104 protein-coding genes (2 of these 104 only partly in view) are annotated in these 113,013 nt (G+C 71.0%); 64 read left to right on the top strand and 40 right to left on the bottom strand.

What is annotated here, in order from left to right; all coding sequences use genetic code 11:
* From pucL to ACFRMN_RS08390, 5 genes are all read right to left on the bottom strand, one after another.
* Positions 1-49: the 5' end (the start) of a factor-independent urate hydroxylase gene (gene pucL, locus ACFRMN_RS08410; protein WP_383015195.1), read on the bottom strand. The gene continues 902 nt to the left of window position 1, outside the view; only the first 49 of its 951 coding nucleotides appear in the window; it begins with the start codon at positions 47-49; its stop codon lies beyond the left edge, outside the window.
* 5 nt (positions 50-54) lie between these two features.
* Positions 55-537: a hydroxyisourate hydrolase gene (locus ACFRMN_RS08405; RefSeq protein ID WP_383015192.1), complete on the bottom strand. Its 483-nt coding sequence runs from the start codon at positions 535-537 to the stop codon at positions 55-57.
* A complete protein-coding gene (gene uraD / locus ACFRMN_RS08400; RefSeq protein ID WP_383015189.1) occupies positions 534-1,085 on the bottom strand; it encodes a 2-oxo-4-hydroxy-4-carboxy-5-ureidoimidazoline decarboxylase in 552 nt (183 codons plus the stop codon). The genes ACFRMN_RS08405 and uraD overlap by 4 nt, the downstream gene beginning before the upstream one ends.
* A gap of 71 nt (positions 1,086-1,156) precedes the next feature.
* The gene (locus ACFRMN_RS08395; RefSeq protein ID WP_383015186.1) at positions 1,157-1,558 is read right to left on the bottom strand and encodes a helix-turn-helix domain-containing protein; all 402 of its coding nucleotides are present in this window, start codon (positions 1,556-1,558) and stop codon (positions 1,157-1,159) included.
* Positions 1,558-1,848, bottom strand: coding sequence for a hypothetical protein (locus tag ACFRMN_RS08390; RefSeq protein WP_383015183.1), 291 nt, complete (start codon positions 1,846-1,848; stop codon positions 1,558-1,560). The genes ACFRMN_RS08395 and ACFRMN_RS08390 overlap by 1 nt, the downstream gene beginning before the upstream one ends.
* Positions 1,849-2,192: 344 nt before the next feature.
* Between ACFRMN_RS08390 and ACFRMN_RS08385 the strand changes: the two genes are divergently transcribed.
* Entirely contained in the window at positions 2,193-3,038 is an 846-nt protein-coding gene (locus ACFRMN_RS08385; protein WP_383015180.1) for a TIM barrel protein, read from the top strand.
* A gap of 98 nt (positions 3,039-3,136) precedes the next feature.
* The gene (locus tag ACFRMN_RS08380; protein ID WP_383015177.1) at positions 3,137-4,027 is read left to right on the top strand and encodes a 2-hydroxy-3-oxopropionate reductase; all 891 of its coding nucleotides are present in this window, start codon (positions 3,137-3,139) and stop codon (positions 4,025-4,027) included.
* A gap of 496 nt (positions 4,028-4,523) precedes the next feature.
* Here ACFRMN_RS08380 and gcl read toward each other — a convergent pair whose 3' ends face one another.
* Positions 4,524-6,302, bottom strand: a complete 1,779-nt coding sequence (gene gcl, locus ACFRMN_RS08375; protein ID WP_383015174.1) for a glyoxylate carboligase — start codon at positions 6,300-6,302, stop codon at positions 4,524-4,526.
* Between the two features lie 235 nt (positions 6,303-6,537).
* On the opposite strand from gcl, the gene ACFRMN_RS08370 reads away from it, so the two are divergent.
* Positions 6,538-7,362 (top strand): hypothetical protein, encoded by an 825-nt coding sequence (locus ACFRMN_RS08370; protein ID WP_383015171.1) that lies wholly within the window; start codon positions 6,538-6,540, stop codon positions 7,360-7,362.
* Positions 7,363-7,406: 44 nt separating this feature from the next.
* Positions 7,407-7,913: a GNAT family N-acetyltransferase gene (locus ACFRMN_RS08365; protein WP_383015168.1), complete on the top strand. Its 507-nt coding sequence runs from the start codon at positions 7,407-7,409 to the stop codon at positions 7,911-7,913.
* A gap of 67 nt (positions 7,914-7,980) precedes the next feature.
* On the opposite strand, the gene ACFRMN_RS08360 is transcribed toward ACFRMN_RS08365, so the two are convergent.
* Both ACFRMN_RS08360 and ACFRMN_RS08355 read right to left on the bottom strand, forming a co-directional pair.
* On the bottom strand, positions 7,981-9,618 hold the full coding sequence (locus tag ACFRMN_RS08360) for an AMP-binding protein (protein WP_383015165.1): 1,638 nt from the start codon (positions 9,616-9,618) through the stop codon (positions 7,981-7,983).
* On the bottom strand, positions 9,615-11,354 hold the full coding sequence (locus ACFRMN_RS08355) for an AMP-binding protein (protein WP_383015162.1): 1,740 nt from the start codon (positions 11,352-11,354) through the stop codon (positions 9,615-9,617). The genes ACFRMN_RS08360 and ACFRMN_RS08355 overlap by 4 nt, the downstream gene beginning before the upstream one ends.
* 106 nt (positions 11,355-11,460) lie before the next feature.
* Here ACFRMN_RS08355 and ACFRMN_RS08350 point away from each other — a divergent pair, with 106 nt between their 5' ends.
* The 4 genes from ACFRMN_RS08350 (at position 11,461) to ACFRMN_RS08335 (ending at position 15,093) form a co-directional block, all read left to right on the top strand.
* The gene (locus tag ACFRMN_RS08350; protein ID WP_383015159.1) at positions 11,461-12,315 is read left to right on the top strand and encodes a response regulator transcription factor; all 855 of its coding nucleotides are present in this window, start codon (positions 11,461-11,463) and stop codon (positions 12,313-12,315) included.
* Between the two features lie 241 nt (positions 12,316-12,556).
* Complete coding sequence (locus tag ACFRMN_RS08345; RefSeq protein WP_383015157.1) at positions 12,557-12,958, top strand: SAV_915 family protein; 402 nt, start codon at positions 12,557-12,559, stop codon at positions 12,956-12,958.
* On the top strand, positions 12,955-14,286 hold the full coding sequence (lysA, locus tag ACFRMN_RS08340; protein ID WP_383015154.1) for a diaminopimelate decarboxylase: 1,332 nt from the start codon (positions 12,955-12,957) through the stop codon (positions 14,284-14,286). The genes ACFRMN_RS08345 and lysA overlap by 4 nt, the downstream gene beginning before the upstream one ends.
* Positions 14,287-14,580: 294 nt before the next feature.
* Complete coding sequence (locus ACFRMN_RS08335) at positions 14,581-15,093, top strand: FBP domain-containing protein (RefSeq protein WP_383015151.1); 513 nt, start codon at positions 14,581-14,583, stop codon at positions 15,091-15,093.
* 88 nt (positions 15,094-15,181) lie between these two features.
* Here ACFRMN_RS08335 and ACFRMN_RS08330 read toward each other — a convergent pair whose 3' ends face one another.
* On the bottom strand, positions 15,182-16,060 hold the full coding sequence (locus ACFRMN_RS08330) for a hypothetical protein (protein WP_383015148.1): 879 nt from the start codon (positions 16,058-16,060) through the stop codon (positions 15,182-15,184).
* Positions 16,060-17,334, bottom strand: a complete 1,275-nt coding sequence (locus ACFRMN_RS08325) for a VWA domain-containing protein (RefSeq protein ID WP_383015145.1) — start codon at positions 17,332-17,334, stop codon at positions 16,060-16,062. The genes ACFRMN_RS08330 and ACFRMN_RS08325 overlap by 1 nt, the downstream gene beginning before the upstream one ends.
* Positions 17,335-17,421: 87 nt before the next feature.
* Here ACFRMN_RS08325 and ACFRMN_RS08320 point away from each other — a divergent pair, with 87 nt between their 5' ends.
* Positions 17,422-18,657 carry a lactonase family protein gene (locus ACFRMN_RS08320; RefSeq protein ID WP_383015142.1) on the top strand — a complete coding sequence of 412 codons (1,236 nt, stop codon included), beginning with the start codon at positions 17,422-17,424 and terminating at the stop codon, positions 18,655-18,657.
* Between the two features lie 96 nt (positions 18,658-18,753).
* On the opposite strand, the gene ACFRMN_RS08315 is transcribed toward ACFRMN_RS08320, so the two are convergent.
* The gene (locus tag ACFRMN_RS08315) at positions 18,754-19,488 is read right to left on the bottom strand and encodes a GntR family transcriptional regulator (RefSeq protein ID WP_383015139.1); all 735 of its coding nucleotides are present in this window, start codon (positions 19,486-19,488) and stop codon (positions 18,754-18,756) included.
* A gap of 248 nt (positions 19,489-19,736) precedes the next feature.
* On the opposite strand from ACFRMN_RS08315, the gene ACFRMN_RS08310 reads away from it, so the two are divergent.
* Positions 19,737-21,578, top strand: a complete 1,842-nt coding sequence (locus ACFRMN_RS08310; RefSeq protein WP_383015136.1) for a dihydroxyacetone kinase family protein — start codon at positions 19,737-19,739, stop codon at positions 21,576-21,578.
* Between the two features lie 49 nt (positions 21,579-21,627).
* Here ACFRMN_RS08310 and ACFRMN_RS08305 read toward each other — a convergent pair whose 3' ends face one another.
* Positions 21,628-22,500 carry an AraC family transcriptional regulator gene (locus tag ACFRMN_RS08305; RefSeq protein ID WP_383015133.1) on the bottom strand — a complete coding sequence of 291 codons (873 nt, stop codon included), beginning with the start codon at positions 22,498-22,500 and terminating at the stop codon, positions 21,628-21,630.
* 74 nt (positions 22,501-22,574) lie between these two features.
* Between ACFRMN_RS08305 and ACFRMN_RS08300 the strand changes: the two genes are divergently transcribed.
* Together ACFRMN_RS08300 and ACFRMN_RS08295 are read left to right on the top strand one after the other, a co-directional pair.
* Positions 22,575-23,216, top strand: a complete 642-nt coding sequence (locus ACFRMN_RS08300) for an NAD(P)-dependent oxidoreductase (RefSeq protein WP_383015130.1) — start codon at positions 22,575-22,577, stop codon at positions 23,214-23,216.
* Positions 23,217-23,392: 176 nt separating this feature from the next.
* A complete protein-coding gene (locus ACFRMN_RS08295) occupies positions 23,393-24,418 on the top strand; it encodes a LacI family DNA-binding transcriptional regulator (protein WP_383015127.1) in 1,026 nt (341 codons plus the stop codon).
* A 27-nt stretch (positions 24,419-24,445) separates the two neighbouring features.
* Here ACFRMN_RS08295 and ACFRMN_RS08290 read toward each other — a convergent pair whose 3' ends face one another.
* From ACFRMN_RS08290 to ACFRMN_RS08275, 4 genes are read right to left on the bottom strand one after another with little or no spacing between them, the layout of a single operon-like run.
* The gene (locus tag ACFRMN_RS08290; protein WP_383015124.1) at positions 24,446-25,582 is read right to left on the bottom strand and encodes a polyprenyl synthetase family protein; all 1,137 of its coding nucleotides are present in this window, start codon (positions 25,580-25,582) and stop codon (positions 24,446-24,448) included.
* A gap of 22 nt (positions 25,583-25,604) precedes the next feature.
* Entirely contained in the window at positions 25,605-26,813 is a 1,209-nt protein-coding gene (gene fabV / locus ACFRMN_RS08285; protein WP_383015121.1) for an enoyl-[acyl-carrier-protein] reductase FabV, read from the bottom strand.
* Complete coding sequence (locus ACFRMN_RS08280; RefSeq protein ID WP_383015118.1) at positions 26,810-27,094, bottom strand: phosphopantetheine-binding protein; 285 nt, start codon at positions 27,092-27,094, stop codon at positions 26,810-26,812. Before ACFRMN_RS08280 ends, fabV begins: the two co-directional genes overlap by 4 nt.
* Entirely contained in the window at positions 27,091-27,438 is a 348-nt protein-coding gene (locus ACFRMN_RS08275; protein ID WP_383015115.1) for a hypothetical protein, read from the bottom strand. Before ACFRMN_RS08275 ends, ACFRMN_RS08280 begins: the two co-directional genes overlap by 4 nt.
* A 122-nt stretch (positions 27,439-27,560) precedes the next feature.
* On the opposite strand from ACFRMN_RS08275, the gene ACFRMN_RS08270 reads away from it, so the two are divergent.
* The gene (locus ACFRMN_RS08270; protein ID WP_383015112.1) at positions 27,561-27,740 is read left to right on the top strand and encodes a hypothetical protein; all 180 of its coding nucleotides are present in this window, start codon (positions 27,561-27,563) and stop codon (positions 27,738-27,740) included.
* Positions 27,741-27,818: 78 nt separating this feature from the next.
* Positions 27,819-28,826: an XRE family transcriptional regulator gene (locus ACFRMN_RS08265; protein WP_383015109.1), complete on the top strand. Its 1,008-nt coding sequence runs from the start codon at positions 27,819-27,821 to the stop codon at positions 28,824-28,826.
* Between the two features lie 75 nt (positions 28,827-28,901).
* Here ACFRMN_RS08265 and ACFRMN_RS08260 read toward each other — a convergent pair whose 3' ends face one another.
* The 6 genes from ACFRMN_RS08260 to ACFRMN_RS08235 all read right to left on the bottom strand — a co-directional run bounded on the left by ACFRMN_RS08260 (position 28,902) and on the right by ACFRMN_RS08235 (position 36,487).
* Positions 28,902-29,285, bottom strand: coding sequence for an RNHCP domain-containing protein (locus tag ACFRMN_RS08260; RefSeq protein ID WP_383015106.1), 384 nt, complete (start codon positions 29,283-29,285; stop codon positions 28,902-28,904).
* 362 nt (positions 29,286-29,647) lie between these two features.
* A complete protein-coding gene (locus ACFRMN_RS08255; RefSeq protein WP_383015104.1) occupies positions 29,648-30,802 on the bottom strand; it encodes an XdhC family protein in 1,155 nt (384 codons plus the stop codon).
* A gap of 65 nt (positions 30,803-30,867) precedes the next feature.
* Positions 30,868-32,328, bottom strand: a complete 1,461-nt coding sequence (locus tag ACFRMN_RS08250; RefSeq protein WP_383015101.1) for an NCS2 family permease — start codon at positions 32,326-32,328, stop codon at positions 30,868-30,870.
* Positions 32,329-32,529: 201 nt separating this feature from the next.
* A complete protein-coding gene (locus ACFRMN_RS08245; RefSeq protein ID WP_383015098.1) occupies positions 32,530-34,986 on the bottom strand; it encodes a xanthine dehydrogenase family protein molybdopterin-binding subunit in 2,457 nt (818 codons plus the stop codon).
* Positions 34,987-34,988: 2 nt separating this feature from the next.
* Entirely contained in the window at positions 34,989-35,582 is a 594-nt protein-coding gene (locus ACFRMN_RS08240; protein ID WP_383015095.1) for a (2Fe-2S)-binding protein, read from the bottom strand.
* A 2-nt stretch (positions 35,583-35,584) separates the two neighbouring features.
* A complete protein-coding gene (locus ACFRMN_RS08235; RefSeq protein ID WP_383015092.1) occupies positions 35,585-36,487 on the bottom strand; it encodes an FAD binding domain-containing protein in 903 nt (300 codons plus the stop codon).
* 245 nt (positions 36,488-36,732) lie between these two features.
* Between ACFRMN_RS08235 and ACFRMN_RS08230 the strand changes: the two genes are divergently transcribed.
* The 3 genes from ACFRMN_RS08230 to ACFRMN_RS08220 all read left to right on the top strand — a co-directional run bounded on the left by ACFRMN_RS08230 (position 36,733) and on the right by ACFRMN_RS08220 (position 40,287).
* Positions 36,733-38,604 carry a PucR family transcriptional regulator ligand-binding domain-containing protein gene (locus tag ACFRMN_RS08230; protein ID WP_383015089.1) on the top strand — a complete coding sequence of 624 codons (1,872 nt, stop codon included), beginning with the start codon at positions 36,733-36,735 and terminating at the stop codon, positions 38,602-38,604.
* A 395-nt stretch (positions 38,605-38,999) separates the two neighbouring features.
* Positions 39,000-39,788: a hypothetical protein gene (locus ACFRMN_RS08225; protein WP_351409958.1), complete on the top strand. Its 789-nt coding sequence runs from the start codon at positions 39,000-39,002 to the stop codon at positions 39,786-39,788.
* A gap of 196 nt (positions 39,789-39,984) precedes the next feature.
* A complete protein-coding gene (locus tag ACFRMN_RS08220; protein WP_383015086.1) occupies positions 39,985-40,287 on the top strand; it encodes a hypothetical protein in 303 nt (100 codons plus the stop codon).
* A 42-nt stretch (positions 40,288-40,329) separates the two neighbouring features.
* On the opposite strand, the gene ACFRMN_RS08215 is transcribed toward ACFRMN_RS08220, so the two are convergent.
* Together ACFRMN_RS08215 and ACFRMN_RS08210 are read right to left on the bottom strand one after the other, a co-directional pair.
* Positions 40,330-42,255, bottom strand: coding sequence for an ABC transporter ATP-binding protein (locus ACFRMN_RS08215; RefSeq protein ID WP_383015083.1), 1,926 nt, complete (start codon positions 42,253-42,255; stop codon positions 40,330-40,332).
* A complete protein-coding gene (locus ACFRMN_RS08210; RefSeq protein ID WP_383015080.1) occupies positions 42,252-44,036 on the bottom strand; it encodes an ABC transporter transmembrane domain-containing protein in 1,785 nt (594 codons plus the stop codon). Before ACFRMN_RS08210 ends, ACFRMN_RS08215 begins: the two co-directional genes overlap by 4 nt.
* 596 nt (positions 44,037-44,632) lie before the next feature.
* Between ACFRMN_RS08210 and ACFRMN_RS08205 the strand changes: the two genes are divergently transcribed.
* From ACFRMN_RS08205 to ACFRMN_RS08175, 7 genes are all read left to right on the top strand, one after another.
* Positions 44,633-45,781: an ATP-binding protein gene (locus tag ACFRMN_RS08205; protein WP_383015077.1), complete on the top strand. Its 1,149-nt coding sequence runs from the start codon at positions 44,633-44,635 to the stop codon at positions 45,779-45,781.
* Positions 45,778-46,188 carry a roadblock/LC7 domain-containing protein gene (locus ACFRMN_RS08200; RefSeq protein ID WP_383015074.1) on the top strand — a complete coding sequence of 137 codons (411 nt, stop codon included), beginning with the start codon at positions 45,778-45,780 and terminating at the stop codon, positions 46,186-46,188. The genes ACFRMN_RS08205 and ACFRMN_RS08200 overlap by 4 nt, the downstream gene beginning before the upstream one ends.
* On the top strand, positions 46,185-46,565 hold the full coding sequence (locus ACFRMN_RS08195) for a DUF742 domain-containing protein (protein WP_383015071.1): 381 nt from the start codon (positions 46,185-46,187) through the stop codon (positions 46,563-46,565). Before ACFRMN_RS08200 ends, ACFRMN_RS08195 begins: the two co-directional genes overlap by 4 nt.
* Positions 46,540-47,130: an ATP/GTP-binding protein gene (locus tag ACFRMN_RS08190; RefSeq protein ID WP_383015068.1), complete on the top strand. Its 591-nt coding sequence runs from the start codon at positions 46,540-46,542 to the stop codon at positions 47,128-47,130. The genes ACFRMN_RS08195 and ACFRMN_RS08190 overlap by 26 nt, the downstream gene beginning before the upstream one ends.
* Positions 47,131-47,139: 9 nt before the next feature.
* A complete protein-coding gene (locus ACFRMN_RS08185; RefSeq protein ID WP_383015065.1) occupies positions 47,140-48,510 on the top strand; it encodes a cytochrome P450 in 1,371 nt (456 codons plus the stop codon).
* A 221-nt stretch (positions 48,511-48,731) separates the two neighbouring features.
* The gene (locus ACFRMN_RS08180) at positions 48,732-49,865 is read left to right on the top strand and encodes a cytochrome P450 (protein ID WP_383015063.1); all 1,134 of its coding nucleotides are present in this window, start codon (positions 48,732-48,734) and stop codon (positions 49,863-49,865) included.
* 71 nt (positions 49,866-49,936) lie between these two features.
* A complete protein-coding gene (locus ACFRMN_RS08175; RefSeq protein WP_383015302.1) occupies positions 49,937-50,704 on the top strand; it encodes an enoyl-CoA hydratase/isomerase family protein in 768 nt (255 codons plus the stop codon).
* Between the two features lie 105 nt (positions 50,705-50,809).
* Here the strand turns inward: ACFRMN_RS08175 and ACFRMN_RS08170 are convergent, their stop codons facing one another.
* Positions 50,810-51,694: a GntR family transcriptional regulator gene (locus ACFRMN_RS08170; protein WP_383015060.1), complete on the bottom strand. Its 885-nt coding sequence runs from the start codon at positions 51,692-51,694 to the stop codon at positions 50,810-50,812.
* A 123-nt stretch (positions 51,695-51,817) separates the two neighbouring features.
* On the opposite strand from ACFRMN_RS08170, the gene ACFRMN_RS08165 reads away from it, so the two are divergent.
* Together ACFRMN_RS08165 and ACFRMN_RS08160 are read left to right on the top strand one after the other, a co-directional pair.
* Complete coding sequence (locus ACFRMN_RS08165; RefSeq protein ID WP_383015057.1) at positions 51,818-52,666, top strand: (2Fe-2S)-binding protein; 849 nt, start codon at positions 51,818-51,820, stop codon at positions 52,664-52,666.
* 210 nt (positions 52,667-52,876) lie between these two features.
* Positions 52,877-53,935 carry a DUF2637 domain-containing protein gene (locus ACFRMN_RS08160; RefSeq protein WP_383015054.1) on the top strand — a complete coding sequence of 353 codons (1,059 nt, stop codon included), beginning with the start codon at positions 52,877-52,879 and terminating at the stop codon, positions 53,933-53,935.
* A gap of 216 nt (positions 53,936-54,151) precedes the next feature.
* Here the strand turns inward: ACFRMN_RS08160 and ACFRMN_RS08155 are convergent, their stop codons facing one another.
* Positions 54,152-54,544 carry an ATP-binding protein gene (locus ACFRMN_RS08155; protein ID WP_383015051.1) on the bottom strand — a complete coding sequence of 131 codons (393 nt, stop codon included), beginning with the start codon at positions 54,542-54,544 and terminating at the stop codon, positions 54,152-54,154.
* 229 nt (positions 54,545-54,773) lie between these two features.
* On the opposite strand from ACFRMN_RS08155, the gene ACFRMN_RS08150 reads away from it, so the two are divergent.
* The gene (locus tag ACFRMN_RS08150; RefSeq protein ID WP_383015048.1) at positions 54,774-57,881 is read left to right on the top strand and encodes an alpha-mannosidase; all 3,108 of its coding nucleotides are present in this window, start codon (positions 54,774-54,776) and stop codon (positions 57,879-57,881) included.
* 108 nt (positions 57,882-57,989) lie between these two features.
* Here ACFRMN_RS08150 and ACFRMN_RS08145 read toward each other — a convergent pair whose 3' ends face one another.
* On the bottom strand, positions 57,990-59,480 hold the full coding sequence (locus ACFRMN_RS08145; protein ID WP_383015046.1) for a protein phosphatase 2C domain-containing protein: 1,491 nt from the start codon (positions 59,478-59,480) through the stop codon (positions 57,990-57,992).
* A 365-nt stretch (positions 59,481-59,845) separates the two neighbouring features.
* On the opposite strand from ACFRMN_RS08145, the gene ACFRMN_RS08140 reads away from it, so the two are divergent.
* From ACFRMN_RS08140 to ACFRMN_RS08130, 3 genes are all read left to right on the top strand, one after another.
* Entirely contained in the window at positions 59,846-60,838 is a 993-nt protein-coding gene (locus ACFRMN_RS08140) for a helix-turn-helix domain-containing protein (protein WP_383015043.1), read from the top strand.
* Between the two features lie 121 nt (positions 60,839-60,959).
* Complete coding sequence (locus ACFRMN_RS08135; protein WP_383015040.1) at positions 60,960-61,442, top strand: DUF456 domain-containing protein; 483 nt, start codon at positions 60,960-60,962, stop codon at positions 61,440-61,442.
* Between the two features lie 118 nt (positions 61,443-61,560).
* A complete protein-coding gene (locus ACFRMN_RS08130; RefSeq protein WP_383015037.1) occupies positions 61,561-61,926 on the top strand; it encodes a PPOX class F420-dependent oxidoreductase in 366 nt (121 codons plus the stop codon).
* An 8-nt stretch (positions 61,927-61,934) separates the two neighbouring features.
* Here ACFRMN_RS08130 and ACFRMN_RS08125 read toward each other — a convergent pair whose 3' ends face one another.
* The 3 genes from ACFRMN_RS08125 to ACFRMN_RS08115 form a co-directional block, all read right to left on the bottom strand.
* Positions 61,935-63,500, bottom strand: a complete 1,566-nt coding sequence (locus ACFRMN_RS08125) for an AlkA N-terminal domain-containing protein (RefSeq protein ID WP_383015299.1) — start codon at positions 63,498-63,500, stop codon at positions 61,935-61,937.
* 87 nt (positions 63,501-63,587) lie between these two features.
* Positions 63,588-64,694, bottom strand: a complete 1,107-nt coding sequence (gene rsgA / locus ACFRMN_RS08120; protein ID WP_383015034.1) for a ribosome small subunit-dependent GTPase A — start codon at positions 64,692-64,694, stop codon at positions 63,588-63,590.
* A gap of 320 nt (positions 64,695-65,014) precedes the next feature.
* Positions 65,015-66,262, bottom strand: coding sequence for a helix-turn-helix domain-containing protein (locus tag ACFRMN_RS08115; RefSeq protein ID WP_383015031.1), 1,248 nt, complete (start codon positions 66,260-66,262; stop codon positions 65,015-65,017).
* A 122-nt stretch (positions 66,263-66,384) separates the two neighbouring features.
* On the opposite strand from ACFRMN_RS08115, the gene clpX reads away from it, so the two are divergent.
* Together clpX and ACFRMN_RS08105 are read left to right on the top strand one after the other, a co-directional pair.
* Complete coding sequence (gene clpX, locus ACFRMN_RS08110; RefSeq protein ID WP_383015028.1) at positions 66,385-67,677, top strand: ATP-dependent Clp protease ATP-binding subunit ClpX; 1,293 nt, start codon at positions 66,385-66,387, stop codon at positions 67,675-67,677.
* 118 nt (positions 67,678-67,795) lie between these two features.
* On the top strand, positions 67,796-68,824 hold the full coding sequence (locus ACFRMN_RS08105) for a sporulation protein (protein WP_383015025.1): 1,029 nt from the start codon (positions 67,796-67,798) through the stop codon (positions 68,822-68,824).
* Positions 68,825-68,976: 152 nt separating this feature from the next.
* Here ACFRMN_RS08105 and ACFRMN_RS08100 read toward each other — a convergent pair whose 3' ends face one another.
* The gene (locus ACFRMN_RS08100; protein ID WP_383015296.1) at positions 68,977-70,593 is read right to left on the bottom strand and encodes a glycoside hydrolase family 13 protein; all 1,617 of its coding nucleotides are present in this window, start codon (positions 70,591-70,593) and stop codon (positions 68,977-68,979) included.
* Between the two features lie 869 nt (positions 70,594-71,462).
* Positions 71,463-71,786: a plasmid stabilization protein gene (locus ACFRMN_RS08095; RefSeq protein ID WP_383015022.1), complete on the bottom strand. Its 324-nt coding sequence runs from the start codon at positions 71,784-71,786 to the stop codon at positions 71,463-71,465.
* A gap of 135 nt (positions 71,787-71,921) precedes the next feature.
* Between ACFRMN_RS08095 and ACFRMN_RS08090 the strand changes: the two genes are divergently transcribed.
* From ACFRMN_RS08090 to ACFRMN_RS08080, 3 genes are all read left to right on the top strand, one after another.
* A complete protein-coding gene (locus ACFRMN_RS08090; protein WP_383015019.1) occupies positions 71,922-72,386 on the top strand; it encodes a MarR family winged helix-turn-helix transcriptional regulator in 465 nt (154 codons plus the stop codon).
* Positions 72,387-72,699: 313 nt separating this feature from the next.
* Positions 72,700-73,866, top strand: a complete 1,167-nt coding sequence (locus tag ACFRMN_RS08085) for a serine hydrolase domain-containing protein (protein ID WP_383015017.1) — start codon at positions 72,700-72,702, stop codon at positions 73,864-73,866.
* Between the two features lie 200 nt (positions 73,867-74,066).
* A complete protein-coding gene (locus tag ACFRMN_RS08080; protein WP_383015014.1) occupies positions 74,067-77,570 on the top strand; it encodes a CHAT domain-containing protein in 3,504 nt (1,167 codons plus the stop codon).
* A 17-nt stretch (positions 77,571-77,587) separates the two neighbouring features.
* Here ACFRMN_RS08080 and ACFRMN_RS08075 read toward each other — a convergent pair whose 3' ends face one another.
* Positions 77,588-78,358 carry a maleylpyruvate isomerase family mycothiol-dependent enzyme gene (locus ACFRMN_RS08075; protein ID WP_383015011.1) on the bottom strand — a complete coding sequence of 257 codons (771 nt, stop codon included), beginning with the start codon at positions 78,356-78,358 and terminating at the stop codon, positions 77,588-77,590.
* A 746-nt stretch (positions 78,359-79,104) separates the two neighbouring features.
* Between ACFRMN_RS08075 and ACFRMN_RS08070 the strand changes: the two genes are divergently transcribed.
* Positions 79,105-79,995, top strand: coding sequence for a S1 family peptidase (locus ACFRMN_RS08070; RefSeq protein WP_383015009.1), 891 nt, complete (start codon positions 79,105-79,107; stop codon positions 79,993-79,995).
* 88 nt (positions 79,996-80,083) lie between these two features.
* On the opposite strand, the gene ACFRMN_RS08065 is transcribed toward ACFRMN_RS08070, so the two are convergent.
* A complete protein-coding gene (locus tag ACFRMN_RS08065) occupies positions 80,084-81,199 on the bottom strand; it encodes a sensor histidine kinase (RefSeq protein ID WP_383015007.1) in 1,116 nt (371 codons plus the stop codon).
* A gap of 7 nt (positions 81,200-81,206) precedes the next feature.
* Complete coding sequence (locus tag ACFRMN_RS08060; RefSeq protein ID WP_383015293.1) at positions 81,207-82,106, bottom strand: response regulator transcription factor; 900 nt, start codon at positions 82,104-82,106, stop codon at positions 81,207-81,209.
* Positions 82,107-82,242: 136 nt separating this feature from the next.
* Between ACFRMN_RS08060 and ACFRMN_RS08055 the strand changes: the two genes are divergently transcribed.
* The gene (locus tag ACFRMN_RS08055; RefSeq protein WP_383015004.1) at positions 82,243-82,650 is read left to right on the top strand and encodes a VOC family protein; all 408 of its coding nucleotides are present in this window, start codon (positions 82,243-82,245) and stop codon (positions 82,648-82,650) included.
* Here the strand turns inward: ACFRMN_RS08055 and ACFRMN_RS08050 are convergent.
* Positions 82,590-83,330 carry a helix-turn-helix domain-containing protein gene (locus tag ACFRMN_RS08050; protein ID WP_383015001.1) on the bottom strand — a complete coding sequence of 247 codons (741 nt, stop codon included), beginning with the start codon at positions 83,328-83,330 and terminating at the stop codon, positions 82,590-82,592. The two genes, ACFRMN_RS08055 and ACFRMN_RS08050, sit on opposite strands and share 61 nt — an antisense overlap.
* A gap of 101 nt (positions 83,331-83,431) precedes the next feature.
* Between ACFRMN_RS08050 and ACFRMN_RS08045 the strand changes: the two genes are divergently transcribed.
* From ACFRMN_RS08045 to ACFRMN_RS08030, 4 genes are read left to right on the top strand one after another with little or no spacing between them, the layout of a single operon-like run.
* Positions 83,432-83,812 carry a CU044_2847 family protein gene (locus ACFRMN_RS08045; RefSeq protein WP_383014998.1) on the top strand — a complete coding sequence of 127 codons (381 nt, stop codon included), beginning with the start codon at positions 83,432-83,434 and terminating at the stop codon, positions 83,810-83,812.
* Complete coding sequence (locus ACFRMN_RS08040; protein WP_383014995.1) at positions 83,809-85,749, top strand: trypsin-like peptidase domain-containing protein; 1,941 nt, start codon at positions 83,809-83,811, stop codon at positions 85,747-85,749. Before ACFRMN_RS08045 ends, ACFRMN_RS08040 begins: the two co-directional genes overlap by 4 nt.
* Before the next feature lie 54 nt (positions 85,750-85,803).
* A complete protein-coding gene (locus ACFRMN_RS08035) occupies positions 85,804-86,808 on the top strand; it encodes an AAA family ATPase (RefSeq protein WP_383014992.1) in 1,005 nt (334 codons plus the stop codon).
* Entirely contained in the window at positions 86,798-90,379 is a 3,582-nt protein-coding gene (locus tag ACFRMN_RS08030; protein WP_383014990.1) for an SAV_2336 N-terminal domain-related protein, read from the top strand. Before ACFRMN_RS08035 ends, ACFRMN_RS08030 begins: the two co-directional genes overlap by 11 nt.
* Positions 90,380-90,409: 30 nt before the next feature.
* On the opposite strand, the gene ACFRMN_RS08025 is transcribed toward ACFRMN_RS08030, so the two are convergent.
* A complete protein-coding gene (locus tag ACFRMN_RS08025; protein WP_383014987.1) occupies positions 90,410-91,576 on the bottom strand; it encodes a YihY/virulence factor BrkB family protein in 1,167 nt (388 codons plus the stop codon).
* Positions 91,577-91,593: 17 nt separating this feature from the next.
* On the opposite strand from ACFRMN_RS08025, the gene ACFRMN_RS08020 reads away from it, so the two are divergent.
* The 3 genes from ACFRMN_RS08020 (at position 91,594) to ACFRMN_RS08010 (ending at position 95,421) form a co-directional block, all read left to right on the top strand.
* Positions 91,594-93,246, top strand: a complete 1,653-nt coding sequence (locus tag ACFRMN_RS08020) for an acyl-CoA dehydrogenase family protein (RefSeq protein WP_383014984.1) — start codon at positions 91,594-91,596, stop codon at positions 93,244-93,246.
* A gap of 204 nt (positions 93,247-93,450) precedes the next feature.
* Positions 93,451-94,770 carry a GAF domain-containing protein gene (locus ACFRMN_RS08015; RefSeq protein WP_383014981.1) on the top strand — a complete coding sequence of 440 codons (1,320 nt, stop codon included), beginning with the start codon at positions 93,451-93,453 and terminating at the stop codon, positions 94,768-94,770.
* 123 nt (positions 94,771-94,893) lie between these two features.
* The gene (locus tag ACFRMN_RS08010; RefSeq protein ID WP_383014978.1) at positions 94,894-95,421 is read left to right on the top strand and encodes a GNAT family N-acetyltransferase; all 528 of its coding nucleotides are present in this window, start codon (positions 94,894-94,896) and stop codon (positions 95,419-95,421) included.
* A gap of 256 nt (positions 95,422-95,677) precedes the next feature.
* On the opposite strand, the gene ACFRMN_RS08005 is transcribed toward ACFRMN_RS08010, so the two are convergent.
* The 3 genes from ACFRMN_RS08005 to ACFRMN_RS07995 form a co-directional block, all read right to left on the bottom strand.
* Positions 95,678-96,739 (bottom strand): methyltransferase domain-containing protein, encoded by a 1,062-nt coding sequence (locus ACFRMN_RS08005; protein ID WP_383014975.1) that lies wholly within the window; start codon positions 96,737-96,739, stop codon positions 95,678-95,680.
* 113 nt (positions 96,740-96,852) lie between these two features.
* A complete protein-coding gene (gene tgmB / locus ACFRMN_RS08000) occupies positions 96,853-97,815 on the bottom strand; it encodes an ATP-grasp ribosomal peptide maturase (protein WP_383014973.1) in 963 nt (320 codons plus the stop codon).
* Positions 97,815-98,165: a hypothetical protein gene (locus tag ACFRMN_RS07995; RefSeq protein ID WP_383014970.1), complete on the bottom strand. Its 351-nt coding sequence runs from the start codon at positions 98,163-98,165 to the stop codon at positions 97,815-97,817. The genes tgmB and ACFRMN_RS07995 overlap by 1 nt, the downstream gene beginning before the upstream one ends.
* Before the next feature lie 348 nt (positions 98,166-98,513).
* Here ACFRMN_RS07995 and ACFRMN_RS07990 point away from each other — a divergent pair, with 348 nt between their 5' ends.
* The 20 genes from ACFRMN_RS07990 to ACFRMN_RS07895 form a co-directional block, all read left to right on the top strand.
* A complete protein-coding gene (locus tag ACFRMN_RS07990; RefSeq protein ID WP_309500612.1) occupies positions 98,514-98,597 on the top strand; it encodes a putative leader peptide in 84 nt (27 codons plus the stop codon).
* Between the two features lie 138 nt (positions 98,598-98,735).
* Positions 98,736-100,433, top strand: coding sequence for a nitrite/sulfite reductase (locus tag ACFRMN_RS07985; protein ID WP_383014967.1), 1,698 nt, complete (start codon positions 98,736-98,738; stop codon positions 100,431-100,433).
* On the top strand, positions 100,430-100,606 hold the full coding sequence (locus ACFRMN_RS07980; protein ID WP_165371890.1) for a hypothetical protein: 177 nt from the start codon (positions 100,430-100,432) through the stop codon (positions 100,604-100,606). The genes ACFRMN_RS07985 and ACFRMN_RS07980 overlap by 4 nt, the downstream gene beginning before the upstream one ends.
* On the top strand, positions 100,603-101,304 hold the full coding sequence (locus tag ACFRMN_RS07975; RefSeq protein ID WP_383014964.1) for a phosphoadenylyl-sulfate reductase: 702 nt from the start codon (positions 100,603-100,605) through the stop codon (positions 101,302-101,304). Before ACFRMN_RS07980 ends, ACFRMN_RS07975 begins: the two co-directional genes overlap by 4 nt.
* On the top strand, positions 101,301-101,933 hold the full coding sequence (gene cysC / locus ACFRMN_RS07970; protein ID WP_383014961.1) for an adenylyl-sulfate kinase: 633 nt from the start codon (positions 101,301-101,303) through the stop codon (positions 101,931-101,933). Before ACFRMN_RS07975 ends, cysC begins: the two co-directional genes overlap by 4 nt.
* Positions 101,930-102,868: a sulfate adenylyltransferase subunit CysD gene (gene cysD / locus ACFRMN_RS07965; RefSeq protein WP_383014958.1), complete on the top strand. Its 939-nt coding sequence runs from the start codon at positions 101,930-101,932 to the stop codon at positions 102,866-102,868. Before cysC ends, cysD begins: the two co-directional genes overlap by 4 nt.
* A gap of 2 nt (positions 102,869-102,870) precedes the next feature.
* On the top strand, positions 102,871-104,253 hold the full coding sequence (locus ACFRMN_RS07960) for a sulfate adenylyltransferase subunit 1 (RefSeq protein ID WP_383014955.1): 1,383 nt from the start codon (positions 102,871-102,873) through the stop codon (positions 104,251-104,253).
* Positions 104,253-104,375 (top strand): hypothetical protein, encoded by a 123-nt coding sequence (locus ACFRMN_RS07955; RefSeq protein ID WP_383014952.1) that lies wholly within the window; start codon positions 104,253-104,255, stop codon positions 104,373-104,375. The genes ACFRMN_RS07960 and ACFRMN_RS07955 overlap by 1 nt, the downstream gene beginning before the upstream one ends.
* A 143-nt stretch (positions 104,376-104,518) precedes the next feature.
* Positions 104,519-105,628 (top strand): aliphatic sulfonate ABC transporter substrate-binding protein, encoded by a 1,110-nt coding sequence (locus ACFRMN_RS07950; protein WP_383014949.1) that lies wholly within the window; start codon positions 104,519-104,521, stop codon positions 105,626-105,628.
* Positions 105,629-105,673: 45 nt separating this feature from the next.
* On the top strand, positions 105,674-106,465 hold the full coding sequence (locus tag ACFRMN_RS07945; RefSeq protein ID WP_383014947.1) for an ABC transporter ATP-binding protein: 792 nt from the start codon (positions 105,674-105,676) through the stop codon (positions 106,463-106,465).
* The gene (locus ACFRMN_RS07940) at positions 106,452-107,393 is read left to right on the top strand and encodes an ABC transporter permease (protein ID WP_383014944.1); all 942 of its coding nucleotides are present in this window, start codon (positions 106,452-106,454) and stop codon (positions 107,391-107,393) included. The genes ACFRMN_RS07945 and ACFRMN_RS07940 overlap by 14 nt, the downstream gene beginning before the upstream one ends.
* Before the next feature lie 4 nt (positions 107,394-107,397).
* Positions 107,398-108,189 (top strand): sirohydrochlorin chelatase, encoded by a 792-nt coding sequence (locus ACFRMN_RS07935; RefSeq protein ID WP_383014941.1) that lies wholly within the window; start codon positions 107,398-107,400, stop codon positions 108,187-108,189.
* 154 nt (positions 108,190-108,343) lie between these two features.
* Positions 108,344-108,961 carry an RNA polymerase sigma factor gene (locus ACFRMN_RS07930; RefSeq protein ID WP_383014938.1) on the top strand — a complete coding sequence of 206 codons (618 nt, stop codon included), beginning with the start codon at positions 108,344-108,346 and terminating at the stop codon, positions 108,959-108,961.
* Positions 108,958-109,719 carry a hypothetical protein gene (locus ACFRMN_RS07925; protein WP_383014935.1) on the top strand — a complete coding sequence of 254 codons (762 nt, stop codon included), beginning with the start codon at positions 108,958-108,960 and terminating at the stop codon, positions 109,717-109,719. The genes ACFRMN_RS07930 and ACFRMN_RS07925 overlap by 4 nt, the downstream gene beginning before the upstream one ends.
* 273 nt (positions 109,720-109,992) lie before the next feature.
* A complete protein-coding gene (locus ACFRMN_RS07920; RefSeq protein ID WP_383014932.1) occupies positions 109,993-110,622 on the top strand; it encodes a DUF4253 domain-containing protein in 630 nt (209 codons plus the stop codon).
* Between the two features lie 352 nt (positions 110,623-110,974).
* Entirely contained in the window at positions 110,975-111,373 is a 399-nt protein-coding gene (locus ACFRMN_RS07915; RefSeq protein WP_383014929.1) for a copper chaperone PCu(A)C, read from the top strand.
* 35 nt (positions 111,374-111,408) lie between these two features.
* Positions 111,409-111,786 (top strand): hypothetical protein, encoded by a 378-nt coding sequence (locus tag ACFRMN_RS07910; RefSeq protein WP_383014926.1) that lies wholly within the window; start codon positions 111,409-111,411, stop codon positions 111,784-111,786.
* 129 nt (positions 111,787-111,915) lie between these two features.
* Positions 111,916-112,593 carry an FG-GAP repeat protein gene (locus ACFRMN_RS07905; RefSeq protein WP_383014923.1) on the top strand — a complete coding sequence of 226 codons (678 nt, stop codon included), beginning with the start codon at positions 111,916-111,918 and terminating at the stop codon, positions 112,591-112,593.
* 130 nt (positions 112,594-112,723) lie between these two features.
* Entirely contained in the window at positions 112,724-112,990 is a 267-nt protein-coding gene (locus ACFRMN_RS07900) for a DUF1876 domain-containing protein (protein ID WP_383014920.1), read from the top strand.
* Positions 112,987-113,013: the beginning of a hypothetical protein gene (locus ACFRMN_RS07895; protein WP_383014917.1), read on the top strand. The gene runs 225 nt beyond the window's last position; the window shows 27 of its 252 coding nt (coding positions 1-27); the start codon lies at positions 112,987-112,989; its stop codon lies beyond the right edge, outside the window. Before ACFRMN_RS07900 ends, ACFRMN_RS07895 begins: the two co-directional genes overlap by 4 nt.

The raw sequence follows: 113,013 nt of genomic DNA, 5'->3' as shown, positions 1-113,013 counted from the left end.
GGTTCTGTCCGAGAACCACAGGGCGGCTCGGGCGGGACTGATCGGTCATGTCTGCTAGCTCCCTCGGTATACGGAGTAGCCGAACGGGTTGAGCAGCAGCGGTACGTGATAGTGCTCGCCGGGGGTGACGGCGAATGTGATCGCCACCTCCGGGAAGAACACACCGCTGTCCCTTGCGCGGGGGGCGTCCTGCTGCGCCTCGGCTTCTTTCCTGCTGACGGCTTCTTTCCTGCTGACGGCTTCTTTCCTGCTGACGGCTTCTTGCTCGCTGACGGCTTGTTCGCCGCTGACGGCCTGTTCGCCGCTGATGAAGTACGCCTCGGTCTCGAAGGCGAGACGCACCTGTGTGGTGCCCTCCGGCAGATCCGGCAGGTCCTCGCAGCGCCCGTCGCCGTCGGTACGGGAACCGCCGAGCGTCTTCCATCCCGCGCCGGGGCCGCCACGGGCCGCGAGCGAGATGGCGACGCCCTCGGCGGGGCGTCCGATGCTGGTGTCCAGGATGTGCGTGGACACCGAGGCCGTGGTGGCGGTGCTCATGAGTCGTCGTCCTCCGCTACGAGACGGGTCAGCCGGATCCGGTTGATCTTGCCGAGTTCGGTGCGCACGATCGCACGCTCCCGTTCCGGTGTGTGGCCGATCCGGGTCTTCAGCGCGTCGCGCATCCACTCAGCGGTGGCTCCGGTGGCGCAGATCAGGAAGACATGTCCGAACCGCTCCTGGTAGGCCAGGTTCAGTTCGAGCATCTCGGCCTTCAGCTCCTGCGGGGCGTCGGCCATCCCCCGCTGTTCACGGGCGGAGACCGGGTCTCCCGGCTTCGGCCGGCCGATCGGCGGGTGTCCGGCCAGCGCCTCGGCCAGCTCCGCGCCGTCCAGCTCACCCGTCGCGGTGTCACTGGCGGCGAGGAGAGCGTTCAGGTCGGCATACGGGCGCCGGGCGAGCAGCTTGGATCCCCACGCCCGGCCGGCGCACACCTCGTGCAGTGCGGCCAGCGCCACACTGTCGGGTGAGGTGTTGAACCGGGTGAGACCCGATTGCGGTGTCGACGTCACGGGAGCCTCCGTGGCTGTGCTGGGCGGGCTTCGCATAGCTAACGCCCTCGACAACACCGCGTCAACAGTTTGTTGAAATCTCGTATACGAAAACGCGTGCGAGAGATCTACTCGCTCTCGGCCGCGCTCCCTTGCGCACTTTCGCGCGCGTTTTCCCTGTTGAGGTAGTTGTAGACGGTGAAGCGGCTGACGCCGAGGGCACTCGCCACCGTCTCGACGCCGTGTCGCACGGAGAAGGCACCGCGCGCCTCCAGTATCCGGACGACCGACTGCTTGGACTTGCGGTCCAGTTCGGCGAGCGGCATGCCGTGCCGGCGTTCCAGGGCGGCCAGGATGTGGTCCAGCGACTCGGACAGCTGGGGCAGCCGTACGGCGAGCAGTTCCTCACCCTCCCAGGCGAGCACGACATCGTCGGGCTGGGCATCGCCAGGGGCCATCAGCTCGCCGCCCATGGCGTCGACCAGCGGCTTGACCGCGGCGACGAAGGGGTGGTCCAGCGGCTCGGCCATCAGCCGTCCTCCCCGTCACCGATCGCGCGGCCACCCTCGGCCACAGGGCCGTCCTCGACCACATTGACCTGGAGGGAGACCCGGGTCGCCCCGGCGGCCAGCGACCGGCGCAGCAGTATGTCCACCGCGCTCAGCACCGCGTCCGCGCCGCCTTCCGCCGTATTGCCGAACGGGCCGACGTCCACGGCGTCCAGTTCGGCGCCCTGGACGACCTCGCGGGCCACCAGCGCGTGGGCGGGCGCCTCGTCCAGATCGAAGGGCTCGGTCGTGAACTCGACTCTCAATCGCACTGTGTCCCCATGGCGTCGACTCTGACCTGCGCGTTCTCTCAGCCCTCCGGCCGAGAGGACACATCCGGGGCACATTCCCCCTTCGGACTCCGACATGACCTTAACGGACTCACCCCCGGCGATCAGCGGGGATGCGTGTGCGCGCCGATCCCGGCCGGAGGCGGTACGACTCGACAGACCCTGGCCGGGCCTCGCGACCATCGTGGTGATCAGGGGCGTGGTCACGGCCGTCGTCTCCTCCGACGAATTCCGGGAGCCCCCCTTGACAGCCCCCGAGCTACACAGGCAGTCTTCCATCAAGCAGAAGATGACTTCCGCGATACGGAAGGAGCGCCTGACTCCTCATGGCCCCTCTCTTCACGAACGGGCGCGGCACCGAGCAGCGCTTCGATGTGAACCTGTCCATCCTCTTCACCGAACTCCCGCTGCCGGAGCGCCCCGCCGCCGCCGCGGCGGCGGGCTTCGGCGCGGTCGAGCTCTGGTGGCCCTGGACCGATACCCCCACCCCGCCGCAGGCCGAGCTCGACGCCCTGGGGGAAGCGCTCGACACGGCGGGCACACAACTGGTGGGGCTGAACTTCTACGCCGGCCGGTTGCCGGGGCCGGACCGCGGCGCGCTCTCGGTGCCCGGTGAGGAGTCCGACCGGTTCGTCGCCAATATCGAGGTCGCGGCCGACTTCGCCGCGGCCACCGGGTGCAAGGCCCTCAACGCGCTGTACGGCAACCGCGTCGAAGGCGTCGATCCGCGGGCGCAGGACGAACTGGCCCTGGAAAACCTCGTACAGGCGGCCCACGCGGCCGACCGGGTCGGGGCCGTCCTGCTGATCGAGGCGCTCAACGAGCCGGAGTCCCCGCTCTATCCCCTGGTGAGCGCTCCCTCCGCGGTCGAGGTCGTGGACAAGGTCAACGCCGCCACCGGTCTCGGCAACGCCGCGTTCCTGCTCGATCTCTACCACCTGTCGATGAACGGCGAGGACCTGAACGCGGTCATCGACCGGTACGCCGACAGGACCGGCCACGTACAGATCGCCGACAACCCGGGCCGTGGCGCGCCGGGCACCGGATCGCTGCCGCTCGATGACCTGCTCGGCCGGCTGCGGAAGGCCGGGTACACCGGCTGGGTCGGCCTGGAGTACAAGCCGGGCGACCGGCCGAGCGCCGAGTCCTTCGACTGGCTCGCGGGGGCCTGACCGGACCGACAGGGCCTGGGTCCCCGACCGCCGGCCCGCCAACTGACCGTATTCACGCGCGTGTTGTGATGTGCGCGGGTATCGAAAGAGGCACCCTGATGAGTAATCTCCCCACGATCGCGTGGATCGGTCTCGGCATCATGGGCTCCCCCATGTCCGAGAATCTGATCAAGGCCGGCTACTCCGTGACCGGCTTCACGCTGGAGCGGGACAAGCTGGACCGGCTGGCCGCGGCGGGTGGTACGGCCGCGGGCTCGATCGCCGAGGCGGTACGGGACGCCGATGTGATCGTCACGATGGTGCCCGCCTCCCCGCAGGTCGAGGCTGTCGCGTACGGAGAGGACGGCATCCTCGCGAACGCCCGGCGGGGCGCGCTGCTGATCGACATGTCGTCCATCACCCCGCGGACGTCGGTGGATCTGGCGAGGAACGCGGCCGAGAAGGGCATCCGTGTCCTGGACGCCCCGGTCTCCGGTGGCGAAGCAGGAGCCATCGAGGCGGTCCTCTCCATCATGGTCGGCGGTGAACAGGCCGACTTCGACGCGGCCAAGCCGCTGCTGGACGCGCTCGGCAAGACCATCGTGCTGTGCGGGCCACACGGCTCCGGGCAGACGGTGAAGGCCGCCAACCAGCTGATCGTGGCGGTGAACATCCAGGCGTGCGCCGAGGCCGTGGTCTTCCTGGAGAAGTCCGGCGTGGATCTCGCCGCGGCGCTGGACGTCCTCAACGGCGGGCTGGCCGGATCGACCGTGCTGACCCGCAAGAAGGACAACTTCCTCAACCGCGACTTCAAGCCCGGCTTCCGGATCGATCTGCACCACAAGGACATGGGCATCGTCACGGACGCCGCCCGCAATGTGGGCGCCGCGCTCCCCGTGGGCGCCGTCGTCGCCCAGCTCGTCGCCTCCCTGCGCGCGCAGGGCGACGGCGGGCTCGACCACTCCGCGCTGCTGCGCTCGGTCGAGCGCCTGTCCGGGACCGAGGTCTGAGCCCGGCTCCCCCGAACTCCGGGCAGCGGTGGCGCTGACACCTGTCCTGTCGCGCCCAGGCGCCGCCGCCGCCCGGAACCCACTCCCGCACCATCGCGACACCGCTTTCCGGAATAGCCTTCTCCACCTGAACAACCGAGCCACGCACGGGAGATGACGGGAGGTCAGCTCCCGTGCGTCGTCCCGTACCACCGGCCCCGTACGAGGGGTGGCCGACGGTACGGGCAGCGGGAGGACCGCGGCGGCGAGCGAGCCAGTGCGGTGGTGAAGGGAACGGCGGTCCTTCCCGACCCGAGGGAAGGGCCGTGTGTCTCCCGTCGCCGCCGCCGCGGTCCCAACCCCCTCACCCCCAACGCCGCGCGCAGAGCGTGGAGTACGGACAATTCCCGTGCTCCACGCTCTTTCGCGTGCCCGGACCCGTGCGGGCGGCGGACGCGGCAGAGGGCCCCGCGCCGGATCGCTCCGGTGCGGGGCCCTCGCTGCCGCCGGGTCGGGGTCAGGTCAGCGGCAGGATCTCCGTGGGCGCGTGCCACGGCTCGGTGGCAAGGTCCTCGAACTCGTTCACACTCGCGATGTCGCTCCCGCTCATCGCGATATTGGTGACGCGTTCGAGGATCGCCTCGACGATCACGGGTACCCGGAACTCCGCGGCCAGCTTCTTGGCCTGCTCGAAGGCCGGCAGCAACTGGTCGGGCTCGGTGACCCGGATCGCCTTGCAGCCCAGGCCCTCGGCGACCTTCACATGATCGACGCCGTAGACGCCCAGCTCCGGTGAGTTGAGGTTCTCGAACTCCAGGTTGACCTGGAAGTCGATGTCGAAGTTGCGCTGTGCCTGGCGGATCAGGCCCAGATACGCGTTGTTCACCAGCACATGCACATACGGGATACGGTGCTGCGCGCCGACCGCCAGCTCTTCCAGCATGAACTGGAAGTCGTAGTCGCCGGAGAGCGCGACGACCGTGGCCTCGGGGTCGGCGGTGGCCACCCCCAGCGCGGCGGGGATGGTCCAGCCGAGCGGGCCCGCCTGGCCGCAGTTGATCCAGTGGCGCGGCTTGTAGACGTGCAGCATCTGCGCGCCGGCGATCTGGGAGAGGCCGATGGTGGTGACGTACCGGGTCTCGGGACCGAAGGCGCGGTTCATCTCCTCGTACACGCGTTGCGGCTTGAGCGGCACGTTGTCGAAGTGGGTACGCCGGTGCAGTGTGGCCTTGCGCTCCCGCGCCGAGGCGGCCCAGGTGGCGCGGTCGGGCAGCTCGCCCGCGGCCTTCAGCTCCTTCGCCACCTCGACGAAGAGCGCGAGCGCGGCTTTCGCGTCGGAGGCGATCCCGTAGTCCGGGGGGAAGATCTTGCCGATCTGGGTGGGCTCGATGTCGACGTGGACGAAGGTGCGTCCGCGCCTGTAGACATCGAGCTTGCCGGTGTGGCGGTTGGCCCAGCGGTTGCCGATACCGAGGACGAAGTCGGACTCCAGGAACGTGGCGTTGCCGTAGCGGTGCGAGGTCTGGAGCCCCACCATGCCGGCGTTCAGGGCGTGGTCGTCGGCGATGACGCCCCAGCCCATCAGGGTCGGCACGACCGGAGTGCCGGTGAGTTCGGCGAACTCGACCAGCAGCTCGGAGGCGTCGGCGTTGATGATGCCGCCGCCGGCGACGATCAGCGGGCGCTCGGACGCGTTCAGCATCCTGACGGCCTTCTCGGCCTGGGCGCGCGTGGCGACCGGCCGGTAGACCGGCAGCGGCTCATAGGTCTCCGGGTCGAACTCGATCTCGGTGAGCTGGACATCGAGCGGCAGGTCGATGAGGACCGGCCCGGGGCGTCCCGAGCGCATGAGGTGGAACGCCTGCTGGAAGACGCCGGGGACCTGAGCGGCCTCCAGGACGGTGGTCGCCGCCTTGGTGACCGGCCGCGCGATCGAGGCGATGTCGACGGCCTGGAAGTCCTCCTTGTGGATCACCGCGGTCGGCGCCTGGCCGGTGATGCAGAGGATCGGGATGGAGTCACCGATCGCCGAGTACAGGCCGGTGATCATGTCCGTGCCCGCGGGCCCGGACGTACCGACACAGACACCGATGTTGCCCGGGTGGGTACGCGTATAGCCCTCGGCCATGTGCGAGGCGCCCTCGACATGGCGGGCGAGCGTGTGATGAACCCCGCCGGCCGCCTTGAGGGCCGCGTAGAAGGGGTTGATCGCGGCGCCCGGCACGCCGAACGCGTTGCTGACGCCTTCGCGCTTGAGGATCTCAACTGCCGCTCGGGCGGCGGTCATTCGAGGCATGAAGTGCTCCTGCTTCGGCCGGCGGATCAGGGCTCTGTCGCGCCACCTGAGAGCACTAATTCCGTGATGCGGAAGTTTAATTCTGTTATACGGAATCAATTTAAGGTCCGCGCGGTGCGACGTCAAGGGATGGACGAAGACCCTCCCGGCCGCCCCGTCTTTCGAGGACGATGAAGGGGAGGTCGTGAGGGGAGAGGGCGTTGATGGGAGAGGGCGTTGATGGGAGAGGGCGTTGATGGGAGAGGGCGTTTCGGTGTGCTGCCCGTCGTGCGGCAGCCGCCATACGTTGACGGCGTCGGTCTATCCGTGCGTGTGCGGGGCGCGGGTGGCACCGACGCTGTCCGCGGACGCCCGCGTGGAGGCGGTCACCCGGCGCGCCTGGGCGGACGAGTGGGTGACGGTCCGCTGTGCGGCCTGCGCGCGCGAGGACCAGTGGCCGAGGCCGGAGCTGGGCTGCCCGTGCGGAGCGATGCTGCGGATCGCGGTGGAGCCGGTGACACCCGAGGCGGTCCCACCCGAGCCGGCGGCGGCCACACCGGAGCAGGTCGCACCCGCACCGGGGCCGCCTCCGGTGGCGGCCAAGGCACCCGAGTCGCCCGCACCGGGGCCGCCCTCCCATATCCCGCTGCCCAGGACCGCCGCCTCGCCACGCCCCGGGTTCCGCCCGGTGACGATCCGTACGGCACATGACGCGGTGACGACGGCCGCGCTCTATCTGCGCTGGCTCGGGTTCAAGAGCGTCGTCGAGTCCGGGGAGCCGTCGGCGCCCGCTATCAGGACGCCCGGTTTCAGAATGCCCGGCATCGGTCTGCGCGGCCCCGATGTGGTCGCCCAGGTCGACCCGACCACCAGCCCGGCGTCCCTCCGCTCCGTCGAATGCCTCTGGCTCAACGGCATGAACGCGTCGGCGACGAGCGTCTACTTCTCCCTCGCGGGGTACGCGGACGACGCCCGCGCCCGCGCGGACGCCCTCCGCCTCCCGCTCTTCGTCCTCGACCTCACGGGCGCGCCCCAGCCCGTCAACGGCCCGGCGGACGAACTGGTCTCGTCCGGGGCGTGACACCAGGAGGAGTGGCGGGAACGGCCCGCGCCATAATCACTTTCATGCACATCCGTCCCGCCACCCCCGCCGACCTCCCCCTTCTCCAGGACATCGAACGGGCGGCGGGCGAGCCGTTCCGCGCGCTGGGGATGGCCGCCATCGCCGATGACGTGCCGCCCGCCCTCGATCTGCTGGAGCGCTACCGGCGGGCGGGCCACGCCTGGGTGACGGACGACGGGACCGGACGGCCCGTCGCGTATCTGATCCACGACACCGTCGACCACGCGGCCCACGTCGAACAGGTCTCGGTCCACCCGGACGCGGCCCGCCGGGGCGTCGGCCGCGCGCTCCTCGGTCAGCTCGCCGAGCGGGCCGTACGCGCGGGACTGCCCGCACTCACCCTCACGACGTTCGCCGAGGTCCCCTGGAACGCGCCGTACTACGCGCGGCTCGGCTTCCGTACCCTCGGGGAGGACGAACTCACCGACGGGCTGCGGGAGATCCGCCGTACGGAAGCCGAACACGGTCTGGACCGCTGGCCCCGCGTCTGTATGCGGCGCGATCTCTGACGCACCCGCCCGGGAACGGCAGGGGACCCTCAGGCCCTCAAAGGCCCCAAAGCCCCCGATGCCCCCCTCAGCCCCCCGAAGGTCCCGAGAACCGCTCGCGCAGCTCGATCTTCCGCACCTTCCCGCTCACCGTCATCGGGAACTCGGCCAGGATCTCCACCCGGCGCGGGATCTTGTAGTGCGCGAGCCGTTCCCGGCAGTACGACACGATGTCCTCCAGGGTCGGCGGAAGAGCTGGGTCGCGCGGGATCACACAGGCCAGGATCTCCTCCCCGTACTTCTCGTCGGGGACACCGACCACCTGCACGTCCGCGACCTTCGGGTGGCCGTACAGGAACTCCTCGATCTCCCGGGGCGAGACATTCTCGCCGCCCCTGATGATCATGTCCTTGATGCGGCCGACGATCCGGGCGTAGCCGTCCTCCCGTATCACCGCCAGATCGCCGGTGTGCATCCAGCGGCCCGCGTCGATGACCTCGGCCGTGCGCTCCGGCTCGTTCCAGTAGCCGAGCATCACGCTGTAGCCCCGGGTGCACAGCTCGCCCGCCGTGCCGCGCGGCAGCGTCACCCCGCTCACCGGGTCGATCACCTTGACCTCGATATGCGGCAGGGCCCGGCCGACCGTGCCCGTACGGCGTTCCAGATCGTCCTCGCGCCGGGTCTGGGTGGAGACCGGGGAGGTCTCGGTCATGCCGTAACAGATGGAGACCTCGGCCATGTTCATCTCGGCCACGACCCGTTTCATCACCTCCACCGGGCAGGGCGAGCCCGCCATGATGCCGGTGCGCAGCGAGGAGAGTTCGTACGAGCCGAAGTCGGGGAGGTCGAGCTCCGCGATGAACATCGTCGGGACGCCGTACAGCGAGGTGCAGCGCTCCCGTTCGACCGCGCGCAGTGTGGAGCCCGCCTCGAACGACGGTGCCGGGATGACCACGCACGCGCCGTGGGAGGTGGCGGCGAGGTTGCCCATGACCATGCCGAAGCAGTGGTAGAACGGCACCGGCAGACAGACCCGGTCGTGCTCCGTGTAGCCGATCGTCCCGCCCACGGAATAGCCGTTGTTGAGGATGTTGTGGTGGGAGAGGGTGGCGCCCTTGGGGAAGCCGGTGGTACCCGAGGTGTACTGGATGTTGATCGGGTCGTCGCAGGACAGCGTGGCCTCGCGCGCCAAGAGCTGATCTTCCGTCACCTCGCCTGCGGAGGCGAGGAGTTCGTGCCAGCTCGGGTCACCGATGTAGTGCGCGGAGCGCAGTTCGGGGCAGCGTGCGCGGACCTCCTCGACCAGGGCGCGGTAGTCGCTTGTCCGGTGTGCGAGGGAGGCGACGAGCACGGAGATCCCGGACTGGCGGAGCACGAACTCCACCTCGTGCGCGCGATAGGCCGGGTTGATGTTCACCATGATCGCGCCGATCCGCGCGGTGGCGTACTGCACGAGCAGCCACTCCGGGCAGTTGACCGCCCAGATCCCGACCCGGTCGCCCTTCGCCACGCCGCGTCCGAGCAGCGCCCGCGCCAGTTCGCCGACCGCCGCGCCGAACTCCGCGTAGGTCCAGCGCCGCCCGGAAGGTACGTCGACCAGCGCCTCCCGGCCGGGGAAGGCGGCGATCGCCCGGTCGAGGTTGGCGCCGATCGTGTCGTCCAGCAGCGGGGTCGTGCCGGTGCCGTGGGTGTACGAGTTCACCGTCGCGGCGCTCTCCGTCGTCATCGCAGGTCCCCCTCGTCGTACTCGGCGCCGGATCCCTCGGCCGTACGCTGCCGCAGTTCGATCCGGCGGATCTTCCCGGACACGGTCTTGGGCAGTTCGGCGAACTCCAGCCGGCGCACGCGCTTGTACGGCGCGAGGACCGCCCGGGAGTGGGCGAAGATGACCTTCGCCGTGTCGGCGCTCGGCTCCCAGCCCTCGGCGAGGACGACATACGCCTTCGGTACGGCGAGCCGCACCGGATCGGGCGCGGGGACGACCGCGGCCTCGGCGACCGCCTCGTGCTCCAGCAGTGCGCTCTCCAGCTCGAACGGCGAGATCTTGTAGTCACTCGCCTTGAACACGTCGTCGCTGCGGCCGATATAGGTGATGTATCCGTCGGCGTCGCGCGCGCCGATATCACCGGTCCGGTAGTAGCCGCCGGCCATCGCCTCGGCCGTACGGTCGGGGTCGCCGTGGTAGCCCGTCATCAGACCGACCGGACGGGCGGAGAGATCGAGGGCGATCTCCCCCTCCCGCGCGCCGGGCGCTCCGGTGACCGGGTCGAGCAGTTCGACCGTGAAGCCGGGGGTCGGCCGTCCCATGGACCCGGACTTGAGCGGCTGGCCCGGCGAGTTGGCGACCTGCACGGCCGTCTCGGTCTGGCCGAAGCCGTCCCTGATCGTCACGCCCCACGCGCGCCGGACGGTCTCGATGACCTCAGGGTTGAGCGGCTCGCCCGCCGCGACGGCCTCGCGCGGCGGTGTGCGCAGCTGGGACAGATCGGCCTGGATCAGCATCCGCCAGACCGTGGGCGGGGCGCAGAAGCTGGTGACGCCCGCCGCGTCCATCTCCGCCATCAGCCTGGCGGGATCGAAGCGCGTGTAGTTGTGGAGGAAGACGGTCGCCTCGGCGTTCCAGGGGGCGAAGAGATTGGACCAGGCGTGCTTGGCCCAGCCCGGTGAGGCGATGTTCAGATGGACATCGCCCGGCTTGAGCCCGATCCAGTACATCGTCGCGAGATGGCCGATCGGATACGAGACATGCGTGTGCTCGACCAGCTTGGGGCGGGCGGTCGTGCCTGAGGTGAAGTAGAGCATCAGCGGATCGTCCGCGTGGGTGGCGCCGTCCGGCTCGAAGGCCGCGGACCGGTCGTAGGCGTCCTCGTACGGGAGCCAGCCCTCGGGGGCGCCTTCCGGGCCGGCGCCCACCACGATCCTGGTGAAGCCGCCCGGGACCGTGTCGAACTTCCCGGTGTCCTCGGCGCGGACGATCACATGCGCGGCCCGGCCGCGGTCGATACGGTCGCGCAGATCGGCGGGGCCGAGGAGCGGGGTGGCGGGGATGACGACGGCCCGCAGTTTCATCGCGGCGAGCGCGGTCTCCCACAGCTCGACCTGGTTGCCGAGCATGACGACGACGCGGTCCTCGGCCCGTACGCCCTGCTCACGAAGCCAGTTGGCGGCGCGGTTGGAGCGGGCGGACATCTCGGCGAAGGTGACGCGGACGCGGCCGCCGTCCTCCTCGACGATATGCAGGGCGATACGGTCGTTGCCCCGCCCGTCCGTTCCTTCGGCGATCCGGTCGAACCAGTCCAGCGCCCAGTTGAAGCGCTCGGGACGCGGCCAGTCGAAGCCCTCGTACGCCGTCGCGTAATCCTCCCGGTGCGCCAGGAGGAAGTCCCGGGCCGCCCGGAACCGCTCGGTCGGATCGGCCGGACCATCGGCCGCCTCGGCCGCCGTCGGCTTCCTTGCCGTCATGTGTCCTCCTCATTGCCGGACCGCTCTCTGACATCGTGTAATCAGTGACGTGGGTCTCACCACCCCCGAATGGGGGTAATGGGCGGTGGCGACGGAAGGAAGAGACGTGGCCGAACCGGTCGAGGCGGTGGAGATGCGGGCCGCGCTGCTGCGGCTGCGCAGGACGACCGGGCTCCCGGTGGCGTTCGGCGGGCTGCTGCACGAGGCGGGACGGATGGACATCGCCGAGCTGAACGGCGCGTCGACGGGCGCACTGCGCGGCCTGGCCATCTCCTCCGGCTCCGGCCTGGGCGGCAAGTCCATCGCGCTGGCCCGGCCGTGCGCGGTGACCGACTACCGGGTGGCGCGGCACATCAGCCATGAGTACGACGCGGCGGTGGCGGCGGAGGGTCTGCGCTCGGTACTCGCGGTGCCGGTGGTCGTACGGCGCAGGGTGCGCGGGGTGCTGTACGGAGCCCTGCGCAGCGCCCTGCCGATCGGCGAGCGCACCTTCGACGCGGCGGTCGCCGCCGCGCGGGACGTGGAACAGGCACTGCTCGTACGGGACGAGGTACGACGGCTGCTCAGCGTGAGCCGCGAGCCCACGCCGGGCCCCGCGGCCTGGGAGGAGGTCCGCGCGGCCCACAGTGATCTGCGGGCGCTGGCGCCGCGCGTCGTCGACACGGAGCTGCGTGCGGAACTGCTCGACGTCTGCGGGCGGCTGGCGGGCGCGTCGTTCCCGATGGGCGCGTCCGTACCGGCGGGCACCGCGCCGCGCCCGGCCCCGGTCGCGCTGGCGCCGCGCGAGGTGGACATCCTGACCTGCGTCGCGTCCGGGTCGACCAACGCGGCGGCGGCAGCGCTGCTCGGTCTGCGGCCGGAGACGGTGAAGGGGTATCTGCGCTCGGCGATGCGCAAGCTGGGCACGCACACCCGGCTGGAGGCGGTGGTGGCGGCGCGCCGGGCGGGCCTGCTGCCCTGAGCGGGCCCATGCCCGCCCGAGCGGACCCGTGCCCATCCGAGCCGAGCCGGTGCGGGCGGCTCCGAGCGGGCCCGTCTCTGTCCGGCGCGGCGCCAGGACCGCGTCAAAATGCGGTCTCGCCAGGTCAACGCCGCGTTATGGCCCGGCCATCTCGCCCTCTCCGGGGCATAGCTTCCAGATGTCGGAGCGTACGGACGGCCCCGACGGCTCAGACAGCGATCGACTCCTCTGGGAGGACACCATGGAGCGCCTCATTTCCGAGGACGCGGACGGCGGTTCGGACCCCGCCCCGGCCGCGGACCCCGACGCCGACCCCGACGAACCCGGGACGGCCCGGCCGCTGTACGTACCCGTACGGCTCGGCTCGGCCGGTGGCCACCAGCTGCGGTTCGCGCGCACGCCGCTCGGCGCGCGGACCGCGATCGGCTTCACCAGCGGCCCGCGGCTGACCGCCGTCCTCGGTGAGGGACAGGCGTGGATCAGGCTCGCGGAGCCCGCGCTGCGCGCGCTCGCCGAACCGCTGGGCGCGGCCCTCGTGACCGTGGACCCTCAGCTGACCGCCCCCGCCACCGGCGGGCGGCCCGCACCGGCCGAGCCCTGTGCCCGGCGCGCCCTGGAGCTGCCGGAGGCGATGGCCGCATGACCACCGAACCTCTGCTGCTGGCCGGTGAGTTGCGCACATCGACGGTCTGGCCCGCGTCCGCCGTCCTCGCCCCCGGCGGTGATATCGCGGTGGCCGGAGTGTGTCTCACGGAGCTGGCCGAGCGCTACGGCACCCCCACCTATGTCCTGGACGAGGACGAGGTACGGGCCCGTGCGCGGGCCTGGCGACAGGCGCTGCCCGACGCCGAGATCGTCTACGCCGCCAAGGCGTTCCTGTGCCGCGCCGTCGTCGACTGGATGGAGCAGGAGGGCCTTGGCCTCGATGTCTGCTCGGCGGGCGAACTGGAGCTGGCGGCCACCCGCGGCTTCCCGCCCGACCGGATCGTGCTGCACGGCAACGCCAAGTCGCCGCAGGACCTGAGGACCGCGCTGCGCCTCGGTGTCGGCCGCGTCGTCATCGACTCGGCCTGCGAGACGGCCCGGCTGGCCGCGCAGGTCCAGGGGCCGGACGCGCAGCAGGTGATGGTCCGCGTACTGCCCGGGATCGAGGCGGGCGCGCACCCCAAGATCCGTACGGGAGCGGACGGCCAGAAGTTCGGGCTGTCCCTCGCGGACGGCAGCGCGGAGGACACGATCGCCCGCGTCCTCGGTCAGTCCCGGCTCGAACTCGTGGGCCTGCACTGCCATCTGGGCTCGCAGATCGCCGAACCGGGCCCGTACGCCGAGGCGGTACGGCGGCTGGTGGCGTTCCTGGCGGCCCTCCGTGACCGGTACGGGGTGACGCTGCCCGAACTGGATCTGGGCGGCGGTTTCGCGGTGGCGTATCTGCCGGGCGATCCGGCGCCGACACCCGCCGAGTACGGCACGCTGATCACCCGCACGCTGGCGAGCGCCTGCGCCGAGCACGGACTGCCGGTCCCGCGCCTGACGGTGGAGCCGGGCCGCTCGGTCATCGCCCCGGCCGGGATCGCCCTCTACCGGGTGCTGTCGGTGAAGCGCACCGCGGGCCGGGTCTTCGTCGCCGTCGACGGCGGGATGAGCGACAACCCGCGGCCCGCGCTGTACGGGGCGCGCTATACGGTCCGCCGGGTGGGACGCGCGTCCGACGCGCCGATGCGTACGGCCACAGTCGTCGGGAGGCACTGCGAGGCGGGCGACGTGCTCGCGGACTCGGTGGAGCTGCCGGAGGACATCAGGCCCGGGGACGTACTGGCGGTGCCCGCGGCCGGCGCGTACCAGGTGTCGATGGCGTCGGGCTACAACATGACGGGCCGCCCGCCGGTGGTGGCGGTCTCCGGGGGGAGATCGCGGCTGCTGGTGCGCCGGGAGAGCTTCGAGGATCTGCGCGCCCGGGATGTCGGCCTCTGACGCCAGGGGCTCCTACCGTCCCACCGTCATGTTCCTCGTGGGGTTCGACCTGGGCCGCTCCCGCGGCATGCTGCACGAACAGGACGATTCACAGCGGAGCCGAGCGAAGACGACAACGGCGAAATGAGGGCGCCGCCAAAATCACCGGCGGCGCCCTCGCGCAGGCCACACGTCGCCTGATGCGGCACCGGCGGGCGTTGCGGACAGGATCTGTCCTCGATCCGCCGCACGCATCACCCGTACGGGTGGAAAACTCGGCGACACGCGAGCGTCCGGTTTGTTAGCTTCCGGACCATGAAGCCGCTCACCGAGGACGAGATCCGCGGATCGTTCGTCAACTGTTCCAAGGGCGAGGCCCGCAGAATGAACCTCCCCCGGGAGCTGTCCGACCTGCCCTGGGCCGATCTCGACTTTCTGGGCTGGCGGGATCCAGGCGCTCCCGACCGCGGCTATCTCGTGACGGAGCGTGCGGGCGCCTGGGCGGGTATCACCCTGCGCGGTCCGTCGTCCGGGCAGAAGAACTTCCTCAAGTCGAGCATCTGCTCGATCTGTGTCACCCCGCACGCCGCCTCCGGGATAGATCTGATGACCGCGCCCAAGGCCGGCGTGGCGGGCCGGCAGGGCAATTCCGTCGGTATGTACATGTGCGCGGACCTGGCGTGCCCCCTCTACGTCCGGGGCAAGAAGAAGTCCCTCGGCCGACGGCTTGAGGAGTCCCTCACCCTGGAGGAGCGGCTGACCAGGGCCCGGACGAATCTGGACCGCTTCCTGGACAAGCTGTACGAGGGCGCGACGACGGCGCTCTGACGGCGCGGCCCGTGGTGCCGGTACGGGGACGGCGGCCCGGGGTCTCCCCGGACCGCCGTCCCCTCGTGCCGTACGCGCGTCTCGTCCTTCAGACGCCCCGCGGCCCCACCGGTCGGCGGGACGGGCGCGCGAGGGTGTAGCCGGCGATGCCCGCGAGCGTGCCGAGCACACCACCGGCCACGGTCCAGATCCAGCGGTCGGTCCACCGGCCGGAGGACCAGCCGCCCTCGGGCTCGACGCCGGAGGCGGCCGGCCGCGCCCCGTCGCCCGGACCACTGTCGCCGCCGGTCGCGGTGCCGTCTCCGTCGTCGGCCGCCGCGACGGTGGTACGGCCCGGGGTCAGCGGGACGGTCAGCCGACCGCCGACCGCGGAGGACCCGCCCTTGTCCGGCGTGGCGGCCTCGATCTCCGCCCGTACCGGCAGCCCGAGGTCCACCTCCTGCGCGTTCAGGACCGTCAGCCGTACGTAGTAGCTGCCCGGCAGCGGATCGTTGGACCAGGGCTCGGCCCAGGCCCGTACGGTGCGCAGCGTGCAGCGCAGCTCGACCGTGCGCGCGTCGGCCGCGAGCGCCTTGGTCCGGGCGCCGTACACGCACGGCTGGCGGCGGCGCAGTCCGTCGTAGACGTCCACCTGCCAGGTGGTCGCGCCCTTCCTGGCCGCGGCGGACTCGGGGAGCGTGACCTTGGCGGTGACGGTCGGGCGCTGCCCGGCGTCCGCGGGGAACACCCAGTACAGGTAGTCGCCCGAGGAGCCGTCCGCCGTGGCCCGCTGGCCCGGCCGGAACGCGGTGGCCGTACGGAACGAGGTGCCCGCCTCGGTCGGCGCCGCCGCGCTGTCGGAACTGCCGGAACTGTCGGACGAGCTGCCGGTGGGTGTCGGGGTCTCGTCGGCGACAGCGCTGCCCGCCGTACCGAGAAGCAGCACACCGGCCAGCAGGGAACCCGTGAACATACCGGTGATACGCATCAGTTGCTCCTCCATACGAGACGCAGGCGCGAGAGCCAGCCCCAGAGCAGTCCGGCGACCAGTCCGGTCAGGGCCAGGGTGCCGAGCAGCCACCAGCCGCGGCCGAGACCGAACGCGGCGAGGTCGGAGGGCACGTCGGGCGAGTCCACCAGGTCGACGGTCAGCTCGACGGGCAGGCCGGGGGTGGTCTTGACGGCGGCCGGCGCGGAGAAGGCGTTGCTGACCTGGAGACAGACCGTCTCGGGGGCCGGCTTCACATCGTCCTCGTCGTCGAGCGGCGGCTTCGGATAGCGCAGCCCCGACGAGATCACGTCCGTGCGTCCGTCGCCCGCTTCCGAGCCTCGGACGATCTCCCTGCCGTGTACGGTCACGGCGCGCAGCAGCACACCGTAGTCCGGGTTGACGGCGCGGTCGGCGCCGACGCTGACCGAGGCGCGCAGCTCCTGGCCGGGCAGCACGTCCACGCGGTACCAGCGGTGCTCGGAGAACTTCTCGCGGTCGCTGTAGAGGCCGGGCTTGATCCGCGGGGCGTCGGCGCAGCGCGCGGCGCCCTCGGTGGCCACCGGGGTGACCACGGGGTCGGCCGCGCGGTCCACCAACTGCGTGACCCGGCGCGAGAGTTCATCGGTGTGCTGGACGGAGGTGAAGGTGCCGCCGGTGGCCTCGGCGATACAGGTCAGCTGCCGGCGGGTCTTGTCGTCGGGGACGAGGCCCAGGGTGTCGATGGTGAGATGGATTCCCTTGGCCGCGATCTCACGCGCGACCTCGCAGGGATCGAGCGGGGCGCAGGTGTCCTCGCCGTCGGTGATGAGGACGATTCGGCGGGTGGCGTCGCCTTCGCCCTCCAGGTCGTCGGCCGCGCCGAGGAGCGCGGGGCCGATGGGGGTCCAGCCGGTGGGGGCGAGTGTGGCGACCGCGGTCTTCGCCTCGGTGCGGTCCAGCGGCCCCACCGGGTAGAGCTGCTTGGTGTCCTTGCAGCCGACCTTGGTGTCCTTGCCGGGGTAGTTGGCGCCGAGGGTGCGGATGCCCAGCTCCACTTCCCGCGGAACCGCGTCGAGCACTTCGTTGAACGCCTGTTTCGCCGCCGTCATCCGGGACTGGCCGTCGATGTCGCGGGTCCGCATCGAGCCGCTGACATCGAGGACCAGATCGACCTTCGGGGCCGGTTTCCCGGTAGGTTCGTCGGCGGCGGCAGCGGCGGGAGGGAAGAGCCCTACGGCCAGGGTGGCCACCAGACCGCACACGGCGGCTGCCGGCCATTTACTTATGATCATCGCCGGATGATAGTGAGATCGGCCCCATGGCATCAAACGGAAACTGATGACCCGTCAGCTTCATAGCCGACCCCCCGAGGTGACGTCATGCACGGGAACGCCGAACCGTCCGAGCCCATCACCGGGTCCGCCGGTGGACCGGACCGCCACCATCCGAATCGCCGCCGCTTCCTGGGCGCGGGAGTGCTCGCCGCCGCCTCGGTCGTCGCCGCGGCGCCCGCTCCGTTCGCCGCTCCCGCGTCCGCCCCCGGCCCCGCGTCCGCCCGCCCCCGCGCCGCCGCCCGGCCGCTGTTCCTCGGGACGTACACCTCCGTCGAAGGCGGCGGCACCGGCGTCGGCCTGGCGACGTACGACACGGTGACGGGCACGATCTCGGGCGCCGGTACGGTCACCGGCGTCGGGGACCCCTCGTATCTCGCCATACATCCGGACGGCACCACGCTCTACACCGTCAATGAGCGGCAGGACGGCGGTGTCACGGCGATCGCCCTGCCCGGGGCCGGGGGCGGGAGCCCGACCGTGCTCGGTACGCGCGCCACGGGCGGCGCCGGGCCCACCCATCTGTCGGTACACCCCGGCGGACGCTGGCTGCTGAGCGCCAACTACACCTCGGGGAGTGTCGCCGTACACCCCATCGGGGCCTCGGGCGCGCTGGGCGAACGTACGGACCTGGTCACCCACTCCGCTCCGCCGCCGGGCCCCGGACAGCGGGGGCCGCACGCCCACCAGATCCTCACCGCACCGGACGGCGGTCATGTGCTCGCCGTCGACCTGGGCAATGACACCGTCTATACGTACCGTCTCGACACCTCCGCCGGGACGCTGACCCAGGTCTCGTACGCGCTCCTGCGCCCCGGCGCGGGCCCGCGCCATCTCACCTTCCATCCGTCGGGCGCGTTCGCCTATCTGGCCAACGAGCTGGACAACACCGTCGTCGTCTGCGCGTACGACCCCACGACCGGTGAACTCACCCCCGGCGAGCCGCAGTCCACCGGCGCGGGGCAGGCGGGCGGCAACTTCCCGGCCCAGCTGGTGGTCACCGGCGACGGAGCCTTCGCGTATCTCGCCAACCGCGGTCACAACAGTCTGACCCGGTACGCCATCGAGGCGTCGGGCGCGCGGCTGCGGCTGCTCGACACCGTGCCGGTCGGCGGCGACTACCCCCGGCACCTCGCTCTCTCCCCCGCCGGGGACCTGCTGTTCGCCGCGAATCAGCGATCGAACTCCGTGACGGTCTTCCATGTGGACCCCGGCAGCGGCGAACTGCGCTCGGCGGGCCCGCCGTTCAGCTCACCGGTGGCTGTCTGCGCGCTTCCGCTTTAGAGCGCTCGCCCGCTTCTGTCAGGGGCTCGCCCGCTCGCCATGGGGCCGACGTCCCGCTGCCGCGCCATGCCTGGAAGACATCGGAGATCGGAGATCCTATGGGATATGCGACACGCGCCGGGCCACCGCGGCCAGATGCCCGCGCATGGCGACAAGCGGGCGCTGGGGGTCGCCGGACTCGAACGCGGCCAGGATCGCGGCGTGTTCGTCCACGGCCCGCTCGATATCCGTCGTGCCGTGGTCGGCGGTCTGCCGCAGCCGGTGCACCTGGGCGCTCAGGGACTCGGCGGTCCTGAGGAGGAAGCGGTTGCCGGAGGCCCGGATGATCGTGAGGTGGAATTCCCAGTCCGCCGCGAAACACTCGCGCAGATCGGAGAAGTCCGCCGGCCCGCCGTGGGCACCCCGCGACTTCCGTACGCGATGGGCGCGGAGCACATGCCGGGCGTGCGCGGCCCGCAACTCGGGCACCAGGTCGTCGGCCCGGGAGGCCGCGCGCTCCACGGCCGCGGTCTCCAGGATCGTACGCATGTCGAACAGCTCCGCGAGCTGTTCCGGTGACAGCGGCGGGGCGACGCGATAGCCCTTCAGCGCCACCCGCGAGATCAGTCCGGTGTGTTCGAGCTGGACAAGCGCCTCGCGCACCGGGGTCGGCGACACCTCCAGCTCCCGGGCGAGGGAGTCGATACCGAGCGAACTCCCCGGCGGGGTCGAGCCGTCGAGCAGCCTCTCCAGAATCGCGTCGTACACACCGTCGCGGAGAGCGCGGCGAGGCACTACCGGCTTACGGCCGACGGCCGGGGCGGCCAGTGCGCTGCTCTCGTTCCCGTTCATCTCGCTCGCCATCCTAGACGGGTCATTCCGGCCGGCCGGTCAGGTCGTCGGAGCGCCTCCAATTGAATAGATCCTATAGGGTCTATGATCCACTTCCCGGTCCGGCCACCACTGACAGACCCGGAGACGACGATGTCCCACACCGCACAGGACCGGCCCATCGGCGCCGCCGTCCTCCGGTTCCCGAAGATCCGGTTCTTGACCGCCGAAAGCGGGGGCGTCGGCCACCGGCCCGAGGGGGGCAGGCCGTGACCGTGCTGACGAACGACCCGCGCGCCTTCGCCGACGAGGCCCTGGCCGGGTTCGCCGCCGCCCACGCCGAGGACATCCGTACGGTGCACGGCGGCGTCGTCCGCGCCTCGGCCACCCCGCCGGGCCAGGTGGCCCTCGTCATCGGCGGCGGTACCGGCCACTACCCCGCGTTCGCCGGCTGGGTCGGCCCCGGCTTCGCGCACGGCGCGGCCTGCGGACATGTCTTCGCCTCCCCCTCCGCCTCGCAGATCTGCTCGGTGGCGCGCGCCGCCGACAACGGCGGCGGTGTGATCCTCGGCTTCGGCAACTACGCCGGGGACAACCTGCACTTCGGGCAGGCGGCCGAACAGCTCAGCGCGGAGGGCATGGACGTCAGGACCCTCGCGGTCACCGACGACATCGCGTCGGGACCCCCCGACGACACCGCGCCGCGCCGGGGCATCGCGGGCGATTTCTCCGTACTGAAGATCCTCGGTGGAGCGGCCGAGGCCGGTCTCGGTATCGACGCGGCCGTACGCGCCGGCCGCAGGGCCAACGCCGCCACCCGCTCGCTCGGCCTCGCCTTCGGCGGCTGCACCCTGCCGGGCGCGGACCGGCCGCTGTTCACCGTCCCCGCCGGGCGGATGAGCGTCGGCCTCGGTATCCACGGCGAACCCGGGATCGCGGAACTCCCCCTGCCCACCGCCGACCGGGCCGCCGACCTCCTGGTGGACACGATCCTGGCGGAGCGGGCGGTGGCATCCGCCGGTGTGGGCGGATCCGACCGGGTGGCGCCGCTGCTCAACGGCCTGGGCGCGACCAAGTACGAGGAGCTGTACGTCGTCCACCGCCGGGTGGCCGAGCGGCTGGCCGCCGAGGGCCTGACCGTCGTCGCGCCGGTGGTCGGCGAGCAGATCACCAGCCTCGGGATGGCCGGCCTCTCCCTCACCCTGACCTTCCTCGACGACGAACTGGAAGCGCTGTGGACGGCTCCGGCCGCCACCGCCGCCTTCCGCCGTGGTGCCCTCATGCCCCGGCCGCCGCGTACCGACGATCTGACCACCGTGCACCGGGTGCCTCCGGTCGTACCGGGCGGTCCTGGTTCGCGAGCCCTGGGGGCGCGGCTGGCCGAGGCCCTGCTGACGGTGCGCGACACCGTGGTGGCCCACGAGGCGCGGCTCGGGGACCTCGACGCCGTGGCGGGCGACGGCGACCACGGCATCGGAATGCGGCGCGGAGCGGAGGCCGCGGCGGCTGCCGCGCGGGAGGCGGTGGCCCTCGGCGCCGGCGCCGGTACGGTGCTCGCGCACGCCGGCGCGGCCTGGTCGGAGCGGGCCGGCGGCACCTCCGGCGCGCTGTGGGGCGCGGCGCTGACGTCGTTCGGCGCGGTGCTCGGAGACCACGACGGCGTGACGGCCGGATCCGGCGGCGGCAGTGCCGGACACGGCATCGGTAGGGCCGGACGCGATGTGGGTATGGCCGAACGGGACGGCGCCCGGCTGACCCGTGCCGTACGGGCCGCCGTGGACGCGGTGCTGCGGATCGGCGGAGCGAGACCCGGCGACAAGACGCTGGTGGACGCCGCCGTGCCGTTCGCCGACCGGCTGGAGGCGGCCCTGCCCACGGCCGGGTTCGCCGCCGCGTGGGCACAGGCCGCGCGCGCCGCGGGCGAGGCCGCCGAGGCGACCGCCGCGATCGCCGCGCGCCTGGGCCGGGCCCGTACCCACGGCGTCCGGGGTCTCGGCTCACCCGACCCGGGGGCCATCTCGTTCGCTCTGATCGTCGCCGCCCTCACCCCCGGCTCCTCCAGCGCCCCCAACGCCCCTAACGCCCCTAACGCCCCCAAGGAGAAACGCTGATGCCGCGCAGCACCGCCACGAGGGCGCGCGCCCGACCGGGCGGTGGGGCTCAGCGGATGAGGGTGCGGCGGAACGAGGCCGGGGTGAGTCCCGTGCGACGCAGGAAGAACTTGCCGAAGTTGGTGGCCTCGCTGAAGCCGAGCCGACGACCCACCGTCGCGGCTGCCAGGTCGGTGTAGGCGAGCAGCCGTTTGGCTTCGAGTGTGATCCGGGCGTCCAGCACTTCGCGCGCGGAGAGGCCGGTGGCGGCGGTGCTCGCCCGGGTCAGTGTGCGCACGCTGTAGCCGAGCCGGCCGGCGTAGTCGGCCACCCGGTGGGTTCGGGCGAAGTCGCGTTCCACTTCGGCGGCGAACCGGGCGGCGATGCTGTCGGGGTCGCCCAGGGCCGGGCCGGCCGTATCCGTGCGGCCGATGCGCAGCAGCATCACGCTGAGCAGGTGCCGCCGGGCCTCGTCGCCGGACGCGGTGTGGCAGTCGGCCTCCAGGCGCAGCTGACGGGCCATCTCCCGGATGCCGACGTACGCCTCGGCGTCGGGGCGCCAGACGGGGCTCCGGTGGATGTCCCCCAGCAGCCGCGCCAGCTCGGTCGAGGGTGAGGCGGGTACCTCGTCGGTGAAGAGCACCAGCTCCCCGTCCACCGGGGGACCGAACCGCTGCACCTGACCGGGTCGTACCCACAGCACTGTCCCGGGGCCGAGCCGGTACTCGACGAAATCCACCTCGTGCCAGGTCTGCCCGGCGTCGACCAGCATGAGCCGGTGAAACCCCGTGCGGTGCGGTTCGCCGAGCGTGTTCACGGCGCGACGGCCGAGTTCACCGCGGTCGAGCACTTCGAGTTCGAGACCCGGTCCGTCCGGCGCCTTGAACCCGACGTGCCGCAGGCCATCACGTCCGATCGCGACCATGTCGAGTCCGCTCGTCACCTTTCCGGGCAGTCTCCCATTTTAGAAGATCGAAGCATCGATCGAAGAATCGATGAGGCAGAAGGGAGACTGTCATGAGCAGGGTAGTTGTGTTCGGCGCGGCCGGGCAGCTCGGACGGCGGATCGTGGCCGAGGCCGCTCGCCGCGGTCACGAGGTGACCGCCGTGGTGCGCCGCACGGAGACCGCTCCGGCCCTTGCCGAAGGAGTGGCCGTGGTGGCGGGAGACGCCACCTCGGCGGAGTCGGTCGCCCCGTTGGCCAAGGACGCCGACGCGCTGGTGACCGCCGTGAGCGCACCGGGCCGGGAGATCTACCGCACGGTGGCTCGGACGATGGTCGGTGTCGTCGCGGCGCTGCCCGATCCGGCGCCCCGGATCATCCACCTGGGCGGTGGGGCGACACTGACCACCCCGGACGGGACCCGGATTCTGGACCTGCCGTCCTTCCCCGCGGAGTACCTGGACATGGCCTCCGGACAGGCCGAGGCGCTGGACTTCTACCGGAACAGCACGGGGGTGACCTGGACGTATGTCTCACCGCCGCCGGTGCACTACGCGGTGGGTGACCGGACCGGCACCTACCGTACCGGGCTGGACCAGCCGGTCACCGGGGCCGATGGCGAGTCGAGGCTGAGCTACGAGGACATGGCCGTGGCCGTGGTCGACGAGATCGAGCACCCGAGGTTCCTGAACACCCGGTTCACGGCCGGCTACTGAGCGCGGTCGCCCAGGCCCTGTCCACCGCGGCGAGGCGCGGCGGCGTAGCGGCACCGCGGCACCACGGCCCCGCCCCCGGTGGTTGGATGGCGGCAGGCTCGTTCCCGGCTCGCACCGCGCTCCCACGGCGCTTCCCGCTCCCGCCGGCGGCCCGGGCCCAGACTGGAGGTCGCACGATGGGGACGAAGGGCCGTACGGGCCAGCCCACCCTGGAGGAAGTCGCCGCGCTCGCGGGCGTCGGCCGGGGCACGGTGTCCCGTGTCATCAACAACTCGCCCCGGGTGAAGGACACCACGCGCCATCTGGTCGAGCAGGCCATCGCCCAGCTCGGCTACATACCCAACCGGGCCGCCCGCGCCCTGGCGGGCAGCCGTACCGACGCCGTGGCCCTGGTGATACCCGAGACCGAGAAACGCTTCTTCGCCGAGCCGTACTTCTCCGAGATCGTCCACGGCGTGGGCGACGGCCTCGCCGATACCGAGCTGCAGCTCCTGCTGACCCTCGTCCGTACGGAGAAGGAGCGCCACCGCTTCCTCCAGTACGCCCGCGCCCGCCGGATCGACGGGGTCCTCCTGGTCTCCGTCCACGACAGCGACCCGCTGCCCGATCTGCTGGCCGAGATGGAGATGCCGACGGTCCTCGGCGGACGCAGATCCGGGGAGGAACCGGTGTCGTACGTCGACTCCGACAACGTGGGCGGCGCACGGGCCGCCGTACGCCATCTGTCCTCGTCCGGACGCCGGGCGATCGCCACCATCACCGGCCCGCTGGACATGTACGTGGCCCAGTGCCGCCTGCGCGGATACGAGGAGGCGGTACGGGAACACGCCACCGGCCCCGCCCCTTCCTGGATCGCGCACGGCGACTTCACCGAGGAGAGCGGGCGCCGCGCGATGGCGGAACTGCTGCGTCTCCACCCGGATCTCGACGCGGTGTTCGCCGCCTCCGACCTGATGGCGGTGGGCGCCCTGCACGCCCTGCGGGCGGCGGGCCGCAGGGTCCCCGAGGATGTGGCGGTGGTGGGCTTCGACGACTCCCCCCTCGCCCGCCACACGGACCCCCAACTGACCTCGGTGCGCCAGCCGGTGGAGGAGATGGGACGCACGATGGCCCGGGTGCTGCTGGAGGCGATCAACGACACCTCGGCGGCCTGGCAGCACGTGGTACTGCGCACGGAACTGGTACGACGGGCCTCGGGGTGAACGGTCCCGAGCAGTCGACGTTTCCCCTCAGCTGGGCGTGCTCAAGTCCGGACGTGCGCTGAGGTAGAGACGGCTGGTGGGTGAGTCGGGGTCGTACAGCGCCGTCATGTACTCCCAGGTGGAAGCGAGTGCGGTACGTACGTGGCCCGGCAGTTCCGGATCGGTGCTGATGCGTTCCCGGGCTTGACGGTGGAGGTCGGCGACGAGCGCCGAACAGTAGTCGGCGGCACCGGAGGCACCCACCAGAGCCACAACGGTCTTGAGGTCGACGTCAGCTCCGGCGAGGTACGCGGCGAGCTGATCACGGCCTTCCAGGGCGAGCCTGTCAAGCGCCGCGCGGATCAGCACAGTACGCCGTCGCCTGGCCAGGTCCGAGGTGTTGGCGATGGTAAGCGCGGGCTCCGAGACCTCATCGCTGCTGAGGACTCTGGCGAGTTCGGTAAACCCAGCCACATCGTTTTGGACTTGGAAGCCTTGACAGAGCGGGATTCCGGCCTTCGTCACGCGTGAGAGGGCGGCGCGACCGAGACCGGCCAGTGTTCCGGCCAACTCGATCGAGCACATGAGATACGGCACGAACTGGAGCGCGTGAATTCGCAGGATGTCTGCCTCCCGGACCGCGGTGACGTCCCGGCATACGTCAAGGTGCAGCTGTTCGATCTGCCCGGCGGCGACCAGAGCGCCGTTCGCCTGGAACAGCTCGCACAGCCGCGCGCGAACTGCGGCGGGCAGGTTGGAGCGGACGATCGGCAGCGGCGCCAGGCCGGCGAGAATGTCGCCGGCGAACAGAGCGGCGCTCGCCGCCTCCCCCGCACCGAAGGAGCTCCGCAGGGCGTGGTGCGCGGTCGGATGGCCACCACGTCGGGTGTCACCGTCCACGATGTCGTCGTGGAGGAGGATCGCACCGTGCCGGATCTCCAGCGCGGCCGCCACCGCGATGAGATCGTCGCGGTGGAAAACCTTGGTTCCGAGGACATGCGCCGCGTGGAGGAACGCCATGCCCAGCAGTCGCTTGCTGGGACGGATGAGGTAGGCGGCCGCCGCGTCGTACACGTCCCGTTCACTGATCCGGGCGGTGAACCGTTCGGCGTCTGACAGACGGATCAAGGTCTCTTCGAGCTGACGCTGCCAGCTGATGAGGGTCTTGTCGGACGGCTTGGTCATGGCGGCGCTCCTCCACAGGGCGTCAGGAAGTGCTGTCAGGCCAGGGGACGTCGGTCTCGACGGGCGCGGTGTAGTCGACGCCGGGCACCGCGAAGCCGTAGAGACGCCGAACTTCGGCGTGGAACCAGTCGAGGTCGGCCAGTTCGGTGATCATGTCGGTGGTGGCGGTACTCCACCGCTCGGCGACCGCAGCCTGCACACCGTGATCGAGTTCCCAGGTGTCGAGGCGTACGCGGCCCTCCCCATCGAGGTCGAGCGGGCGGGCACCGGTGAGCCGGTCCCACAGCTCGGTGAGCTGAGCGACCGGCTGCATCATGCCCTCGCCGAGGACGCCGCGCAGCAGCCCGACATAGAGCGCGATGCCCGGGATGGCGGTGGAGGACTGAGTGACGGCGGCGCCGTTCACGGACGTCACCGCGCGCCCACCGACGAGCTTGGCGAGACGCTCGTCGAGGATGCGAGCGGTCTGTTCGAGGTGAGTCTTGGCGGCGCCAATGGTGCCCTGCCGGTAGATCGCGGCGGTCAGGGAGGAGCCGATATAGGAGAGCGCGGCGGTGGTGAAACCGGTGGCGAGGAGTTCGCGATCGGCGAGGTGGTCGATCCACCGCTCCCAGTCGGAGCCGCCCATCACGGCGACTGTCTGATCGATGTCGTCGCCCTCGGCCGGCTGGGTCTCGACTTCCTTCACCTCGGGTGCGCCATGGTCGGTGAAGACGAGCGTCTTGGTGCGGTACGTCTCACCGACAGGTTTGAGGACCGAAGCGTAAGTGACTCCGGTGTCGGGGTCGGTACGGCGCGGGGCCGCCACCGAGTAGATGAGGTAGTCCAGGCGCCCGCCGAAACGCTGCCGGATGAGTTCGGAGACCTCCTCCTTCATGGCATCCGAGAACGCGTCACCGTTGAGGAAGACCATCTCCCGGCCTTGGCCACGGGCGAGTTCCGCGGTGGCTGCCGTGCGGTACCAGCCGGCCGTTCCGGTGAGCCGCCCGGGCGCCCTCTCGAAGCAGACTCCGATGCCACGGATGCCTGCTCGGGCAAGTCCCGCGATGGTGGCGGCCAGCCCGTACCCGGCGGAAGAACCGATGACGAGTGCCACCGGTGCTCTGTCCGGAGCCGCGGCGGGGGAAGGGACGGCCCGCCACATACCCTCCACCAGACGCGCGCAGCCTTCCGGGTGGGAGTCGAGGAAGAGAAAGCCGCGATTGCGTGGGGTGATGACGCGCTCTGTCATGGATGCGAGCCCTTCAGGTCGTCGTGGGGCGAAGGCGCGGCGACCGTCAGAACGCGCACCGCGTCCCGCAAGTCTGCGACGGTACGGACACGTGCGGTCACCTCGTCCGGAACAGTAATACTCAGGCGGTCTTGGAGGGTTTCCACCAGTTCGAGCAGGGTGAGGCTGTCGACTCCGAGATCGCGCTCCAGCAGCGCGTCGGGCTCGGCGCACGCTCCGCAAGGGCGCCCTGTGATCCGTACCAGGACCTCGCCGATCACCGTCGATGTATCGATACTCATCGGCCGCCCTCCCAACCATCGGGGCGGCCCAGCAGCGCGGCGATGGGGATCAGCGGAGCGAGGCTCCGGTGACCGGTCGCTTCACCGGTCACCTCGTCATGACGGTCGATCAACAGGGAACAGGAGTCGCAGAAGCTCGTGCACGTCGTCTTCTCCGTGTACGAGCGGGGTACGACGTCATGCAGGGCCGCCAGCCCGCCGCCGGCCCGCACCCGGGCGACGTAGGCGGACGAGCCGGCACGCGCGATGAGGTCGGTGGCCCGCTCGCGCAGCATGTTGCCGAACGCCAGCTTCTCGGGGACGTTGAACGCGGCGCAGGTGTACCAGTCGCCGTGCTCTTTCAAAAGCGACGTCGGCAGGACGTAGGCAGGGCCGGAGAGAGGCTGGTGACGGTACGTTGGAAATGGCAAAAGGCGACGTCGAGCTACATCCGCTCGTCCACGTACGTAGACACCGCGGCTGGAGTATGGAACAACTCGCCCGCGCCTTGTCGGTCACCGCCCGCAGACGCGGTTTGATCTACAACCCCGCCCGAGACCGCATCTACAAATGGGAACACCGCCTGGCCACCCCCAGCGAGGACTACCAGATGCTCCTGGCCGACGTCCTCGGGATCGAGCAGTCCCGTGTCGTCGCGCTCGGATAGCCTTGGTGGCTCCCCGCCTTCGACACTCCGCATCCATTCGGCACCCGTGGCAGCCGCGCTGCCCTCACGGAGGTATTGGTGGCACAGGCATACCCCGACCGCCGAGCATTCCTCGCGCTCAGCACGACGGCCCTCGTCGGTGTAGCCCGGGACTGGGCGGCCATCGAGCCCGAGCGGCTGTCCAGCGCCTTGCGTGGCCGCCGAGTTGACGAAGCCCTCCTCACTTGGCTGGAGTCCGGTGTCGATGAGCTTCGTACGCTGACCAACGCCTCCGGGCCCGAGTGCATTGATCTGGTTCAGTCACTGCTCAGGACCAGCGTCAAGCTGATCGACGCCGCCACGTACGACCAGCCCGCAGGCCGCCGGCTCCATCAAGTGGCCGCAGCAGCCGCACAGTGCGCGGGATGGCTACACTTCGACCAACGCGAGTACGCGGCGGCTCAACGTCACTGGAACGTCGCACTGCACGCCGCTCACGTCGCGGCCGATCGCGACCTCGGGGCGGGTGTGCTTTCCGACCTCGCCTACTCGGCGACCTGGCTCCAGCACCCCGGCACCGCGATCGAGATCCTTGAGCACGCCCATAGCCGGACTCGCTCCGCCGCGGCCCGCTCACTTCTGGACTTACGCCGCGCCCGCGCCCTGGCGGTCCTGGGCGACGCCCACGCCACCGGCCGTGCCCTCTCCTCCGCCGAGAAGGAACTCGACCGATCCCAGCCCGGCGCGGCACCGGCCTGGGTTTCCTGGATGTCCCCGGCCGACCTCGCCGTCGACGCCGGACGCGCCTGGCTGGACCTCGACGAGCCTGTCCGTGCCGGCCAATCCCTCGACGAAGGACTGCGGCTGCTGGACCCCGCTCGCGCCCGAACCCGGTCCGTCGTCCTGGCCTACCGCGCCGAGACCGCGCTTGCCCGACGTGACGTATCGGCTGCGGCCGACGACGCGCGCACCGCTCTGGACACAGCTCTCAGTACGAAGGCCACCCGGTGCGTCACCCTGGCCCGAGGCACCCTCGACCGCTTCGGACCGCATCGTGAACACCCAGCGGTCAAGGAACTGTTCGCTTACGCGAGCGCCTCGGGGTGAACGGTCCCGGCAGGTCGGCGCCGTTCCGTGCCGTATCCCGTGGGGGACAGGGCACGGAACGGCGACCGCTCAGGCTCAGAGCGAGCCGAGCCGTTCCAAGGGGAACGGCGGCTGCGCCAGTGGGCGTACGGCGAGCCGGGTGAGCGGCAGGACGTTGTCGTCGCCCGCCGTGCGGTTGGCGTGCAGTACGTCGCAGTGGACGCAGCGGTGGACGAGTACCCATTCGCCGTCCCCGCGTACGGAGATGGCGACCGGTTCCATCCGGGCACCGCAGTCGGCGGCCCGGTCGCCCGGGGTGTCGTCGACATGACGGCTCCACAGGCAGTTCGGGCAGTGGTTGCGGTGGCCGGTGCCTGCCGCGGTCATCGGTACGTCGAGACCGCAGTGGAGACAGCGGAAGGACTCGGCGCGTGCTTCGAGGCGCGCGCGTCGGGAAGTGTTACGGGAGTTGCGGGGCATCGTGAGAACGACTCCTGGTGTGATGCTCGGACGGTCGGGGGTGAACGCCGTCTCGTGCCAAGGGAGTTCGCTCCGGTCGGCGATGCCTGCCGGCCGTGCGTGTCAGCAGCGGTGCCGGGGAGACATCACGGAGTAGGAACTGCCTCGGTCATGAGGACGGTTCCGACCGGCCACAGGCATACAACACCACCCTTTGAAGCTTCACCTGGAGCTCCTGGTGAGCGCCACCTCGATGAAACAGGCGGCCGGGTCCGCGCGGCAACCGAATATCCGGAGGTCCCCGTATCCCCGCGAGCCGTCAGGACCTCAGGACCTCAGGACCTCGGGACCTCGGGACCTCAGGACCTCAGGACCTCAGGACCTCAGGCGACCGACTCGATCGCCCGCGTCCGCGGCCCGTCGTGGTGGATCGGGGTGTGCGCGCCCGTCAGCGGGACACCGCTGCCGCCCCGCCGGACCGCGACGATCTCCGCCGCGATCGACAGCGCGGTCTCCTCGGGCGTACGGGCCCCGAGGTCAAGCCCTATCGGCGAGTGCAGCCGGGCGAGTTCGCGCTCGGTGACACCGTTCTCGCGCAGCCGCCGGTCGCGGTCCTCGTGGGTACGGCGTGAGCCCATCGCGCCGACGAAGGCGACGGGAAGCCTGAGGGCGATCTCCAGCAGCGGCACATCGAACTTGGCGTCGTGGGTGAGTACGCAGAGCACCGTACGGCTGTCGACCGCCGTCGACGCCAGATAGCGGTGCGGCCAGTCGACCACGATCTCGTCGGCGTCCGGGAAGCGGTCGCGGGTGGCGAAGACGGGGCGCGCGTCGCAGACGGTGACGTGGTAGCCGAGGAACGCGCCGGTACACACCAGCGCGGCGGCGAAGTCGATGGCACCGAAGACGATCATGCGCGGGGGCGGGACGCTCGACTCGACCAGGAGCGTCAGCGGCTGTCCGCAGCGCGCTCCCCGCTCCCCCAGGACGACCGTGCCGGTACGGCCCGCGTCCAGCAGGGCGCGGGCCTCGGCCGCCGCTGTACGGTCCAGCCGCGGGTGGCCGCCGAGGCCGCCCTCGTACGATCCGTCGGGGCGCACCAGCAGGGCGCGGCCCAGGAGGGCGTCCGGCCCTTCGGTGATCCGGGCGAGCGCCGCCGCCTCCCCCCGGGCGGCGGTGGACAGCGCCGCCGCGAACACCGCGCGCGGGGCGCTTCCCGCGGCGTCGGACCGTACCGGCGTCACCAGGATGTCGATGACGCCGCCACAGGTCAGCCCCACGGCGAAGGCGTCCTCGTCGCTGTAGCCGAACCGCTCCAGGACGGTGGTGCCGTCCTGGAGGGCCTGTTGGCACAGCTCGTACACGGCCCCTTCCACGCAGCCGCCGGAGACCGAGCCGATCGCCGTGCCCGCGCTGTCGACGGCGAGTGCGGCTCCCGGCAGGCGGGGCGCGCTGCCGGTGACCGCCACGACGGTGGCGACGGCGAAGTCACGTCCCTGCTCGACCCACCGGTTCAGCTCTTCGGCGATGTCCAGCATGTCGGTCTCCTCAGGTCGGGGGCCGCGGTCGGGCGGCCGCGGTCGGGGCGGGGGGCGAGGCTGGGTCAGGAGACGCCCAGCCAGGATTCGATCGGGTGGAGCGCGTAGAAGACCACGAAGATCAGGGTGAGGCCCCACATGAAGGCCCCGATCTCGCGGGCCCTGCCCTGGGCGATCCGGATCGCGGCGTACGAGATGACGCCCGCCGCGACCCCGGCGGTGATGGAGTACGTGAACGGCATCAGGACGACGGTCAGGAAGACCGGGATGGCGACGGCACGGTCGCCCCAGTCCACATGCCTGGCGTTCTGCGTCATCATCGCGCCGATGACGACCAGGGCCGCCGCCGCGACCTCGCCCGGGACGATCCGGGTGATGGGGGTGAAGAAGAGACAGGCCGCGAAGAGGAGGCCGGTGATGACGGAGGCGAAGCCGGTACGCGCTCCCTCACCGACGCCCGTCGCGGACTCGACGAAGACGGTCTGTCCCGAGCCGCCCGCGACCCCGCCGATGGCACCGCCCGCGCCGTCGATGAACAGCGCCTTGGACAGGCCCGGCATGCGCCCCTCGCCGTCGGCGAGTTTCGCTTCCGTACCGACGCCGATGATGGTCGCCATCGCGTCGAAGAAGCCCGCGAGTACGAGGGTGAAGACGATCATGCCGACGGTCATCGCGCCGACCTGTCCCCAGCCGCCGAACTCGACCTTTCCGAAGAGCGAGAAGTCGGGCATGGAGACGGCGCCGCCGGTCAGCTCGGGCGGGCCGCCGTTCCACGCCTTGGGGCTGATGCCGCCCGCGGCGTTGAGGACGACGGCGATGACCGTGCCGATGACGATGCCGATCAGGATCGCGCCGGGCACCTCGCGGGCCTGGAGCATGAAGATGAGCAGCAGGGTGACGCAGAAGATGAGGACGGGCCAGCCGGCGAGTTCACCGGCGGGGCCGAGTGTGACCGGGCCCCCGCCCCGCGAGGCGTGCACGAAGCCCGCCTTCACCAGCCCGATCAGCGCGATGAACATGCCGATGCCCATGGTGATCGCGTGCTTGAGCGCGAGCGGGATGGCGTTCATGATCATTTCACGCAGGCCGGTGACCACCAGCAGGCAGATCACCACTCCGTACATCACGCACATGCCCATGGCCTGCGGCCAGGTCATCACGGGGACGACCTGACCGGCCACCACACCGGAGACGGAGAGCCCGGCGGCGAGCGCGAGGGGCACCTTGCCCACGACGCCCATCAGCAGGGTGGTCAGGGCGGCGGCGAAGGCGGTCGCGGTGATCAGGGCCTGCCTGCCGAGGGTGTCGCCCGCGACGTCCTCGCCGGAGAGGATCAGCGGGTTGAGCAGCAGGATGTACGCCATGGCCATGAAGGTCGTGACGCCGCCGCGCAGTTCGCGCGCGACGGTCGAGCCGCGGTGGGATATGTGAAAGTACCGGTCGAGCCAGGACCTGCCGGCCGGGGGACGTGAGCCTGTGCCGGCGTCCTCGGCGGTGGTCCTTGGCTCCACTGACGAATGGGTCATGTATGCCTGCTCCCAAGGTTCAAAGGGGCACCCGCGAAAACAGCTGGGACCGCGGGTTTTGGGATGATGCGTGGGCTGCACGACCCGGGGGACGGCCCGAGACGGATCAGAGGCGCGGCCCCGGGCGGCACGAGCGGCGCCGCCCGGGGACTTCGGGTGAGATTTCGGGTAGGACTGCCGTGGGCTTGACCTGACGGTGTGTCAGGTGCCGGTAAGGTGCTCGGGGCGTACCGGCGTCCTGTTCAGCTCCAGACCCGTCGCGTTCCTGATGGCCGCCAGGACCGCGGGAGTTGACGAGAGGGTCGGAGCCTCGCCGATGCCGCGCAGACCGTACGGCGCGTGTTCATCGGCCAGTTCGAGTACGTCGACGGGAATCGTCGGCGTATCGAGGATGGTGGGGATCAGATAGTCCGTGAAGGACGGGTTGCGCACCTTCGCGGTCCTGGGATCGACGATGATCTCCTCCATCACCGCCACCCCCAGGCCCTGGGTGGTACCTCCCTGGATCTGGCCCAGGACGGAGAGCGGGTTGAGCGCCTTGCCGACATCCTGGGCGACGGCCAGTTCGATGACCTTGACCAGGCCCAGTTCGGTGTCGACCTCGACGACCGCGCGGTGTGCGGCGAACGAGTACTGGACATGGCCGTTGCCCTGTCCCGTCCGGAGGTCGAAGGGCTGGGTCGGACGGTGGTGCCACTCCAGCTCCAGCTCCACCACCTCGTCCTCCAGCACGTCCGCCAGATCGGCGAGGACCTCGCCGCCGTCGGTGACGACCTTGCCTCCTTCGAGCAGCAACTCGGCGGTGGCCCAGGCCGGGTGGTACGTACCGAGCTTGCGCCGGCCGATCTCCAGGACCTTCTCCCGGACGTTCTCGCAGGCGTGCTTCACCGCTCCGCCCGTGACATAGGTCTGACGGGAGGCGGAGGTGGACCCCGCCGAACCGACCTGGGTGTCGGCCGGCTGGATGGTGACCCGCGTGACGCCGAGTTCGGTACGGGCGATCTGGGCGTGTACGGTCACGCCGCCCTGGCCGACCTCCGCCATCGCGGTGTGGACGACGGCCACCGGCACCCCGTTGATCACTTCGAGCCGTACGCGCGCGGTGGAGTAGTCGTCGAAGCCCTCGGAGAAGCCGACGTTCTTGATGCCGACCGCGTAGCCGACACCCCGTACGACCCCTTCGCCATGGGTGGTGTTGGAGAGCCCGCCGGGCAGTGCCCGTATGTCGGCCGCCTCGCCGGCCACGAGCCACTGCTGCTCGGGCGGGAGTGGTCTGGCCTTGACCCGGCGCAGCAGTTCGGCGACGGGCGCCGGGGAGTCGACGCGCTGTCCTGTCGGCAGCAGCGTGCCCTGTTCCATGGCGTTGAGCTGCCGGAACTCCACCGGGTCCAGGTCCAGCGCCGCTGCCAGCCTGTCCATCTGTGCCTCGTACGCGAAGCACGCCTGGACCGCGCCGAAGCCGCGCATCGCGCCGCAGGGCGGGTTGTTGGTGTAGAGCGCGATCGCCTCGATGTCGACGTGCTCGACGACATACGGACCGACGGAGAGGGAGGCGGCGTTGCCGACGACGGCCGGGGAGGAGGAGGCGTACGCGCCGCCGTCCAGCACGATCCGGCACTTCATGTGGGTGATCTTGCCGTCGCGGGTCGCGCCGTGTTCGTACCAGAGCTTCGCGGGGTGCCGGTGCACATGCCCGAAGAAGGATTCGAACCGGTTGTAGACGATTTTCACCGGCTTGCCGGTGCGCAGGGCCAGCAGACAGGCGTGGATCTGCATGGAGAGGTCTTCCCGGCCGCCGAAGGCGCCGCCGACGCCGGAGAGAGTCATCCGGACCTTGTCCTCGGGCAGGCCGAGTACGGGGGCGATCTGGCGCAGATCGTTGTGGAGCCATTGGGTGGCGACATACAGATCGACACCGCCGTCCTCGGCGGGCACCGCGAGGCCGGACTCGGGGCCGAGGAACGCCTGGTCCTGCATGCCGAAGACATAGTCGCCGGAGACGATCACATCGGCGCGCGCGGCCGCCGCGGAGGCGTCACCGCGGACGATGGGCTGGCGGTGGACGATGTTCGGGTGCGGGACATGCCCGATGTGGTGGTCGTCGCGGTTCTCGTGGATCAGCGGGGCGCCGGGGGCGGTCGCGGATGCCTCGTCGGTGACGACCGGCAGTTCGGCGTAGTCGATCCGTATCTTGGCGGCGGCGCGGCGGGCGGTCTCGGGGTGGTCGGCGGCCACAAGGGCGACCGGCTCGCCGTGGTGCCGGACCTTGCCATGGGCGAGGACGGGGGTGTCCTGGATCTCCAGACCGTAGTTCCTGACGGCCGTCGGGAGATCGTCATAGGTCAGTACGGCGTAGACACCGGGGGTCGCCAGCGCCTCGGCGGTGTCGATCGACCTGATCTCGGCGTGCGCCACGGTGGAGCGCAGTGTGTGTCCCCACAACATGTCTTCGTGCCACATGTCGGAGGAGTACGCGAACTCGCCGGTGACCTTGAGTATGCCGTCGGGACGGAGTGTCGACTCGCCTATGCCGCCCTTGGTCTGCGAGCCCTGGCTGATCGTGGTGGGGGCCCCGATGGGAGCCCCGGTGGGAGCCCCGGCGGGAGCCCCGGCGCCGGAGGAAGCTCCGCGGCCGGAGGGTGAATCAGTCGTGACCATGCTCAGACCGCCTCTTCCTGACGGGCGGCCGCGAGGCGGACCGCGTCGAGGATCTTCTCGTAGCCGGTGCAGCGGCAGAGGTTGCCCGACAGCGCCTCACGGATGTCCGCGTCGCTCGGGGAGGGGTTGTGCTCCAGCATCTCGTCGGCCGCGACCAGCAGGCCCGGGGTGCAGAAGCCGCACTGTACGGCGCCCGCGTCGATGAACGCCCGCTGGACCGGGGAGAGTTCGGCCGCCTCGCCGGTCCCCGAGTCCGCGCCCCCGGCCTGCCATCGCTGGGCGCGCTGAAGGCTCGTACCGCACGCGCCCGAGGCGCACCCGTCGCCGGGATGTGCCTCGCCGCGGTGCTTGGCGTAGTCCGCCAGGCCCTCGACGGTGAGGACTTCGCGGCCTTCGGCCTGGCCGGCCGCCACCAGACAGGAACAGACCGGGACGCCATCGAGCCGTACCGTGCAGGAGCCGCATTCGCCCTGCTCACAGGCGTTCTTGGAGCCCGGAAGGCCCAAGCGCTCGCGCAATACGTAGAGCAGGCTCTCGCCCTCCCAGACGTCGTCGGCTTCCTGCCTGCGGCCATTGACCGTGAAACTGACGCGCATGGTTACGCAGCTCCTTCGAGGGTCCGGCCGGTGCCGCCGCCGTTCGCGCGGTACTGCTCCCAGGTCCAGCCGAGCTGACGGTGGGCCATGATGCCGACCGCGTGACGGCGGTACTTCGCGGTACCGCGCACATCGTCGATGGGGTTGCAGGCGCCCGCGACGAGATCCGCGAACCGCTTGGCGACGGACGGCGTGATGATCTTGCCGCTGTCCCAGAAGCCGCCCTCGTCGAGCGCCGCGTTCAGAAAGGTTTCGGCGTCCCGCGCCCGTACGGGGGTGGGCGCCGCCGAGCCGATGCCGGTCCGTACGGTCCGGGTCTCGGGGTGCAGGGCCAGCCCGAAGGCGCAGACCGCGATGACCATCGCGTTGCGGGTACCGACCTTCGAGTACTGCTGCGGTCCGTCCGCCTTCTTGATGTGCACCGACTTGATCAGCTCGTCGGGTTCGAGTGCGTTGCGCTTCACGCCTGTGTAGAACGCGTCGATCGGGATACGGCGCGAGCCGCGTACCGACTCGGCCTCGACCTCCGCGCCCGCGGCGAGCAGCGCCGGGTGCGCGTCGCCGGCCGGGGAGGCGGTGCCGAGGTTGCCCCCGACGCCGCCGCGGTTGCGGATCTGCGGTGAGGCGACGGTGTGCGAGGCGAGCGCGAGGCCCGGCAGTTCCGTCCGCAGGTGCTCCATGATGTGGCTGTACGGGACGGAGGCGCCCAACTGGACATTCTCCTCGCCGACCACCCAGTCGCGCAGTTCTCCGATCCGGTTCAGATCGAGCAGGTACTCCGGTCGCCGGTGATCGAAATTGATCTCGACCATGACGTCCGTGCCACCCGCGATGGGAACAGCCGTGGGGTGCTCGGCCTTGGCGGCGAGCGCCTCCTCCCAGCTGGCGGGGCGAAGGAAGTCCATATGCGGCTCTCTTCTTGATCGTCTTGGTGATCGCTGTGATCGCGGATGATCGCTGAGCTCCGGGGACGGCCGGGTGTCACAAGTACACAAGCAGCGCTCCCACCTGGTGCAGTCACCGAAACCATGAAGGAATTGGCTGGTCGCCTTCCGAGTCTTGTAGATTCGAACGAAAGGCGAAGGCCCGGTAACAGGAAGGTCTTCGTACCGAAACGCAAGGTACGAAATCAGAGATCGGCGGCGACGAGATGCGGCTGCGCGCACTGCTGGAAACCGACGCGCTGGGGCTGCGACTGCTCGGCGGCGACGAGGAGCTGGACCGGACGGTCCGCGGGGTGATGACCACCGACCTGCGGGACCCGAGCCGCTATCTGTCGGGCGGCGAGCTGGTCCTCACCGGCCTCGCCTGGCGGCACTCCGCCGAGGACTCGGAACCGTTCGTACGAATCCTCGCGAGCGCCGGGGTCGCCGGGCTCGCCGCGGGCGAGGCGGAGTTGGGCTCTGTCCCTGAAGACCTGGTCGCGGCGTGTGCGCGGCACCGGCTGCCGCTCTTCGCGGTGGACGAGGACGTGGCGTTCGCGACGATCACGGAGTATGTGGTGCGCCAGGTGTCCGGTGAGCGCGCCGGGGATCTGGCGGCCGTCGTGGACCGGCACCGCAGGCTGATGACCTCGGGTCCGGCGGGCGGCGGTCCCGAGGTGGTCCTCGATCTCCTCGGCTCCGACCTCGATCTGCGGGCCTGGGTGCTCTCCCCCACCGGGCGGCGGATCGCGGGCGCCGGTGCCCCTCTCTCACCGGCGAGGGCCGCCGCGTTGGCGGGCGAGCATCTGACCGCGACCCGCGCGGGCCGCCGGAGCCCCTTTCGAACGACCGTCGACGGGACGGCATACTCCCTCTTCCCCGTTCGCAATGTGGGGCGCGGGACCACACCCACCGCCTTCCGGGATGTGCGTGAGACCGTGCTCTCCGACTGGCTGCTCGCGGTCGAGGCGGACGCGGGCGACTGGCCCGAGGCCCGGCTCGACCTGCTCCAGGGGGTGGCGCAGCTGATCGCGGTGGAACGTGACCGGCGTGACGCGGCCCGTACGGTACGACGCCGACTGGCCCGGGAAATCCTGGAGCTGGTGCAGACGGGCGCCGCCCCGGCCGAGATCGCCGCCCGGCTGCGGGTGGCCGCTCCGGTGCTGCTGCCGGGGCTGGGCACGGCGCCGCACTGGCAGGTCGTGGTGGCCCGGGTGGAGTGGGCACAGAACGGCACGGGCGCCGGCGAAAACGGTACGGACGGCGGCGCGGGCGGTATGGGCCGCGCGGGCGGCGCGGGCGGTACGGGCGGCGCGGGCGCGGCGCTGGTCGAGGGCGGCCCGGTGGCCCAGTCGCTGCTGGAGGAGATCCTTGTCGACCCCGCGTGGACGGGGGCGGGCACCGGGGCCGGGGCGGGAGCGGACGCCTCCGACCGGATCGCGGTAGCCCACATGGGTGACGAGGCGATCGCGCTGGTACCCCTGCCCGCGGTATCCGCGGATCCCCCAACCGTCCTGGAAGCGGGCGAGGGCGCGCCGGACGGCGGTTCCGAGGCGGAGGGTTCCGGGGCGGAGAAGCCCCTGGACACCCCAGGGGCTGACCCCGCCATCCACGCGGACGCGCTGCTGGCCGCCGTACGGACCCCGCTGTCCGCGGGGCTCGCGGCCGACGGCCGGCTGACGCTGGGCGTGAGCGCGGCGGTGCACTCGGCGGAGGGGCTGCGCGGCGCGCTGGAGGAGGCCCGCCACGCCCGTCGCGTGGCGGCTGCCAGACCGGGCCGGGTCTGCGCGGCGGGCCACCATGAACTGGCCTCGCACGTACTGCTGTTGCCGTTCGTCCCGGACGACGTACGACGCGCCTTCACCGCACGCCTGCTGGACCCGCTGCGCGACTACGACCGGCGCCACCGCGCGGAGCTGATCCCCACGCTGGAGGCGTTCCTCGATTGCGACGGCTCCTGGACTCGGTGTGCGGCCCGACTGCATCTGCATGTCAACACACTGCGTTACCGGGTGGGCAGGATCGAACAGCTGACGGGCCGTGACCTGGCGCGCCTGGAGGACAAGCTGGACTTCTTCCTGGCGTTGCGGATGAGCTGATACCGGCGCCGCGGATGAGCCGAGACCGCCCTCATGTCATGAGAGCGCCCTCATGTCACCGGGGCGTCATCGCGGCGTCACCGGGTGCCGTGGAGACGTTGGTTGACCGCCATCACCCGGAACGGTCACGGGGAGATCCACTCGCGCCGCGAGGCCGGGCTCCGGCAGGCCCGCCGCGCCTCCCTCCGTACGAGTCACCCCAGGTGAGGCCCGTCCTGGCGGTCCCGCACGCCCCGGTCGGCGGCCCCGGACACCCCCGCCACCCGTGCCTCACCACCATCACCGATGACCACGTGTTTGTGAAATTTTTCACCTGACCTATTGGCCCGGCGTGCCGATCCATGCTGAGATGCGTCCACACTCAACAGCACAATGGCGCGCTCGGGGAGGGCAATGTGGCGCATACCGCCATGTCTGGTTCCGGAACCACCGCTGGTGACGACCCTCTCCAGACCGCGGTATGGCGGCTGCGCTCGCGCGGCTGTTGGACCGACGCAGCGGCCCTGCTCGCACCGCACAGCTCTGTCCCCGCCCGGACACTTCAGCGGGCCGCGCTGCTCGTGGAGCGCTGTCTCTTCACGGGCGGCGGCTGGCCGGAGGCCGAGGACGCGCTCCGCGCGGCGGAGGCCACGGCGCGCGAGGACCACGAACGGGGCGCCGCCGCGTGCGAACGCGGTCATCTCGCCTATGCCTCGACCGTCCTCGGCGTACGCGACCGGGCGGACGAGGCACGGTCGGCGCTGGGGCGCGCGGCGGCGCTGCTGGACCCGACGGCTCCCGGGCGTGCCCTGCTCGACTTCCGGCGCGGTCTGGTCGCCGAACACCTCTCGGACTCCCCGCAGTCGGCCCGCGCCGCGTACCGCCGCGCCCACGCCGCCGCCACGGCGCACGGCGAGACGCTTCTGCTCTCCTTCACCTGGCGCCATCTGGCCGGACTGGCCCTGCGGGAGGGGGAGTTGGCGGAGGCGCGGCACGGTTTCGGCGAGTCCCTGCGTATCCGGGAGGAGCTGGGCTATCTGGTGGGCACGGCCCCGGCCCTCGCCGCCCTGGCCGACGCCGAACCGGAACCGGAGGCGACCCGTCTCCGCGCTGAGGCCGGCCGCCTGTTCAGACTGCTGGGCGGGGTGCCCACCTGGCTCGCGGACCAGCTCGCCCCTCCGGCGTCGGCGGCCCCCGCGGTCTGAGGCGACAGCGCCGTGCCGCGGCGATGGCGGCCGATCGCGGCATCGGCCGGTAGTGCCATCGGTCGCCCCACGAACGGGTGAAGGAGAGACGGTTCGCAGCGGCCGTTCGAGTGAGGTGGGGCATACGCGCGTAACGACGTGGCCAGACTGCCCCCGCTCCACCTCCTCTCTCCCCCACCCGCAGAAAGAGGTTCCCGTGAAGACTCTCGGAAGGACGCTGGTCACCGCCGGCGCCGCCGCCGTTCTCTGTGTCGGCTTCCCGCTCAGCGCCCGGGCGGCCGAGGGGCTTCTCTTCTATACGTCGGAGTACGGCCCGATCGTCCTGGAGAACCCCACGGACGGCCTGTGCTACAGCGTCGGACGCGCGCAGGACCCGCAGAACTCCACCGACCGTGTCGCGGTCGTCTACAGCGAGAAGCGGTGCGGAGGCGATGCCACCCGGATCAAACCCGGTGGAGAGGGCTTCCTCACTTTCGCTTCGGTGCGGTTCACCCGCTGACCGCCGATCTGCCGATCCGTCGACCGGCCGGCCGACCCGCCGTTACGGACCGGACGGCGCCGTCGGGGCGTCACCGTGCCAGGAGTGCCACAGCCCGGCGTACGCGCCGCCCTCGCGCACCAGCGCCTCGTGTGTGCCGAGTTCCGTCAGCAGACCGTCGTCCATCACGGCCACCCGGTCCGCGTCGCGCGCCGTGTGCAGCCGGTGCGCGATGGCGATGACCGTACGGCCTTCGAGTACGGCGGCCAGTGCCCGTTCCGCGTGGCGCGCGGTCGCCGGGTCCAGGAGCGCGGTCGCCTCGTCGAGGATGACCGTATGCGGATCGGCCAGCACGACTCTCGCCAGGGCGAGTTGCTGCGACCGCGCGCCGTCGATGGCGATATCGCCGGACGTACCACCGGAGGCAGCGCCGGAGGCAGCGGAGGCACCACCGGAAGACGCGCCGGAGACCCCCGCCGGGGCGCCGAGCACGCCCCCGCCCAGTTCCGTGTCCAGGCCGTACGGGAGGTCGTCGACCCAGTCCGCGCCGACGGCGTGGAGCGCCGCGCGTATCCGTTCGTCCGTGGCGGTGGGCTCGGCGATCAGCAGGTTGTCACGGACGCTGTCGTTGAAGACATGGTGTTCCTGGGTCACCAGCACTACGTGGCGGCGCAGTTCGCCGGGGTCGAGTGCGGCGATCGGCGCGCCGCCGACCGTCACCGATCCGGTACGCGGACGGTCGATGCCCGCGAGCAGCCGCCCGAGGGTGGACTTGCCGGCGCCGGAGCGGCCGACGACAGCGAGGCGTTCACCGGGCCGTACGGTCAGATCGACTCCGCGCAGGACATCGCGTCCGCCGTCGTACGCGAACCTCACCCCGGTGACCTCGATCAGGTCACCGTCCGGGGCGGGTCCGGCGGCCGGCGGGCACGCCCGAAGTGCGTCCGCGTCCGCGTCGTCATCGGCATCGGCAAGGCCCTCGATGTCGGCATCGGCAAGGCCCTCGATCCTGGCGAAGGAGGCGCCGCTGCTCTGAAGTTGCTCCACCCACTGGAGGATCGTGTCGAGCGGCTGGTCCAGCTGCCGCAGATACAGCGCGCAGGCGACCACCGTTCCGAGACTCACCACGCCATCGCCGGTCAGCGCCCCGCCGACCAGTAGCACCGCCACGACGGGGACGATGTACCCGATGTCCACGGCCGGGAAGAGCACGCTGCGCAGGAACAACGTCCGGGTACGCCTCCGCACGCACTCCTCGATCGCTTCCTCGGAGGCGGCGATGCGGCGCTCCTGGAGTCCGAACGCCTCGACGGTTCGGGCGGCCGAAGCGGTGGACGAAAGGACCTCCGCCAGAACGGAGTTCGCCTCGCCCTCCGCCAGATAGTCAGTGTGCGCGCGGTGCAGATACCAGCGGGTGGCGACCCGGATGACGACCAGACCGAGCAGACCGCAGGCGCCGAGCAGCGGGTCGAGGACGAAGACCGCGCCGAGGATGAACAGGACCTGTACCCCCGCGACGAACACATCGGGTCCGGCGTCGCGCAGGGAGGTCCCGACGGCGGTGACATCGGTGGTGCCGCGTGTGGTCAGATCGCCCGTACCGGCGCGTTCGACGGTCGAGGCGGGCAGCGCGAGCGCCCGGCCGACGAACCGCTCACGGATACGGGCGGAGGTCCGCTCCCCGAAGCGGTGGCCGATGAGGCGCGCGTACCGCGCGAGCAGGAGCTGAGCCAGCGCGCACCCCAGGATGACGAGCGCGTACCGGTCGACGGCGTCCACCCCGCCACCGGCCCGTACGGTGTTGATGATGCGGCCGAGCAACCAGGGACCGACAAGCCCGGCGGCCGCGGCCAGCCCGTTGAGGGTGATCGCGGCGGCGAAGGCGCGTCCGTCCTGGCGGATCAGCTCGATCGCCGCGCGCCGGATGCGGGGCGGGTCGGCGACGGGCAGGTGGTGGGCGGGGGGCGCGGATGTCCGGCCGGTACTCATCGGGCTGCCTCCTCTTCCACGCCGCGCGAGACGAGGGCCCGGTAGCCGGCCTGGTCGCGGATCAGCTCCCGGTGGCGGCCGGTGGCGGCCACACGCCCGTCGACCAGGTAGTGCACGGTGTCAGCGCGCTCCAGTACGAGCGGCGAGGTGGTGGTGACGAGGGTGGTACGGCCGGCCCTGGCGGTACGCAGCCGGTCGGCGAGCGCGGCCTCGGTGTGCGCGTCGACCGCCGAGGTGGGATCGACGGCGATCAGCACCTCGGGGTCCGCGAGCAGCGCCCGGATCAGCCGTACGCGTTGACGCTGGCCGCCGGAGAGATCACGGCCCCCGGCGAGGACGCGCGAGTCGATGCCGTGCCGCCTGCCGTCCACGATGTCCTGCGCGGCGGCGGCCCGGACGGCCATGGCGATGGCTTCCTCGTCGCGGTCACGGCGGCCCGAGACGGCGTCGCGCAGGGTCCCGGCGAAGAGGTCGGCCTCATTGTCCGCGACCAGTACGCGCTCGCGGATCCGGGGCAGCGCGATCGCGTCGAGACGTACGCCGCCCCAGGTCGCGTCCGAGGGTACGAACCGGCCCAGCCGGTCGGCCACTTCCACGGCGTCCGAGGGCCTGGCGCAGACGAGCGCGGTCAGCGTCCCGGGGGCTAGGGAGACACCGGAGGCCGGATCACTCAGCGGGGCCGGGCACGGGGGTGGATCCCCCACGGCCGTCTCCGGCTCCGTCTCCCTCTCCGTCCCCGTCTCCGTCTCCGCCTCCGGGACCGATCCCAACTCACCTGTCACGTGCGCGAATTCGGGTTCCAGATCCAGGAAGCGGACGACCCGACGAGCGCTGACGAGGCCGCGGCTCAGGTCGTACCCGCCCTCGATGAAAAACGCCACGGGCACGACGAGGACCGCCACATACCCGTACACAGCCACCAACTCGCCCACGGTGATGGTTCCTTGCGCGGCCATCCGGGCGGCGAGCCAGGTCACGGCGGCCAGGAACAGCGCCGGAAGTCCCAGCCCGAGAGCGTCGATCCAGCTGGTGACGGCTCCGACCCGGTACCCCTCTTCCTTGAGCCTCGCCGAATCGCGCCGGTAGCGCCCGGCGTACACGTCCTTGCCGCCGAGTCCGCTCAGTACGCGCAGCCCGCCGACGATGTCGACGAAGCGCGCGGCGAGGGCGCCCTGTCGCTCCCGGTACGTCGTCTCCACCCGCTGCAACCGGCCGAGCAGCGGGCCGACCAGTACCGCGAGCAGCGGCACACCCAGCAGCACGACGGCGCCGAGGAGCGAGGAGACGGACAACAGGAGCGCGGCGACGACGAGATACGCGATCACCGCGCCGAACCCGGGGCCGGTGATGGTCAGCGTGCTGCTCATGGCGCTGACGTCGGCGATACCGATCGTGACGACCTCCCCCGCCGTGACGCGGCGTGGCAGGGTGGCGCCCAGCCGGGTCGCCTGGCGGACCACGACGCGCACCGTACGGAAGGTGGCGTCCTGCCGGATCCTGGTCATGGTCCGGTGCCGCATCATCCCGACCCAGGCGTTCGCCACCCCGACCCCGAACAGCGCCCCGACCCAGCCGAGGAACGCCGCGCGGTTCCCCGGCTCCAGGCCGTCGTCGATCGCGCGCGAGAGCAGATACGGCGGCAGGGTCAGCCCGATCATCCAGACGCTGCCCCAGGTCGCCCCGGCGGCCACCCGCCCCCGCTGGCTTGTGACGAGCCACCACAAGTACCGCCCGGCGCTGCGCCGGTCCGGAGTTCCAGGATGTACGTAAGAGTCCCCCATCCTTCGCACTCTAAGGGGCTGTCCCGTCCATCGGATTCCGGGCCTCCCCTGCCGCGCCGCGCGGTACCCGTGGCCGCACGCCGCCGCGCCTACCGTTACGGCCTTCGCACGACCTCACCACCGGCTCACCACGAACACACCGGGTTGACGCCGCCGGTGCATCCCCGCCGGAAGAGCAAAAGGAGCACATCACCCGCAATCCGGGCAATGATTCCCGCTCGGAGCGCCCCCGGATGAACGGGGAACGATCACCAACAACCTCAAACGGGGAGCCTTGCTGAATTCCCGTCAGATGCCAGAAACGGAACAGATCGACATGGACGTCACTCCATCGCGTGGTGATAAGATCGCCAGGCTTGCCAAGCGGTGCCAAACCCGCTACGGCATAAAGGAAAAGTCAGCGCATCGGCCCAGAATTCCGCCACCCCCGGGGGAGAACTATGCCATCAGCCGGGCCCACAAGGCAGTTCGGCAGGTGAGTATGCGCCGACCTATCCCATAATCAGTGACCGCGATATGTCTGTGACCGCGAGATCACTCGAACGTACCCTCCAGACATTCAGTACCTGGTGGCCCAGTCGCCCGAAGAGAGTCTTATGACGCAATACTTCCAGGATCCAGCGCTTTGGGGTCTGATCGCTGGTACTCCTGTCGCCGCGACCGCGATCATTCGCGGAAGAAAATCCATCGCCGAGCTACGGAAGGAGAAGCAGGAGCTCAAGGCCCATTACGCCACCCTTGAGGACCACTACGCGGAGGCCGTGGAAGAGGCCAAGGACAGGGCGGAAGAGGCCACCAAGACCGCGCTGAAGTCCGCCATGCGAACGCTTCAGGGTCTCGCCAGTGAACAGCAGCTGGCCATCACCAAACTTCAGGACAAGTACGGCGAACTCCAGATTCTCCAGGACCTCCTGGACATCGACCACATGAATTCGCAGTTCGCCCGGCGTGCGCAGTCCATCGCCGTGCTCTGCGACGGATGGCTCGGCCGGCAGCGCGATCCCGCCTCGCTGTACGACGTGGTTCGCAGCGCGAAGGGCCGTATTCGCCACTTCACCCGGGTCGAGATCCGGGCCCAGAGTAATTTCGCCATTGTCAGCCGGGCCGTCGAGCCGGTCGCGCTCACCCTCGCCGAACTACTGGACAACGCGACCAGTTACTCGGCGCCGGAAACAGTGATCGAGATCAATATCCGGCCCGTGCCCAAGGGCGTCTGCATCATCGTCGATGACGCCGGTGTCGGCATGAACGAGGAAGAGAAGGCCAGGGCGGGCAAGCTCCTGTCGAGCGAACGCTCCCCCGGCGTCTCCGGACTCGGTAATCCGCCGCAGTTCGGCTTCACCGTGATCGGTGTGCTCGCGGCACGCTACGGCTTCACCGTATCCGTGGATTCCACCTCCCCCTACGGCGGTGTGCGCGCGGTGGTGCTGCTCCCCGACGAGCTCCTTACCGCGATTCCAGAGCCTGCGCCCGAGCCCAAGCCCGAGCCCAAGGAGTTCCCCGCCGTGGCCGCGTCCTCCCCGATGCCGCCCGAGGAGAACCTGGTGGCTCCGCCGACCACATTCGGCGGTCTCCCGAAACGCCGGCGGAGAGGCGCGATATCGATCGTGCCGACGGCCGACAGTTCGGAAGCCCCGGCTCGCTCCAGCGAACAGGCCGCCTCCGTCATGGGCGCGTTCCAGCGGGGTACGCAGTCGGGCCGCCGTTCCACCAACGCAAGCAGCGAAGGGCATGAGACTCAGTGAATTACGACCTGTCATGGATGCTTGACAGTGCCCTTGAAGTGCCCGAAGCACGGCACGCGATCCTTGTCTCGGCCGATGGCCTGCTCATGGCCCGCTCGAAGGATGTCGGCAAGGATCACGCCGACACCGTCGCGGCGGCGATGAGCGGAATGCAGTCGCTGAGCCGTACGGTCGCCGAGTTCTGCGGCGGACCGCCGAGCAATCGGCCGCAGTGGCGCCAGACGCTGGTGGAGTTCGACCACGGCTGGGTCTTTCTCATCTCCGCCGGCGAGGGCGCCTATCTCGCCGTTTCCGCATCACCCGAGGTCGACATGGCCGAGATCACCTTCCGTATGCAGCAGCTCGTCGGCCAGCTCGGCAAATCCCTGACCAGTCCCCCTCGCGAGATTGCTGACACCAAGGCATGACCACATCAGATGAGCCGGATCAGGAACCAGTAGCCCCGCAATTAGTGCGACCGTATGTCATCACCAACGGGCGCAGCCTGCTGGGTGACCACGAGTTTTCCTTGATCACTCTGGTCACAGCGGCCGAGGACATACCCAGAACGGGGAATCTCGATCCTGAGAAGCGCCGTCTGCTGGAGCTGTGTTCGGGAGGTTATCTCTCGGTCGCCGAAATAGTCGGACACTCTCATCTCCCCGTGGGTGTCGTCAAAATCCTGCTGTCCGACCTCACGGAGGATGGGTATCTCTTCACACGCGCCCCCATACCTGCCGCGAAACTCGTCGACCGGCAAATACTTGAGGAGGTGCTGAATGGCCTTCAAGCCCGCTTTGGATGACGGTGTCTATCTGCGCGAATCGGTGCAGACCGCGGCGAAGATCCTGGTGGTCGGGCATTTCGCCGTGGGCAAGACGACATTCATCGGGACCATGTCCGAGATCCCACCGCTGCGCACCGAAGAACTGATGACGCAGGCCGGCGAGGGAATCGACGATCTCAAGGGCACGACCGGCAAGACCACGACGACCGTGGCCATGGACTTCGGCCGCCTCACGCTCAGCGACCGGCTGGTCCTCTATCTCTTCGGCACACCCGGTCAGCAGCGCTTCGTCCAGGTGTGGGAAGACATGTCCCGGGGCGCCCTCGGGGCACTGGTGCTGGTGGATCCCGAGCGCCTTGAAGAGTCCTTCCCCGTAATGGACCTCGTCGAACACTATGGAATTCCCTACACCATAGCGGTAAACCGATTCGACGACACAGTGACCCATCAGGACGAGGAAATACGCGAGGCTCTCGACCTGCTCCCCGAGACGCCCCTCGTCAATTGTGACGCGCGGGACCAGCGGTCGTCAGCGAACGCGCTCATCGTCCTCGTCCGTTACCTCCAGTCACGCCTTCGCTAGGAGTTCGGCATGCAATCTCATTCGGAGTATCAGGCTCCGCCACCTGGCTGCCCGGCGCACAACAGCGGGATGCGCGTGCCCCTGCACGGTCCCGAATTCGCCGCCGCCCCGGACGCCTTCTACGAGCACATGAGGCACTACGGTCCGGCCGCGCCGGTGGAGTTGGCCCCCGGGGTGGAGGCCTCGCTCGTCACGGACTACGCGGCGGCGCTCCATGTGCTGCAGAACCCCGAGGCGTTCGCGCGGGACTCGCGCCGCTGGCGCGCGCTCAACGAGGGCCGGGTGCCCCTCGACAGCCCGGTACTGCCCATGATGATGTACCGGCCGAACCCGATGTTCACCGACGGCGCTGAGCACTTGAGGCTCCGTCAGGCCGTGACGGAGAGTCTGGCCAAGATCGACACGCACCGGGTGACCCGGCATGTCGAGCGGGTCGCGTCGTACCTCATCAGTCAGTTCAGCGGCCGGGGCAAGGCCGATCTGATCGGCGACTACGCGCAGGTGCTGCCGCTGCTGGTCTTCAACGACCTCTTCGGCTGCCCGGCCGATCTCGGTGACCGGCTGGTCTTCGGGCTCTCCGGCATCTTCGACGGCATCGACGCGGAGAAGGCGAACGAGGTCCTGACGGAGGCGCTGAGCGAACTGGTCGCGCTCAAGCGCGCCAAGCCCGGCGAGGACGTCACCTCCTGGCTGATGCAGCATCCGGCCGGGCTCACCGACGAGGAGATGATCCATCAGATCCTGCTGCTCATCGGTGCGGGCACGGAGCCGCTGTCGAATCTGATCGCCAACTCCCTGCGAGTGCTGCTGTCCGACGACAAGTACGCCGACGGACCGCACTCGGCCGGCCTGCTGGTCGAGGACGCCATCAACGACGTCCTGTGGAACAGCACCCCCATAGCCAACTACGCGGCGCACTACCCGCTGTACGACGTCGACCTCAACGGCAGCAAGCTGGACGCCGGTGACCCGGTGCTCATCAGCTTCGCCGCCGCCAACACCGACCCGAGCCTGTCCGTGAGCCGTCAGACGCTCAGCAAGCGGGCGCATCTGGCCTGGGGCGCGGGTCCGCACGCCTGCCCGGCGAAGGACCCGGCGCTGCTCATCTCCGTACTGGCCATCGAGAAGCTGCTCAACGGCCTGCCGGACATCGAGCTCGCGGTGCCCGCGGACACGCTGCTCTCCCGGCCGGGTCCGTTCCACCGGGCGCTTACCGCGCTTCCGGCCCGTTTCACCCCGGTACGGAAAGAGAAGTCGGAATCCGTACCGTTTCCGGCCGACGGCGAGCGTACCGCCAAAAACGCCCCGGCAGCACAGCACCAGGGCAAGCCGCAGAAGGGTAGCTTCTGGAGTGGATTCCTCGCCTGGTGGAAGGTGTGAGATCCGCAACAAAGCGGGGTCCTTTACCTTCGCATGAACGTTCAATCGTAGGGGTAGACAGGGTGGGCGAATCGTACGTGATCCCTTGAAAAGGAGTCGCTGTGGAGCCCTCCCTGACTACTTCGTCAGTAGATCGACGCGCTGTAGTCTCGATATTTTCCCGTCTGCGTACATCCAATGGCCAATCGAATCCATTGCCTCTCTACGCAGAACTCAGAGCGATGGGAGATATCATCCCCGCCCCCTGGGGCGGGCATCTGGTGACCTCCTACAACCTCTGTGACCAGGTACTGAGGAACAAGACCTGGCAGGTTCCCGACAGCAAGTGGCGGGCCGAACAGGGCGCGGCAACTCGCTGGAACGCCTCCTCTTCGCAGGAAATGGGAAAGACCCTGCCCGCACTGAATCCGCCGCACCACACCCGGGTGCGGCGGTCGGTCGGCAACACTTTCGACCGCAAATCTCTCGCGAATTCCAAGGGTTCGATCGAGAGGACCACCGAGCAATTGCTCGACCGGCTCACCGAGAAGCTGCGGAGCGGCCGGGCAGATTTCAGTTCGCTGGTCAGCGATGAATTGCCCATCATTACGATCGGCGAATGGCTCGGCCTACCGCCCGCCGATTATCACTGGCTACGTTCGCTCACCCGTGATCAGGTTTACTCGCAGGAATTGCTGCCGACGCCGAGCCAGCTCGCTCTGTCGGACGCCGCCACGGCCCAATTGCGCGAGTACTTCACGGCGCTGATACGCGAACGCCGCCGCGCGCCGGGGGACGATCCGATCTCGGAGTGGCTGCGGACCTGGGACGATCTCGAAGACGACCAGGAGACGGCCGACGAAGCCGTGTACTTCCTCTCGTTCCTCTTCCTCCTGGCCGCGCCCGAGACGACGGCGACACTCCTCTCCCACATGGTGTGGCTCCTGCTGAAGCACCCGCGCCAACTGCGCTGGCTGCGCACGCATCCCGAGCACATACCGGGCGCCGTCGAGGAGGTGCTTCGCTACGACTCGCCGAACCATGTGATCAGTAGGGTCGCCGGCGAGGACACCACCCTGGGCGGCGCGTACATCCAGCGTGACCAGATGGTCCATCTCATGGTCGGCGCGGCCAACCACGACCCGGAGCAGCACGCCGAGCCGGAGCTCTTCGACATTCGGCGCAGGGCCACGCACCTCAGCTTCAGCGGCGGGATCCACTACTGCATCGGCGCGCCCCTGGCCCGGCTGGAGGCGACGACTCTGCTGACGTCCCTGCTGAGGAGGCTGCCCGAGCTCCGTCTCGACGGGGATCCCGTCTGGGCACCCCGCGTGGGCTTCCGACGGCTTATGGAACTCCCGGTGACCATCGCCTGACCTGGCGTCAGGGAAAAAGAGCCGTAGCACAGTGAGAACCAGTGAGAACTGACACATACACAGGGAACGGCGTGGTGGAAGACTTCAAGGCGCTCCGGGTCATTCAGGAAGGGCCCGTGCTGACGGTGGAGCTGAACTCCCCCGAGACCGGCAATGCCGTCTCAGGGACGCTCCTGGACGAACTGCTCTCCGTACTGAGCACCCTTCAGGACGACCCCGGAATCCGGGTGTTGATCCTCTCCGGCGCGGGAGACGACTTCTGTCTCGGCGGAGACCGCGCGGAATTCGCCGAATTCCTGGCCGCGGACCCCAGTGGGGTGAGCCTTCGCACCCTGGGCAAGAAAGCACGCCGGGTCTGCGACGCGCTCGCGACGGCCGATGTCGTCACCATCGCCCGGCTGCACGGCGGCGTCATAGGCGCGGGGCTCGCTCTCGCCGTGTTCTGCGATCTGCGGGCGGGGGCGGACGACTGCCGTTTCCGTATGCCCGAACTCGCCCTGGGTATGCCTCCGGCCTGGGGAGGTGCCCTGCCCCGGCTGATGCAGGAGGCGGGCGCGGCCAGGGTCCGTGAGCTGCTGCTGACCGGTAACAATTTCGACGCGGCGACGGCGGCGGAACTGTCGGTCCTGCACAAGGTCGTCCCGGTGGAAGAGCTCGACAACGCTGTCCAGCAGTGGGTCAGACCGATGGTCCGCAGGTCCCCGGCGGCGCTGCGGACCGCCAAGGTGATGCTGAACGCGTATGGGGGCGCGAACCGTCTCGCGGACACCACCCTCCTCGACGCGGAGCTGATGACCTCGGCGCTGACAGCTGCGGCTGCTGCCTCCCGCCATCGGTGACGCCGGCACTTCGGTGACGCGGGTGCATCCGTGACGCGGGTGCATCCGTGACGCGGGGAATCGGTGCCCCGGGGGATTCAGTGCTCCCGGGGAATCGGTACGGGTTCAGCCGGCCGAGCCCGTGAAGTGCTCCCGTATCAGCGACTGCACCACCGGCAGGTCCCGCGCCATCAACGCGTCGAGCAGCGCGGAGTGTTCGGCCGCGTCCGCGACCAGATCGGCACGGCGCACGGCCGGGGCGCTGACCAGCGGCCACTGCGAGCGGCGGTGCAAATCGTCCGCCACCATGACCAGTTGCTGGTTGCCGGAGAGAGCGAGCAGAGCGCGATGGAAGGCGCGGTCGCTCTCCGCGTACGCCGCGCGGTCCCCGACCGCGGCGGCGGCGCCGGTCGCCTCCGCCAACGGGGCGAGTTCCGCCCACCGTTCGGCGGATTCGGTACGGGCCAGCCGCAGTATCACCGGCACTTCGAGCAGGGCGCGTACCTCGGCGAGCTCGGCCAATTCACGGGCGCTGCGCGCGATGACACGGAAGCCCCGGTTGAGCACGACCTCGACGGCGCCCTCCAGCGCGAGCTGCTGCATGGCCTCACGTACCGGGGTGGCGGAGACGCCGAAGCGCTCGCCGAGCACGGGGGCGGAGTAGACCTCGCCGGGGGCCAGCTCACCGCTGACGAGCGCGGTACGCAGGGCGTCGAGGATCTGTCCGCGTACGGAATGACGGCGTACCGGCGACGACGAGAACGGCGACGGGGACAAGGACGGGGCCGGGGACGAGGACGGGGATGGGACCTGGTCCTGGGCCGGGGGCCGCGAAGGGCTACCGGACCGGTCGGGCTCACTGTGCGTGTGCTCGCCGCGCACCTGCTCCGGCACCCGCCGGGACTCGGAGGCGGACGCCCCTGACGTTCCCGATGCCCCCGACGACGGCATCGGCGCCTCCGGCGCGTACGGCCGTGGCACGGCGGCGTCGCGCGCTCTGCCTTGCTCCACTCCGGCCCACCTCCTTCCTCCTTACCCGTGCACGATAGGCCGACCGGGCCACAGTTCAAACCTCGATCACATCGGATAAGGTAAGGCTTACCTGCAAACGATCCCGATTCGGTGGTCCCCTGCATGACCCTGCCCACGCTGCTGCCCGGCCTCCTCGCCTCGCCCGTGACGGACGCGTACGCCCGTCTGGCCGAGGCGTTCCCCTCGCTGAGCATCGAACAGCTCACTGAGAGTGAGCGGCACCCGGCGGACGACGGCTGGGTGAGCGCGGCGGAGCTGGCGGCCGGGGGCACTGCCCTCGACACGTTCCTCGCCTGGGACGCGGCGCAGGTGCGGCGGGACTACGGGCAGGAGGCGCGCCCCGACGTGATAGCCGGCTTCGGCTTCCACCGGTACGCCTGGCCGGCCTGCCTGCTGATCACCGTGCCCTGGTTCCTGCACCGCAGGGTGCCGCGTCTGCCCGTCGAGGCGGTCTCCTTCCAGCGGGCGCTGGGCCGGATGACCGTACGGATCGACGAATTCGCCTGTCTGCCCGACGACCCCGCCGCGACACTGCCCGGCGCCCGGGTCGTCCCGGACGAGGAGGCCCTGCGCGCCGAGGTACGGGCGGCCGTCGCCGATCATCTCGCACCGGTCCTCGACGGCTTCGCCCCGCGGTTGCGGCGCGGCCGGCGGGCACTGTGGGGGATGGCGACCGACGAGATCGTCGAGGGGCTTTGGTACATCGCCCATCTGCTGGGCGAGGAGCGGTACGCGATGGCGGAGCTTGAGCGGCTGATGCCTGGCACGACCGCGCCGTATGTCGGTGCCGCGGGTTTCCGTGAGCTGACCGGACCTGACGGCGAATCTTTGCCGACCCGTGACCGGGCCAGTTGCTGTCTTTTCTACACGCTGCGCCCCGAGGACACCTGCGTCACCTGTCCGCGTACCTGCGACAACGAGCGGGTCCGGAAGCTCGCCGCGAGCGTCTGACTCCGCGTCACCCTCGCTCCCACGCCACCCGCAGGGGTGATATTAATCGAACATGACAGCCACCTGCCGAACGGCAGTGTCAGCCGTTCGTGCCTATTCACGTGCTGCACCGCCTCGTTGGTGTTCTCTTGTCCCAAAACCCCCTGAGCGTCACCGCACTTCGGCCAAAATGGCGTCCCAAACGCCCTACTGCGATGCAAGGAACACCGCATGCGACTGACAGACATATCGCTGAACTGGCTGCTTCCCGGCGTCGTCCTGCTCGTCGGAATCCTGGTGGCGGCGGCGGTGTTCGCGCGCGGCAAGCGCGCGGCTGACAAGCCCGCACCCGTCGAGGATTCCTGGGAACGCAGCGAGGAGCGCCGCAGACGGAAGGAAGCCATCTACGGCATCGCCTCCTACGCACTCCTCTTCTGCTGCGCGGCGGTCGCCGCCGCGCTCTCGTTCAAGGGCCTGGTCGGCTTCGGCCAGGAGAATCTCGGTCTCAGCGGCGGCTGGGAGTATCTCGTCCCGTTCGGTCTCGACGGCGCGGCGATGTTCTGCTCCGTACTCGCGGTGCGTGAGGCCAGCCACGGCGACGCGGCCCTCGGCTCGCGACTGCTGGTGTGGACGTTCGCCGGCGCCGCCGCCTGGTTCAACTGGGTGCACGCGCCCACGGGCCTCGGTCACGAAGGCGCTCCGCAGTTCTTCTCCGGCATGTCCCTCTCCGCCGCCGTCCTGTTCGACCGTGCGCTGAAGCAGACCCGCCGTGCGGCGCTGCGCGAGCAGGGTCTTGTCCCCCGTCCGCTGCCGCAGATCCGGATCGTACGGTGGCTGCGGGCACCCCGCGAGACCTTCGGCGCCTGGTCGCTGATGCTGCTCGAAGGCGTCCGCACGCTGGACGAGGCGGTCGACGAGGTCCGCGAGGACCGTCGCCAGAAGGAGCAGAACCGGCACCGCAGGCGGGAGCAGGAGAAGCTGGACCGGGCGCAGATCAAGGCGCTCAACCGCCAGCACCGGGCCTGGGGCCGGGGGCGTGGCGGCCGTCAGGTGGCCCTTCCCGCGGTGAACTCGGGATCGGGCTCGCCGCCGGCCGTCGAAGCCGCAGCGGAGCCTGCCATAGTGGAGCCCGGCCAACTGAACCAGCACTCCCGGCTCTCCCTTCAGCCTGTGAAGGCCGCTGAGACTCCCCGTACGGTGGACCTGACCGCGGAGGACGACACCATGGCGCTGCCCAGGCTCGACTCCCTGGAGCGCAAACTCAAGGACCTGGAGAAGCAGTTCGGCTGACGCGGCCAGTTCGACCGACGTCGGCAGTTCTGCTGACGCCGACAGTTCGGCTGACGCGGGCAGTTCGACTGACGCGACCTCGGGGGAACAGCACTCGGACCGGTGTGACGGACAACCGTCACGCCGGTCCGCTGTTTCGTCCCGCCCCACTTCTCTCACCGCCCACTTCTCCGCACCGCCCGTTCTTCCCCACCGTCTGGCTCTCCCCCACCACCCTTACGCCGCCTCGCCGTTGAGCTCGAACCAGACCACCTTGCCCACCGGCCTCGCCCGTATCCCCCAGTCGTCCGCCAGGCTCCGTACCAGCGCGAGCCCCCTGCCGTGCGTGGCGTCGTCGGGCACCGGCCGCTCCGGCGCGGGCGGCGCGGGCACTCCCGCGACGAAGTCCCGCACCTCCACCCGCAGCCGGGAATCCGCGACGGTCGCGGTGACCACGGCCCCGTCGTCCGTATGCACCAGCGCGTTCGTGACCAGCTCGCTGATCAGCAGCTCCGCCACGGCCGCGCAGTCCCGCTCCTGCCAGTGCCGCAGCATCTCCCGTAACGCGTGCCGCACTTCGGGGACGGCCGCGAGATCGGCACCCCCCACTCTGCGCCGCAGACCCCTCATCACTCTGTCCCCCCGCTCATGACGTCCCTCTCCCCGCTGGTCCGGACCCGCCCCACGCTCGTACGCGTACAGGAGATGCATTCCCCACCCGGAATGGACCACTCATGGTGTTCATCACCTGATCGCCGCGGCGGGGGCAGACGGCGCGCGACGGGTGTGCGAGGACTGCCCGGGGAAGTGCGGGGGGAGTGAAACGGTGCGAGCCGATCCCGAGGAGCGAGGAGCACCGATGCACGACGACCGATCCCTGGTGGAAGGGCGGCTGGAGCGGGCGCTGCGCCAGTTCATCCGACCCGCGCAGTACGCCGCGCGGGAGCCGCTCTCGCTCTCCGTCTGGCACGCGCCGGGCGAGCCGGTGCCGGTGGAGCAGGCACTCCGGGGCACCTACGAGCCGTTCACGACCGGTACGGAGTGGGGCTCGCCCTGGTCCACCCACTGGTTCCGGCTGGAGGGCGTGGTCCCCGAATCCTGGGCCGGGCGGCCGGTGGAGGTGGTCATCGACCCGGGGTTCACCGGTGACGGGCCCGGTTTCCAGGCCGAGGGGCTGGTGTACGACGCCGCGGGCGTCCCGCTCAAGGGCATTCATCCGCGCAACCGGTACATCCCCGTCGCCGCGCCCGCGGCCGGCGGCGAACCCGTCCGGCTGTTGCTTGAGGCTGCCGCCAACCCCGCCGTCCTGCATGACTTCGAGCCGACGCTCCTCGGTGACGTACTGACCGCGGGCGACCGTCCGCTCTACCGCTTCGCCGCCGCGGACCTGGCTGTTCTGGACGAGGAGGTCTGGCATCTGGTCCTCGATGTCGAGGTGCTCACTGAATTGATGCGCGAGCTGCCCGCGGACCGCTCGCGGCGCCATGAGATCCTGCGCGCCCTGGAGTCCATGCTCGACACGCTGGATCTGCACGATGTGGCGGGCACGGCCACCGCCGCGCGCGGTGAGCTGGCGGAGGCGCTTTCCCGGCCCGCGTCCCCGAGCGCCCACCGGATCTCGGCGGCGGGGCACGCCCATATCGACTCGGCCTGGTTGTGGCCGCTGCGCGAGACCGTACGGAAGGCGTCGCGGACCTTCGCCAATGTCACGGCGCTCGCCGCCGACTACCCCGAGTTGGTCTTCGCCTGCTCGCAAGCGCAGCAGTACGCCTGGGTGCGGGACCACCAGCCGCGTATCTGGGAGCGGATCAAGCAGGCGGTGGCGGACGGGACATGGGCGCCGGTGGGCTCCATGTGGGTGGAGTCGGACGCCAATATGCCGGGCGGTGAGGCGCTGGCCCGGCAGATCGTGCACGGCAAGCGCTTCTTCCAGGAGGAGCTGGGCGTCGAGACGGAGGAGATCTGGCTGCCGGACTCCTTCGGATACACGGCGGCCTTCCCGCAGTTGGCGAAGCTCGCCGGGGTGAAGTGGTTCCTGACCCAGAAGCTCTCGTGGAACCAGACCAACAAGATGCCGCACCACTCCTTCTGGTGGGAGGGTATCGACGGCACGCGCGTCTTCACCCACTTCCCGCCGGTCGACACGTACAACTCGCAGTTCCTCGGCTCCGAACTGGCCCACGCGGAGCGGAACTTCGCGGAGAAGGGCCGTGCGTCCCGGTCACTGGTGCCGTTCGGCTGGGGCGACGGCGGCGGCGGCCCCACCCGGGAGATGATGGAGCGGGCGCGGCGGCTGAAGTCCCTCGAAGGCTCGCCCCGGGTCGAGATCGAGCCTCCGGCGGCCTTCTTCGCGGCGGCCGAGGAGGAGTACGGCGCGCAGGCGCCGGTCTGGTCGGGCGAGCTGTATCTGGAGCTGCACCGCGCCACGTACACCACCCAGGCCAAGACCAAGCAGGGCAACCGGCGCGCCGAACATCTCCTGCGGGAGGCCGAGTTGTGGGCGACGGCGGCGGCGCTGCGCTCGGGGGGCGGCGTCGCTCCGTACGCGTATCCGTACGAGGAGCTGGACCGGATCTGGAAGACGGTGCTGCTGCACCAGTTCCATGACATCCTGCCGGGCTCGTCGATCGCCTGGGTGCACCGTGAGGCGCGCGCGACGTACGCGGCGGTACGGGACGAGCTGACGGGCATCATCGAGGACGCGCTGGCGGCGCTGGGCGGCGACGACAGCGCGGTGGGGGTCTGGAACGCGGCCCCGTTCGCCCGGCGCGATGTCGTCGCGGCCCGCGCCTCCGACGTGGCGGAGGGCGTGCTGACGCAGCCCCTGGCAGACGGTGAAGTGCTCGTTCCGGCCCTGGTCAGGGCGGTGGCGCCGGGTACGTTCAGCCCGCTGGCCCCGGCCCCCGTGGCGGCCGTCGCGGCCGGTGGCGGCTTCACACTGCGCAATCAGCGGCTGGAGGTGGTCATCGACGCGGACGGGCTGCTGTCCTCCGTACGCGATCTCGTCGCGGACCGCGAGGTGCTGGTGCCCGGCGGCCGGGGCAATCTGCTGCAACTGCACCCCGACCACCCCAATCAGTGGGACGCCTGGGACATCGACCGGCACTACCGGCGCCGGCACACCGATCTGACCGCCGCCGACTCCGTCGAGCTGATCGAGGAGGGTCCGCTGAGGGCGGCGGTACGGGTGGTGCGGACGTTCGGGGCGTCCCGGATCACGCAGGAGATCCGCCTCACCGCCGACGCCCGGCGGGTCGACATCGTCACCGATGTCGACTGGCAGGAGTCGGAAAAGGTCCTCAAGGCCGCGTTCCCGCTCGACGTGCACGCCGAACGGTCCACCGCCGAGGTCCAGTTCGGCCATGTGCACCGGGCGACACACGACAACACCGGCTGGGACGCCGCCCGGTTCGAGATCTGCGCGCACCGCTGGCTGCGGGTCGCGGAGCCCGGCTACGGCGTCGCGGTGCTCAACGACTCCACCTACGGGCACGATGTGACCCGGGCGCCACACCCGGACGGGCTCGGCACGACCGTACGGCTGACACTGCTGCGCGCCCCACACAGCCCGGACCCGGAGACGGATCTGGGCACACACCGCTTCCGGTACGCGCTGCTGCCCGGCGGGACGGTGGAGGAGACCGTACGGGAGGGCCTGGCGCTCAATCTGCCGCTGCGCGTGGCACCGGCGCCGGAGCAGCTGCCGCTGGTGAATGTCGACCACCCGGCCGTGACCGTGGAGGCGGTCAAGCTCGCCGAGGACCGGAGCGGGGATGTGATCGTACGGCTCTACGAGTCGGCCGGCGGCCGGGCCGGGGCGACGCTGCGGGTCGGCTTCCCGGTGATCGGCGCGCGGGTGACGGATCTGCTGGAACGCCCGCTGTACGACGCGGAGACGGACGAGGAGGGACTGCGGTTGCGGCTGCGGCCGTTCCAGATCCTGACGCTGCGGCTCACGCCCGCGTAGGACGTGTGCGGGACAGGACCGACGGCCGTGACACCCGTCGGACCTGTCCCTTCCGTGTCCTGCGGCGTAGCCTCCGGGTGATCAATCGGGACGTGCCCCCGGGCGCGGTTACGCCTCCCAGACGCCGACCGCCGTGCGGTCGTCGGCGTAGCCCTTCACCCTCAGCCCGGTGTCCGCCAGGAACTGGGCCAGACCCGGTGGGGCGGCCGGGCGCCAGCGGTCGGCCAGTTCGCGGGCGAGTGCGGGCTCGCCGCGCAGCGGTTCCGACAGGCCGGGGCCGCACACCAGGAGGGTGTCGCCGGGCCGGGCGATCGAGGCTCGGAACCGGAAGGGCTCGGGCGACGGCGGGGACGCGCCATGCCGGAACGAGCCGGACGGGGACGGGTCGGACGGGGACGGGTCGGACGGGGACCGGTTGTACGTGGACGGGGGTTTCGTGATCTCCAGATCCATCGTCAGCCGGTCGCCCTCGGGCGTCTCGGCGGGCGGGGAGCCGAAGCCTGCCACGGGTGGGCCGGTGAAGGCGGCGGGCTCTGCGAGGGGCGGCTCCAGGTCCTGCCACACGCCGTCCCTGAGCCGGAAGAGGCCGCCGTCGCCGACCCCGAAGAACACGCGCGTACGGCAGTCGGGATCGGCGGAGAGCAGCAGACAGCGCAGGCCGGCGGTGTACTGCCCGGGGCGCAGCCCCAGTTCGGCGGCGCGGGCCCGGAGCTTGCCGAACCCCCGGTCGGTCAGCCGGTGCAACCCGGACTTGAGGTCGTCCCTGCGGCCCGCCCTTATGTCCGCGGAGAGGCTGCCGTGGCTGCGTCCGACGGCGCCGCCGATCCACCGGCACACGTCCGCCGCGGCGCGGTGGGAGCCCTCGGTGGCGCGGGCGCCGCCGGCTATGGCGACGAGGACGAGCGCGTCGGCGCCGTCCCCGAAGCGGGCGGTCAGCAGGGCGTCGCGGCGGGGCTCGCCGCGGTGGCGCGCGGAGTCGCCCCGTACGGACATGGCGCGCAGGGTGTACGTCCCATAGCGCGCACCGTCGAGGACGGTGTCGGGGACGATCTCGTCCAGCCGGTCGGCATGTGCGGCGGGCAGGGCGGTGGGCTCGGGGCCGTATATGGGCGGCCCGTCGCCCACATGGGTAACGGGAACGGGAGGGGCGGCAGCGGCGACAGGTGCGGTGGCGGACGTGACGGAGGGGGCGGCCGGCTCGCGGGGCGCCGGGGTTAAGGGAGTTACGGGGGTTACGGAAGGTGGCCGGCGCGGGTCCGGAGGCCGGGGTGAGGGCCGGGGTGACTCGGCCTCGGCGCCGGGCAGCGGTCGTGCGTCGCTGGGCGCGTACGGCGCGGCCGACTCCCACGGCGCCCCCGCGACGGGGCGTTGGGGTCGCGGTCGCTCCGGAGTCGCGGCTTCCGCCCGCGCTCCCGCCACGTCGGACACCGCGTCAGACGCCACGTCCGACATCGATTCCGACACCGCGTCCGCCGCCGAGTCGAAGCGGTCGTCGAGCGTGTCACCCGCCGCTACGGCGGGGCCGGTGTCCGGCGTGGACTCGTCGTACAGCCGGTTCCACCAGTCGCCGTCGGCCGGCCTCTCCCCCTGCTGACTCATGACCCTATTGTCGACCGCTCCGGGCACGCGAAAACGGGGCGCGGAGAAAAGGGCGGGGAGATAAGAGGCGACTTACTCGTCCGGACTTACTCGTCCAGGCCCCGGAATCCGCCGGGCGGCCCCACCCCCCACGGGAAGGACGCCCGGCGGACGTTCACAGATCGAGCAGAGCCGGTCATGCATACCCAGGGGGAATATGACCGGGTCTGTTGCAGCTGTGATGGCGTCACCTTGGCAGACAGACGGCCTGTACAGGGATGATGGGGAGCGGCGGGTTTACGCCGTGGCCGTTTTCCGCCACGGCCCGTGGCGGAAAGAGTGCGGCCGGGGAGGCCGCGCGGGCGTCCAGGGAGGGGTTGGCAGGGATGCTGGGAGCGATAGGTCTCGACGAGAGACAGGAGTCCGCGTACCGCGCGCTGGTGGCGATCGGCGCCGCGGAGGTGGCGGATCTGGCCCATCGGCTCGCGCTCCCCGAGCCGGACACCGAACGGGCGCTGCGCCGGCTGGAGCGGCAGGGCCTGGCCGCGCAGTCCTCGTCCCGTACCGGACGGTGGGTCGCCGCGCCGCCCGCCGTCGCGCTCGGCGCGCTGCTCACCCAGCACCGCCATGAGCTGGAACAGGCCGAACTGGCCGCCGTACTGCTCGCGGAGGAGTACCGCGCGGAGGCCACCGAGCCGGCGGTGCACGATCTGATCGAGGTGGTGACGGGCGCGAGCGCGGTGTCCCATCGCTTCCGCCAGTTGCAGCTGGGCGCCACCGAGGAGGTCTGTGCCCTGGTCACCGGCCGGCCGATGGCCGTGACCGGGACGGACAACGAGGCCGAGGAGCGGGCGGCCACGCGCGGGGTCGCCTACCGGGTGGTGCTCGAACGCGAGGTGCTTTCACTGCCCACCGGTATCACCGAGCTGTCCGCCGCGCTCGGCCGTGACGAGCAGGTCCGGGTGACCGAGCGGGTTCCGACGAAGCTGGTGGTGGCTGACCGCGCCCTGGCGATGGTGCCGCTGACGGGCCGTGAGGTCGGGCCCGCGGCGCTGGTCGTGCACGCCAGCGGACTGCTGGAGTCGCTGATGGGGCTCTTCGAGGCGGTGTGGCGCGAGGCGCTGCCGCTACGGCTCGGTACGGATGGCACGGTCACGGAGCTGGGCCTTCCCGGTCCCGACACCACCGACCTGGAGATCCTGTCCCTGCTGCTCGCCGGCTTGACCGACGCGAGCGTGGCCAAACAGCTGGACCTGGGGCTGCGTACCGTACAGCGCCGGGTGAAGGGGCTGATGGAGCTGAGCGGGGTGACGACCCGTCTCCAACTGGGCTGGCACGCCTACGAGAAGGGCTGGGTGGCGCGCGAACCGCGGCCCTGAGCCCGGCCCCGCGCGCGACCGGCGCCCCTGAGCCGTGTCCCACGCACGCGCCCGACGGCCCTGAGCCCGATTCCGCGCACGCGACCTGCGGCCCTGCCCGCGATCCTGCAGAGTGGGGCAGATGGAAGTGTGGCAGCTCGTCCTGGTGGGACTGGTCATGCTGCTCGGCCTGTTCGGTGTGCTCGTCCCCGGTGTGCCGGGACAGGCGATCGTATGGGCCGCGGTGCTCTGGTGGGCACTGACCGACACGTCGCGTCTGGCCTGGGGCATCCTGATCGGAGCATCGGCGCTGCTGCTGCTCAACCAGGCGCTCAGGCCCGTCCTGCCGGCCCGCAGGACCCGCAGGACCGGAGCGCCGCGCCACACACTGCTGGTGGGCGGGGTCTCCGGGATCGTCGGATTCTTCGTGGTGCCCGTGCTGGGCGGGATCGCCGGGTACGTCGGCGGGATCTACGGCGCCGAGCGCGCACGGCTCGGCAGCCACCGGGACGGCTGGGCGTCGACCCGTACGGTCATGCGGGTGGCGGGCTGCTCGATCCTGGCGGAGCTGTTCGCGTGTCTGCTGGTGGTGGGCGCGTGGCTGGGGGCGTTGATCTGGGGATAGGGCGTGTCCGCGAGCAGCGCCGTCGGCCGGGCGGGACTTCACGGAAGTCCTGGGGCCCGGTCCGGAGGCGGTCCCGGGGCTGATGCGCCGCGGGAGGTGTCCGTGTGAGGCTGGGAGCATGACCGAATTCAGTGAGGCCGAGCGCGCGTATCTGAGGTCCCAGCGGCTGGGGCGGATGGCCACCGTCGATCCCAAGGGCCAGCCCCAGGCCAACCCGGTCGGCTTCTTCCCGCAGGACGACGGCACCATCCTGATCGGCGGTCTGGCCCTGGGAACCACCAAGAAGTGGCGTAATCTCCAGGCGAATCCGCGGGTGGCGCTGGTCGTGGACGACATCGTGAGCACCGATCCGTGGAAGGTGCGCGGGGTGGACATCCGGGGCGAGGCGGAGCTGCTGACGGGGCCGCACGACCTCGGTCCGCACTTCAGCGAGGAGCTGATCCGTATTCACCCCCGCAGGATCCACAGCTGGGGCCTCGGCTGACGGACCTGTCACCCAGGACCTGAGTCCTGTCCGACCGGACCGGCGTGGACGACGGCTCGGTCCGCGCCGGGACGCGGATCGAGGCGTAGGTGCCGCGTGGCGTAGGACCGCCAGGGCCGCCACGCCTCGTCGTCCCGCTCCCCCTCGGGTGCCACATCGGGGTCGCCGAGCGCCCGCGTCCGGATCAGTGCCGCCGTACGCCGGGTCACCCCGGGCACGGTCAGCAGGGCCCGCTCGGCCTCGTCGCGGTCCGCTCCGGCGTCGAGCCGTACGGTTCCGTCGGCGAGCGCGGCGGCGAGCGGGCCCGCCACCGGGTCATCACGCAGGGCCGCCGGCTCGGGGAACAGCCGGTCGAGCCGGCCGCAGGGGCGGTCCACCGGCTCGCCGTATCTCTCGACGAGCCGCACGGCCTCCGCGTGGCCGACGAGCGCGCGCAGGGCGTACTCCTCCGGTTCGGCGGCGCCGGGCGAACGCAGCCCCGGGCGCGCCGCGACGAGCGGGGCGAGCCGCGGGTCGGCGCCGAGGCGCTCGTCCACGGCGTACGGATCGGCGTCGAGGTCGAAGAGCCGGCGCAACCGCTGTACGGCGGTGGTGAGATCGCGCAGCTCGGTGAGGTGGATCCGCGCCTCCAGCCAGCCGCTCCGGGCGCGTGGGTCGCGTACGTCGCGTGCGTCGCGCGGCGGCCGGGTCTCGTCCACGGAGACGAAGCCGGGGCCGTGCGGCAGCCGTAGCGTACGGCGATAGGTGCGGGCGCCGGGGTCGCCGGTCACCTCTTCCGTGTGCGGGAGCGCTTCCCGGGCGAGGAGGTCGAAGACCTCGCGTGCGGCGTAGGGGCCCCGGTAGGCGAGCCGCAGGGGGACGCCGGTGAGACGCGGCAGGTCGGTGCACGGGGCCGTCTCCGGTGACAGCGCCGTGGCGGGCGACGGGACCCTGGTCAGGGTGCGGGTGCCCGCCCCGGCCCCTGACCCGGTCCTCGCCACGGTCCGCGCCCCGGTCGCCGCCCCGGTCGCCGCTCCGGTCCCCGACTCGGCGCGCAGCGCGCTGGGGGTACGGGCGTAGATCTGCCGGATCGTGTCGTTGAACTGGCGCACGCTCGCGAAGCCGGCCGCGAACGCGATCTCCGTGACCGGCAGCCCGGTCGTCTGGAGCAACACCCGTGCCGTGTGCGCCCGCTGGGCACGGGCGAGGGCGACGGGTCCGGCGCCCAGTTCCGCCGTGAGCTGGCGCTGCACCTGGCGGGGGCTGTAGCCGAGGCGTCCGGCCAGTCCCGGCACCCCCTCCCGGTCCACGATCCCGTCGCCGATCATCCGCATCGCGCGGCCGACGACATCGGCGCGTACGTTCCACTCCGCCGACCCGGGCACGGCGTCCGGCCTGCACCTGCGGCAGGCGCGGAAGCCGTGGCCCTGGGCGGCGGCCGCGGTCGGGTAGAACCGTACGTTCTTCCGCTTCGGGGTCACGGCGGGGCAGCTCGGCCGGCAGTAGATCCCGGTCGTCTCGACGGCGAAGAAGAACGCGCCGTCGAAACGCGCGTCGCGACTGGCGACCGCCTCGTATCTCGTCTCCTCGTCCATCATGGTTTCCAGTGTGCGACGGCCCGGCCCACCGGACTGGCGGATTTCGGACGCCACATTCCGCGAGCCCGGTGGCCCGGCCCGCCGCTACCGGATCCGTCCGCGCTTGGCCTCCATGGCCGCGCGGCCCTCCGCGCCCTTGCGCTTCCAGTCCCGTCGGATCTCGCCGCGCAGCCGGGCGTCGGTCTTGGCGACGATGCGCTGGTTCTCACGGAGCAGCTTGCGGTAGCTCTCCAGCCGCCGCACGGACAGCGATCCGTCCTCGATCGCGGCGAGCACGGCGCAGCCCGGTTCCGCCAGATGCGCGCAGTCGTGGAACCGGCATTCCCCGGCAAGCCCCTCGATCTCCGAGAAGACCTGCCCGACCCCGGTCTCGGCGTCCCACAGCCCGACCCCACGCAGCCCTGGGGTGTCGATGAGCACACCACCCCCGGGCATGGCGAGGAGATTGCGGGTCGTGGTGGTGTGCCGCCCCTTCCCGTCCGCGTCACGGGTGGCCCGCACATCCATCACCTCGTCCCCGAGGAGGGCGTTGGCGAGGGTCGACTTGCCGGCCCCGGAGATACCGAGGAGGACGCTGGTGCCGCCCGACAGCACGGCGGACAGCACATCGATCCCCTCCCCCGTGGCCGAGCTGACGGTCAGTACCTGCACTCCGGGCGCGGTGGTCCCTACGTCCTCGACCAGATGGCCGAGCACGGCGGGGTCACTCACGAGATCGGCCTTGGTGAGCACGATGACCGGGAGGGCGCCGCTCTCCCAGCCGAGGGCGAGAAAGCGCTCGACCCGCCCGAGGTCGAGTTCGACGGCGAGGGAGATCGCGATGACCGCGTGATCGACGTTGGCCGCGAGGATCTGGCCCTCGGAGCGGGTGGAGGCGGTGGACCGTACGAACGCGGTACGCCGTGGCAGATACTCCCTTACGAACCGGGGATCGCCGCCCGGGTCGACCGCGGCCCAGTCTCCGGTGCAGATCACCCGCAGCGGATCACGCGGGGTAACGAACTCGGTGTCGGCCCGCACGAGGCCGGCCGGGGTGACGAGATCACACTGACCGCGGTCGACCCGCACCACACGGCCGGGCACCAGGCCGCGTTCGGCATACGGGGCGAACTCGGCTTCCCAGCCCTCGTCCCAGCCGTACGGGACGAGCGGGTGGGACGAGGGGAAAGCCGGCAGAGAAGAGAAAGACAAGGGGGAACCCTTCAGAGGGGTGGCCCCGGCACGCGCGCGTGGGCGCGAGAAAGCTGAAGAGAGGAAGGTCAGCCGGAGACCACAGGGGTGGGATTGATGAACTTCTGCTCCTGGGCAGCACCCAGCGTGGTGACAGTCATCAATGTCCTCACCTCCTGATTCCTCGGTCCGGCCCGTGACGGCCGACGGTCGGCGGCCGACGATTGGCGGTCGGCCGTACGGCGTTCACCCTAGCCGTAGCGGACGAGGTGCCGCGAGTTATTTATCCGGACCACCGGATCCGTGGACCACCACGCCAACGGGCGGGCAGGTGCCCGTACTTAGAGGCGGCGCATACGGTCGGCCTCGGGCGTCCGGGCGGCCTCGGGCCTCAGACCGGCCTCGGGCGTCCGGGCGATCCGGTCCGCCGCCACGGCCGGGGCCGCCACGGCCGCGGACGCCGCCGCGTGACAGGCGCCGCGGCCGTCGGCGCGGGCGACGATACGGCCCGCCTCGACCCGTACGGCGGCCTCGGTCGCGTCGCTGACGGCGGGCAGGCCGGCCGCCGCCGCGAAGGAGCCCGACTCGTCGAACACCACTCGCAGCCGGGGCCAGGCCGAGGGCGGGAAGGACTGGCGCAGGCAGTTGCAGAGTCCTGCGACGGTGAGCCGCGCCAGCGGTGCCAGTTCGGCGGGGTCGCCGGTGACGAGGACGGCGGTGATCCGGGCGCCGGGCGGTGCGGCCCGTACCGCCTCTTCGACGGCCTCGATGCGGTGCAGCCCGAGGATCGCCACCACGCCGTCGTCCGTGAGCCGCGCGGGCTCGCCGTGTACCGCGTCCCGCACGTGCGGCGGGTCCCACGGCTCGTCGGTCGGCCATGCCTGGGTGATCACATGCGGGGGCGGCCACCAGTCGTGGACCGTGAGGCCGGCCAACTGCTCAACGGCGCTGACGACATTGAAGGGCTCCACGAAGCCGGGCGCGACGGCGGCGAGCCGGCTCGCGCCGTGCAGGGTGGTGAGCGCGGCCTCCGCGACCCGCACATGACTGCCGGACCCGTCATGTCCTCCGGGCGGCCGAAGGCGCTCCAGGGCCAGCCCGAGCAGAATCGCGTCCAGCTTCATCAACTGCGCGAAGGGCCGCCGGATCCGCCCCTCGGCGAGGACTTCCGGCACCACGTACAGACCGAGCCTGGCCGGGCCGTGTTCCTCGTCGGTGTCGGCGAGCGGCAGCCGGGCGACCCATGCGCGGGCGAACGCGCCGAGCGCGTCACGGGTGGTCCCGGACGCGGGCGCGGCATCGGAGTGGGACTCGGAGGCGGTCGGGGACGCGGTCTCCCATACGGACTCGGAGGCGGACTCGGATTCGGATACGGACTCGCGCTCGGCGAGACCGGCCAGGACCGCGAAGTAAAGGGCCCTCTTCCCGGGGAAGTTGGAGTAGACCGCCCCGCGCGTCAGCCCGGCGCGTTCGGCGATACCGTCGACTTTGGCGTCCCTGAACCCGCGTTCGGCGAACTCGTCCCTGGCGGCGGCCAGTACCTTGGCGCGGTTGTGCTCCTGCAGCTCCGCCCTGCTGAGCCGGCCCATCGCCCTCACTCGTCCCCGCGTTGCTGTTCAGTGCCGCTTCAAGATACCGTGACCACTCAGATGGTGACGTCATATGGTCCAACCATGCGAATGCCGCACAACCGTTGAGGAGACGCTTCCCAGTGGCACACATCGGTGACGGCGGCGAACTGCTCAGATGTACTTTCTGCGGGAAGAACCAGAAGCAGGTCAGGAAGCTCATCGCGGGTCCGAGTCCTGTCTGCATCTGTGACGAATGCGTCGGGCTCTGCAATGAGTTAATCGCGGAGGAGCTGGACGGCGAGCACGAGAACGAGCAGCGGGAGCTGCCGAAGCCGCGCGAGATCCACGCCTTTCTCGACCAGTATGTCGTCGGGCAGACGAACGCCAAGATGGCGCTCTCGGTGGCGGTCTACAACCACTACAAGCGCATCCGGACGGACGAGCGGGCGGCGACCGCGGACGCGGGCGAGCCGGTCGAACTCGGCAAGTCCAACATCCTGTTGATCGGTCCGACCGGCTGCGGCAAGACCTATCTGGTCCAGACGCTCGCCCGGATGCTCGACGTACCGTTCGCGATCGCCGACGCGACCGCGCTCACCGAGGCCGGTTATGTCGGTGAGGACGTCGAGAACATCCTGCTGAAGCTGATCCAGGCGGCCGACTACGACGTCAAGAAGGCCGAGACCGGGATCATCTACATCGATGAGATCGACAAGGTCGCCCGCAGGAGCGAGAACCCGTCGATCACCCGCGATGTCTCGGGCGAGGGCGTCCAGCAGGCCCTGCTGAAGATCCTGGAAGGCACCACCGCCTCCGTACCGCCCCAGGGCGGCCGGAAACACCCGCAGCAGGAATTCCTCCAGATCGACACGACGAACGTGCTCTTCATCGTGGGCGGCGCCTTCGCCGGCCTGGAGAAGATCGTCGAGCAGCGGGCCGACCGCAAGGGCATCGGCTTCGGCGCGACGATCGCCGGCGAGGAGGAGCGGAAGCGGCGCGACGTCTACGCCGAGGTGATGCCCGAGGATCTGCTGAAGTTCGGGCTGATCCCGGAGATCGTCGGCCGCCTCCCGATGGTGACGGCTGTCCAGCCGCTGGACCGGGCGGCGTTGACGCGTATCCTCACCGAGCCGCGCAACGCGCTGATCAGGCAGTACCAGAAGCTCTTCGAAATCGACGGGGTGGAGCTTGAGTTCACCGAGGACGCCATCGGCGCGATCGCCGAGCAGGCGCTGCTGCGCCGCACCGGCGCCCGCGCGACCCGAGCGATCCTCGAAGAGGTGCTGCTCAATGTGATGTACGAGGTGCCGAGCCGCGACGATGTGGCGCGGGTCGTGGTCGACCGCGACACCGTGCTCGACAACGTCAACCCCACGCTCGTACCGCGCGAGCAGCCCGGCCGCTCCCGGGAACGCCGCGACCGCTCCGCGTAGAGCGCGGTCGGCCGGGTGGCTGGAAATATGCCCGGCCGGGCCGCCGCTTGGGAACCGCTTTACCTTCTGGGGTAGTTCTGGTGGCGTTCAACACCCCTATGAAGGAGCGGACGCCACGATGGTGTTCAAGAAACTGCTCGGAGCCGTCGGTGTCGGCGGACCCTCTGTCGACACCGTGCTGGACGGCGTGGCCGCCGTACCGGGCGGCCCGCTGTCGGGTCAGGTGCGGCTGCGGGGCGGCCGTACGGACCTGGAGATCGAGCAGATCACGCTGGACCTGGTCGCCCGTGTCGAGGCCGAGGGACACGACGAGGAGAGCGAGGGCACGGTCGTCTTCGACCGGGTCACCGTCGCCGGCGGGTTCCGGCTGGCGGAGGAGTCGGAGCATACGATTCCGTTCACGCTGACCCTGCCGTGGGAGACGCCCGTGACCGAACTCTACGGCCAGCCACTGGGCGTGGTACTCGGCGTGCGGACCGAGCTGGCGGTGTCCGGAGCGCGGGACAAGGGCGATCTCGACCAGCTCAGCGTCTCTCCCCTGCCGGTCCAGGAGGCCGTTCTGGAGGCCCTGGGGCAGCTCGGCTGGGGCTTCAAATCGGCCGATCTGGAACTGGGCCGCATCAACGGCACCGACCAGCGGCTGCCCTTCTACCAGGAGATCGAACTCACCCCGCCGGCGCACTACGCGCACGCGCTGAACGAGATCGAGGTCACCTTCCTCGCCACCGCCGGCGGGATGGATGTCGTCATCGAGGCCGACAAGCGCGGAGGGCTCTTCTCCGGCGGACACGACACGATCAACCGGTTCACGGTCTCGCACCACAACGTCCAGCACGTGGACTGGAACGCCGAGGTCGACAGGTGGATCAAGCAACTTGTCGACAGTCGCGGCGCGCACCCGGGCCACTACGACGGGCACCACGGCGGGCACTACGGCGAGCATCATGGTGAGCAGCACTACGGAGAGCGGCACTCCGGAGATCACCACCCGGGCGGGCACCGGTCCGGCCCCAGTACGGGAGCGGTGGTGGCCGGCGTAGCCGCGGGCGTGGCGGTCGGCGTGGTCGGCGGCATGGTGGCCGCCGAGGTCGTCGACGAGATCGGTGACGCGTTCGAGGGCGAGGAGGACGAGGGCGGCGACGAGTAGCGGCCCACCCGCCCCTCGACCGGGCGGACGCGCGCGGGGCGGTGGCCCGATGGCCACCGCCCCGCGTGTCGTCGCCCCGCCTTCGGCACCCGGCCCCGCCAGGCCCCATCAGGTCCGGTCAGTCAGGTCCGGTGGGATCCGGTCGCGTCACGTCAGAGCTCCCTCGTGTCCAGCCAGACCGCCGTGTCCGGCGGCAGCAGGGTGGTGTCCTGCCCTGCGTCGGCCGTCAGTTCGCCGCTCGCCAGCAGCGGCTTCGCCCCGGCGGGCAGGGTCAACGGCACTGGCGCGTCGGAGAGGTTGACCCGGCAGACCAGGCCCTCACCCTTTCTGAAGGCCAGTTCGCCCGGGGCCGACGGCAGCCACGCGAAGCTCTCGTCGCCGCGGAAGCCCCGGCGCAGCGACAGCGCCGTACGGTACAGCTCCAGGAAGGAGCCCGGCCGGCCGGACTGGGCCTCCACCGACCACTCGCCCCACCCGTCGGGCTGCGGCAGCCAGCTGCCGCCGGGGCCGAAGCCGTACGACGAGCCGGCCGTGGTCCACGGCAGCGGCACCCGGCAGCCGTCGCGACCTTTCACCCGGTGTCCCGTGCGCTCCCACATCGGATCGCGCAGCGCGTCCGCCGGCAGATCGACAACCTCGGGCAGGCCCAGTTCCTCGCCCTGGTAGAGGTACGTCGTACCGGGCAGCGCGAGGGTCAGCAGCGCGGCGGCCCGCGCCCGCCGGCCGCCCAGGGCGTCGTCGGGCTCCGGGTCCCGGCCGTCCGTCCGCAGCCAGGTACGGAGGTCGGTGCCCTCCGGCAGCCCGTACCGGCTGCGGTGGCGCACCACATCGTGGTTGGACAGCACCCAGGTCGGCAGGGCCCCGGCCGAGGCCGCGCCGGTGAGCGAGGTGTCGATGACGTCACGGAAGGAGCCGGCGTCCCACGGGCAGCGCAGATGGAAGAAGTTGAACGCCTGGTGCAGCTCGTCGGGCCGGGTGTAGAGGGGGAGCCTGGCGGCGCTCACACCCGCTTCGGCGACCATGATCCGGGGCGGGGCGTACGAGTCGGTGATCTTCCGCCAGACGCGGTAGATGTCATGGACCTCGTCGCGGTCCCAGAAGGGGTGGTTCTCGCCGCTGGGCGGGGAGTTGAGGGGCGCCGTGTCACCGCCCCGGGTGTCGCGCAGCGGCGCGGTGAGGTCCTTGCGCAGGCCGTGCGCCACATCGATACGGAAGCCGTCGACCCCGAGGTCGAGCCAGAAGCGCAGGATGCTCTCGAACTCCGCCGTGACGTCGGGGTTCTCCCAGTTCAGATCGGGCTGCTCGGCAGCGAAGATATGCATGTACCACTGGCCGTCGGGAACCCGTGTCCAGGCCGGGCCGCCGAACTTCGACTGCCAGTCCGCGGGCGGCTCGGCGCCGTCGGGGCCACGTCCCTCCCGGAAGACGAAGCGGTCACGGGCGGCCGAGCCGGGCTCGGAGGCCAGCGCCTCGGCGAACCAGGGGTGCTGGTCGGAGCAGTGGTTCGGCACGATGTCGACGATCGTACGGAGCCCGAGCGCACGGGCCCGGCCGAGCAGCGCGCGGAAGTCGTCGAGGGTGCCGTGCCGCGGATCGACGTCCCGGTAGTCGGCGACGTCATAGCCTCCGTCGGCCAGCGGGGAGCGGTAGAACGGCGTGAGCCAGACGGCGTCCGCGCCGAGTTCGGCGACATGGCCGAGCCGGTCGGTGATCCCGCGGAGGTCGCCCATCCCATCGCCGTCGGCGTCGGCGAAGCTGGGGACGTAGATCTGGTAGACGACGGACTCCCGCCACCAGTCACGCCCGCGGTCTCTTTCGCCACTGCCGCTTTCGCCGCCGCTGCCGCCGTGGCCGTAGCCGTAGCCGCTTCCATCGCCGCTTCCGTCGCCGTCGCCATTGCCGTCCGGGAACGCGTGCTGAGTCACAGGAACCTCTCGTGCCGGGCTGAGGGGGCGCTGAAACTGTAGTGGTGCGGTGCGATCATCCCTTCACCGCACCGGAGGTCGGACCGGAGCGGAAGATCTCGACCAGCCGCCGGTGGAGCGGGCCCGGCGCCGCCCCTCGCTCCCGCTCATCGGGACGAGCCGGCCGCCGACGATCACGTCCGGGCCGGGAGCCGTGGACGCCGGGGCCGGACGCCAGGGCGCCTGGACGCCTTCCGGGAGTTCGGGGTCGATGACAGCGATCTGCTCGGCGGGGCGCTGGTGGCGCTCCGGAGCGAGCGGTTTCCTCGCGGCCTCGCGGAGATACGCGGCCGGCGCCCCGGCCGGTCTCGCCGAGCGGGTCGGGGGGCATCACGACCCGGATGTTCGCGTCGACGCCCATGCCGAAGGGGCGGGGGTCGGCAGGGACCCGCATGACGGCCCGGCCCGGCCCGGCGCTGCGCTGCGCTGCACTGCACGAAAAGCGTGGCGAGTCTGCGCCGTACGGTCAATCCCGGGTGGCCGGTGGCCGGTGGCCGGTGGCGGGGTCAGCGCCGCGCGCTCCCGCTTGGAGCGGTCCGGCGGGCGGGCGGCACGCGGACCGTACCGTCGCCGAGCGGGGCCGACCAGCGGCGGCCGGTGTACGCCTCGGGCTCCGCCCGCGTACGTCCCGGTCTCCGTCCGCCTCCCGGGCCCCGCCGGCCGCCAGGAGCGGGTCAGTGACCCAGTTCGCGCTTCAGCTCGGCCTTGTTCATGGACGAGCGGCCATGCACATTACGGCGCTGCGCCTCGGCGTACAGCTGGTCGTACGTCGGGCCGGCGGCCCCGCTGTTTGAGCGCTGCCCGCCACGCCTGGAGGAGGACATGTCCTGGGTCGACGGCTTGCTCGCCGTACGGGACTCCCCTGCCCGGGCCCGTTCCTTGTTCACGGTGCGTGCGGCGATCTCCTCCGACCGCGCCATGCTCTCGCCACGCTCTCGCGCGCTGTCCTTGATGTGTTCGTACTGGCGCTCACGTTTGGGGCTGGAGCCTCGTGGCATGCCAATCACTCCTATCGTCCATTTCGTGGTGGATTGTTCTCTAGGGCTCACCCTCCTACCCCCTTTCGGGACCGGCAACTTGATGCCGTCGCGCTCCGATGTGTGACGCGTCAACCTAAACGATAGAATCGGGCCATGACGGAACCGCGCTGGCTCGATGAGACCGAGGCTCGCGTCTGGCGGGCCCAGTTGCGGTTGCAGCGGGAGCTGATGGGCGCCCTGTGGCGGCGGCTGGCCCGCGAATCGGGCCTCAGCGGGGCGGAGTACGAGCTGCTGGCGGCGCTCTCCGAGACCCCGGGAGGGGTGGTGCGGGCGCGGGATCTCGGCCAGGGGGTCTACTGGGAGCGCAGTCGGCTGTCGCACCAGATCAGCCGGATGGAGAAGCGGGGGCTCGTGGCGCGCGAGGAGTGCCCCGAGGACGCGCGCGGGGCGATGGTACGGCTGACGGACAAGGGCAGGGCCGCCATCGAGGCGGCGGCGCCCGGCCATGTCGAAGCGGTCCGGGAGTACTTCTTCGACGGGCTGTCGCGCGAGGAGGTCGAGACGCTGGACAAGGTGCTCGGCCGGCTCCTCGCCGGGCTCCCCGACGACCGCCGCTGACCGCGGCTGACCGCTCCACGCGCGACCCCACCGCACCCGCCCCCACTGTGGCCGACCCCGCCGTGGCCGACTTCGCCACACTCATGAGGAAGCCCTCCAGAAGTCGATGACGCGCCAACATGTTGGTTTAACCGTAAACTATCACCGGCCGCGCCACCAACTCCCACCGGCACCTCGCCGCTCGCGCCGCACATGAGACGTTCCGTGCGGCGGTGTCCGACATCTTCCCGCCGGTCCGACCAGTCGGTACGTTTCATGACAACCGGATCTTCCAGCGGGCCACCCGGCCTGCCCCGGGCGACGGAGGGGCCAGATGACACCGCGCGTACCGCGAATACAGGGGCACTGCGACGAACGGTTCGCCGCCGTGCGCGCCGCGTTCGAGCGGAACTTCGAGGAGCGCGACGAACTGGGCGCGGCCGTCAGCGTGCTGGCCGACGGCGAGACGGTCGTCGACCTGTGGGCGGGGTGGGCCGACGGCGCGCGGACCCGTCCGTGGGAGCGCGAGACCCTGGTCAACGTGTGGTCCACGACCAAGGGCCCGACGGCCCTGTGCGCGCATGTGCTGATCGACCGCGGACTGCTCGACCCGGACGCGCCGGTCGCCACGTACTGGCCCGAATTCGCCGCGGCCGGCAAGGAGTCCGTGCTCGTACGGCACCTGCTCGCGCACCGCGCGGGGCTCGCCGGACTGCGCGAACCGCACTCCGTCGAGCAGCTCTACGACTGGGAGTTGACCACGTCCCGGCTCGCCGCGACGGAGCCCTGGTGGGAGCCGGGCACCCGGTCCGGCTATCACGCCCTCACCTACGGCTTTCTGGTCGGCGAGGTCGTCAGACGCGTCACGGGCCTGCTGCCGGGCGAGTTCCTGCACCGGGAGGTGACCGGGCCGCTCGGTATCGACTTCACCATCGGACTGCCGGAGAAGGAGGCCGGCCGCGCCGCCGAGCTGGTGCGTACGCCCACCCCGCTCACCAGCGAACAGGCAGCCGCCTTCGCGCAGCTGGCGCCGGTCGCGCCGGCGGCCCTGGGCAACCCCGCGACCGGCGCCGCCGAGGCCAACACGGCCGCGTGGCGCGCCGCGGAGATCCCCGCCGCCAACGGTCACGGCACGGCCCGCGCGGTCGCCGCGCTGTACGGGATCCTGGCCGGGCGTGGGAGCCTCGGCGAGCACCGCGTGCTTTCCCCGGAGACGGTCGAGCGGGTCCGCGAGGGCCAGGGCGCCTGCCGGGACCTGGTGCTGGGCGCGGGCTTCGCCCACGACACGGAGATCGGCCTCGGGCTCTGGCTGAGCGGTCCGAACGGCTCGTACGGGCCCAATCCCAGGGCGGTCGGCCACGACGGCTTCGGCGGCTCCTGCGGACTCGCGGATCCGGAGGCGGGCATCAGCCTGGGTTACGTGATGAACCGGATGGGTTCGAACATCGCTGACGATCCACGCAAGATGGCGCTGATCGACGCGTTGTACAGCGCGCTGTAGCCCCTGCCGGGGCCCTCTTGACGGCCGGCGGACGGCGGGCGGACGGCGCCACGCGCGCGGGACGCGGCCGATCTGGGCGCGTCCTGGGCGGATTTCGGGCGTTCAGTATGCGAAGCGCGGCATCTTGTCGCCGCGCGTCCGGCGGATCGGCATAGTGGCGGTGATTCCAGGGTTGTCGATGTCCCGGAGGGGCAGGGCCGATGAGCGACGAGGAGAGCGGCGGCCTACAGGGGCTGCGCGCCTGGGCGGCGGACGCCGCGGAGCGGGTCAAGCGGCTGATTCCCGCCATGGGGGCCGGTGTGGTGCCGCCTCGGGCATACGACGCGTCGATCCTCGAACTCGACCAGCTGGCAAGGCTGCTGGACCACGACCCCGGCCTGCGCAGTGCGGTGAGCGTATGGCTGGGAGGCGCGCTCGCCATGCGGCACGCCGCCGGGGGTGGCGAGCCCGCGGACCGGGAGCGCGCGGAGCGGCTGCTGCGGGAGGCGCGGGACCGCGGTACGGCGCTGGGAGCGGCGGCGGGCGGGGAGGACCGGCGATGGGCGGCGTTGTTCCTGGTGACAGCCATTACGCCGATTCGGTCGCAGCAGGGCGGGTTCGTGGCGGTACCCGACCTCTCCGCCTTCGTCGACTGGCTCTCAGGGGCGGGACCCGCCGGGATGATGACCTTCACGACGGAGCTCCAGGAGCTGACCGCGGAGGTGCTGGAGCTGCCGTTGCCGCCGGAGTTCCTCGGGGAGTTGCGGCGAATGCGGGGAATCTTCTCCACTCCTCCGGGGGCCGAGTTCACCGATCTGCTGACCAGCATGATGCCCGCCGGGGATCCTGACACGGATCGGCTGCGACAGGTGATGGAGCGGATGTTCGGCATGGCCGGGGCTCCCGTGGGCGGGCAGGCGGACGCCCCGGGAACCCGTAGGGCTCCGAACCCCGAGCCGTCCCCGGATCCCGGCTCGTCCCCGGATCCTGACCCGGCCCACGAACCGAAACCCACGCCCACGCCCGACGACCTCCGTCGGCTCGCCGCCGCCATGGATGCCGTCAACGCCGCGACGCATGGCCTCGACGACCTGGTCAGGAACGGTGATCCGAAGGCGCTGGACGAACTTCTCCGCCGGCTGCGCTCCGTACAGGACGATCCGCCCCCCGGGCCGGACCCGACCTCCGCGCTGGAGAGTCTGAGGGCACTCCTGCTCAACATCAGTCCCGTCGTCGGCGGCACGTTCCAGGACCGGTCGGCCGGCCGTGCCCACACGGAGAGCATCGTCGGCCACGCCGAGGAGCTCACGGAATCGCCGCTTCCGGGGGTGGAGGATCCGGCCGTCCTGGGGCGTGCGCTCGCGCTGTACACCCAGGTCCTCGATGCCGGGGAGTCGGAGGACGTCCAGGCGCTCCGTGACCTGGTGGACGAGGCCGAAGCGATGGAGAAGAGCGTCCCCGAAGGTCATCCGTTCCGATTCGCGGTCCTCTTGGCCCTGGGCGCGGCCCATGGCAGGCTCGGCACCGTCATCCGGGACATGGAGATGATTCTGCGTGCGCTGCCGTACATGGAGAAGGGGATGTCCGGCATGAGGGAGAGCCGTCTCCCCTTCGCCGACAAGATGTCCCCGCCGTATGTCCCGGACCTCGATCTGCTCCGCGCCGGTCTCACCGGCGACACGGCGTCGATGCCCGACCGCGTTCCCCCGCCCCCGGACGCCCCGACGGAGAGTCTGCACCTCTCCGCGCTCGACCTGACCATGCGCTACTCCCTCACCCGCGAACCGGCCCTCCTCGACACGCTGATCGACGAGCTGGAGCGGGTCCGTGACGGCGTCCGGGAAGGGAGGGCGCCGCGGATCGCCGCCGAGGCGCTGTGGCAGCTGGCCGCGGCGTATCGCGAGCGGGGAGTCCTCAACGATGACGTGAAGGACATCACGGCTCTGGAAGCCGCCAAGGAAGCGCTGACGGCGCTCGCCGCCGACGTCCTCCTCCAGGCCGGTGCGGAGCACGGATTGCTGGCGGCCCGTTCCGGGGCGAGCAGGGGCGTGGCGGCCGCCCTGTGGGCGGCCTCGCAGGGACGGCTGCACGAGGCGGTGGCCGCTCTGGAACTGGGCCGGGCCCTGGTGCTGCATGCGGCGTCCACCTCGTCGGTCGTGCCTGAACTCCTCGACACGGGCGGGCACCACGATCTCGCCGAGGCGTGGCGTGCCGTCGGTGCGGCCCAGAGCCCCGGGGCCGCGGATGCCCAGAGCCTCGGGGCCGCGGATGCCCAGGGCCCCGAGGCCGCGGAAGAGGGCGGCGTCCCCGGCGAACTGCCGAGCTCGCTGCGCCGACAGGCCCTCGAAGCCCTCGGCTACCGGCGGGAGGGCGGCCTCCTCGGCACACCCACGCTGGGCGAACTCGCGGACGGCGTCGCGCGGAGCGACGCGGACGCGCTCGTCTATCTGGTCCCCGGCGAGGCCGAGAACCCCGGCGTGGTGATCCTGGTGAGTCCGGAGCTCGGAGCCGGGGTGGGGGTTCTGTCGCTCCTGTCCGGCGCCGAGAGCGGCCCGCTGGAGCGCTATCTCGACGCCACCGCCGTACGTGACGCCGCCGCACGCGACGGCCGCCGGAACGACCCGTCCGTCGAACAGCCCTGGGAGGAGGCCCTGGCGGCGCTCTGCGACTGGGCTTTCCAGGTGCTCGGCCCCGTCCTCGCCGGTGTGGAGGAGCGGCTCGCGGCGGGCGGAGGGCGGGACGACCGGCCGCTCAGGGTCGTCCTGGTGCCCTGCGGGCGACTCGGCATCGTCCCCTGGCACGCCGCGCGCTCGCCCGGCGACGCGCCCCGCGAGTACCTGTGCCAGTCGGTGGTGGTCAGCTACGCGGCGTCCGGCGGTCAGTTCCTGCGTACGGTGAAACGCGCACGGCGGGAAACCGCGGCCGCCCCGGTTCTGCTGGCCGACCCGACCATGGACCTGACGTATGCCAATGTCGAGGTCATGGCCCTGCGGGACGCCTTTTACCCGCAGGCCCGGATGTGCGGGGGGATCTTCGAAGTGCCCGACGAGGAGCTGGTCCCCGGCACGCCCGAAGACGTCCTCGCGTTCCTCGCCGACGGGGCCTCGCTGCTCCATATGGCCTCGCACGGATCGGCGGGTACGCGTCCCACGGTCTCGGCCCTGCATCTCGCCGCCCCCGAGCACACCGGGGACGCGCCCGCCGACGAGGGCGGACCTGGGACGGGACCGGACCCGGGCATGCTGACGGTGACCCGGCTCCTCGACCGGCCGGACGACCGGCAGGCCGACCGGCCCGACGACCGGACCGACGACCGGACCGACGACCGGGAGGCCGCCGAGGACGGGCCGTTGGTCGTGCTGAGTGCCTGCCAGACCGATCTGAGCACCCGCGACCACGACGAGGCGCTGACCCTCACCACGGCGTTCGTCTCGGGCGGTGCGCGGGACGTCGTCGGATCACGGTGGACGACCAACGACAGTGCGTCCGCGCTCCTGATGGCGGTCTTCCACCACCACCTGACCGTCGACGGGCTCAGCCCCGTCGACGCCCTCAGAGCCGCGCAGCTGTGGATGCTCGACCCGCGTCGCGAGAACCCGGGCTCACTCCGCGGTGAGCTGCTGCGGCAGATGGACCGACCGGATCTCGACCGGATCGCGCTCTGGGCCGCCTTCATCCACCAGGGCCACCCGGGCCCGGGAGTCAAGGGCGGTGGCCACCCGTAGGGCGTGGCTCCGTCGGCTCAGTCCAGCGGCGGCCAGTCGAGGAGGCGTCGCAGAACGGTGCCGGCGCCCTCAGCGCCGACGCCCTCAGTGCGGACGCCTTCGGTGTCGACACCCCCGGTGCCCGGGCCTTCCAGCGGGAGACGCCCGTAGAGGGTGAGGAGCAGGTCGCTCGCCGGTCCGTACAAGCGTTCGTCGGCTATTGCCGGGCTGTCGAGCAGGCGGGCACCCGTGGGGGTGAGATCGAGCAGCCAGGACCGCCCCTCGGTGGCGTGCAGGCTGATCCGAGCGGGCTCGTGCGGCCAGGCGCCGCTGGAGCCGTGGACCACGCTGATGAACTCGGCGATGCCATCGAGTGCGATCGCGGTGGGGACCGGCTGCGGGGCACCGACGGCCAGCTGGGCGTCGAAGGCGTGGACCGCGGCCTCCTGAACCTGGCGGCGGGCCACCGCGCCGGCGGTCATGGGCGCCCCGGACGCGCCCCACCAGGTCCAGCACCGCGACTCAGGACCGGACTTGCGCAGCGCGGCGACCAGCTCCTCGGTCGCCGCGAGCAGTTCGGCCGGGGCCTCGGCCACCGTGGGCGGCTGCTCGCTCGGTCCGGCATTCACAGCAGCGGCCCAGAAGTTCTGCACCTCGGTGAGGTGCGCGATCAGGTCCCGCAGCGACCAGTCCGGACAGCTGGGAACGCGTATACCGAGATCGGGAGCGGCTGCGGCGGCCTCGCGCAGCGCGGCGGAGCGGTCCTCGATAAGGGACAGGAATTCTTCGAAGGAAGGCGTCTGAGTCACCATCACGTTCTATCAGCCGACTCTGACAAGACCGGCTGGACGGGTCGTGGGCCCATCGCCGACCGCCCGACCGCCCGACCGCCCGCCCGTCCGAGGGGCCGAGCGGCCGTCCTCGCCGGCCCACTGGCAGCACACGTCACTCCCGTACGCAAGAGCGCCCTGCCGGTCGAATCACCGTACGGTCTTGGGCTGTTGCATACCCGTTCCACGCCCGCACCAATGAAATTCAGCCATGATCAACACGAGGGCAATTCGGTGGTACGACACCTAAACGGGCGGCGGACGCGCATAGATACGAGCGATCAGCCCTCTCCCCTTGGCCAGTTGAAGCCACTGCGTCATACATCCACCACCCTCGGTGAACCATGTGTGTTTGTGACGAATCCTTGCGTGGCCGAATGATGTCAGGACACAAACCCCTGTCTGGCGTGCGCTTTGATGGATATTTGCCGGTGCTTTGCCGTCAGCACAGGCTTTGCAGCAGCTCATGAACGCGCCGTCGGCCGACCCGCGGGACCGGCCAACAGCTTGATCGACCCCCTGACTTCGGGGGGTCTCGGGCCGCCGCCGGTCGATCCACACAGTCGGTCCAGAAGTCGGCCTTGCTTCAAAAGCAAACGGAGTCAACGATTCGGATCGTGCGGTTGACAGGTCCACGGCTAAAACCGAATGGCCGTGGACGATCGCATCCCCAGCGGCCCGCTCACCCAACGGGCCACGCGTTTCCCCCACCAATGGAGGATTTTGTGACCTTCAAGCGCTTCTCCCCCCTCGGCGCGGTTTCCAGACGAGCCCGGCTTCTCGCCGTCACCTCCGGTCTGGTGACCGCCGTCGCGCTTGCGGCCCCGTCGGCCGTCGCCGCCCCGGCCCCGGCCCCCCAGCCGACCGCTGCACAGTTCGCCACCGCCAGCGCCGCGATCGCCGAAGCGGACGTCGCCGGTACGGCCTGGTACACGGACAAGGCCTCCGGCAAGGTCGTCGTCACCGTCGACAGCACGGTCACGGACTCGGAGATAGCCTCGATCAAGGACTCCGTGGGCGACGCCGCGGGCGTCACGATCAAGCACACCCCCGGCAAGATCAACAAGCTCATCGCCGGCGGCGAGGCCATCACCACCGGCGGCGGCCGCTGTTCCCTCGGCTTCAACGTCCGCAGCGGCTCGACGTACTACGCGGTGACCGCCGGACACTGCACCAACATCGGCAGCTCCTGGAACATCGGCACCACCGCCGGTTCGAGCTTCCCGACCAACGACTACGGCATCATCCGCCACTCCAACTCGGCCAACGCCGACGGCCGGGTCTACCTGTACAACGGCACGTACCAGGACATCACCTCGGCCGCGAACCCCTCGGTCGGCCAGAGCGTCCGTCGCAGCGGCTCGACCACCGGTGTCCACAGCGGCACGGTCACCGGCCTCAACGCGACCGTCAACTACGGTGGCGGTGACATCGTCTACGGCATGATCCAGACCAACGTCTGCGCCGAGCCCGGTGACAGCGGCGGCTCGCTCTTCGCCGGCAGCACGGCGCTGGGCCTGACCTCGGGCGGCAGCGGCAACTGCTCCTCCGGTGGCACCACGTTCTTCCAGCCGGTCGTCGAGGCCCTCAACGCCTACGGCGTCAGCGTCTTCTAAGCGTTCTGAGCAACACCCTCCCTCGGACCGTACGACGGGCCGCGCACCTGGTGCGCGGCCCGTCGTGTCGTTCTGCCGTACCGGCGTGTCAGCCGGTGGCCGCCGCGGGCAGCGTGACCTCGAACCGGCAGCCGCCCGTCACATTGCGCACCTCGGCCCGCCCCGCGTGCGCCTCCACGATGCCCCGGACGATCGCCAGACCGAGGCCCGCGCCCGCGGGCGGGGTACGCGCCTGGGTGCCGCGCCAGCCGGTGTCGAAGACCCGTGGCAGATCCTCGGCCGGGATACCCCCGCAGCCGTCCGTCACGGAGAGGACAACGGAGTCCGCGCGCCGTTCCGCGGCCACCGCGACCGTGCCGTCCGCCGGGGTCCGGTGGATCGCGTTGACCAGGAGATTGGCGAGGACGCGGGTCATCTCCTTGCCGTCCACCTCGACCGGCACGGCCTCCACCCGGCCACCGACCAGCCGTACCCCGTGCTCCCTGGCGAGCGGATCGACGCCCGCGAGCGCCTCGCCCACCAGGTCGTACACCGACATCCGGGTCGGGGCGAGCGCCAGCGCCCCGGCGTGGATACGGGACAGTTCGAAGAGATCGCCGACCATCGAGTTCAGCCGCTCCACCTCGGCCCTGATCTGCCGGAAGTAGCGGTCCGGGTCCTGGACGACGCCGTCCTCCAGCGCCTCGGACATGGCGCGCAGTCCGGCGAGGGGCGTACGCAGATCGTGCGAGATCCACGCGACCAGTTCGCGCCGGGACGTCTCCAGCGCCCGTTCGCGCTCCCTGGAGGCGGTCAGTTTGGCGCTGGTGGCCGCCAGTTCGCGCCCCAGCGCGGCGAGTTCGGCGGTGGAGGCGCCGTCGGGCGCGGCGAAGCTGCCGCCGTCGCCGAACGAGCGGGCGGCCAGCGCCAGATCATGGCTGCGGGCGACCACCCAGCGCCCCAGCAGCAGCGCGGTGGCCAGCGAGACGACCGCCGCCATCGCCACGACCGTGGTGACGACGGAGAGGTCATGGGCGGACAGGAACATCGCCCGGGCGACGACGAGCGTGCCCGCGAGCATCGCGGTGACGGTGACGGCGGCGACGACGGTCAGGGCGACGGCGACCGAGCGGTCCCGCAGCAGCCGCAGCACCAGCGCGCCGAGCAGACCGGCGGCTACCGCGCCGAGGAAGGCGTACAGCGCGATCAGCGCCATGTCACTCACGGCGCGCTCAGCTCCCGTCGGCGGGTACGGGTGCGGGTGCGGGTGCGGGTACGAGTGCGGGTGCGGGTGCGGGTGCGGGTGCGGGTGCGGGTGCGGGTGCGGGTGCGGGTGCGGGTGCGGGTGCGGGTGCGGGTGCGGGTACTGGTACGGCCGCTACGGAAGCCGCCGGTACGGAAACCGGCCCGGAGGCCGAGTCGTCGGCTTCGTCGTCGGCCTCGTCGTCGGCCGGCACGTCGAAGCGGTAGCCGACGCCCCAGACCGTCCGGATCAGCCGGGGCCTGGCCGGATCGTCCTCGATCTTGCCGCGCAGCCGCCGTACATGCACCGTGACCGTCGACAGATCGCCGAACTCCCATCCCCACACGTCGTGCATCAGCGTCTCCCTGCCGATCGCCAGCCCGGGATGACGCATGAGGTGGGCGAGCAGATCGAACTCGCGCAGCGTGAGCGCCAGCGGCCGGCCGTCCTTGGTGGCGCGGCGGCCCGCCGGGTCGAGGGTGATACCGGCCCGGCGCAGCTCGGGCTCCGAGGCCCCCGTCACGCGCCCCTGGTCGCCGCCCTGGCGGCGCAGGACGGACTCGACGCGGAGGACCAGTTCCCGGGGGCTGAAGGGTTTGGTGACATAGTCGTCCGCCCCTATTTCCAGCCCGAGGATCCGGTCGTCCTCGTCGCCCCGGGCGGTCAGCATGATCACCGGTACGGGCGCGGCGGCCCGCAGCCGCCGGCACACCTCCAGGCCGTCCATGCCGGGCAGCATCAGATCGAGCACCACCAGGGCGGGTGGCCGGGCGGCGGCCAGCCGCAGCGCCTCGGGGCCGTCGGCCGCCCGGTCCACGGAGAAACCGGCCCGTTCCAGATAGCCGGTGACGACCTCGGCGACGGTCGGATCGTCATCGACGACCAGGATGGTGTGCATACGTACAGTCTCCTCGGGCGGTGGCCGGTGCACCGGCCCTCACCTCTTACGAAACCATGACGGCCACGGATTCCGGCACGTCCGATTCGTTCAAGACCCGCCCGCTCCGCGCTCCTACGGTGAACGTATGACTACCGCTCCTCGTACACCACGACTCGACGCCATCGGCCTGGTCGTCTCCGACATGGCCGCCTCGCTCGCCTTCTACCGTCTGCTCGGTGTGAATGTCCCCGCCGACGCCGACGCCGCGCCCCATGCCGAGGCGACCCTGCCCAGCGGGCTGCGGATCCTCTGGGACACGGAGGAGACCGTCCGCTCCTACGATCCGGGGTGGACCCGGCCGCGGGGCGGCGAGCGGATCGGACTCGCCTTCCTCTGCGCCTGCCCCGCCGAGGTGGACGCCACCTACGAAGCGCTGGTCGCGGCCGGGCACACCGGGCATCTGAAGCCCTGGGACGCGGTGTGGGGACAGCGTTACGCGGTGGTACTCGACCCGGACGGCTGCGCGGTCTCCCTGTTCGCCAGCGCCGCGTAGGCACCGAGGGTGAGCCCGGCCAGCTCGCGGGTCTCCCGGGCGAGATGCGCCTGGTCGGCGCAGCCCGCCGCGAGCGCCGCGTCGGTGAAGGGCACCCCTTCCCGTACGAGGGTCAGCGCGCGCTGGAGCCGGAGCACCCGAGCCAGGGTCTTGGGCCCGTAACCGAAGGCGTCCAGCGAGCGGCGGTGCAGCTGCCGGGCGCCCAGGCCGACGGCATCGGCGGTGGCGGCGACCGTACGGCCCGCCTCCAGGGCGTCGACGACCGCCCGGAGCAGCGGGTCCGGTGGTCCCGACGCGGCGGCCCGGTGCAGCGCGACGGCCTCCAGGGCGGCCACCGGGTCCGGGGCCGCCGCCAGCCGGGCTGTCAGCCGGCGCACCTCGGCCGGGGACCACAGATCGGCCAGCTCCACCCGCCGGTCGCGCAGCTCGTGCGCCGGTACGCCGAGCAGCGCCGGCGCGGTCCCGGGCGCGAAGCGCACTCCGGCGCAGTACAGCCCGGCGATCCCCTCGGGGGCGTACGCGCGGGTGTCGGGCCCCGCGACCAGCAGTCTGCCGCCGATCCACAGCAGGTCCATACAGCCGTCCGGCAGCACGGGATAGGGAGGGGAGCAGTCGTCGGCCCGCGCCGTCCGCGTCCAGACCATCGCGCCGTCCAGCCGCGACGTCCGTTCCTCGTACATACGGATCAGGCTAAAGCCTCGCCGGGAAGAGGACCATTGATCCAGAATGGGCGTCCGGCAGGTCCGGCAGGACGTGGGATGTTCCGATCGCGGGGGCGACGATGACGGCACTGATGGAGTTCACCACCGACAGCGGTGCCACGGTCGTGGTCGAGGTCGACCGTGACGCTCCGGGCGCCAGACCGGTGGCGCGCGGCAACTCCCTCGCGCAGGCGGGCCATACCTTCGGCGAAGCGCTCCAGGGGATCCGCTCGGCCGCGGAATCCGCCCTCGCGGTGTTCCGGGACGGCTCGCTCAAACCGGACGGGGTGGAGCTGGAGTTCGGGGTGAAGCTGATGGCGGAGGCCGGAGCGGTGATCGCCAAGACCTCGGCCGAGGGCCATATGACGGTCAAGCTCTCCTGGAACCCGGGCGCGGCCGGCGGCCCGGCCCCCACCGGAGAGCCCGGATCGGCGGGGAGTCCGGGAACGGCGGGCCGGTGACGCGCTCCCCGGCCTGGCACGCCAGGATCGACGCCGGCGGGGCGGTGGGCTCCGGCTTCCTCATCTCCGGCCGTACGGTGCTGACCTGCGCCCATGTGGTGGCCGGCGACCGGGCCTCGGTGGTCTTCCCCGGTGCCCCGGGGCTCGCCCCCGTACCGGCCAGGGTCGTCGTACGGGGAGACGCCTGGGCGGGCGGGGACCGGGACCCGGGCGATCTGGCCGTGCTGGAGCTGGACCGGACGCCGGCTCTCGCCCCCGCGGCCTTCGCCCCGCTCGACGCGCCGTACGCCTCGCCCGCGCCGAAGCTGGTGGCGTACGGCTTCCCCTTCGGGTACGACGAGGAGGGCGTGCAGAGCGAATTACGGGCCAGCTCCAGCCAGTTGATCCGCGACGAGTGGGCACAGCTGGGGGGCTGGCGCGGCTACGGGCAGGAGACCGACCACGGGTTCAGCGGCGCCGCGGTGATGCTGGAGGGCACCGGCGCGGTGGCCGGGATGGTCGTCTCGCACGACCCGGTGAGCCACACCAGCCGGATGATCCCGGCACGGATTCTCGCCCGGCACTGGGCGCCGCTCGCCGATCTCGTACCCACCCCCGGCTATCCGGTGGAGGAGAAGCGACAGCTGCGCGAACTGGTGGCCCGCGTCGGCTCCCCCGCGCGGGTCGGTGCCCTCGGCGGACTGCTGCGCGCCGCCGCCGGGCCGCTGGGCGTCGAGCCGCCGCCCGGTGAGCCGGGCAGCCTCTGGGAGGCGGTCTGGTATCTGCTGTCGGAGGCCGGGCGGCCGGAGCGGGGAGCGCTGCCGCTCGCCGAGCTGACGGTACGGCTGGCCGGGCTGGTCGGTGACGAGGCGCTGGGCGCGGAGCTGCGCGACTGGTCCCACGCGCACCGCGCGCGGCACGACCCACCGCCCGTGGCGCCGCCCGTCCGGAGCCACAAGGCCATGGGCCTGCTGAGCCACGCGGCACCGGCGCCGTCGTACACGGACGAGCACACGGCGGCGCACACCGCTCCGCACGCGGCGGCGCACGCCGTACCCCTCGCGGCCGAGCACGCCGCACCGTACGCGCCCGCCCACGCCGTGGCTCCGGTCCCGGGACCGGCCGTCGGGACGCCGCCCGTTCACCCCGCCACCCGCCGCTGGTCGCCGATCCTCGTCGAGATCAAGCGCAGCGGAGCCGATCGCGGCGCGCTGCTGGTCGAGGTGTCCGCGTACCGCGACGGCGGCCGGCGACTGGTCGCCGAACAGCGGCTGGCGGAGCGCGAGGTCCGGGCCTGGGTGCTGGACCGTATCGACGACGCGTTCGCCGAGATCGACACCGAGGGCAGGGAGCTGATCGCGTTCGCCCTGCCGCGCCGCTGGCTCAACAAACCGGTCGACCAGTGGAGCGCGCGCAAGGGGATGGGCACACCGCTGGGGTGTGTCGCGCCGGTGGTGGTGATGGATCACGACCGGCGGGCCAACAAGCGGCTCCAGTTCAGACTGAAGAAGATGTGGGACGTGCTCGACCGGCAGCCGGGCTCGGCCGTCTATGGGGTCAACTGCGCGGGCACCGCCAGACCCGAGTGGCTGACCGTACAACTCCAGGACGTGGTGGGCCCGGTGGGGCTGACCAGACCGCCCAAGGGACCGCGCGACCGGCTGCACACCGCGGTGCTGGACGCCCCGGCCCCGATCGTGCTGTGGCCGCGCACGGGCTGCGCCGACGGCGCGGCGTGCGGTGGCTCCTGCCGGGGCGCCGCGTTCCTGAACACGCTGGCCGACCAGCTCTCCGTGCTGCCGCCCGGCGATCTGCCCGAGCTGATCTTCGAACTGCGCAAGAGCGCCTTCGGCCATGACGGGCCCGAGCCGCACTGGGCCGCCGACCTCTCCTTCGTCTGGGAGGATCCGCGGTGGTTCCCCGATGTCCCCCCGCTGAGCACGATGCCGGTCGGCTGAGCCTCGGCCGGACAGAGAGCCCGACGCCGCCGAAGCCGAGAGCTGGAGAACACGATGCCCCTGTGGCCGGTCTACACCGGAGCCGATGAACCCCACGTCGGCATCGGGCGGTTGCCCGAGCCGCCGCCCTGGCGCGCCTTCAACGGCGGTCCCGTGATCGAGCCGCCGCGGGACGACCCGGCGCCCTCGCCGGACCGGGTGCACCGCGCGCAGGCGTACCGCGCGACGCGGGAGAGCGTCCAACTGGTCAACGCCGCCCTGTACTTGCGGCGGCCCCTGCTGGTGACGGGCCCTCCGGGCAGCGGTAAGTCGAGCCTCGCGTACGCGGTGGCACGGGAGTTGGGGCTCGGCCCCGTACTGCGCTGGAACATCACCAGCCGGAGCGCCCTCGGCGACGGCCTCTACCAGTACGACCCGCTCTCCCGGCTCTACGCGGCGGGCCGGGGCCCGGAGGGCGGCGATCCCGAGCACACCAACATCGAGGACCATCTGCGGCTCGGCCCGCTGGGCACGGCGCTGCTGCCGTACGAGCGGCCCCGGGCGCTGCTGATCGACGAGATCGACAAGAGCGATCTCGACCTCCCGAACGATCTGCTGAACGTCCTGGAGGAGGGCCAGTACGAGATCCCCGAGCTGGTACGCGCCGCGCGGACCCGCTCCACCGCGGAGGTGCTGGTCGCCGACGCGGACCGGCTGGTGGCGCTGGAACGGGGCCGGGTGCGCTGCCGCGCGTTCCCGTTCACCGTCCTGACCAGCAACGGGGAGCGGGAGTTCCCGCCGGCGTTTCTGCGGCGCTGCGTCACGCTGGAGCTGAAGCAGCCCGAGGCGGCGCATCTGGAGGCCATCGTCCGGGCGCATCTGGGCCCGCTCGACGGGCAGGCACGGGAGCTGGTCCAGCGCTTCCTGGAACGGGGCAGCGGCGGTGAGCTGGCGACGGACCAGCTGCTCAACGCCATCTATCTGACGCGGACTTCGGGGCTCGAAGCGCCCACTCGCGACGAACTCGCGGACCGGCTGATGAGCTATCTGAGCCGGACGCCGGAACCCGATGACTTCTGACCGGCCGCTCTCCGGACTGGCCGCGCTGCGCGAGGTGCTGATGGCGGCGGGCGGTGACCCGCCGACCGGCAGGGAACTGGCCGAGGTGCTGTGGCTGGCGGCTCATGTACGGCCCGAGCCGGAGCCGGACGCCGGGCCCGAAGCCGCCGACGAGGACGAGGCCGAGGACGTTCCTCCGCCGCCCGTCGCGGGTGCCGCCCAGCGTATGGCTATGCCCCCCGACGCTTTTCGGGGCCCGAACCCCGGGGGGATCGCGATGAGCGGGGGGATTCCCCCGGAAGGGGCCGTGTCGGACCCGCCTTCCGGCGCTCCCCGTTCCCCGCACGACTCGGACGACATGTTCGCCCTGTACAGCCGGGCGGTGCCCCGCCGCACCCGACCGGCTTCGCCGTCCCCGGCTCCGGACGCGCGGACCGAAGTGCTCGCCCCCGCCCCGCCGATGATCTCCCATCCGCTCGCGGTCCAGCGGGCGTTGCGTCCGCTGCGCAGGACCGTGCCGTCGCCGCGCGAACGGGAACTGGACGAGACGGGCACCGCGCACCGCATCGCCTCGCTCGGCGCCCGGCGCGGCCGGTGGCTGCCCGAGTTGCGGCCCGCACCGGAGCGCTGGCTCCATCTGCGGCTCGTCCTGGACCGCGGCCCGACGATGGCCATGTGGCAGCCGCTCGCGCGCGATCTGTACACGGCCTTCGGGCAGACGGGCGCGTTCCGTACGGTGGAGCTGGTACGGCTCGGCGCGGACGGTTCCGTACCCCCTCGGCAGTGGACCCCCGGGCGCACGATCGTGCTGGTCCTCAGCGACATGATGGGCCCGCAGTGGCGGCCGGAACTGTTCGGAGCGGCGGGGGACGCGGGACGGCGGTGGTACCCGACGCTGCGCCGCTGGACCCGTGAACTGCCGGTGGCCGTCATCCAGCCGCTGCCGGAGCGGATGTGGCGGCACACCCCGCCGGAGCCGGTGCCGGGGCTGTTCACGGCGGCCGGTCCCGGCGCCCCCACCACCGCGCTGCGCTTCACACCGTACGACGGCGAGGCACGGGGCATTCCCGTGCCGGTACTCGAACCGACAGCGGAGTGGCTCGGCCACTGGGCCGGGCTGGTGGCCTCCCCCGCCGGAGCCGAATTCCCCGGAGCGGCGGCCCTGTTGCCCGCCGGACCAACGGCCGGTCGTTCCGTAACGCTCCCCGAGGAGGACGGGGAGGGCGAGGCCGGTCTGATCCCGTGGAGCTTGCCGGCCAGGGAGTTGGTGCTGCGCTTCCGCTCGGTCGCCTCCCCGCAGGCGGTCCGGCTGGCGGCCCATCTGGCGGTGGGCCCACCGCACTTGCCGGTGATGCGACTCGTACAGGCGGCCATCGAGGAGCGTCCGCAGCCGCAGCATCTGGCGGAGGTGGTGCTGAGCGGCATGCTCACGGCCGTACCGGGCCCCGCGGGCTCCTACGACTTCCGCCCCGGCGTGCGTGAACTGCTGCTCGGCGCGCTGCCGCGTACGGGACTGGCCCACACGGTCGGCCTGCTCGAACGGGTGGGGGCCGTGATCGAGTCGCGCGCGGGGTCGGCGCGCGGAGAGTTCCGGGCGCTGCTGGCCGGCGGCGGCCCGGCGGGGTACGGCCGGGCGGCGGGCGAGCCGTTCGCGCTGGTGAGCCGGGAGAGCGTACGGCTGCTCCGGGGGGCCGAGCCGGAACCCACGCAGGAGCGCGGTGAATGGCTGTTGGGCGGGCGGTACCGAGTGGTGGATGTCATCGGACGCGGTACGCGCGGCTTTCTCTGTTGGGCACAGGACCGGGACCGTACCGTCGCCCTCAAGATCTTCGACGGGCCGAGGCCGTCACTCGATTCCCAGCTGGCGATGGCGTGGTCGGAGTACGAGTCCACCGCCGAACTGCGGCACCCCGGTGTCGTGAAGGTCCAGGAGCCCGGCGTGGACGGCGGCGTCGTCTACCTGGTCAGCGAGCCCCTGGAGGGGAGCACCCTCGGTGACCTGCTGGCGGAGAACGGCCGCCGTCCGCTCCCCGTGACCGAGATCATCGGTATCGCGTCACAGGTGCTCGACGTTCTCTCCCACGCCAGGGAGAAAGGCGTCCGGCCGGAGCCACCCTCCCTGACGAATATCGTCCGACTGCCGGACGGCGCGGTGAAGCTCCTCGGGTCCGGGGTCGCGCCCCGGGACGGCGGATCCCACGACGGATCCCACGACGAACTCCATGCCTTGGGCCGTGTGCTGTACGAACTCGCCACCGGATTCGCGCTCGTTGATGCCATGAACGTCCCGATGCCGCCGCGAGGGCTGCCCCCCACACTGGAGGCGGCGATCCTCGATCTTCTCTCCGACACCCCTGAGACCCGCCGACGCGGCGCCGACGCGCTGAGGTCGCGCGTACCGGGGAGCACGTGGCAGTACGGCGTGCTGGGGCCGCTGAGGGCGATGCACGGCGGGCGGAACCGTACGCCCGCCTCGGGGGCGGGACGGGTCGTCCTCAGCAGGCTGCTGCTCGCACGCGGCGAGCCGGTGTCCCAGGAGGAGTTGAGCCTCGCTCTGGGGGTCGAGCGATCGCCGTGGGACGGGACCATTGTCACGGACGCCCTCGATTTCCTGCTGCACGACGGGCATGTTCTGGAGGGACCCGACTGGTCCTACCGCCTGCGGCTCGACACAGAGCTGGATCTCTCCCACGCCGAACAGCTGGCCGCCGACGCCCGGCGCGCGGCGGAGGCGGGCGAGACACGGCGTGCCGCCGGGCTGTACGAGGTGGCTCTCGGGCACTGGTACGGCGAGCCGCTGGACGGCGTCGAGGGAGCGTGGGCGCAGGAGCGGCGCGAGGAACTGCGCGCGTGGCGGAGGTCGTTGGAGGCCGCCCGCGCCGCGCTGCCTGAGCCCGGCCCGTCGGCCCCACCGCAAGCCGCGCCCCCACCAGAGGCTCCACCGCGGGACGTCCAGGGCGACGATGTCCACCTCGCCATCGGCGGCGTCGAGTTGTTCGGCGTCCCCGGGGGCACCCGGGCCGAAGCCTCGCTGTTCTTCGTCCCCCGGCTCCGGCAGGCGTGCCGGGAGGCGTTCGGTGACCCGGGCACCTTCGAGGAGCGCGGCACCGCCATGGTGCCCGCCACCACCCTCCGGGTGACACCTGGACCGGATTACACGACGCGCGACGTACTCGGCCTGCTCGTCGACCCGTTCGCTCCGATCCTGGCCGAGGGGATGCCGAGGCGGCTCTTCCCGCGGCGCGTGGTGCTGACCATCCATATCCACTCCGGGCCGCCCGACGCCCTCGCCCTGGAACTGGAGCGGGAGTCCCCGGCCCTGGCACCGCCGCGCGGCACGAGGTCCGGGGAGATCGCCATGATGCTGGGGCTACGGGACGACCTGTACCGGCGGATCGGCGCGCCGAAGGGCTACCGTCCCTTCGACATCGAGACCGAGGACGGCAGCACGCATGTCGTCTGGTACCGGGTCATTCACTACGCGCCGCCCAAGCCCGCCTCGCGGCCCTCCTGGCTGCGCCGTCTGTTCGGCGGCGGCGCTACCGCCGGGGACGAGAACACGGAGGCATCGGAGACCCCGGAAACCCCGTAGTACACCGAGGGGCCGGACAGGCCCTGACTCCTAACGCCCCTGGCCGTCCCCGCCCTTGTCGCGGCTCTCCCGAGCCCCGTGCAGCCCCGACCTCATCCGCGACTTGAGATCGTCCGGCGGCAGGAACCTGGACCATCGCTCCGGGAACTCCGAGGGCATGTCCGGGTCGGTCACATCGTCGTCCTGCGGCCCCTCCTGCCCCTCCACCCCGGCCGAGCGGGCCACCAGCTCCGCCGCCTGGGCGGCGCGCAGCCGCTCGTTGGCCGCCCGCGCCGCCGCGGTGGCGACCGACGGCCAGACCCGGTCGATGGCGGCGTTGACCGCCGCGCCCACCAGCACCGCGAACGCGGAGACGCCGATCCAGAGCAGCACGGCGATGGGGGCGGCGAGGGAGCCGTAGATGGTGGGGCCCTCGACCGCGTGGGAGAGATAGATCCGGAGCAGGAAGCTGCCGAGCACCCACATCCCGAGAGCGACCAGACCGCCGGGAACGTCCTCGATCCAGCGTGAGCGCGCCGGAACGGACACGTGGTACAGCGTGGTGAGGAAGACGATGGAGAGCAGGATCACCACCGGCCAGTAGAGGACGCTGACGACCTCCGTGCCCCAGGGGATGAGCTCGACGACCCGGTCGGGGCCGACCACCGCGAGCGGCAGCACCACGGCGCCGATCACGATCGCCACGAGGTAGAGCAGGAAGGCGAGCAGCCGGGTGGCGACGATGCCGCGCCGGCCGTCGAGCCCGTACATCACGGTGATGGTGTCGACAAAGACATTGACCGCGCGGGAGCCGGACCAGAGGGCGATGGCGAAGCCGAGCGAGATCACATCGGGCCGCCCGCCGTGCGTGATGTCCTTCAGCAGGGGTTTGGCGATCTCGTCGACGCCGCGCTCCGAGAGCACCGTGCCGGCCGCCGAAAGGATGTTCTTCTCGATGGAGGCGACGGTGGTGGTGTTGGTCCAGTCGTCCACATAGCCGAGCAGCCCGATGAGTCCGAGCAGCAGCGGCGGCAGCGAGAGCAGCGTGAAGAACGCCGCCTCGGCCGCGAGCCCCAGGATGCGGTACTCGATGCACGAGTTGACGGTGTCCTTCAGCAGCAACCAGGCCATCTTCCGCTTGGATACGTCGCGATAGAGGACTCGGGCCCGGTGGAGTCGACCCGCTGGTCGCTCGGGTGTTTCTTTTGCTGCCTGCACCTCCTTACCGTATCGGCATGGCAGCCAGCACCCACACAGTGACCAACCAGGTTCCGCCCCTGGTGGGGTACGACGTCTTCAACGCCGACCGTGCCCTGACCGAGGGCGTGGAGCGGCACAGCGCGCCCGCACTCCTCGACGAGACCCGCGCGGAGCTGACGGCCCTCGGCCGGGCCGCCGGATCCGCCGAGGCCCAGGAGTGGGGTGCGCTGGCCAATGAGAATCCCCCGAAGCTGCGCACCCATGACCGCTACGGGAACCGGATCGACGAGGTGGACTTCCATCCGGCCTGGCATCAGCTGCTGGGGCGCTCGGTCGGCGCGGGGCTGACCGACGCCTGGGGCCGGCCCGGTGGCCATCTGCGCCGTGCGGCCGGCTTCTTCGTCTGGACGCAGGTGGAGGCCGGGAACGGCTGTCCGGTGTCGATGACGCACGCCGCGGTCCCCGCCCTGCGTACGAATCCGGCGCTCGCCGCCGAGTGGGAGCCGAGGCTGACCTCCCACCGGTACGAGCCGGGGCTGCGGCCCGCCGGAGAGAAGGCGGGCACGCTCTTCGGGATGGCCATGACGGAGAAGCAGGGAGGCAGCGACGTACGCGCCAACACGACGCGTGCGGTGCCGCTGGACGCGGCCGGGGAGTATCTGCTCACCGGGCACAAGTGGTTCTGTTCGGCGCCGATGTGCGACGGGTTTCTCGTCCTGGCGCAGGCGCCCGGCGGTCTGACCTGCTTCCTCGTACCGCGCGTGCTGGCCGACGGCACCCGCAATGTGTTCCGTATCCAGCGGCTCAAGGACAAGCTGGGCAACCGCTCCAACGCGTCCGCCGAGGTCGAGTTCGACGGGACGTGGGCGCGGCTGGTCGGGGAGGAGGGCCGGGGGGTGCGCACCATCATCGAGATGGTGGCGGCGACCCGGCTGGACTGTGTGGTGGGCTCGGCCGCGCTGATGCGGCAGTCGGTGGCGCAGGCGGTGCATCACGCCACGTACCGCGGCGCGTTCGGTGGTGAGTTGATCGACAAGCCGCTGATGCGCAACGTACTGGCCGATCTGGCGCTGGAGTCGGAGGCGGCGACGACGCTCGCGCTGCGGCTGGCGTCCGCGTACGACACCGTCCAGAACGGCGGTGACGGCGCGGACCGGGAGCGGGCCTTTCTGCGGCTCGCGGTGCCCGCGGCCAAGTACTGGGTGACCAAGCGCTGTACGCCGGTCGCGGCCGAGGCCCTGGAGTGCCTGGGCGGCAACGGCTATGTGGAGGAGTCGGGTATGCCGCGGCTGCTGCGCGAGTCGCCGCTCAACTCGATCTGGGAGGGCTCGGGGAATGTGCAGGCCCTTGACGTACTGCGGGCCCTCCAGCGCGAGCCCGAGGCGCTGAACGCCGTGCTCCGGGAGGTCGGCGAGGCGCGCGGAGCCGATCACCGGCTGGACGGCGCGATCAAGGGTGTGCTGACCGAACTGGCCGATCTGTCCGGCATCGAGGCGCGGGCCAGGCGGCTGGTGGAGCGGCTGGCGCTGGTGCTCCAGGGCTCGCTGCTGGTGCGGTGGGCGCCGCCGGAGGTGGCCGACGCGTTCTGCGCCTCACGGCTGGGCGGGGACTGGGGTACGGCCTTCGGCACGCTGCCCCACACGCTGGATCTGGCGTCGGTCGTGGACCGGGCACGGCCGGCCGGCTGACGGGCCCGCCGGACGGGGCGGGCCGATCCGCCGGACAGGGCCTGAGGCGCTGTCCGGCGGCAAGCCGGGGTGGCGCCGCGCCGACACGGCACCACCCCTGACTTGTTTTCACTTTCACGGACTCGCCCGCAGTCCGCCAGAGTTGCAGGCCGTTGCAAGCGGGCGCGCTGGATATCCGAAGCACCGCAGGTGACCGGGGGGCCGATGAAGGACGTATCGCTGAAGGACACACGGCTGAACGACGGGCCGCTCGATCTGGCGCGACTCATGGCCATGGACGGTGCGCGGGCCGCTCGGCTGCTGCACCGCGTACGGGACGCCGCTCTCGCGGGTGAGCCGCCGCCGGTGGCTCCCCGGCCGGTGATCGAGGCGTCATGGCGGCGGATGCTCGGGATCGGGCTGGACCCCGACCGGTCCGCGTATGGCGTGCTGCTGGAGCCGGACGAACTGGAGCACCGCAGACGTGCCTCCGCGCTGAGCGAGGCGATGGACACGCTCAGCGGCGCCCTCCACGAGATCGTCCACTCCTCGCGCCAGGTGATGGTGGTGACCGACGACGAGGGGCGGGTGCTGTGGCGGGAGGGCGGTCCCGCCACGCTGCGGCGGGCGAACGGCATCTGCCTCGAAGAGGGCGCCGCCTGGTCCGAGCGGGCCATGGGGACGAATGCGATAGGCACGGCGCTGGCGACGCGCGGGCCGGTGCAGGTCCACTCGGCCGAGCACTTCGTGCACGGCCTGCGCACCTGGACCTGCTCGGCGTCGCCGGTGCACGATCCGCGCGACGGGCGGCTGCTGGGGGTGGTCGATGTGAGCGGCCCGGCGACGGGTTTCCATCCGACGACGCTGGCGCTGGTCAGTTCCGTCGCCCGGCTCGCGGAGAGCGAGCTGCGCCAGCGGCACGGGAGGGCCGTGGAGCGGCTGCGTTCGGTGGCGGCGCCGATCCTGTGCCGGCTGGGCGGCCGCGCCCTGGCGGTCGACCCCCATGGCTGGACGGCGGCGGTGACGGGCATGCCGCCGGTGGACCGGCTGCCGCTGCCGAAGACGCTGCGGGCCGGCCGGCTGTGGCAGCCCTCGCTGGGCATGTGCACGGTCGAGCCGCTGCCGGGCGGCTGGCTCATACAGGTGGACGAGGAGTGTCCGCCCACCGAGACACCCAGCCGGGTGGTGCTGGACCTGAGCCGCCCCCGGCGCTGGTCGGTCGCGGTGTCCGGGTCGGCGGGCAGCTGGGCGCAGGAGCTGAGCCCGCGCCATGCCGAGCTGCTGTACGTCCTGGCGGTGCACCGGGCCGGCCGCAGCGCGGCGGAGCTGGCCGGCGATGTCTTCGGCGACCCCACCAGGACGGTGACCGTACGGGCCGAGATGTCGCGGGTGCGGCGCCATCTGTCGGGTGTCCTGGCGCACCGGCCCTACCGCTTCAGCGAGGAGGTCGAGGTGGAGGTCGTACGGCCCGAGGACCCCGCCGATCTGCTGCCGCACTCGACGGCCCCGGCGGTGCTGGGCGCACGGCGGCTGCCCTGTCCGTGACGGGGCGGGGGGGCCGGGCGGGCAGGGGCCGGGCGGGCACGGCGCGGTGGGGCGGGACGGGCACGGGGCGGCGGGCCGGGGGCGCGTCCCGGGGTGTTCGGGCGGCGTGGTTTTCTGGCCGGTATGAGCATCTCCGTGACCACCTGGTCCCTGGAACAGACCTCGCCCGACGATCTGCGGCCCGCCGCCGAGCCCCCGGGCGAGGTGCGGATCGTACGGGCGGAGGTGCCGTCGGCGGAGTTCAGCCGGTTCCTGTACACGGCCGTCGGCGACGATGTGAGCTGGCGTGACCGGCTCTCGCTGACGCGGGAGCGGTGGCAGGAGATCATCGCCGCGCCCGGCGTGGAGACATGGGTGGCGTATGAGCGGGGCACCCCGGCGGGGTATATCGAGCTGGCGGCGCAGGAGGGGGCCACGGTCGAGATCGTGTACTTCGGGCTGCTCCCGGCCTTCCGGGGGCGGCGTATAGGCGGCCACCTCCTGTCGTACGGGGTGGCCAGGGCCTGGGACCTGGCCGAGCGGTGGCCGGGGACGGAGCCGACCAAGCGGGTCTGGCTGCACACCTGCTCGAAGGACGGGCCGCACGCGATGGACAACTATCTGCGCCGGGGCTTCAGGCTCTTCGACACCAAGATCGAGGAGGAGTCGTAGCCCGAGTCCTCCGGCCGGCTCGGCCGGGCGCCTTCGCCCAGGAGGCGCTTCCCGCCTTTGACAAGCGACAAGACATGGTTGCCAAGATCGTCGCCTTCTCCGGCCCGTTGGTCCACCTGGTTCGCCCCTCCGGACTCACCTGGCACACGTCCTGGGTTTCGCTGCGACCAGGGACACCGTACGAGCAACGACAGATCATGGCGCTTGCCAAGCTGCACCGGCAACGCCAACCGAGGCTCTGATCCCTTTCGAGCGGCTAAAGATCCCAGTGCGCCTCTTGCCCATCAGGCATCACATAGCTGACGGTCTGCTTGTCCGGAGTGGCCTTGATGGTGAACCACTCCCGTCGCGGCCTGTGGAGAGTCAACCAGCGCTCGTGCGCCTTCTCGATCGGCGCCCAGAGGTCCCGGGGCCCGGAGGTGAGGACCGTGGCGCCGGGCTCCGGCCCGCGGTCCGCGACGCGCGCGTAGGAGCCGTCCAACGGGTCGAAGAGGGTGGTCACATGCGCGCCGTCGGGTTCACGGTGGTAGTCGCGAACGGCATTCGCTGACATGTGCAGTTCGGCGAAGAAAGAGAAAGTCCAGTCATCCAGAACGCTTCCGGACAAATTCGAGTCGCGGAGCGTTCCGTCCACCGGTCCAGGGATCTTCGCGGTCTCTTCGGGAGCGTTCAGAAGAGGCATGAACGCCGCCGGGGTGTGCATGATCCGCCCGGCAACCGTCCCATCGGGAAGTTTCTGAAGCCGGGCGATCATGCCTCCGGCCAGGGCTCCCTTGATCGGTACGACCATGAGTCCTCCCGGCGCGCACTGCTCGAACCACGCCACCGGGATGCGCCGCACCGAGCAGGTCGCGATGATGCGGTCGAAGGGCGCTCCACCCGGGACACCCTCCGCCCCGTCCGCCCACCTGACGGTGGGGGCCATACCCAGTGCCGTGAGCCGCGCCCTGGCCGTGGTCGTCAGACGTTCTGAGTAGTCCACTGTGGTGACAGAAGCCCCGCCCGCCAGCCGGCACAGCAGCGCGGCGTTGTATCCGGTCCCTGTCCCGATCTCCAGAATGCGGTGCCCTGGCCGCACGTCCAGGGCATCGAGCATGTCGGCCATGAGGCTCGGGGCGGTTGAGGACGAGGTAGGCACTCCGGTCACGCCTTCCGGCCCGGCGTCTTCCGCGTGTACTCCGTCCACCTCGGTGATGAGCGAGTCGTCCGAGTACACCTGCGCCAACCAGGCGTCGGCGTCCGGGGCCGTGCTGCTCCAGGGCGTGAACCGGTCTCCGTCCCTGTGATAGAAGACCGGGACGAAAGGATGACGCGGCACATTCAGGAATGCTTCGGCCAGACGGGCCGACAGAACGGCACTACCCCGTTCCATGCTCCGGGCCAAGCTGATACGCGCTTCCAGGAGCCGCTGACTGTCTTCCAATGGAGCCGTCACGTCTCCCCTTCCAAATAATCGGCGATCGCGGCCGTGATGGACATACCCGTCGCCACTTCAATGAATCCGTACTGCCCGGACGGATTCACCTCCAGAAAAACCCACTCGCCTTCGGGCGTGACGACAAAATCGAATGCCCCATAAGGCAATCCGAGTCGATCCAGCATTCGATACACTGCCGCCGCTACCTCAACCGGAGGCTCACACACGCGGTAGGTGTGGCTCTCATAGTCGCTACGCCAGTCCACATGCCCCCGTTCCGAATCCGCGTGGATCTCGGCCGCGAACAGCCGGTCCCCTACCGTAGTCAACCGGACTTCGTGCGCCTTCGGCACCCATTCTTGAAAGAGATGCGCAGTCGTGGCGATATCCGGATGCGGCAGTAATTCGGGGTCAACGACGCTTGTATATACGGCCGCCGTACTGCCGTCCACGATGCCGCGTACAGGGTAGAACGGCTTGTGCACCAGTCGCCCGATGTCGTCGGCGAAGCGCTTTGCGGCATCCGGATCGTTGGTGATGAGGGTTCGCGGAACGCTGAGCCCGGACTCAGCCGCAATGCGGAGTTGCAGCGGCTTGTGCTCGGCATCCGCCGCGTTTCCGGGCGGAGACAACCACCGGCACGGAAGCGCGGTCAGCAGTCCACCGAATCCCAGGCGGGCTTCCCGCTCAGCGACCTTTCGCGCGTCCGCCGACAGACCTTCCGGAAGCCTCGGACGAGTGGGACGACGGCAGTACACGGAACGGACCCTCTCCAACTGGAGAGTCCGGCGGCCGTTGCCGAGCGTGCCGCGCCAGCCGTTCCCGGTGAGACCGGCGGCCAGGGCCAGCCCCACTGGGAACTCTGACACGTCGGCCCGGAACACGGGCACCGCACGCCGGTTCAGCTCCTCAATCGCCAGATCCGCCGTCGGATCGAAGCGGCCCGCCAAAACGAGAACTGTTCCGGCATCGGTCATCAGTCGTCACTCGGCCCCGGGTCGTCCTTCGCGTCCGTCTGCTCAGGCGTGGTCGCTGTGGCCTCGGTCGTGTAATAGGTCATCGGCGGATTCTTCGTCATGAAGATGCCCGGCGGCAGATCGTCGTAGGTGCTGGTCTGGGTCTCCTCGTCGTACTCGATGTCACTGGGCAGGACACCGCCCGAGCCGCTCACCGAGGTGAGGAACCGGAAGGCGAAGGGGGCCGCTCCGCCGAACCCGGTCAGGTCCGGCAGAACTTGAGGTGTGTCCTGATCCAGCGGGAAGCGACCTTCCGGCCGATGCCAGGGTGCGTCAACACCGGCGTGTTCCGTAAGAGTTTCCGTGGGCATTGTTCCCCCTCCTTCTCTTACCCGGTCTCGAACTCGTCGGCTTCCCGAGGGCTCGGCGACTGGGCGTGGTAGTGGTCACGACGATCCTTCCCCTCCCCAGGCGGCTCCCACAGGCGGTCACGGATCTGGCCGCCCGAGTGCCTCAATGCGCCCCCTCGGCCATCCGCACGGCCTTGGACCCTGATCCCATCTGACGCGTCCGGAGCCCGCGAGCAAGATTCGGCGCGGAAACACGACAAACACCTCGCGCCCGTGACGGGCACCACATCGTCTCGAAGAGCGGGACGCCTTGGTCCACATAATGGATAGTGGTGGACTGTCCCGAGATGCGCGTGACAGGCTTCCCTCATGTCCGGAACTGGAATAGCCCTGGTGAGTCGGCGACACGTCGACCTCGGCCGCATGTCCAGCGCCATCTGTCCGGCGGGCTGAGAGTCCCAGCACCGCCGCGATCCAGCGATCTCCCGCTCCCTGACTTCTCTCTGAATCCTCAGCCGCGCACCGCCGCGCCCACGCGCGAGTGTGCGGCTCAGAGCCGCCCTCCTGCATGTCTCGAAGGACGTATCCGCCATGGCCGCCATCCCGGAAAAGCCCTCCAGCGCCACGCCACGCCGCAAGGTGAGCCGTCACCGCGGCGAGGGCCAGTGGGCCGTGGGTCACTTCACTCCGCTCAACGGCAATGAGCAGTTCAAGAAGGACGACGACGGCCTCAATGTGCGGGCGCGCATCGAGAACGTCTATTCCAAGGCCGGGTTCGACTCGATCGACCCCAACGATCTGCGCGGCCGGATGCGCTGGTGGGGTCTCTACACCCAGCGCAAGCCCGGGATCGACGGCGGCAAGACCGCGATCCTGGAGCCGGAGGAGCTGGACGACGAGTACTTCATGCTGCGGGTACGGATCGACGGCGGCCGGCTGACGACCGAGCAACTGCGGGTCATCGGCGAGATCTCGCGGGAGTTCGCGCGCGGGACGGCCGACATCACCGACCGGCAGAACATCCAGTACCACTGGATCCGGATCGAGGACGTGCCGGAGATCTGGAACCGGCTCGAAGCGGTGGGACTCTCCACGACCGAGGCCTGCGGTGACACCCCCCGCGTGATCCTCGGTTCGCCCGTGGCCGGTATCGCCGAGGACGAGATCATCGACGGCACCCCGGCGATCGACGAGATCCAGCGCCGGATCATCGGCAACCCCGACTTCTCCAATCTGCCGCGCAAGTTCAAGTCGGCGATCTCCGGATCGCCGTCGCTGGACGTGGCGCACGAGATCAACGACATCGCGTTCGTCGGGGTGAACCACCCGGAGCACGGCCCCGGTTTCGACCTCTGGGTGGGCGGCGGGCTCTCCACCAACCCCAAGATCGGCCAGCGGCTCGGTGCCTGGGTGCCGCTCGATGAGATCCCGGACGTCTACACCGCTGTCATCTCGGTCTTCCGCGACTACGGCTACCGCCGGCTGCGCACCCGCGCCCGGCTGAAGTTCCTGCTCGCCGACTGGGGCGCGGAGAAGTTCCGCCGGATCCTGGAGGAGGAGTACCTCAAGCGCGAGCTGGTCGACGGCCCCGCGCCCGAGCAGCCCGTACACCGCTGGCGGGACCATGTCGGGGTGCACCGGCAGCGCGACGGCCGCTTCTACGTCGGGTTCGCGCCGCGCGTCGGCCGGGTCGACGGCGCCACACTGACGAAGATCGCCGAGCTGGCCGCGGCGCACGGCTCGGGCCGGCTGCGTACCACCGCCGAGCAGAAGATGATCGTCCTCGATGTGGCGGAGGACCGGATCGACTCGCTGGTGGCCGGTCTTGAGGCACTGGACCTGCGGGTCAACCCGTCACCGTTCCGGCGGGGCACGATGGCCTGCACCGGTATCGAGTTCTGCAAGCTGGCGATCGTCGAGACCAAGCGGCGCGGTGCCACGCTCATCGATGAACTGGAGCGCCGTATCCCGGAGTTCGACGAGCCGATCACGATCAACGTCAACGGCTGCCCGAACGCCTGCGCCCGTATCCAGACCGCGGACATCGGTCTCAAGGGCCAGCTGGTGCTGGACAAGGACGGCAATCAGGTCGAGGGCTTCCAGGTGCATCTGGGCGGCGCGCTGGGCCTGGAGGCCGGATTCGGCCGTAAGGTCCGCGGTCTGAAGGTCACTTCGGAGGAGCTGCCCGACTATGTCGAGCGGGTGCTCGGGCGCTTCCAGAAGGAGCGCGAGGACGGCGAGCGCTTCGCCAGCTGGGCGGCGCGGGCGTCCGAGGAGGCGCTGTCGTGAGCGAGCGCGCGGCCCCCTTCTACTGCCCGTACTGCGGTGACGAGGACCTGCGTCCGAATGAGCAGGGCCATGGCGCCTGGGAATGCGCGGCATGCAATCGCGCCTTCCAGTTGAAGTTCCTCGGGCTGCTGTCCCGTGGACTCCAACGGAGCGATGGAGGCGAAGAGATATGACGGCACTGACGGAGACCGACGATCCCCGGGCCCTGGCCGAGCGCGCGGGCCGCGCACTCGAAGACGCCCCGGCCCTGGAGATCCTCACCTGGGCCGTCGACACCTTCGGCGCGCGGTTCTGTGTGACGTCCTCGATGGAGGACGCGGTGGTCGCCCATCTCGCCTCCCGGGTGCGGCCCGGTGTCGATGTGGTCTTCCTCGACACCGGCTATCACTTTCCCGAGACCATCGGCACCCGGGACGCCGTGGACGCCGTGATGGACGTCCGTGTCATCACGCTCACCCCGCACAGGACCGTCGCCGAGCAGGACGCCGAGCACGGGCCCCGGCTGCATGACCGCGACCCCGATCTGTGCTGCGCCCTGCGGAAGGTCGCGCCCCTTGAGGAGGGCCTGGCGGAGTACGACGCGTGGGCCACCGGACTGCGCCGCGACGAGTCCCCGACCCGGGCCAACACACCGGTCGTGGGCTGGGACGAGAAGCGCGGCAAGGTCAAGGTCTCCCCGATCGCCCGGTGGACACAGGCAGATGTGGACGCCTATGTCACCGAGCACGGGGTGCTCACCAACCCGCTGCTGCTGGACGGTTACGCCTCCGTGGGATGCGCCCCCTGCACCCGCCGGGTGCTGGACGGCGAGGACGCGCGCGCCGGCCGCTGGGCGGGACGCGGCAAGACCGAGTGCGGGCTGCACGGATGACGGGCCGTCAGGAGGGACGTACGAGCGTGACGGGGACAGCGGGGACATCAGGAACAGCTGGAACAGCGGGGACGACAGGCACGACGGGGGCAAGGGAGCAGGGCGCCACGGTCTGGCTCACCGGACTGCCGAGCGCCGGCAAGACGACCATCGCGACCGCGCTGGCGGACCGGCTCCGCGCCGAGGGCCACCGCGTCGAGGTACTGGACGGCGACGAGATCCGGGAATTCCTCTCCGCGGGCCTCGGCTTCAGCCGCGAGGACCGGCACACCAATGTGCGGCGCGTCGGCTTCGTCGCCGAATTGCTCGCGTCGAACGGTGTCAAGGCGCTGGTGCCGGTGATCGCACCGTACGCCGACAGCCGTGAGGCGGTGCGCAAGCACCATCAGACCGAGGGCACCGGGTATCTGGAGGTGCATGTGGCCACGCCGGTCGAGGTGTGCTCCGTACGCGATGTGAAGGGGCTGTACGCCAAGCAGGCGGCCGGCGAGATCTCCGGGCTGACCGGGGTGGACGACCCCTACGAGGCGCCGGACTCGCCCGATCTGCGGATCGAGTCGCACACCCAGTCCGTGTCGGAGTCCGCCGCCGCGCTCCACGCGCTGCTCACCGAGAGGGGTCTCGCGTGACCACCACCGTCGCCGCCGTCACCGAGGGCACGGACGCCCCCTACGCGCTGAGCCATCTGGACGCCCTGGAGTCCGAGGCGGTCCATATCTTCCGCGAGGTGGCGGGCGAGTTCGAGCGGCCGGTGATCCTCTTCTCCGGCGGCAAGGACTCGATCGTCATGCTGCATCTGGCGCTGAAGGCGTTCGCGCCCGCGCCGGTACCGTTCTCGCTGCTCCATGTCGACACCGGGCACAACTTCCCCGAGGTGCTGGAATACCGCGACCGTACGGTGGCCGCGCACGGACTGCGGCTCCATGTCGCGTCCGTGCAGGAGTACATCGACGCGGGGAAGCTGCGCGAACGGCCCGACGGCACCCGTAATCCGCTGCAGACCGTGCCGCTCACCGAGAAGATCCAGGCCGAGCGGTTCGACGCGGTCTTCGGCGGTGGCCGGCGCGACGAGGAGAAGGCCCGCGCCAAGGAGCGGGTGTTCTCGCTGCGTGACGAGTTCTCGCAGTGGGATCCGCGCCGTCAGCGGCCGGAGCTGTGGCAGCTCTACAACGGCCGGCACGCCCCCGGCGAGCACGTCCGGGTCTTCCCGCTCTCCAACTGGACCGAGCTGGACGTCTGGCAGTACATCGCCCGCGAGGGCATCGAGCTCCCGGAGATCTACTTCGCGCACGAGCGCGAGGTCTTCAAGCGCGCCGGCATGTGGCTGACCGCCGGGGAGTGGGGCGGCCCCAAGGAGTCCGAGACCGTCGAGAGGCGCCTGGTGCGCTACCGCACGGTCGGTGACATGTCCTGCACGGGCGCCGTCGACTCCGACGCCACCACGCTCGACGCGGTGATCGCCGAGATCGCCGCCTCCCGGCTCACCGAGCGCGGCGCGACCCGCGCCGACGACAAGCTGTCCGAGGCCGCGATGGAAGACCGTAAGCGTGAGGGGTACTTCTAGCCATGACGAGCACGAGCGACAGCGCCACCGAGCGGTTCACGGAGCGGCTGTCGGCGACCACACTGCTGCGGTTCGCCACCGCGGGCTCCGTCGACGACGGCAAGTCCACGCTCGTCGGCCGGCTGCTGCACGACTCCAAGTCGGTGCTGACCGATCAGCTGGAGGCCGTCGAGCACGCCTCCCGCAGCCGCGGCCAGGAGGCACCCGATCTGGCGCTGCTCACGGACGGGCTGCGGGCCGAGCGCGAGCAGGGCATCACGATCGATGTCGCCTACCGCTACTTCGCCACGCCCCGGCGGCGGTTCATCCTCGCCGACACCCCCGGGCATGTGCAGTACACCCGGAACATGGTGACCGGAGCCTCCACCGCCGAGCTGGCCGTGGTGCTCGTGGACGCCCGCAACGGCGTGGTCGAGCAGACCCGCCGGCACGCCGCGGTGGCCGCCCTGCTGCGGGTCCCGCATGTGGTCCTGGCCGTCAACAAGATGGACCTCGTCGGGTACGCGGAGCCCGTGTTCGCCGCGATCGCCGAGGAGTTCACGGCGTACGCGGCCTCCCTGGGTGTTTCCGAGGTCACCGCGATCCCGATCTCCGCGCTGGCCGGTGACAATGTCGTGGAGCCGTCCGCGCACATGGACTGGTACGGCGGCCCGACCGTGCTGGAGTATCTGGAGACCGTCCCGGTCAGCCACGATCTGGCCGAGTGCCCGGCGCGCTTCCCCGTGCAGTACGTGATCCGCCCGCAGAGCGCCGAACACCCCGACTACCGCGGCTACGCGGGCCAGATCGCCTCCGGGGTACTGCGCGTCGGCGACCCGGTGACCGTCCTGCCCTCGGGCCGTACGAGCACGATCGAGGGCATCGACGCGCTGGGCGTCGGCGTGGGCGCGGGCACCACCGTGGATGTCGCGTGGGCGCCGCAGTCCGTGACGGTCCGGCTCGCCGACGACATCGACATCTCGCGCGGCGATCTGATCGCGCCCACCGCGCAGCTGCCCGCCACGACCCAGGATGTCGAGGCGACGGTCTGCCATGTCGCCGACGAGCCGCTGACCGTGGGCCGGCGGGTGCTGCTGAAGCACACCACCCGTACGGTCAAGGCGATCGTGAAGGACATCCCGTCCCGGCTGACGCTGGACGACCTCTCCCAGCATCCGGCCCCGGGACAGCTCGTGGCCAATGACATCGGGCGGGTGAGGGTCCGTACCGCCGAGCCGCTCGCGCTGGACAGCTACGCCGACTCCCGGCACACCGGCTCCTTCCTGCTGATCGACCCCGCCGACGGTACGACGCTGAGCGCCGGCATGGCGGGCGACGCCTTCGCCGCCGCGGCCACCGCGCCCGACGCGGCCCCGGCCGCCGACGACGAGGGCTGGGACTTCTGATGACACCAGGACAGACCCTGACACTCCACGACGTCTACGCGACGTTCGCGAAGGAGGGCGGCCGGGTCGGCAGCGGCGCGCTCGGCGCGGGAACGGGCGGGGTGGCGCGATGTGCGCGATGACGTACGCGCACCGCATGCGCGCCCGCACCCCCCACCCGCAGTACCCGTACGCTCCGTTCCGCCGAAGACCTGCCGACTTCCCGGCCGCGCCCCCGACATAGAAAAAGGGCGCGAGTACCGGGCCAACGAGAGGAACCCCTCCCGTGCCTGTCTCCCGCACCACCTCCCGCCGCGGACTCGCCCTCGCGGCCGCACTGCCGCTGCTCACCGTCGCGCTCACCTCCTGCGGCTACGGCTCCGAAGCCGAGAAGAGCGACAACGCAGCCCCGGCCGCCGAGGGCAAGGCGCTCTCCGCCGACACGGTGAAGATCGGTTACTTCCCGAACCTCACCCACGCGACCGCCCTGATCGGGATCCTGGACGGTCACTTCCAGAAGGAGCTGGGCGGTACGAAGGTGGCGCCCTCGACCTTCAACGCGGGCCCCTCCGAGATCGAGGCCCTCAACGCGGGCAGCATCGACATCGGCTTCATCGGCCCCTCGCCGGCCATCAACGGCTACACCCAGACCGATGGCAAGAGCCTGCGTATCATCGGCGGCTCCGCCTCGGGCGGGGTGAAGCTCGTGGTCAACCCGGCGAAGATCAAGACCCTGGACGACGTCAAGGGCAAGAAGATAGCCACCCCGCAGCTGGGCAACACGCAGGACGTGGCGTTCCTCAACTGGATCTCCGAGAAGGGCTGGAAGGTCGACGCCCAGTCCGGCAAGGGCGATGTCTCCGTCGTCCGTACGGACAACAAGATCACCCCGGACGCCTACGCATCCGGTTCCATCGACGGCGCGTGGGTGCCGGAGCCGACCGCGTCCAAGCTGGTCGCGGAGGGCGCCAAGGTGCTGCTCGACGAGTCGGACCTGTGGCCGGACAAGAAGTTCGTGATCACGAACATCATCGTGTCGCAGAAGTTCCTCAGCGAGCACCCGGACGTGGTCGAGGCCGTGCTGCGCGGCTCGGTGAAGACCAACGAGTGGATCAACGCCAACGAGGACAAGGCGAAGGTGTCCGCCAACGAGGCGCTGAAGAGGCTCTCCGGCAAGGCGCTGCCGCCCGAGGTCCTGGACCCCGCGTGGCAGTCCATCCAGATCACCAATGACCCGCTGGCCGCGACGCTCCAGGCGCAGGCCGATCACGCGGTCAAGGCCGGACTGCTCAAGAAGCCGGACCTGAACGGCGTTTACGACCTGGGGCCCCTCAACAAGGTGCTCAAGGCCGCCGGTCAGCCCGAGGTGGCCGACGCCGGTCTCGGCGCCAAGTAAGCCAGCACCCGGACCGTATCCAGCCGTTCCCAGGAGGTGACGACCATGGCCACGACCTTCGCCAAGGCCGCCGAGAGCACCCCGGCGGTGGACCACGCCGCCCGTATCGCGCATGTCTCGAAGTCCTTCGTGACACCGGCCGGGCAGCAGCTCGTCCTGGACGACATCACGCTCGATGTCGCACCGGGCGAGTTCGTCACCCTCCTGGGAGCCTCGGGATGCGGTAAGTCGACCCTGCTCAATCTGGTCGCCGGGCTCGACCGGCCGTCCGCCGGGTCCATCGAGACCCCCGGCGGCCGGCCGGCCCTGATGTTCCAGGAGCACGCGCTGTTCCCGTGGCTGACCGCGGGCAAGAACATCGAACTGGCGCTGCGGCTGCGCGGCGTGCCCAAGCAGGAGCGGCGCGGCGAGGCGGAGCGGCTGCTCGGTCTCGTACGGCTGGAGGGCTCGTACGGCAAGCGCGTGCACGAGCTGTCCGGGGGGATGCGGCAGCGGGTCGCGCTGGCCCGCGCGCTCGCCCAGGACAGTCAACTCCTGCTGATGGACGAGCCGTTCGCGGCGCTGGACGCGATCACCCGGGACGTCCTGCACGACGAGCTGACCCGTATCTGGCGGGAGACGAGTCTGTCGGTCCTCTTCGTCACGCACAACGTGCGTGAGGCGGTACGGCTCGCCGAGCGCGTCGTGCTGCTGTCGTCGCGCCCCGGCCGGGTGGCCCGTGAATGGCGGGTGGACATCCCGCAGCCGCGCCGTATCGAGGACAGCGCCGTCGCGGAGCTGTCCGTCGAGATCACCGAAGAACTGCGTGGGGAGATCCGCCGCCATGGCCAGCACTGAGACGACGTCGAAGGGCACGTCGCCGAAGGGCACGTCGCCGGAGGACGCCTCGCCGAAGGACACGTCGCCGCACGGCGACATGGCCGGCCTGGAGGCCGGACTCGACGCGCTGGAGACCGTACAGACCGGGCGTACACCGCTGCGCCAGACACTCGTCCAGAAGGTTCTGCCGCCCGTCGTCGCCATCGTGCTGGTGCTGGTGGTGTGGCAGATCCTCGTCTGGGCCAAGATCACCGACGACTACAAGCTCCCCTCGCCGGGAGCGGTGTGGGGCGAGGTGTCCGACGCCTGGGCACAGGGCACACTGCTCGGCTATATCTGGACCAGTGTGTCGCGCGGTCTGCTGGGCTTCCTGCTGGCGCTGGTGATCGGCACTCCGCTCGGACTGCTGGTCGCCCGGGTGAGGTTCGTCCGCGCGGCCATCGGCCCGATCCTCTCCGGACTCCAGTCGCTGCCGTCGGTGGCCTGGGTGCCGCCGGCCGTGATCTGGCTGGGGCTCAACGACTCGATGATGTACGCGGTCATCCTGCTCGGCGCGGTCCCCTCGATCGCCAACGGCCTGGTCTCCGGCGTCGATCAGGTACCGCCGCTCTTCCTGCGGGCCGGGCGTACGCTCGGCGCCACCGGGCTGCGCGGTACCTGGCACATCGTCATGCCGGCCGCGCTGCCCGGCTATCTGGCCGGGCTGAAGCAGGGCTGGGCGTTCTCCTGGCGCTCGCTGATGGCCGCGGAGATCATCGCGTCCTCACCCGATCTCGGTGTGGGTCTCGGACAGCTGCTGGAGAACGGCCGTACGGTCGGCAGTATGCCGATGGTGTTCCTCGCCATCTTCCTGATCCTGATCGTCGGTATCGCCATCGACCTGCTGATCTTCAGTCCGCTGGAGCGGCGGGTACTGCGCGGCCGCGGTCTTCTGGTGAAAAGCTGATCCCATGCACCACAGGCACCCCACACGCCACGCGTACCCTCCTGTACTGCTGGTCATCGCCCACGGCAGCCGCGATCCCCGGCACGCCGCGACCGTGCACGCCCTCGCCGGGCGGCTGCGGTCGCTGCGGCCGGGGCTGCGTGTGGAGGCCGGATTCCTGGACTTCAACGCCCCGTCCGTGCCCCAGCTGCTCGACCGGCTGGCGCTGGAGGACGTACGGGACGTGATCGCCCTGCCGCTGCTGCTGACGCGCGCCTTCCACGCCAAGTCGGACATCCCGGCGGTGCTGCGCGAGGCGTCGGTGCGCCACCCGCTGCTGCGGATCCGGCAGGCCGAGGTGCTCGGCCCCTCGCCGCTGCTGACGGACGCGCTGGAGCGGCGGCTGTACGAGGCGGGGCTCACCCCCGCCGACAAGGGCTCGACCGGGGTCGTCCTGGCCTCGGCGGGCTCCTCCGACCCGGAGGCGATCGCAGTGATCGCTGAAATCGCGCGGGAGTGGCGGCACACCGGTTGGTGCGCCGTGCGGCCTGCGTTCGCCTCCGCATCACCGCCCCGCACCGAGGACGCGGTCCGCGCGCTGCGCGCGGACGGCGTACGGCGGGTCGCCGTGGCCCCGTACGTCATCGCTCCCGGATTCCTGCCCGACCGCATCGCGGCCGGTGCCCGGGAGGGCGGCGCGGATGTGCTGGCCGGGGTGCTTGGTGACGCCCCCGAGCTGGCGCGGCTGCTGCTGCGCAGATACGACGAGAGGGCGTCGGCCCCGGAACACCTCGCGGCGCTGGGCCGCCCCGCGTAGCCACGCCGCCCGGTGACGGGCCGGGTCCTGTGACAGGCCGGTCCTGTGAGGTTCGCGGGGACCCTGTGACATTCCTGTGCTCGCGCGCGCTGATCATCATGAGAGGCAGTGGCACGGGGTGGGACTGTGCCGTACCGGCACGGATAGGGAAGCGTTGAAACAGGCAGGCGAGGGCCGCCGCGCCCACCAGCACGACGAGGAACTGGGGGCGGCGGTCGCGCGCGCCCAGGAGGGGGACGAGGCCGCCTTCGCCATCGCGTACCGTCTGGTCCAGCCCGGGCTGCTCGGTTATGTGCGCGGGCTGGTCGGGGACGAGGCGGAGGATGTGGCGGCCGACGCATGGCTGGAGATCGCCCGCGATCTGGGGCGCTTCCGCGGCGACGGGGCGGGCTTCCGGGGCTGGACGGCGACCATCGCCCGGCACCGCGCGCTCGACCATCTGCGCCGGCAGAAGTCCCGGCCGCGCCCTTCCGCCTTCGAGCAGGATTTACTCGACCTCCCCGGCGCCCACAGCACCCAGGACGAGGCGTTCGAAACCGTCTCGACCCAGCAGGTGCTCGCGCTGATCGCCGAACTGCCCCGGGACCAGGCGGAGGCGGTGCTCCTCCGTGTCGTCGTCGGGCTCAACGGTCCCGCCGCCGCCAGGGTCCTGGCCAAGCGTCCGGGCGCCGTACGGACAGCCGCGTACCGCGGTCTCAAACGGCTGGCGCAGCGGCTGCGCGTACCGACTGTGACGGATGAGCCCTCTCCCACGCTGGGGAAGTCAAGATGAACACACACCAGTCGGGCGGCACGGGCGGTACGGGCGGCGCGCCGCACGAACCGTCCGTCGAGGCCATCCTCGCCGCCGCCGTACGCGCGGACTCCCCCGCCCAGGAGTCACAGGACCAGGCCCTCGCGGCGTTCCGCGCCGCCCGCGACGCCGGGGCGCTCACCGCGCGCACCCGCCGCAGGGACGACTGGCGCCCGCACCGCCCCCGGCGGTTCACCGCACGCGCCTGGCGCGCCACGGCGGGCGCGCTCCTCGCGAGCCTCACCCTCGGCGGGGTGGCCGTCGCCACGTTCGGCGTCCCCCACGCCCCCGGCCGCCCCGCCAAGAGTCCGGAGAGTCCCCCGTCGAGTACCGCTTCGCCCCCCGCCTCCTCCACCGGCTCCGGGACGCCCGGACAACAGACCGGCGAGTCCACGCCGTCGTCCTCCGCGCCGCCCCCGTCCCTCAGCGCCTCACCCGACGACACCCCGCGGGGCTCCCCTCCCCGGTCGAGGTCCACCGAGGTGCACTGCCGCAACTTCGAGAAGGTCACCGGCCGGGGCAACGCCCTGAACGCGACGGCCTGGCAGCGCCTCGTCCAGGCGGCGGGCGGCGAGGAGCACGTACCGGCGTACTGCACCGCCCTCCTGGGATACCCCCCCTCCCCGGAGCCCACACCGGAGCCCACCCCGGAGAGAACGCCGGAGGACAAACCGGAGGACGAGACCGGGAAGGGCCCGGCCGAGAACGGCAAGGGGCAGCAGCAGAAGACCTCCTGAGAACCGTCCCGAAGTGACGGTTCGAGCCCGCCCCGCGCTGGGTCATTCGGGCGACCGGACGAAAGGGGAACCCAGTGCATACGAGAACGAGGCGGGCCGCGTGACGGGCCCGGCGCCGGACTGGGCCGCCGGCTTAGCCGGTTCACCGGACGCGCTGCCACCGGGCCGGTTCATCCTCCGCGGCGGAACGGAACGTTCCGTCGAGGAGGCCGACGAGGCGGACGACTGCGTGATGTGGCTCTCCGACGAGCCCGTCGACGACATCGTCCGCCGGTGGGGCGCGGTGCAGGAGCGGCAGGACGAGACGGGCCTGCGGCCGGTGTTCGTGGGCCGGCCGGACAGCGGCCGGCTCCGGGCGCGAGCGCCGACGTCGACGCCGTCGACGGGGAGGAGTGGCTGGCGACGTCGTGGGAGGAGTACCGACAGACCCGGTACAAGCCCCGGTACGACCCCGGTCCACCGTACGAGTCATGGCCGGGACTCGCCCCGGCACCGGCGAGGATCCCCGACCCGGAGGCCGCGGCCCGGCGCGCTGTCGCCGACACCTGCCCCCGGCTGCCGCAAGGACGCCAGCACCTGGGCCTGGTCGCCGCCGCGCGCAGCGCCGACATCCCGGCGGTGACCGGCTGGCTCGGCTCGGCGAACCATATTCGCCCCGCCGTGCTGTCGGCCGTTCTGCGCACCTGGGAGGACCGGTTCGGCGCGCGGGTGCTCGGGATGACGGGCTCGATGCTCTACGTCTCCGTGGCGGCACCGCCGACCGGCCCCGAGCAGTCCGTGCACATGGCGCTGGAGCATCTGCTGCTCTGCCCCGCCAACATCTACCAGAGCTTCAGCGAGACGTTCCCGCGGTATGCCGTGCAACTGCGCGACGAGCCCGTCTGGTCGTTCTGGTGGGACTGAGTGACCGTAGATCAATTCTCGCGCGAGTGGTCGGGATGGTGCTTGTGGCCCATAGCGGCCGCTGGGCGAAGGCCGGGCCTCGACGGCGGGAGCTGACGCGAGAACGAGCACCCTGGAGCGTTGGCCCACTGTCCACGGGTGCTGTCCCCGACGTCGGCCTCGGCGTCAACGCGACATCCTCCGTCGATCCGGGCTTTTGAGCCCTCAAAGAAGACCGGTGTGCGTAGGGGGCAGGGCGCTTGCCACCCGATCGGATGATCTTCCGCGCGCAGCGACTCGCGTGATCGGGCGGCTGCATAGCGTGTTGGCCGGATGGGGGCGAGGGGCGCCCCTGTGAAAGGAAGTCACATCGATGGCGAAGACACCGGTCTCTACTGACATCACGGTCGCGAAGAACAGCGTATGGGTCCGCTGGCTGCCCAACGCGCTGCCCGCCGCCGGCTACATCGGCCTGAAGAACTCCGCCGACAAGGACATCAAGGTCACCAAGATCAAGAGCCCTGACTACAAGAACATCACGATCTACCAGACCGTCACCGACAGCGAGAGCTCCAAGATGGTCAGGCTCGACGGGGTCACCGTCCCCGCCAAGGGCGAGTTCTCATTCGTTCCGGGCAGCTACCACATCATGTTTGAGAAGCCGACCCGCCTGATCACCCCGGGCGACAACGCCCGCGTCATCTTCTTCCTGGACAACGGCACTGTCTTCAAGGTCCGCATGCCTGTCCGTACCTCGCCCGAGCTGTACTGACCCTGACCCCACCGACGCCACCAGGAGACCCGGACATGCCCATGTACCACCTCGACCTCGGCAACAACCAGGCCGAAACACTCGATTCCGTCACCAAGCTCAACATCACCGGCACCGAACTCGACATCGACTCCTTCCTCACCGCCAACGCCAAGGCTCCCGTGCCCCTGTGGGGCGACGTGGTCCTCACCCGCGGCGACAGCCGCCACCCGGCCACCACCAACTGGGTCGAGGACGTCGAGAACACCGACACCCACCAGGACGTCATCCTCATCGCCGGCGACCCCGCCGACCCCACGTCCCGCCGCGTCCGCCTCACTGACGCCTGGGCCAGCGCCAGCTACCACCTGGACGAGGACGACGACCCCGACGCGTTCGTCATCAGCTTCGCCGACATCGCGATCGAGAAGTAACGCCCCGACCTCGCCGGCCTGCGGGGCGCGATGAGGTCACCGGACGCAGGCGCGGCCCCAAGACCTTCCGGCACCCCGCGGGTTCGGACAAGGGCGTTGACGGCAATCTCGTCGCCAAGGGCGGTCACATTGCCGCGGGTCTTCGGCCACCGCGACACCAACGCCACCGCCTGCCCCGGCGCGGGTCTCTACGCGAAGCTGCCGCTGATCCGCACCCTGGCGGCGACCCCCGGTATCTCGCACGCGCTCGCCACCTCGGATCTGACCGGCGACGAGTTCGGCGGTTCCCCCGCGTACGGTGATGTGAACAGCGACGGATACGCGGACCTGGCACTCGGTTCCCCGGGCGAGGACGACACCACCGGCCACGCCGACGCGGGAGCGGTCACGGTCCTGTACGGCCCGAATCTCAGCTCCGGTACGTCCTACACCACCGCCACCGCCACCCGCGCCGCGGGCGAGAAGCTCGCGGGAACCGCGCTGCTGTTCCGGGGCAGCGCCACCGGCATCACCGGCACCGGCGAGCTCTCGTACTCGCAGGACACGACCGACATCGCCGGTGCCACCGGGTTCGGCGACCGGCTCGCCTCGTCCGTCGTCCTGCACGATCTCTCCGGCTTCGGCCGCGCGGATCTCGCGATCAGGGCGGACGGCGAGGACGGCGAGGACGGCGGCGACGGAGTCGTCCTGCACCCGGACAGCGGGAGCGGGAGCCCGGGCATCTCGGCAAGGGGCGGCGTCTACTACAGCCGCTCCAATCTGGGTACCCCGGCGACCGCGCATCTCGGCCGGACGCCGGCTCCGTAGGAGCTGTCTGTCAGGCGGACAGGGTCCCCGGGGGCCGGAGAACCGGCCCCGGGGACCCCGGCCGGTACCGTTCGGCCCTATTCATGGCGCGCGTCCGTCCGGAGACTCGGAAGAGCGGAAGGTGATAGCCATGGAATCCAAGGACTGGACCGTGCAGATCCACATCACAGAAGAGGGTGACGAGACCAAGGCCGATGCCATCCTGACCACCAAGGACACCTCACGTCTCGCGGGCAGAGGCATGGCCCGGCGCAATCCGATCGACCGGACCGTACCCGAGATAGGCGACGAGCTCGCCGCCAGCCGCGCGCTGGAGGATCTGGCCATCCGCCTGCACGATGTCGCCTCCGACGACATCGTCGACCTCGCCGGCCCCGCGGAGTCCTCCCGGAGGTGACGACGCCCGGCCAACCCAGCGGC

It is taken from the genome of Streptomyces sp. NPDC056835 (assembly GCF_042789485.1).
Classification (GTDB): Bacteria; Actinomycetota; Actinomycetes; order Streptomycetales; family Streptomycetaceae; genus Streptomyces.
The sequence above is the reverse complement of the archived record's forward strand: the minus strand, read 5'-3'. Positions and strand labels throughout refer to the sequence as shown.

What these genes read in the sequence shown, in the direction of transcription:
- ACFRMN_RS08405 (WP_383015192.1), bottom strand. Translation starts at nt 537, where the DNA reads ATGAGCACCGCCACCACGGCCTCGGTGTCCACGCACATCCTGGACACC.
- uraD (WP_383015189.1), bottom strand. Translation starts at nt 1,085, where the DNA reads ATGCGAAGCCCGCCCAGCACAGCCACGGAGGCTCCCGTGACGTCGACA.
- ACFRMN_RS08395 (WP_383015186.1), bottom strand. Translation starts at nt 1,558, where the DNA reads ATGGCCGAGCCGCTGGACCACCCCTTCGTCGCCGCGGTCAAGCCGCTG.
- ACFRMN_RS08385 (WP_383015180.1), top strand. Translation starts at nt 2,193, where the DNA reads ATGGCCCCTCTCTTCACGAACGGGCGCGGCACCGAGCAGCGCTTCGAT.
- ACFRMN_RS08380 (WP_383015177.1), top strand. Translation starts at nt 3,137, where the DNA reads ATGAGTAATCTCCCCACGATCGCGTGGATCGGTCTCGGCATCATGGGC.
- gcl (WP_383015174.1), bottom strand. Translation starts at nt 6,302, where the DNA reads ATGCCTCGAATGACCGCCGCCCGAGCGGCAGTTGAGATCCTCAAGCGC.
- ACFRMN_RS08370 (WP_383015171.1), top strand. Translation starts at nt 6,538, where the DNA reads ATGGGAGAGGGCGTTTCGGTGTGCTGCCCGTCGTGCGGCAGCCGCCAT.
- ACFRMN_RS08365 (WP_383015168.1), top strand. Translation starts at nt 7,407, where the DNA reads ATGCACATCCGTCCCGCCACCCCCGCCGACCTCCCCCTTCTCCAGGAC.
- ACFRMN_RS08360 (WP_383015165.1), bottom strand. Translation starts at nt 9,618, where the DNA reads ATGACGACGGAGAGCGCCGCGACGGTGAACTCGTACACCCACGGCACC.
- ACFRMN_RS08355 (WP_383015162.1), bottom strand. Translation starts at nt 11,354, where the DNA reads ATGACGGCAAGGAAGCCGACGGCGGCCGAGGCGGCCGATGGTCCGGCC.
- ACFRMN_RS08345 (WP_383015157.1), top strand. Translation starts at nt 12,557, where the DNA reads ATGGAGCGCCTCATTTCCGAGGACGCGGACGGCGGTTCGGACCCCGCC.
- lysA (WP_383015154.1), top strand. Translation starts at nt 12,955, where the DNA reads ATGACCACCGAACCTCTGCTGCTGGCCGGTGAGTTGCGCACATCGACG.
- ACFRMN_RS08335 (WP_383015151.1), top strand. Translation starts at nt 14,581, where the DNA reads ATGAAGCCGCTCACCGAGGACGAGATCCGCGGATCGTTCGTCAACTGT.
- ACFRMN_RS08330 (WP_383015148.1), bottom strand. Translation starts at nt 16,060, where the DNA reads ATGCGTATCACCGGTATGTTCACGGGTTCCCTGCTGGCCGGTGTGCTG.
- ACFRMN_RS08325 (WP_383015145.1), bottom strand. Translation starts at nt 17,334, where the DNA reads ATGATCATAAGTAAATGGCCGGCAGCCGCCGTGTGCGGTCTGGTGGCC.
- ACFRMN_RS08320 (WP_383015142.1), top strand. Translation starts at nt 17,422, where the DNA reads ATGCACGGGAACGCCGAACCGTCCGAGCCCATCACCGGGTCCGCCGGT.
- ACFRMN_RS08315 (WP_383015139.1), bottom strand. Translation starts at nt 19,488, where the DNA reads ATGAACGGGAACGAGAGCAGCGCACTGGCCGCCCCGGCCGTCGGCCGT.
- ACFRMN_RS08300 (WP_383015130.1), top strand. Translation starts at nt 22,575, where the DNA reads ATGAGCAGGGTAGTTGTGTTCGGCGCGGCCGGGCAGCTCGGACGGCGG.
- ACFRMN_RS08295 (WP_383015127.1), top strand. Translation starts at nt 23,393, where the DNA reads ATGGGGACGAAGGGCCGTACGGGCCAGCCCACCCTGGAGGAAGTCGCC.
- ACFRMN_RS08290 (WP_383015124.1), bottom strand. Translation starts at nt 25,582, where the DNA reads ATGACCAAGCCGTCCGACAAGACCCTCATCAGCTGGCAGCGTCAGCTC.
- fabV (WP_383015121.1), bottom strand. Translation starts at nt 26,813, where the DNA reads ATGACAGAGCGCGTCATCACCCCACGCAATCGCGGCTTTCTCTTCCTC.
- ACFRMN_RS08280 (WP_383015118.1), bottom strand. Translation starts at nt 27,094, where the DNA reads ATGAGTATCGATACATCGACGGTGATCGGCGAGGTCCTGGTACGGATC.
- ACFRMN_RS08270 (WP_383015112.1), top strand. Translation starts at nt 27,561, where the DNA reads ATGGAACAACTCGCCCGCGCCTTGTCGGTCACCGCCCGCAGACGCGGT.
- ACFRMN_RS08260 (WP_383015106.1), bottom strand. Translation starts at nt 29,285, where the DNA reads ATGCCCCGCAACTCCCGTAACACTTCCCGACGCGCGCGCCTCGAAGCA.
- ACFRMN_RS08255 (WP_383015104.1), bottom strand. Translation starts at nt 30,802, where the DNA reads ATGCTGGACATCGCCGAAGAGCTGAACCGGTGGGTCGAGCAGGGACGT.
- ACFRMN_RS08250 (WP_383015101.1), bottom strand. Translation starts at nt 32,328, where the DNA reads ATGACCCATTCGTCAGTGGAGCCAAGGACCACCGCCGAGGACGCCGGC.
- ACFRMN_RS08245 (WP_383015098.1), bottom strand. Translation starts at nt 34,986, where the DNA reads ATGGTCACGACTGATTCACCCTCCGGCCGCGGAGCTTCCTCCGGCGCC.
- ACFRMN_RS08240 (WP_383015095.1), bottom strand. Translation starts at nt 35,582, where the DNA reads ATGCGCGTCAGTTTCACGGTCAATGGCCGCAGGCAGGAAGCCGACGAC.
- ACFRMN_RS08235 (WP_383015092.1), bottom strand. Translation starts at nt 36,487, where the DNA reads ATGGACTTCCTTCGCCCCGCCAGCTGGGAGGAGGCGCTCGCCGCCAAG.
- ACFRMN_RS08230 (WP_383015089.1), top strand. Translation starts at nt 36,733, where the DNA reads ATGCGGCTGCGCGCACTGCTGGAAACCGACGCGCTGGGGCTGCGACTG.
- ACFRMN_RS08215 (WP_383015083.1), bottom strand. Translation starts at nt 42,255, where the DNA reads ATGAGTACCGGCCGGACATCCGCGCCCCCCGCCCACCACCTGCCCGTC.
- ACFRMN_RS08210 (WP_383015080.1), bottom strand. Translation starts at nt 44,036, where the DNA reads ATGGGGGACTCTTACGTACATCCTGGAACTCCGGACCGGCGCAGCGCC.
- ACFRMN_RS08205 (WP_383015077.1), top strand. Translation starts at nt 44,633, where the DNA reads ATGACGCAATACTTCCAGGATCCAGCGCTTTGGGGTCTGATCGCTGGT.
- ACFRMN_RS08195 (WP_383015071.1), top strand. Translation starts at nt 46,185, where the DNA reads ATGACCACATCAGATGAGCCGGATCAGGAACCAGTAGCCCCGCAATTA.
- ACFRMN_RS08190 (WP_383015068.1), top strand. Translation starts at nt 46,540, where the DNA reads ATGGCCTTCAAGCCCGCTTTGGATGACGGTGTCTATCTGCGCGAATCG.
- ACFRMN_RS08185 (WP_383015065.1), top strand. Translation starts at nt 47,140, where the DNA reads ATGCAATCTCATTCGGAGTATCAGGCTCCGCCACCTGGCTGCCCGGCG.
- ACFRMN_RS08180 (WP_383015063.1), top strand. Translation starts at nt 48,732, where the DNA reads ATGGGAGATATCATCCCCGCCCCCTGGGGCGGGCATCTGGTGACCTCC.
- ACFRMN_RS08165 (WP_383015057.1), top strand. Translation starts at nt 51,818, where the DNA reads ATGACCCTGCCCACGCTGCTGCCCGGCCTCCTCGCCTCGCCCGTGACG.
- ACFRMN_RS08160 (WP_383015054.1), top strand. Translation starts at nt 52,877, where the DNA reads ATGCGACTGACAGACATATCGCTGAACTGGCTGCTTCCCGGCGTCGTC.
- ACFRMN_RS08155 (WP_383015051.1), bottom strand. Translation starts at nt 54,544, where the DNA reads ATGAGGGGTCTGCGGCGCAGAGTGGGGGGTGCCGATCTCGCGGCCGTC.
- ACFRMN_RS08150 (WP_383015048.1), top strand. Translation starts at nt 54,774, where the DNA reads ATGCACGACGACCGATCCCTGGTGGAAGGGCGGCTGGAGCGGGCGCTG.
- ACFRMN_RS08145 (WP_383015046.1), bottom strand. Translation starts at nt 59,480, where the DNA reads ATGAGTCAGCAGGGGGAGAGGCCGGCCGACGGCGACTGGTGGAACCGG.
- ACFRMN_RS08140 (WP_383015043.1), top strand. Translation starts at nt 59,846, where the DNA reads ATGCTGGGAGCGATAGGTCTCGACGAGAGACAGGAGTCCGCGTACCGC.
- ACFRMN_RS08135 (WP_383015040.1), top strand. Translation starts at nt 60,960, where the DNA reads ATGGAAGTGTGGCAGCTCGTCCTGGTGGGACTGGTCATGCTGCTCGGC.
- ACFRMN_RS08130 (WP_383015037.1), top strand. Translation starts at nt 61,561, where the DNA reads ATGACCGAATTCAGTGAGGCCGAGCGCGCGTATCTGAGGTCCCAGCGG.
- ACFRMN_RS08125 (WP_383015299.1), bottom strand. Translation starts at nt 63,500, where the DNA reads ATGGACGAGGAGACGAGATACGAGGCGGTCGCCAGTCGCGACGCGCGT.
- ACFRMN_RS08115 (WP_383015031.1), bottom strand. Translation starts at nt 66,262, where the DNA reads ATGGGCCGGCTCAGCAGGGCGGAGCTGCAGGAGCACAACCGCGCCAAG.
- ACFRMN_RS08105 (WP_383015025.1), top strand. Translation starts at nt 67,796, where the DNA reads ATGGTGTTCAAGAAACTGCTCGGAGCCGTCGGTGTCGGCGGACCCTCT.
- ACFRMN_RS08095 (WP_383015022.1), bottom strand. Translation starts at nt 71,786, where the DNA reads ATGCCACGAGGCTCCAGCCCCAAACGTGAGCGCCAGTACGAACACATC.
- ACFRMN_RS08090 (WP_383015019.1), top strand. Translation starts at nt 71,922, where the DNA reads ATGACGGAACCGCGCTGGCTCGATGAGACCGAGGCTCGCGTCTGGCGG.
- ACFRMN_RS08085 (WP_383015017.1), top strand. Translation starts at nt 72,700, where the DNA reads ATGACACCGCGCGTACCGCGAATACAGGGGCACTGCGACGAACGGTTC.
- ACFRMN_RS08080 (WP_383015014.1), top strand. Translation starts at nt 74,067, where the DNA reads ATGAGCGACGAGGAGAGCGGCGGCCTACAGGGGCTGCGCGCCTGGGCG.
- ACFRMN_RS08055 (WP_383015004.1), top strand. Translation starts at nt 82,243, where the DNA reads ATGACTACCGCTCCTCGTACACCACGACTCGACGCCATCGGCCTGGTC.
- ACFRMN_RS08050 (WP_383015001.1), bottom strand. Translation starts at nt 83,330, where the DNA reads ATGTACGAGGAACGGACGTCGCGGCTGGACGGCGCGATGGTCTGGACG.
- ACFRMN_RS08045 (WP_383014998.1), top strand. Translation starts at nt 83,432, where the DNA reads ATGACGGCACTGATGGAGTTCACCACCGACAGCGGTGCCACGGTCGTG.
- ACFRMN_RS08035 (WP_383014992.1), top strand. Translation starts at nt 85,804, where the DNA reads ATGCCCCTGTGGCCGGTCTACACCGGAGCCGATGAACCCCACGTCGGC.
- ACFRMN_RS08030 (WP_383014990.1), top strand. Translation starts at nt 86,798, where the DNA reads ATGACTTCTGACCGGCCGCTCTCCGGACTGGCCGCGCTGCGCGAGGTG.
- ACFRMN_RS08020 (WP_383014984.1), top strand. Translation starts at nt 91,594, where the DNA reads ATGGCAGCCAGCACCCACACAGTGACCAACCAGGTTCCGCCCCTGGTG.
- ACFRMN_RS08015 (WP_383014981.1), top strand. Translation starts at nt 93,451, where the DNA reads ATGAAGGACGTATCGCTGAAGGACACACGGCTGAACGACGGGCCGCTC.
- ACFRMN_RS08010 (WP_383014978.1), top strand. Translation starts at nt 94,894, where the DNA reads ATGAGCATCTCCGTGACCACCTGGTCCCTGGAACAGACCTCGCCCGAC.
- tgmB (WP_383014973.1), bottom strand. Translation starts at nt 97,815, where the DNA reads ATGACCGATGCCGGAACAGTTCTCGTTTTGGCGGGCCGCTTCGATCCG.
- ACFRMN_RS07995 (WP_383014970.1), bottom strand. Translation starts at nt 98,165, where the DNA reads ATGCCCACGGAAACTCTTACGGAACACGCCGGTGTTGACGCACCCTGG.
- ACFRMN_RS07990 (WP_309500612.1), top strand. Translation starts at nt 98,514, where the DNA reads ATGTCCGGAACTGGAATAGCCCTGGTGAGTCGGCGACACGTCGACCTC.
- ACFRMN_RS07985 (WP_383014967.1), top strand. Translation starts at nt 98,736, where the DNA reads ATGGCCGCCATCCCGGAAAAGCCCTCCAGCGCCACGCCACGCCGCAAG.
- ACFRMN_RS07975 (WP_383014964.1), top strand. Translation starts at nt 100,603, where the DNA reads ATGACGGCACTGACGGAGACCGACGATCCCCGGGCCCTGGCCGAGCGC.
- cysC (WP_383014961.1), top strand. Translation starts at nt 101,301, where the DNA reads ATGACGGGCCGTCAGGAGGGACGTACGAGCGTGACGGGGACAGCGGGG.
- ACFRMN_RS07960 (WP_383014955.1), top strand. Translation starts at nt 102,871, where the DNA reads ATGACGAGCACGAGCGACAGCGCCACCGAGCGGTTCACGGAGCGGCTG.
- ACFRMN_RS07955 (WP_383014952.1), top strand. Translation starts at nt 104,253, where the DNA reads ATGACACCAGGACAGACCCTGACACTCCACGACGTCTACGCGACGTTC.
- ACFRMN_RS07945 (WP_383014947.1), top strand. Translation starts at nt 105,674, where the DNA reads ATGGCCACGACCTTCGCCAAGGCCGCCGAGAGCACCCCGGCGGTGGAC.
- ACFRMN_RS07940 (WP_383014944.1), top strand. Translation starts at nt 106,452, where the DNA reads ATGGCCAGCACTGAGACGACGTCGAAGGGCACGTCGCCGAAGGGCACG.
- ACFRMN_RS07935 (WP_383014941.1), top strand. Translation starts at nt 107,398, where the DNA reads ATGCACCACAGGCACCCCACACGCCACGCGTACCCTCCTGTACTGCTG.
- ACFRMN_RS07925 (WP_383014935.1), top strand. Translation starts at nt 108,958, where the DNA reads ATGAACACACACCAGTCGGGCGGCACGGGCGGTACGGGCGGCGCGCCG.
- ACFRMN_RS07915 (WP_383014929.1), top strand. Translation starts at nt 110,975, where the DNA reads ATGGCGAAGACACCGGTCTCTACTGACATCACGGTCGCGAAGAACAGC.
- ACFRMN_RS07910 (WP_383014926.1), top strand. Translation starts at nt 111,409, where the DNA reads ATGCCCATGTACCACCTCGACCTCGGCAACAACCAGGCCGAAACACTC.
- ACFRMN_RS07900 (WP_383014920.1), top strand. Translation starts at nt 112,724, where the DNA reads ATGGAATCCAAGGACTGGACCGTGCAGATCCACATCACAGAAGAGGGT.